The sequence below is a fragment of the Clostridium sp. MCC328 genome, assembly GCF_018785465.1.
In the GTDB taxonomy this organism is placed as follows: Bacteria; Bacillota; Clostridia; order Lachnospirales; family Lachnospiraceae; genus Pilosibacter; species Pilosibacter fragilis.
In genome coordinates, this window is the sequence record NZ_WQPW01000040.1 from 1 (window position 1) to 85489 (window position 85489).

Sequence of the window (85489 nt, forward strand, 5' to 3'; positions counted from 1 at the left end):
TTGAGAGTTCCTCCTTATTCTCTTTTATTATACATGAATTCCTTGAGAATAAGGTGTCAACTTTATTTATACAACATCATATATAGTGCTACTCTTGCGCCATCAGCCAAAAACCGGCAGCCATGGAAATTTATCGTATATCAGGGAGAAGAGAAAGATAAACTGGTTGAGGTTATGCGCCATGGTATAAATTCAGAAAAAATCACACATGAACTTATGCCGGAATGGGCATTTGCAATCCCCGATGCTGAAAATACAGTCAGAATCATGCAGGAGGCGCCGTGCCTTATAGCAGTGCTTAATACAAATCAATATACACCATTTGCAAGCATCGAGAGAGAAAAACGGATCGTAGAAATTTGCGATTCGCTGTCGATCGGTGCGGCTGTTGAGAATATGATATTGACAGCGACCGGATATGGATTAGGTACATTATGGATTGCCAATACCTGCTTTGCCTATAATGAGCTGATAGAATTTATCGGAACAGACAACCAGCTGACAGGAATTGTTGCTGTTGGAGCTGCAAATGAAGCTCCGCCGAAAAGGCCACGAAAAGCATTAAGAGATGTTGTCGAGTATAGATAAAGAAATCTTAGAGAGATTTTAAACTGCCAAACAACGAAGAGATAAAATTCATATTGGAGATGATCAGCTTTGAAGAAAGCATATGAGCAGGAAATAGAAATGTGAACCCGGGTTTTTGAGGAATGTATACCGGTGGATCTGAGAAATCTGGATTTAAAGGTGGAACCCATGTCGTTTGATGGAGTGATCCTGTCCAATGTTCTGGATGTAGTGCCGAAGGACATATCAACAACCGTGATCGATGATCTGGAACGGGTGCTGAAGCCCGGCGGATATTGGTTTATTAAGATGAATCCGTACTATTCAAAAGAAGAGCTTGAAAGCTTTGAATATAAAAATGCGGGTAATAATATTTATGAAAAAGATCATATTATGAGATTAAGACAGGCAACTACAAACTATTGGAAAGAAAAATTTGCACGTTTTGGGAAAGAGATCATATATTTGGAATTCGAATACCCGTGGCAGGAGGGAATGAACCGTCTGTTTGTTTACCAGAGCTAAAGGTGCCAGAAGATTCGCAGCAAGAAGCCGGATACTGAAAGAGATTGTCCGGCTTCTTTTACGAGGTGCGCCAGACGGCGCATTTTGCAGATAGATATAAGCTTCTGGGAGAACGTTTTATTTCTCATGGCAATATTCCCGGATCATTTCCAGAAAATCCCTCGCATGCTGCGGCAGATACCGGTTTTTCCGATAGGCGGCGATGGTAGTTGTGAGGGCCGGTTTATGGCCGACGGAAAAGCAGAGGGCGCGGTTTCCGGTGTACTGGTTTTCATGGTGGAAATAGCTCTCCGGGGCGAAGGCAGCGCCGACGCCGTCCATAGCCAGATGGATCGACATGGAGGAGTTTCTCGTGTGGAGAGAGACCGGTGGATTGATGTTGTACTCTTTAAAGAGATCCAGAGCGATGCCGCCGGTGTTCTGGTCCGGGTAGAGGAGAATGAAGTTTTCCTCTTTTAATAGGGAAAGATCCAGCCACGGGTAGCGGAAGCCGGGGCGGGTAATGGCTTTTGCGGCGAGAGGATGGTTTTCATGCAGGACCAGAACGATCTCCTCAGAGCGCAGGATCTGGTAGTCCATGGTCTCGGGAAATTCATGGATATTGTAAAGGGTCAGGTCGATGGAGGAGGTCTCCAGACTGTTCTCTGCAATGAAATTTACTGCTTCCATGATATTTAAGGTCACATAGGGGTATCGTTTATGAAACGGTGCCAACATTGGCTCGATCAGCGTGCTGCCCATCATGATCGGCACGGCGATGTTTAAGCGGCCGCGCTGGCGGTGAGCGATATCGTCGTATTCCTGCATCCACTCATCGCCGCAGGCAACGATCTGTTCGGCGTAGTGGAGGTAGCGTTCACCCATGTAAGTCGGGTAGTAGCGGTTTTCGTGGCGGCTGAACAGCGGAGCGCCGAGACGTTCTTCCAGGTTCTTTAAGTACTTGCTCAGGGACGGCTGGGAGATATAAAGGGATTCGGCGGCCTTGCCGATGCTCTGGTGGCGGGCGATCGCCAGGATATAGCGGGCTTCTTTTAATTCCATACAGGGCCTCCTCATAGCTTTACTGCATAAAAATTATAGATAATATGTATTTGACGTATAGTATATCACTTTTTATAATGAATGTAAAATATAAGTGTAATTGATGAAAAAACAAATATTTATAAGAAACACTAATTAAAATTTATTACGCACAGTTAAGAAAGGGGCAAACCAATGAAAAAGAGCAGTGCATGGTGCATGCTGGTTCCGGGACTGGTGATCTTATTTCTGTTCCTGATGATCCCGCTGCTTCGCGTTCTGGTTCCAAGCGTGTTTACGGGAGATTACCCGTTCAGCGCATATGTGGACTTTTTTAAGGACGAGTATTACAGAAAGATCTTTTTGAGAACCGTGAAGATCGCGGTCATCACCACCTTTGTCTGTATGGTGGGCGGTATCCCGACGGCGTATTTCATCAGCCGCTGTGATAAGAAGTGGAGAGGACTTCTCCTCTCTGCGTCGATCTTCCCGATGATGACGAACTCCGTTATCCGAAGCTTTGCATGGATCAATATTCTCGGCAGCAACGGGATCATCAACAAGGCAATGATCGCTATGGGACTGATCGAGAAGCCGATGAAGCTTTTATACACCGACTTTTCTATCATCATTGGTTCTGTCTACCTGTTTCTTCCGTTAATGATCGTGACAGTTGCCGGTGTTATGGAAAATATCGATGATGACATGATGGAGGCGGCACAGAGCCTCGGAGCTTCAAGAAGCGAAGCATTCATGAAGGTCATCTTCCCGATGAGTCTTCCGGGAATCATCGTCGGCGGTATTCTGGTATTTACCGGAACCCTGACAGCTTACACGACGCCGCAGTTATTAGGCGGCAACTCCAACATGGTCATGGCGACCCTGATCTACCAGAGAGCGATGTCCGTCAGTGACTGGACCGGCGCGTCCGTGATCGCCCTCATCATGATCGTTGTAACCCTGGTTGTGATCAAAGGATTTAACGCTCTGGCCGCACGGCTGGACCGCAGAGGTGAAGATTATGCGTAAAAATAAAGTGCTGACCATATGGGCAGCGATCGTATTTGCATTTTTGATGATCCCGTTACTGATCATCACCGTAACAGCATTCGGCGGCGGAAGCGCCATCACATTCCCGATCGAGTCCTTCTCGACGAAATGGTTCGCGAACGTGTTCGCGCTAAAGTCTTTCCGCAGATCATTCCTGACCAGCCTTGAGGTCGCGCTCCTCGCGACATGCATCTCTCTTCTGGTCGGAATCCCAGCGGCTTATGCGCTGGCGAGATCCGGTTTAAAAGGAAAGCAGTTATTAAAGTCCATCTTCCTTTCCCCGACCATCGTTCCGGGAATTGTAATCGGCTTTATTATGTACCAGTGCCTGATCCTGACACTCAGGATCCCGGTGTTCGCGGGACTTCTCGCAGGACACTTTATGGTGACACTTCCGTATGTGATCCGCGTAGTCGGTTCTTCGATGGAGCAGTTCGACTTTTCCATCGAGGAGGCGGCGTGGAGCCTCGGATGCCCGAAGGGAGCGGCGTTCTTCAAGGTCGTTCTTCCAAATGTGACCTCCGGAATTTCCTCAGCATTCATGCTGGCGTTCATCAATTCCTTCAACAACATTCCGGTGTCCATGTTCTTATCCGGACCGGGTGTTTCCACATTCCCGTCAACACTGATGAACTATATTGAATACAACTATGATCCGACCGTATCGGCGGTTTCCGTACTTTTAATGGCAGCTACCGTAGTCATCATGGTGATCGTAGACCGCACACTGGGTATCGCAGCCCTGGCGAAATAAGGAGAATATGACCATGGCTTTTATGAGTTTAAATGGAATCGACGTAAGTTACGATAAAAAGAAACAGATCTTAAAGGGGCTGAATCTGGAAGTCGAGGAGGGCGAGCTCGTATCCCTCTTAGGACCCAGCGGATGCGGTAAGTCCACGACACTCCGCGTCGTTGCAGGCTTTATCGACCCGCAGGGCGGAACCTTCACATTAGATGGTGAGGACATGACAAAGGTCCCGGTCCACAAGCGTCAGTTCGGTCTGGTATTCCAGAGCTACGCCCTGTTCCCGCACTTAAGCGTTTATGACAATGTAGCGTTCGGACTCAGGACAAGAAAGATGGACAAGGATGTGATCGACAGGAAGGTCAGGGAGATCCTTGAGGTCTGCGGTCTGACAGAGCTTGCCGACCGTTTCCCGAAGCAGATGTCCGGCGGACAGCGCCAGAGAGTTGCCCTCGCGAGAGCACTTGTCATCGAGCCAAAGTTACTGCTCTTGGATGAACCGTTATCCAACCTTGATGCGAAATTACGACTTTCCATGCGTGTTGAGATCAAACGTCTTCAGAAGCGCCTTGGAATCACCACATTATTTGTCACCCATGACCAGGAGGAATGTTTCTCCATCTCCGATAAAGTTGCCGTTATGAACGGCGGCGTGATCGAGCAGTTCGACACACCGGAGAACATCTACAAGAGACCGGCGACAGAGTTCGTCGCAAGATTCATCGGTTTCGAGAACTTCCTGGAGCTTGCGAAAAAACAGGACGGCGTCTACACAGCACCGGATGGAAGCGAGTTCTTAACTTCCATGGATCTCGATTGCGAGAAATTTGCGGGAACGATCCGCCCGGACGATATCTGTCTGGCAGATGATGTTCAGACAGAGAATGTCTTAAGCGGTAAGATCGGTGTCCGCACATTCCTCGGGAAGAGCTACCAGTACGAGGTTGAGACTTCCGCCGGTGTCCTGAAGGTAAATATGGGAACTGACCATGTTTATAAAGAGGGCGAGGAGATCCGGCTGTATCTGCCGAAGGATAAACTGATCCTGGTGAGAAGATAAAAATTAACTTAGTGATCCATCGCGGGGGCAGAGATTCTGTCAACGCGAAGAAATATTATCTCAAAAGAGAGAAAGAGGAGAAAAACCATGAAAAAAACAGCAGCAGTTGTACTTTGCACAGCAATGATGCTTACCGCTTGCGGCGGCGCATCCACAACAGAGACCACAGCAGCAGGAAGCCAGGCAGCAAGTTCTGAGGCAGCTTCTTCCGCAGAAGAGACAAAGGCAGCTTCCGGAGACGCACAGAAGCTCGTATTATCCACATACGGCCTCAGCGAAGATATCTCCGAAGAAGAGGTTTACACACCGTTTGAGAACGAGTTCAGCTGTGAGATCGTTACTGAGACAGGCGGCACAAACGACCGTTATACAAAGTTAGCGGCAGACCCGAACTCCACCATCGACGTGATCGAGCTCTCCCAGGCTATGACAGCGAAGGGCACTGACGAGGGACTTTTCGATACGATCGACTTAAGCAAGATCCCGAATGCTGAGAAGCTGATCCCGGCTGCAAAGGAGATTGCAGAGGCAGGACAGGGTGTTCCGTACACTATCAACAGCATCGGTATCATCTACAACCCGGAGCTTACAGGATTTGAGCTCACAAGCTTTGATGACCTTTGGGACGAGCGCCTTGCAGGCATGGTTTCCATCCCGGAGATCACAACAACATTCGGACCGGCTATGGTTTACGTTGCAAGCGACCACGCAGGCGTTGACGTAACAACAGACAACGGCGAGGCTGCTTTCAAGGCACTTGCTGACTTAAAGCCGAACCTTGTTAAGACTTACACAAAGTCTTCCGACCTGATCAACATGTTCACATCCGGTGAAGTTGCAGCAGCAGTTGTCGGTGACTTCGGCGTTCCGACGATCGTAGCCGCTAACCCGACACTTGTTTACGTTACACCGGACGGAGCTTACGCTAACTTCAACACCATCAACGTAACAAAGAACTGTGCGAACAAGGAGCTTGCTTACGAGTACATCAACTACCGTATCAGCGAGGAGCTTCAGACAAAGACTGGTAAGGCATTAAACGAGGCACCGACAAACAAGGACGTTACATTCACTGAGGAAGAGTCCAAGGATATGACCTACGGCGACAAGGCTGCAAAAGTTAAGGTTGTTGACTATGCTTTTGTAAACCCGATCTTAAATAACTGGATCGACCAGTGGAACAGAACGATCAACAACTAATAACGAGGAATTTTATATGAGACCCGATTTCATTCTGAAAAATGTCATGGTCTATCAGACCTTCAGACAGTGTTTTGAAAAGCGGGATGTGGCAGTTGCAGGGGAAAAGTTTTATTGCGTTTCCCCTGCAATTTCATATCCGGGAGTGCGGGAGATCGACGGAAAAGGCAGATACATGCTGCCTGGTCTCGTGGATATCCATATGCACATCGAGAGCTCGATGACATATCCGGGCGAGTTTTCAAGGATCACGCTTCCATATGGAGTGACAACGGTGGTTGCCGATGCCCACGAGATGGCGAACGTGTTCGGCATGGACGGCATCCGGGCTTTTATGGCCCAGAAGACGAAGCAGGATATCTTCTGGGCGATCCCGTCAAGTGTTCCGGCGACAAATGAGAAGTTAGAGACAGCCGGGGCATCACTTGGTGCAAAGGAAATTTCTGAGATGGCATCCTTAGATGGAGTTCTCTGCCTTGGGGAGATCATGAACTATAAGGATCTCTCAGCAGAAGGCGAGAGCCGGACGAGGGACCTCATCAATGTGTGCCGGAACGCTGGAAAGAATCTCCGAATCGAAGGGCACTGCCCGGGACTTACGGGGGCGGATCTTAACCGCTTTATCTATGAAGGTGTTGACGCGGATCACACCCAGCAGACACCACAGTCAGTGATGGAGAAGACGGAGCTTGGGATGTTTCTGGAGCTGCAGTTCAAATCCCTGACACCGGAGGTCGTGAAGACTGTCTGCGACCATGAACTCTATGAGAATGTGGCGCTGGTGACGGATGACACGATGGCAGATAAACTTCTGACCGGACATCTCAATAAGATCATCGAGACGGCTGTGAAGGCGGGGATGCCGATGGAGAAGGCGATCTACTGCGCGACCTGGACACCGTCGCGGCGGATGCATCTGGATGACAGAGGGATGATCGCGCCGGGAAAGATCGCAGACTTTATGCTGCTTGACAGTCTGGACGGGATCGAGCCGGTGGTGGTTTATAAGAAGGGCGAGTGTGTGTACTGCAAGGACGAGGAGGCTTACGGTGCGGCAGAAGCTGCGGCGTGCAGTTTCCCGGTTTCTTTCTACCACACGATCAACTGCCGTCCGGCGGAGATCTCCGACTTTGTGTTAAAGGCGGAAGATCCGGACGCGAAATGGGCGGAAGTCAATGTCATGAAGATCGGTACCTTCGGAACGGCGACCACGCCGGTGAAGCGCAGAGTCGAGGTGAAGGACGGTGTGCTTGACTGGAAGTCGGCGGGACTTTCCCTTGCAGTCGTTTTCGAGCGGTACGGCAAGAATGGAAATGTCGGATATGGATTTGTGGAGGGCGCGCTGACGAAACCGGGCGCTGTGGCCACCACGTGGTCCCACGACAGCCATAACCTGTTTGTCCTGGGAACAGATGAGAACGATATGAAACTGGCCCAGAGGCGCGTCCTGGAGCTCCAGGGGGCGTATGTGGTATTCGCCGGAGGAAAGTCCCTGGCGGAGGCGAGACTTACAATCGGCGGCATCGTTTCGGATCAGCCGATCGAGGTCCTCGGACAGGAACTGAAAGAAGTCCGGGCGGCGATGGAAGGTCTTGGATATGTGAACAACAACGTGATCATGTCCATGTCCACGCTTTGTCTGCCGGTTTCACCGAAGTTAAAGCTCACGGATCACGGGCTTTTGACGGTGCCGGGGCAGGAACATGTGCCGTTGGTTGAGAAGTACGGGAAGTAGTTTTACGGCCCGCCGCCGGTTTTTCTCCCCGGATAGTGGAAGAGCCGGATCAGATCGAAATTATGAAGGATGAAATTAGAACGATGAAGAAGATTATCAAAAACGGCATTGTTGTGACGATGAACGCGGCAGGTGATGTCTGGGATCATGGTTATGTAATGTTTGAGGATACGAAGATCCTGGCAGCAGGACCGGAAGATGAGCTTGAGAAAACGCTTCAGGAGCTTACTGCGCAGGGGATCTTAAAAGCTGGCGAGACCTTCGAGGAGATCGATGCGAAGCGCGCCATCGTGATTCCGGGTCTTGTGAACACCCACTGCCACCTCGGCATGATCCCGTTCCGCGGTCTCGGGGACGACTGCAAGGACCGCCTGCGGGTGTTCCTGCTCCCGATGGAGAACCAGGCTATGGACGCGGAGATGGCAAAGCTTTCCACGAGATACGCCATCGGCGAGCTGCTGCTTTCCGGCGTGACGACAGTGCTTGACATGTACTATTTCGAGGAAGTCGTGGCGAAGGTCATGGACGAGATGGGGATCCGCGGAATCGCCGGTGAGACGGTGATGGAAAAGGATTCCTGCGACAGTAAGAACGCGGATGAGGCCATCGAGCGGGGAATTGCGCTCATCGAAGCGTACAAAGATCACCCGCGTGTTTCCGGAGCGATCACGCCCCACGGAACGACGACCTGCAGCCCGGAGACCTTAAAGAGGGCCTATGAGGAGGATGTAAAGGCGGGAACCGTATTTACGCTCCATGTGGCGGAGATGGACTACGAGATGACCCAGTTAAGGGAACAGTATAACATGACGCCCATCGAGTTTATGGAGCATATCGGAGTCCTCGGATCGAATACGCTGGCGGCCCACAGCATCCGCACGACGGAACATGATGTGGAGATCCTCGCGAAGCATGGCGCGTCCGTGGCCCACTGCATCGCCTCCAACACGAAGGCCGCAAAGGGCGTAGCCCCGGTGTCACTGATGCATAAGCACGGCATGTCCGTCGGCTTCGGCACCGACGGTCCGGCGAGCGGAAATACGTTAGACCTGTTCATCCAGATGCGGATGTGTGAGAACTTCCACAAAAATGAGCTCCGTGACCGCAGCGCGTTCCCGGCAAAGGAGGTGGTCTCCATGGCGACCATCGAGGGAGCAAGAGCGTTAGGACTCGGTGACATCACCGGTTCCATCGAGCCCGGAAAACAGGCGGATCTCGTCCTCGTAGAGACCGACTCCCCGAATATGTTCCCGGTATACGATCCGTATTCGGCGCTTGTGTACAGCGCGATTGCATCGAATGTGAGAGATGTTTATGTTGCGGGTGAGTGCCTTGTAAAGGAAAAGAAGCTTGTCCGTGAGGACTTCGCGAAGATCAGGAATGACCTTCGGGAGAAGATGGAGCGGACAGCGTTTAAGGATATGAAGAATCTGGTGTAGAAGGCAAATATCTTGACGGAAACTGTAAAAGTACATATAATTCTGAATATAGGACAAGGGGATAGCTTGAGGAAGAGTTATCTCCTTTTTTTAAAATTTAGAGAGAAAAATACACAGACAGAGGTGCCTGTCAGGCAGCTGGGAGAAAAATAATGAGGATGTTCAGGATAAAAATGACGGCGGCGAGGACAAACCCGCAGCAGATCCGCGAGGTGCGGATCGATTCGGAAAAAACGGTGGGAGAACTTCTGGAACTTGTCCGTATTGTATATGAATATGGGGATGTAAGAGGAAGTCTGTTAAATGAGGCGGGAGCCAGCCAGTCCCCGGAGACAAAGCTTAAGGACCGGATCCACGTCAGAGATCTCCTGACCGTAAATTATACGGACAAATCGATCACACCGATTTATCTGGAAGTCCTTGAGGAGTTTGATGGATCCGGGGAGACAGCCCCGATTCTCGAAAGATACAGGACAATTCCAAGGCGGACAAGAAAGACGGCATTTGGTTATCCTGCGTTTGCGCCTGAAGAGGCGGAGCGCTTTCAAAAATATCTGAATAAGGAGATCAGTAAGGTATTCGCCCCGGAACTTGTGGTGCCGGACTTTGCCTGGGAAATTGCGACACCATGGCAATCATTGCTGGATTCCGGCACGGCTGCGGATCTGAAAATATTAATAAAAGAAAACAAGCTTCCCGTCAATGTCTATCTGAGAAAAGCGGAGCTGGAAAAGGGGATCATAAAAGAAGCAGGAAAATCAGATTTCTGGGAAAATATCATGCAGACAATGGGAATCACTGAGTATTTTCAGGTCAAAGAGCTCTGCATTCAGGGCAGTAAATTTGTAAATGGAGACGCGGTGGATACAACATTCCCGGTTTTAAGCAGGAACCGGCTTGTTGATGAGAATTACTGGTACCGCACGATACTGGCAAAAGAATTCATGGAATTTTTTGAAAACTGGCTGGGGAGCGGAAAAGAAAGAGAATACATAAAGGACCATGCGGAGCAGACCTGTTTTCTGGCAGCATGCAGGCTTTACGGCTTTGCGGACCGGGAGCTGGTGACTGAATTTTATAAGATCTTGTGTCCGGAGCAAAATGCGGCAGAGCGGGTAGGAAACTTCTGGAAACAGGCGATGCAGTGTGCACTCCAGTATAATATCAAAAAGATAGTGGGGATGGAAGTCTACTATGATTCGCAGAGTGTTTCCTCCAATTCTGTAAAGCTGTTATATCGGTCATTTCTTACGTCAGACCGGTTCCATTATGTTCCGACAAAGGCGGAGATCGAGGATATCGCAATTTCCGGTATCGGCTTTTCGGAAAAAGACAGGGAAGCGCTGATAGACATGATGGAGAGAAAATACCGCTGTGAGAGAACGAACGGAAGATTTATTGTTGGGGAACTAGAAAAAGCGATACATACAGGAATTCCGGCGGGAGAGCTTACCGGGTATCTTCAGAAGGCATTATTATCGGGCAGAAGATCCTCATACCTTGGCGATATCATGGAGATTCTTGAACGTGCGCAGCGGACGGTGAGGAAAATACCACTGGGAGGATATACGGAGACGGAGATCAACCGTGCGGTGACAAAGAAAAAAGTAGTACGGGTCGAAAAGAAGATATATCCGAATGACCCGTGTCCGTGCGGTTCCGGAAAGAAATACAAGAATTGCTGTGGAAGAAGGTGAGAGGCGTGGGGACAAAGAATGAGATAGTTTACGATCTCAGACATTTTGAGAGAGATTTCAATGGGACAGAGCAGGTCAATGGTCTGGAGCTGGCTCTGGTGGAGCCTAAAAAAGATATCAGGATTAAGATGCTGGCAAACGAGCAGAGGGAGGCTGGGATTCCTTATGTGTCAGGGGATAAGATCTTTTCACTGAGGGCAGTCTGGAAGAATGATTCCAATACGCAGAGCGCGTTATGCAACGTGTACGTGGACGAAACACACGGGGAATGGATCTCGGCAAACTGCAGCTGCTCAGAATTTAATAGGAACAGATATTGCTGCCATCATGTCACCGCGCTTCTCTCCCAATATCTGATGGATCATTGGGGAACGGAAATTTTCCGGGGAACAAAAATCGAAAAGAAGCTGGCGGAGCAGGCCGGAGTACCGGATCCATTTGTTCCGGGAGTTCTGAGAAAAACGGATCAGGATCTTCTTGAAATGTTGAACATGCCCCAGGTCGGGAATATGGATCCGCTGGCGGAATTTGCGACAAACACGGAGCTTCATATGGAATGCCATCTGGCGAAAGAAAAGGGTGGTGTCTCCCTGGAGCTGAAGATCGGAAGTAAGAGAAGGTATGTGGTAAAAAGCATGCTGGAATTATTTAGATCCTGCGATGAGGGAAGAGTGTACCAGATCGGAAAGACAGACTGTCTTTCATCGCTTGACCAGTTTGACATGGATGGGCGGAGAGCGATGGAGCTTCTGCTGGGACAGTACCGTCATAAAAAGAGCACACCATATTTCTCAACTATGTTTCTGCGCACGAGTGGCAGTTACAATGAGAGATATGTTTATCTGGAAGGACGCGATCTTGACGCATGGATGGAAAATGTGGGAGAGATTCCATGCTATGTCGGAGATGATCAGGTAAGAATCAGACTTGATGGTGCGGGACCGGAGATTTCCATGGAGAGGCAGCCATATGGAATGCTTTTAAAGACGGAAAGCTTTTTTATCCTTGCTAAGACGGAAGACTGGATCTATTTTCAGACAGGAGACAGGGTCAGCCGTACCAGGAATCAGCAGGGTGGACGTTTGGGAGAAATTTTGGAGCTATTGTCTGGAAAGTCGGAATTTTATATCAGAAATAAAGAACTTCCCCTGTTTTTTGGGCAGATGCTTCCAGCAATTGAGGATCAGACAGAGATCCAGACAACGGGATTTGCGCTGGATGAGTATCGTCCGGAGATCCCGAAAGTATCGATCTATCTTGATATTTCCCAGGATGAGATCATCTCCTGCCAGGTAAAATGCAGGTATGACAGAAGCGGGAAAGAATATCTTCTTTATGATGAGGCAGACCGTTCCGTGAGAAACAACGGATTTGAGGAAGAGCTGCGGAGAGTGACTGGAAAATATTTCAATGCTTATGATGAGACCAACAAGTCAATGTGTCTTTCCGGCGGTCCGGAGGAGCTGTATCATTTCCTGACGGAGAGTGTGACCGAGTTAGGAAAATCCGGGGAAGTATTTATTTCGGACGCGCTTCAGAAACTGAAGGTGCGGAAGCTGCCATCGGTGGATATCGGAATCCGCATGGATACAGGTCTTCTTTATATGTCGATTCAGGCGCCGGATATGACAAAGGATGAGCTTGCGGAGATCCTGTCGTTATATTCAAATAAAAAGAAATTTTTCCGCCTGAAAAATGGCAGCTTTATGACAACAGATCCGGAAAAACAGAAGGAGTGGGCGGTTCTTGCTGAGACCTTTTTACAGTATGGAAAGAAAGATCCGGCGAGTATGGAGATTCCGGCGTTCCGGGCACTTTATCTGGACGAGATGCTGAAGAACCGGGATGGGATTAGCCTTGAGGAGAATCGGAAGTACAAAGAGCTGCTCTTTAATATGGATACAGCAAAAGAGGCAAATGATGAGGTCCCGGAATCCTTGAGGGGAATCCTGCGCCCGTATCAGGCGGATGGATTCCGGTGGATGAAGACGTTAAAACGATGCGGCTTCTGCGGAATCCTTGCGGATGACATGGGACTTGGAAAGACTCTTCAGATGCTGACGTTCCTGCTATCTGAGAAAGAGGAAGGAAAGACAGGAGATGAACTGCGGACGTTGATCGTTACTCCGGCTTCTCTTGTATACAACTGGAAAAAAGAGATCGGCCAGTTTGTGCCGGAGCTTTCCTGCAAGGTGATTACAGGAAATGCGGCAGAGCGGCAGGAAATGATCCAGAATGAGGAAGATAGGGACATCTGGATCACATCCTATGACCTTCTGAAACGCGATATTGCATGCTACGAGAATATCCGGTTCGCAAATCAGGTGATCGATGAAGCGCAGTACATCAAAAACCATGGTACCCAGGCGGCAAAGAGTGTGCGTCTGATCCAGAGTGGATTCCGGATGGCGCTGACGGGAACTCCGATGGAAAACCGTCTCAGTGAGCTTTGGAGTATTTTCGATTTCCTGATGCCAGGCTTCCTTTATGGATACCAAGGCTTCCGGGAGAAATTTGAAGAAGCGATCATGAATGACAGAGATGAAGAAGTGAGTGCGAGATTGCGCAGCATGGTACATCCGTTTATTCTTCGCCGACTGAAAAAGGATGTGCTCACGGAGCTTCCGGACAAGATCGAAAAGACGGTAACGATTGAGCTTGAAGGAGAGCAGAGAAAGCTGTATGACGCATACGCAAAGCGGCTGAAACTGTATCTGGAAAAGCAGAGCAAAGAGGAATTTAAACAGAGCAAGCTGGAAGTATTGAAGGAACTCACAAGACTGCGCCAGCTTTGCTGCGGTCCGGAGTTATTTCTGGAAAACTATCACGGTGAAAACGCGAAGATGGATGCCTGTGTGGAACTTGTGAGACAGGCAGTCGACGGTGGACATAAGGTGCTTCTGTTCTCCCAGTTTACGAGTGTGTTGGATGAAATTGAAAAGGCGCTTGCGAAAGAGAAAATCGAGGATCACCGAATTGATGGAAGCGTGTCGAAGGAGCAGAGGATCCGGCTTGTGGATTCCTTTGAGACGGACGATGTTCCTGTGTTCTGTATTTCCTTGAAAGCTGGTGGTACAGGACTGAACCTGACGGCGGCAGATATCGTGATCCACTACGATCCATGGTGGAATGTCGCTGCGCAGAATCAGGCAACAGACCGTGCGCACCGGATCGGTCAGAGGAACACGGTGACGGTCTATGACCTGATCGCGGAGAACACGATCGAGGAGCAGATCAAAAAGCTTCAGGAGAGCAAGAGTGCTCTTGCGGAGGAGATCTTGTCTGGAGAAGGAATCCAGAGTATTGTACTGGATCGGGATGAGATTTTGAAGATGCTGTAAAAGTGTATTGCCGCTTCAGATAAGCTGGGGTAGTGCATTCAGAAGAAGTAAAGGTCACTTGGCACCCTTTGATCGGTGGGAGTCATGTGACCTTTGTCTTATTCACGGAATTTTCTACGATAAACTTGATTGAGTAATGTGGTGAGAAAATTCCTTTTCGATATCTTTTTGGTAGACGGGATGAAGCGCGGATTCCACCAGAATAAAGTTTAAGATCTTCCCCTGTGCATTCTCAATCCTGAGCTTCGCGTGTACTGCCTGCGAGCGGGAGCGGAGACGGCTGGAGAGATGGTTGATGATTTTTCCGATATCCATGTAAGAAATCCCTTCCTGTAGATGGATTTTAGCTTTAAGATCCATTGGATCATGTAGCAGAAGCAGTTCCTCTGCGAAAAAAAGCAAATCCAAATATTACTTCGGAACCTAAATATATGGCAGAACCGGAGAAATATCAATGATAGTTCAGAAAGTGAAATAACGTGAGGATAGAAATAAAAAGATCCTGCCCCATAGTAAGACAGGATCTTCGGCGATACTCCTGCAGGAGTACAAAATTGTTTATATGATCAGTGATTGAGGGTTAATCCACCAGCTCATTCTGATGTCTCGACAAATGCTCATAGGGCAGGATCAGGCGTCCGCGGTAGAGGCCGCAGCCATCGTTTACGAGGTCATTATTGATGGCGGAGAACATGTTTACGTCGAGGTCGGCGAGGTTTAAGGTTACGAGGCGGCGGCAGCGCTCGTAGGCTTCATCAAAGTAGACGCATTCGCCCACAGGGATCTCGTCGCGGCGGGCGCGCTCGCCCTCCTGGCGCTTCTCGTAGCTTAAGTGGTTGGCGACACCGATCTCCGCAATATCGTCCATGTGCTTGGTGCGGAGCTGGACTTCCATATAGCTGCGGGAGCTGTTGTCGTAGAAGGTGATGTGGAGTGACTGGTAGTCCTCAGAAGTATTTCCACAGATATAGTCGCGATAGTAAGACTTCACATCATCGTTTAATAACGGCGAGGTGCTTTTCTTCACACCGCAGGCCGGTTCCGCGGTAAATCCCCGCTCTTCGAGAAAGCCCGGAAGTTCGTTGGCGATCTGGTAGAGGTATCGGAGGTCAGCTTCTTCCTGAGATTCATCAGGTTTCAGGTAGCATTTCGGCAGAGAAGTCACGATCCGGTATGCGATCAGATCCCGAAAACAGCTGAGGCGCTGCTTGAGTTCGGAAATCGACGGGTAGGCCTTATTTTCCATATAGTAATCATAGATATATTCGACGATGTAGCCGTTGAACTTTGCCTCCGCGCGGATCAGGGATTTGATGCGCCCTTTGAAGTTAAAGGCCAAAAGCGGATATTCCTTTGCCATATGGATATAAAATTCCCGGATCTTCTGGGACTGGGCAGTAAGGAAATCATTGTGCTCGAGCAGCTCCCGGATCTGGAGCAGAAAGTTCGCATGCATCAGGTCGATCTCATTGCCGGTGCATTTTGCCTCTTTCTTCAGGTCCTGGCTGTAGTTTTTTAAAATTTTGAACATGGTATCGCCGGAATAAAGATAATCATTTAATGTAACCATGGATGTCACTCCTCTGTCGTAGATAATTACATTTTACCAGAATTACCGTCATTGGCAAGAAAAATTGCTTGCCTTAAAAGTTAGTCTATGCTAACATATCACAGACAACTGTACGGCAGCGTATGTCAGAGAGGTCTTCCTGCGATCCTCATGGAGCGCGGAGGCGGCGGAAAATTTACGGACAGCGAAGTTCAGGCATATAAGCAGGATGTGAAGAATATTATGATCCGCATGGGACTTCTTTCCGGTGAAGAGGTTCATACAGTGCAGCAGAAAAATGTGACCAGAGCAGAGTATCTGGAGGCAGAGACAGATGGATTGTGGTATCCGGTATTTTCCGCAGGAGATACGTTCGCGGGAGGTGCGGTTCTGGGAACGGTGAGAGATATCTGGGGAAACCTTTTACGGGAGTATCGGGCAGACTATCCGGGAATCGTTCTGTACCAGACGGTGGGTCTTGGCGTGAAAGCCGGGGATCCGCTGATTGCCTATGGGGAATATGTGGATAGATAAATAACAGATGTGAAATAAAAATGTCAATAAAAAGCCATTTTATGGGAAAGTCCTGAAATTCAGGAGATATCCATAAAATGGCTTTTTATGCTGCCATGCATACGAAAGAAGCTGCCGGCGGCAGGTTTCGCAGGCACGCACTGGAGCAAACAGGATATTAAATTTTAAAGCATTTCTGCAGATCCCGATACTGTCCGAGAACCAGGATCGTATTGCCGTCTTCAAAGACGGTTTCCGGCTTGACGGAGAAATCCAGAGTGCCGTTTCGACGGACGGCGATGATGTTGATGCCGTATTTTTTCCGGATATCGATCTCACCTACGCTCATGCCAACCCATCGTTCCGGAAGATCAACCTCATAGATATCGTAGTCGCCCTCCAGATTGACAAAATCAAGAATGTGGTCGGAGCTGAAGCGGATCGCAGTCCATTTTGCAAGCTGCTGTTCCGGGTAGACGACCTGATCGGCACCGTTCCGCAGAAGAAATTTCTGGTGAACATCACTGGAAGCGCGGGAGACAACAAGCTTTGCGCCGAGCTCCTTTAAGAGTGAGGTCGTTTCAAGGGAACTCTGGAAGTTATCGCCGATCGCGACGATGCAGGCATCAAAATTGCGGATTCCCAGAGAGGAAAGGAAGGACTCGTTTGTACTGTCACCGATCTGTGCTTCTGTCACATAGGGAAGGACTGCGTTGACGCGTTCCTCCGTACTGTCAACGGCCATGACCTGATGTCCGAGGTTGTGAAGATGCATGGCAACATGTTTTCCAAAACGGCCGAGGCCGATCAAAAGAATTGATTTCATAATTTTCTCCTTAAATATATTATCCGACGGAAATTTTTTCCTGCGGGAATTTTCCGCACTGAATCTTGTACCCGGACATGGTTGCGTAGATGATCGTGAGTCCGCCAACGCGGCCGATGAACATAAATGTGATCAGGATCAGCTTCGATGGAACGGAAAGTGTCGGGGTGATCCCGAAGCTCAAGCCTACCGTAGCAAGCGCAGAAATCGCCTCAAACAGACACGGTATAAGAGGCAGGCTTTCCAGAATGCTGAGCGTCATGGCACACAGGATACCGAGGCTTGTATACATGAAAAAGATCGCGATCGCCGTGGCAACAATATCGGGGATAATACGCCGTTTAAACATTTCCGGGCTGTCCTTTCTGGCAAAGACAGCAGTCGCACAGGAGATCAGAACGGCCAGAGTGGTCGTCTTGATTCCGCCGGCGGTGGATCCCGGACTTCCGCCGACCAGCATGAGAAGGATCATAAGGAGCTGGCCGGATTCCCGCATGGAGGAAAGATCCGCTGTATTAAAACCGGCAGTTCGCGTTGTCACCGACTGGAATAAGGATACAAGGATCCGTTTTCCGGCCGGGATATCCTGAAATTCCAGAAAAAAGAAGAGGATAGCCGGGATAAAGATCAGTGCCAGCGAGTAGGAGAGGATGACCTTACTCTGCATCCGGTATCGGGAAATATGGTGCCGGTTTCTGTAAATATCATCCCAGGTCAGGAAACCGATTCCGCCGATCACGATAAGCAGGATGATCACGAGATTGATCAGCGGGTCATATGCGTAGGATGTCAGGGAGGAATATGCTCCCCGGACACCAAGCAGATCGATTCCGGCATTGCAGAATGCGGATACGGAGTGGAATAAAGACATCCAGAGTCCCCGGAAAAGACCAAAATCGCGGCAGAATACAGGTGCCATCAGGAGAGCGCCGATCAGTTCGATACCGAGAGTGACTCTTACAATAAAACCGGTCAGGCGGACAACTCCTCTGAGCTGAGGGGCAGCGACCGATTCTGCCATGATACTCCGCTGGGAAAGACCGATCTTCTTTCCGGAGAGGATCGTAAAGGAAGCGGAGATCGTCACAACGCCGAGACCGCCGGTCTGGATCAGAAGCAGAATTACGGCATGTCCAAAGGAAGACCAGTAGGTTCCGGTGTCACAGACCACAAGACCGGTCACGCAGACGGAGGTGACGGAGGTAAACAGGGCGTTTACAAATGGAGTCCAGCTTCCGTCCGCGGAGGATACCGGCAGCATCAGGATGCCGGCGCCGAGCAAGATCACGAAGGCAAAGCCTAAAACAATGATCTGAAATGAATTTAACCGTCTGAAAGCGGAAAGAATACGAAACATAATCTGAATCCTTTCATAAAGCATTTGTTCCATTATAAACGTTTATGGATGTAAAGAAAAGCGAAATTTATGGATTTTAAAGTTCTGAAAATTCCTGATTCGCACAGGAAATTATAAAGAGTGGCTGGATCCGTTCTGGTCTGCGAAAAGTGTGAGAGGTGGACGTGTAGAAATTATTTCCAGGTGGTCTGTTTAAAAATGTTGTAATTACAACATACGAAAGCTGATTTCGCGGATATAATGTGTACATGGTTCGGCGGTGCCGGACAGGGAAACATGATGACTTATCGGTTATGGCTGCCGCAGGGACGGCAGGCGTGTCAGGATAATTTGAGATCGGCAAAACTGCGAAGACAGTGTTGGCTGCTTGTATGGGCTGCCTGGAGTCACGCGGGAAGAGTCGGGGAAATATATGGAGGTATATGAAATGGATCAAAAAATGTTCTGTTATCAGTGTGAGCAGACCGCAGGCTGCGCGGGATGTACCGGGGGCACGGGTGTCTGCGGAAAGACGGCGGAGACAGCAAGGCTGCAGGACCAGCTTGTAGGTGCGATGATCGGGCTTGCGAGAGCGGCAGAAGGCGTGGAATGTCCGGGAGATCGAGTGTACCGCACGGTGATCGAGGGGCTTTTTACGACACTTACGAATGTAAGCTTTGATGATGACGCGATCCGGGCGCAGATTGAGAAGACGCACAGGGAGAAGGAGCGGCTGCTCGCAGCGCCGGTGAAGAAAAGTGCAGGACCGCGCGAAAAGGCAGCGGGAGAGTCAGGTGCGGCAGCAAGTGTGCAAGATACGGATGATTATAATCTCGGTCTGCTGTGGGACATGGACCCTGATATCCGCTCCCTGAAATCCCTGATCCTGTTCGGATTAAAGGGTATGGCGGCGTACGCGTACCATGCGCTGATGCTGGGGGCATCTGATGAGACGGTAAACCAGTTCTTCTTAACGGGGCTCCGGGAGATCGCAAAAGACGGCACCGTCGAAAGCCTGCTCCCGACGGTCCTGAAGGTCGGCGAGGTGAACCTCACCTGCATGGCGATGCTGGACGCAGCAAACACGGGAACTTACGGGACTCCGATCCCGGTCAGCGTACCGCTTGTAGTAGAAAGAGGACCGTTTATCGTTGTGACGGGACATGACCTCAAGGACCTGGAGCTTCTCTTAAAGCAGACAGAGGGAAAAGGCGTTAACATCTACACCCACGGCGAGATGTTGCCGGCCCACGCTTACCCGGAGCTCAGAAAGTATCCGCAGTTAAAGGGCAATTTCGGAACTGCATGGCAGAATCAGCAGAAGGAATTTGCGGATATCCCGGCTCCGATCCTCTTTACCACAAACTGCCTGATGCCGCCGAAGAAATCCTACGCGGACCGCGTGTTCACGACGGAGGTCGTAGCATATCCGGGAATGGTTCATATCGATGATGAGAAAGACTTTACCCCGGTGATCGAGAAGGCGCTGGAACTCGGCGGATATCAGGAAGACCGCCAGTTTACGGGAATCAACGGCGGAACTCAGGTCATGACAGGATTCGGACATGGAACGATCCTTTCCATGGCTGATCAGGTCATCGACGCGGTAAAATCCGGCGCGATCAGACATTTCTTCCTCGTTGCGGGCTGCGATGGCGCGAAGCCGGGAAGAAACTACTATACGGATTTTGTAAAGCAGACTCCGGCGGACAGCATTGTCCTGACACTGGCGTGCGGCAAGTTCCGCTTTAATGATCTGGACCTTGGAAATATCGGCGGTCTCCCGCGGATCATGGACATGGGCCAGTGCAACGATGCCTACGGTGCCATCAAGGTGGCTATGGCGCTGGCTGAGGCGTTTGGGTGCGAGGTGAACGAGCTTCCGCTGTCCTTCGTGCTCTCCTGGTATGAGCAGAAGGCAGTGTGTATTCTCCTGACACTCCTGCATCTTGGGATCAGGAATATCCGCCTCGGCCCGTCCTTACCGGCGTTCCTCTCCCCGAATATCCTGAATTTCCTTGTGGAAAATTATGGAATCGGGCCGGTGACAACGCCGGAGGAGGATTTGAAGGCGTTATTGGGATAAGATAAAAAGCCCCCGGATAGGGAATGTGCCATCGGTCAGTTGACCAGCTGCGGTAGTTCCTTATCCGGGGACTTTACTTATGTACTTAAATTACAGTGATCCGCATGATCTGCGGTCAACCGAATTTTACAGATGCTGTAAAAGCTCCAGCTGTTCTCCGTTCGGTCCGATAAAAAATGCGTTGCGGATGCCGCCGAAGATCGGGAGGTCAGCTGCCTTGTCGACACCGCCCCGGAAGTTTGTGATCCCGGCTGCCTTTAAGTCTGCGATGGCAGCGTCGATGTCATTGACTTCGATTGCGATGTGCGGGAAGAGACCGCCCTGGGCGGTCACATCAGTGCCGTCATGTGGCTCGATGATCTCGAGGTCAAAGCCCGGCATGCTGACGATCTTGATGTGGTTAGTTCCAAGCGGCTTCTGGACATCGGCCTGTCCAGTGACCTTTCCACCGAGACATTCGTAGAATTTTATGGATGTTTCAAGATCCTTTGTGAAAAGCGCGATATGCGCAAGTCCTGTGATGTGTTTCATGATAAGAATCCTTTCCGCGTTCCAGCGCAGCAAATCTCCAGATAAAAGCACCAGATCAGAAGCAGATGGTCTTACCTGAGTGATCCTACAGAGGCGGAAACGCTGTTGCTGTAGTTTTTCTATCTCAAACTATGCTTATTATAGGATTATTTGAAACAGAGTGCAAGAAAAAAGTAAGCGACTGATCCCTGCCCGTGTACAGCAACAATTTTCTCAGTGACGGGCAGAAAAAACTGTGCTATACTCTTGTATTATGAAAAATTTTATTGTATTTGATTTGGAATGGAACCAGAACCCGGGCGGTAAAGAAGCGTCTGTGGAGCGGCTTCCTTTTGAGATCTTTGAGATCGGAGCAGTAAAACTGAATGAAGAGCGTGAGAAGGTCGCAGAGTTTCACCGGATCATCCGTCCCTGCGTGTACCGCCAGATGCACCGGATCATCTCTGAGGTGACCCATGTTTCCATCGAAGAGTTAGAGCGGGATGGAGAGCCGTTTGCGGCGGTAATGGAGGATTTCCTTAAATGGTGCGGAGAGGACTGCATATTCTGCACCTGGGGAAGTATGGACCTTACGGAACTGCAGAGGAACATGGTCTATCATGGGATGACGATCCCGTTCCCGAAACCGTTCCTTTTTTATGATGTCCAGAAACTGTACAGCCTGTGTTATCAGGACGGAAAGGCGAGAATTTCGTTGGATGAGGCGGTGGAGTCCTTTGCACTTGACGTGGACGCGCCGTTTCATAGGGCGCTTGGCGACGCAGAGTATACGGGACGTGTGATGCGGGCCATGGATTTTGAGTCTGTGAAGGACTATGTGTCCGTGGACTACTATATGCCGCCGGAGAGCGAGGATGAGGAGTTCACGCTGCGTTTCCCGGAGTACACGAAGTTTGTGTCCCGGATGTTTGAGACAAAGGAAGAGGCGATGGAGGAGAAGCGGGTGACAGATGTTGTCTGCACGAAGTGCCGCCGGATGTTGAGGAAAAAGATCCGCTGGTTTTCCTCGGGGCAGCGCTATTACCTCTGCCTTGCGACATGTCCGGAACACGGCATGATGAAAGGAAAAATCCGGATGAAAAAGTCGGAGGACGGCAGAGTTTTTGCCGTAAAGACGGTAAAACCGGTGGATGAGGAAGGTGCAGAAGCTGTTTTCCTGAAAAAAGAGGAGGCCCGGATCCGCCGTGCGGAGAAAAGCAGGCAGAAGAAACTCCATGGAGTGGAATAGAGGCGGCAGCCCGGAAGATACGGCAGCAATTGAGCACTTTGCTCCTGAAAAAACGGATGTGAAAAGATAGAAAAAGAGCAGAGGTATTGCTTCAAAAAGCATACATCTGCTCTTTTAGTTTACATAAAATAAAACTTATCGTCTCCGAAAACGATCTCTGAGCCGCTCCCGGAATCCCGGCTGCTTAATCCCGGACTTGGATCTTAAGTGCTTTTCCATGATCATATCAAATTCTGTGGAAGAATATCCCCATTCCTTTAAACGTTTTTCGCGCCGCTGATGACGGAGAAAACGCTCGTTCTGGGCCTTGTTTTTCTGATAGATCATGATTCCGGAGACGGCGCCGCCGATGGCTCCGATGACAGCGGCAGCGATCAGGACTTTCTTAACAATGCCGAAAGCAGGAGAGGAGGTCCAGGATGTCTTATTGCTGCCCGTTTTTTTAGAGGAAGGTTCGGTTTCCTTGTCAGGTGCCTTAGAAGGAATGGTTTCAGCCACAGTCTCAGTCTCCGCGGTATCCGTGCTCTGATTCACTGCTCCGGGCACATATCCCTGTGTCACAGTCGCCTCCAGATAAGCCTGTCCCACAAGCTTATCCCCATAGCGGTAATCGATCCGTGCAATCGCCCCATCCGGTGCATCGTCAGTCAGGTCGTAGTCCAGTGTGGAAGTCACATCGGAGAAGCTCCCATCCGCAGGTAAAGTCACCGCGCTGTTTTTATTTACCGTGAGTCTTGTAGCACTCCCGGAAAAGATCCCGGAGATCGTCAGATCATCAGCCACCTTGCTGTAAGTGCTGTCCTGATCCGCAACCGGAACGGACTTGAAATTTTTAAATCCATAGTCAAACAGTGCTTTTGTGTCGGAATAATGGGTCTGGTGACCATTGAGAACGACAGCTATGAGCTTCATTCCATCGCGCTCCGCGCATGTCACCAATGTATTTCCCGCAAGCAAGGTGTAACCGGTCTTTCCGCCGATGGCACCGTCGTAATAAAGGGAATCATTCCGCCGCAGCATTCTGTGGTGGGCGTAGTAGCGCCAGCCATCCGGGTACTGCTTTAATTTCCCCGCAGGAACGTCATAGTACGTCGTGGAATCAACCTCTACAAATGTCGGATTATTAAACGCCGCCTTTGCGATCAGTGCCATGTCATAAGCGGACACATAGTGATTCGGATTATTCAGACCGCTCGGGTTTGCGAAATGGGAGTCCGTACATCCAAGCTCCGCCGCCTTCTCATTCATCTTCTCCGCAAAAGCATCAATACTGCCTGCGCAGTGTTCGGCCAGAGCGTTTGCAACCTCATTCGCGGACTGTAAAAGCAGGGCATAAAGACAGTCCCGGACACTTAACGTATCTCCGGCGCGGGCCCCCAGAATGGAGGAGTTCGGCTCAAGAGAGTTCACCGCTGTGTTGGAGAACGTCACGGTCTCATCAAGCCCACAGTTTTCAATCACGATCAGTGCCGTCAGGATCTTTGTGATACTTGCCGGATAATACGGTTCATGGCTGTTCTTCTCGAACAAAACCGCTCCCGAATTGATGTCCATTAGGATCCCGCCGTCCGCTGAGATCGAGATCTCCGACGGCCACTCAGCCGCCGCATATGCCGTCTGTCCCGGACAAAAACCGAGGATCAGCGTCAGACAGAGAAAAATACTTAAAATTCGTTTCATGGAACTCCTTGAAAAAATTGCCGCCATGTTTACCCGACGTGGCGGCTGTTTTGATGTCTCAAATCCCATCGGCACAGCCGATCAGGAATGGATTTTTGCCTGTAATTGTGAAGGATTGAATGATCACAGTACTCGTACTATGGATTATAGCAGTTTGAAGACAGGGCTGCAACCGATAAATGATATAAAAAGAGCCGACAGATCTATCTGCCGGCTCTTTTATATAATACCAGATTTCCAACAAAAAATACCATAACGATCCCTGCAAATACCATCGCGATCCGGGCGGCGGTATCGAAAAAGAAACCTTCCGGAACGATGTTGATGAGCATGTCGGTGCGTGGATCGAGGACCCACAGATCATTGTTGAAAAAGATTTTGTGGAAAACAATGAAATATTTTGAGAAGTCTGTGGATATAATGCCGATCAGGGCCAGTGCTACGGCAAAGACCGCGCCGGTGCCGATACAGAGGGATTTCGGGATCAGGCGCTTTAACGCCTCTGTCCGCTCCGCACTCTTACGTCCCCAGAAATAAGCCAGGGCCGCGAAGCATAGGGTGATCAGGATCCCGATCAGGCGGAGCCACAGGCCGCCGATGAAGAGTCCCTGCACGTCCTCCATGTGGGCAATCTCCCGGTCATTAAAAAATTCCCGGTATTCCCCGCCCATGGTGGTGTATACGTGAAGATCCTCGCGCTTTCCGCGAAGAAACGCCATCATCTGGTCGGTGACGTCAAGAAGATCGTCCATGGTCATTTCAGGAAGATCATTCAGAACCTGATATTTCGTGTATTCCTTCTCATAATATCCCGGCATCCAGTAGGCGACCGCCTCAACGGACGTGATAAGGAACGCGATGATCAGCCAGAACGCGGTGAAGATCCCGGCGGCGTAGGTAATGGTCTTTGCTGTTTTTGTCATTTCGTGGTACTCCGTTTGATTACTTTTAGTCTTGTGAACTCCTCGCGGTCCTTTTCCTCCAGGGCGTTGGTGATGTCCTTCACAAGTGCCTGGTATGACGGGATCGTGATGTTCTTTAGTGCATTAGCCCGCTTCTGGGTCTTCTTAATGCTCTCGGCAAGACGGTAGGCGGATGTCTCCACGGTTGCGAGGTCTGTGGTCAGTTCCTTCACGCGCTCGAAGGCGATCCGTGCCTCGTCCAGCGAATCGCTGGTGCTGTAAAACGAATAAGGCGGTTTTTCATCTTTTGACGGTGTATACTCGACAAGCGGGATCTCCGTTCCCATGATGCTGCGCGCCTTGATCCGGATATCATCCGTGACGGGAAGTGAACCTGCGATCTCCTCCACATAGTGGATTCCCATCTCGATATTGGCCTTCTGGAGTGCCTTGTAGGCGGCGGTAAAAGTGGAATCGATCTCGGACTGGATCGCTTTTGCCTGATCGATCAGGCCCATAAGCTCCCGCAGCAAGATGTTCCTCTTTTTATCCATCAGTCCGTACCCCTGAGTCGCAAGGGCGAGGGAGTTTTTCGCAAGGATCAGATTTCCCTTGGTGGGGAATGTGTTCGGATTCATGAGATCCCCTCCTTATGAAGCGTCTGAAGCGGCGTCTGCAGATTTATAATACTTGTCTAAGATCTTCGTGTCAATACGGTCGAGCTCTTCTCTCGGAAGAAGTCCTAAAAGCTCCCAGCCGATGTTTAAGGTGTCGATGATGGTACGATTGTCATGGATATCCTGTCCGATGAACCGTTTTTCAAATTCCCGGCCGAATTCCAGATATTTTTTATCGATCGGGGAGAGCTCATCTTCACCGATAACAGATGCGAGGGCTCTCGCGTCGCCCACCTTTGCGTAGCAGGAAAACAGCTGGTTTGCCACATCCTGATGATCTTCACGGGTAAATCCCTCACCGATGCCGTCCTTCATAAGACGGGACAGGGACGGAAGCACGCTGATCGGCGGGTAGATGGACTGACCGTTTAAGCTGCGGTCCAGAACGATCTGACCTTCTGTGATGTAACCGGTAAGGTCCGGGATCGGGTGGGTGATATCATCGTTCGGCATGGTAAGGATCGGGATCTGTGTGACAGATCCGTTGACTCCGGCGACGATTCCGGCGCGCTCATAGAGAGATGCCAGATCACTGTATAAGTATCCCGGATATCCCTTACGGGACGGGATCTCGCCCTTTGAGGAGGAGACCTCACGCAGCGCCTCAGCGTAGGAGGTCATATCCGTCAGGATGACCAGGATATGCATGCCCTTTTCAAATGCGAGGTATTCGGCAACTGTGAGGGCAACCTTCGGTGTGATCAGACGCTCGACGACCGGGTCATTTGCAAGATTGATAAACATGGCAACATGGTCCAGAACGCCGCTCTCGCGGAAGGTACGTTCAAAGTATTCGGCAACATCGTACTTGACGCCCATAGCTGCGAATACGACGGCGAATTTTTCATCGGAATTGTCTCCCAGAGAGGACTGCATGACGATCTGCGCTGCCAGCTGGTCGTGGGGAAGTCCGTTTCCGGAGAAGATCGGGAGCTTCTGTCCGCGGATCAGGGTCATCAGGCCATCGATGGCGGAGATACCGGTACGGATATAGTTTCGCGGATATTCACGGGCTACCGGGTTTAACGGCTTTCCGTTTACATCCAGTTTTTTATCAGCTAAGATCGGTCCCAGACCGTCGATGGGATTTCCCAGACCGTCAAAAGTACGGCCTAACATATCGGCGGAGACGCCGATCTCCATCGGATGTCCGGTGAGACGGGTATGAGTGTTTTTCAATGCCATGTTTCCGGTGCTCTCAAACACCTGGATCACGGCTTTATCCTCGTACGCCTCGATAATGCGTCCGAGCTTCTTTTCTTTTCCGTCGACGGTCATTTCCACGATTTCATCATAAGATGCCCCGGAAACGCCTTCGAGGACGGCAAGAGGGCCGTTTAAGGAACTAAGGCCAAGATATTCGACTGCCATTGTGATCTGCCTCCTTATGCGTTGCGCTCGATGACGGAATTGTAGAAGTCATCGATCTGCTTCTTATAGTCGTCAAACATGTCGAGACGGTCATTCGGGACGTCATATTTGATGGAAATGATCTTCTCAAAGATCTTTTCTTCTTTGAGGACGGATACCGGCATGCCCATGGCAACGAGGGCACGGGATTTTTTATAGAGATAAAGGATGATCTCCATCATCTTAAACTGCTTTTTCAGCGGAACGCAGGTATCTTCCTTATGGAAAGCGTTCTGCTGAAGGAAACCGAGACGGATAACCTTGGCGATCTCGAGAACGAGCTTCTGGTCATCAGGGAGAACATCGGATCCGATCAGTTTTACGATCTCCATCAGGCTGCTTTCCTGATTCAGGATCGTGACGAGCTGGTTACGGTAATTGACAAAGTTTTTATCCACATGCTCAGAGTACCAGGAAGAAAGATCCGTGAGGTATTCCGAGTAACTGGTCAGCCACTGGATCGCCGGGAAGTGTCTCGCGTAGGCGAGGTTCTTATCAAGTCCCCAGAAGCAGCGGACGAAACGCTTGGTGTTCTGTGTGACCGGCTCGGAGAAATCGCCGCCCTGAGGGGATACGGCTCCGATGATGGATACGGAACCTTCCGTTCCGTTTAAGTTCTGGACCATTCCGGCACGCTCATAGAACTGGGACAGCCGGGATGCCAGATAAGCCGGGAAACCTTCCTCGGCCGGCATTTCCTCCAGACGGCCGGAGAGCTCGCGGAGCGCCTCAGCCCAACGGGAGGTGGAGTCTGCCATGATCGCTACGTTGTATCCCATGTCGCGGTAGTATTCTGCAAGTGTCAGGCCGGAGTAAAGACTCGCCTCACGGGCGGCAACCGGCATGTTGGAGGTATTGGCGATCAACGTAGTCCGCTCCATCAGTGGATTTCCGCTCTTCGGGTCGATCAGCTCGCTGAATTCCTCCAGAACCTGTGTCATTTCATTTCCACGCTCGCCGCAGCCGATGTAGATGATGATATCGGCATCGGACCACTTGGCGATCTGGTGCTGGGTCATGGTCTTTCCGGTACCGAATCCGCCCGGGATCGCCGCCGTGCCGCCCTTTGCGAGCGGGAACAGGGTGTCAAGGATACGCTGTCCTGTGATCAGCGGTTTGGATGCCGGATAGCGCTTTACGGTCGGACGCGGGATGCGGATCGGCCATTTCTGTGTCATAGTGATCGCTTTTTCCGTTCCGTCCTTTGTCATGATCGTGAGCAGTGTATCATTGATCGTATATTCACCGTCGGAGACAACGGAGAGGACATCGCCCTCCAGATCCGGCGGGATCATGACTTTATGGGTAATGGCTCTCGTCTCCGGGACCTCCGCGATGATGGTGCCGCCGTAGACATGATCACCGCGCTTTACGGTCATGTGGGTCTGCCATTTCTTTTCTGTATCAAGGGATGTTACATGAACACCGCGTTCAATATAATAGCCGCTGGATTTTTTGATAGCGGCTAACGGACGTTCGATTCCATCAAAAATATTTGTGATAATGCCGGGGGCAAGTGTGACGGAGACAGGAGCTCCTGTTCCTGTGACCGGCTCTCCGGGCTTCAGACCTGTGGTCTCCTCATAGACCTCGATCGTTGTGCGTTCGGAGGTCAGTCCGATGACCTCGCCGACGAGGTTTGCCTCTCCGACGTAGACCATCTCATTCATCTGAAAACCGGAATCACCGGCAATATAGACGATCGGGCCGTTGATCCCGTAAATTGTGCCTTTTGCAGCCATGTTGATTTCCTCCAAAAATGTTATAAAAAGTAACTGGCCGGCAGGTCTGCGCGTGTACCGCGCTGCCCGCGGAAACGTATCGCACAGTTACAGTGAGAACTGGAAGTCCTGTTCAGCTTCTTTGAGCTTCGTCTCAAAGGAGTTATCGATCAGGATATTTTTCGAGGCGATGACGGCCCGCGTGCCGCCGAGAAACGGGTACTGGCTGACGCGGATGTCGCAGTCGGTCCTTAAGGATAAAAGATTCTGCTTTTCCTTGTCGGACGGGTCGATATAGATGTGGATCTCACTGGATCCTGCAAATGCTTTTTCTTTTTTGATCTGCGCCTCTAAGAGTGCGTCATATTTCGGGGTCTCCATGAACCGCGCCAGTTTGTCGCGAAGCTCGGAGAAGACTTTTCCGCGGAGTTCCTCATCTTTTCTGCTGTAGGAACGGCGGATCTCGATCTGGCCTAAGGACAGGTTTTTGTTGGTCTCCCGTGCGATCCTCTCTTTTTCGGCAGCGATCTGCAATGCTGCCTGCTTTCTGGCGTTTTCTTTATGCTCATTCAGGATCTTTTCCTCATAAGCGGTATAATCAGAGACTGCCTGCTCGTATTTCTTTAATGCGTCGCCTGTGCAGATGTCTTCAAAATGCTGTAATTTTTCTTCGGTTGTCAAAGCAGCCACCTCCTTGATTCCAATATCGATCTGCAGCGGTTCCGGATCGCTGTCGCCTGCGGACGGAACCGCTGTGTGCATACTATAACTTTAGTCCGATCGCGTCATTTACATATGCCGTGATGAAATCGGGCCGCCGTCCTGTTCCGTGGCGGTCCGGGATTTCGATGAGAAGCGGCTTTTTATGTTCTGTGCGTACCGTCTTAACCAGCTCCGGATACTTCTTTCCGAGAGCTTCGGTGAGCAGGATGATCCCGATATTTTTGTCTTTTAACACTTCGTTCAACGCCTTTTCCAGCGTTCCTTTTTCATTTGCGATCACACCGTCCACGCCCGCCAGCCGCATGCCGGTCAGCGTGTCGGTATTATCGCTGATCAAATACATTCTCATAGCCGGTCTCCATTCCTGGTAATAGTTCAGCCATGTTGTCAGGCATTAAAGTTTACCGATGATCATGAAGGAGATGATAAGTCCGTACAGGCAGACACCTTCGGCAAGACCTACGAAGATAAGAGATTTACCAAGAATGGAGGAATCCTCACTGATAGCGCCAAGTGCTGCGGATGCTGCCGCGGAAACGGCAACGCCGCCGCCGATACAGGAAAGTCCGGTGGAAAGAGCAGCTGCGATGTAGCCCATACCGGTGGAGATGCCGCCGGCTGCAGCTGTGGACTCGGCTGCGAATGCAGTGCCGCCAAAGAGTACGCAGACGGCGAAGAGCATGGTTCCGAAGAACATTACGGTGTTGGCTGCGAGGGCTGTTTTATAGCGTCCTTTTGTCTTTTCACCTGCGGCGAAAGCTCCGAAGGGGACAGCAATGCTGAAAATAAGTGCAACGGTTAAAAGAAGTTTTACTGCGATTGTCATGACGATGACCTCCTAAAATCTGTATTTTACCATTTATTGTAACGATTCAGTGCCTTCATAGTTACACGCAAAAATCCATTCCGGATCAGCTTCGCTGATGGGATTTTTGCCTTCCAGCCTATGTTTTATTACGGTCAGCGCAGCAAGTGCGCAGACCTACTGAACAGTTACCATTTATTCTTATTTCTCGTAGAACGGTTTAAATTCCCGGCCGCTTCCTTTATAGAACCGGCTGAACAGCTCGTAGTACTCGAGACGGAGTACCTGGATCCCGACGATCAGGCCCTCCATGCCGCACACGAACAGGTTTCCGAGAACAATGACCGGTATGGACGGTGCTCCGGTTTCTGCGCCTGCGAGCATTAAAACAACCTGCATCATGGCTGCATGGCTGACGGCGAATGCACCCACACGGACGAAGGAAAGCGTGTTGGAGAAGTAGCTTAAGAGTACTTCAAACAGCTCGAAAAATCCCTGTGTGATGAACATTCCCACGCCACCGGAGATCTTCTCAGATTTCTTTTCCAGAACTGCTGTGAGCGGTTCCTTAAAGAACATCACGAGAAGCGGCAGGACGAACATGATGATCAGGACCGCTGCCGCCGGGAGTGTATGTCCGCTCATGAACATCACGATGGTGGCTGCAAGACTGAAATAAAAGACAAAGCCTGCGAGACCGTTTGTATCGAACCAGGTCTTTTCGGTGTCATGGTTCTTAAAGCTCGTAATCATGTTTAAGATCATCGTAAAGAGGATGACTCCCATGCCGAGAGCAATGGCAACGACGAACACGGTGTTCAGACGACCCACAAACGGAAGATCCGTCATGGCTTCGGTCGGCTTTAACCACAGCGCCGGGATCACATCTTCAAATCCGAAGACACTTCCGAAGAGACATCCGAAGATCGTTGAGAAGAATCCGCAGCAGGAGACGATGGCTGCCAGATCGATTTTTTTGAACTTATAGAGCAGGAAACCTCCGATCAGAAGGACAAGTCCCTGTCCGGCATCTCCGAACATGAAGCCGAAGAAGATGGAGTAGGTGATGGCGATCAGAAGCGTCGGATCAAACTCGCCGTAGGACGGAAGTCCGTACATCTTTACGAACATCTCAAACGGCCGCAGCAGCGGAATGTTTTTTAACTTGGTGGGCGGAATGCTAGTCACGTGCTCTTTGCTGTCCTCTAAGACGAAGAATGTGTCCGCGTCCTTTGCGAGGTCCCTGTGGAGAGCTTCCGCGTCCTCTTTTGTCATCCAGCCGCAGAGAATGTAGAACGGATGATCCTTATCATGGGTGCATGCCGCATACTTTCTCACATTGAAGTTTGCTTCATAGGATTTCAGCACCTGGCTGGCATCCCGGAGACCGGTCTGTCTCGTCAGCAGGTACCCGGAATCTTTTGCGTCCAGGGCCTGTTCCTTTGCTTTCAGATTTGCAAGCTCGTTTTCCAGACGTTCGACCTCGGTCTTCGGGGTTCCGGCGTACTCATCCGGGAGATAGATCCTCTCGAACTGCAGGGACGAGAAGACGGTGTCGATCCGGTCGGAGGTGATATCCGGTGTGAAGTAGAGCAAAGAAATATAGTGGTCTGATTCGTGGCATTTGAACAGGATCGTCTCATCCGAGCGGTCGGCGAATGCCTGAAGCTGTGGGAAACTTTCCTTTCTGATACGTCCGAACCGGTATTTGATGTGCTTCAGCTTCAGAATTGCCGGAATATCGAAGTCCAGTTCCACATACAGGCGTACCTGATCCAACAGGGAAGAGACTTCTTTTTCTTTTGCCTTTAAGGACTCCCGCTCCTCATCGGAGGCGGCGAGCTCCGTATCCATGTCATTTACAAGTGTGATGGCGTTCTCCACAGGCATTGTTCCGGTGGAAATCTCCTGCTGTTTTGCGCCGGGACAGGAAGCGAGAAGTTTCTGCGCTTTCTGAAGCGGTTCCCGGTATGGATTGGTTCCGGGATATGGTTCTAATTTTGATGCGGATCTTAATTCGGTCAGCGCGTTTTCCAGCTGGATCTCATAGTGGGAGAGATACTGGTTGACCATTCGGTCCAGATCGTTCTTTGGCCCGGAGATGCTGACGAATTTCATTTTTTCGATCACAAAGCATACCCCCTTTTCTAACTTTCTGCCAGGCAGGTGAGAATTTCTGAACTGCCAAGGCTGTAACGGATCCCCTCAACGGTGGTGATGATTTTTCTAATCTCCTCTTCCTTAAAATAGAAGTAGCTGTTTAACGCAGCCGCGGAATACGGATCATTCCGTCCGGATTTGCTGTACACAGCATCCAGAAGCGCCCGGAACAGGGAATGCAGTTCCGGATTCTCCTGCTGTTCGCCGGATGCCCGAAAGATCCGGTTTCCGTAGCGGGTCCCCTTTAGGATCCGGTCGAATTCCTCTATAGACGGCGCTTCGGCAAGCTCTCTTGCCTGAGACTTTTTTAAACGGTGCCATACGGGGATCAGAAGCTCCATAATGGCATCGGCAGATAATTTGTAGTGGCGTTTCGCTCTTGCGAGCCATTCAATATTTAAAAGATCGATCTTTTCACCGGCACAGTCGGCGATGGCCTCCCGGTCGTCTTTTGAAAGTTGGTCTTTTAAACTTTTCCAGAAACGGATGAAGTACAGGATGTCCAGAGCAGATTCGAACTCAGACAGGGAAGTGATGCCCTGATCCCTTAAGTCCTTTAACGGACCATAATAAGGGGTGTTCTGAATGCTGTCCAGATATTCGTCCAGATCTTTTGAATCAGTCAGGGCGGTGAAATCCAGGTGGGAGTGCTTTCGGAAGAAGGGCTCAAAGCTCTTAAAGTTCAGATCTGAGCGTTTTCCGGAAACCGCGTCCCTCAGACACCGTTTCATGACATCGATCTCGAAATGGAGAAAGTAGAGATCCAGAAATTTTCTCTGGGTTCCGTTTGCGAATCGGAACAGCCTTGAGAAATCACCGTAGAGGGAGTGCCACAAAAGCTCTTCGATCTTACTTCTGTGGAGTTCCTCATTTTCAACACCGGAAAAAACATCCCTGTAGGCGGGAGAACTTTTCAGGTATTCGACGGCAGCCGGTACATTCTCCATTCCCGCGAGGACCGAGAACTCATCATCCGTGAGGAAATGCCCGCGCATCGCGGCAAGCTTGGCAGCGATCGCACTGTAAGTGATGAGACTTCCCATAGATCACACCTCGGTCATAGAACGGAAGAGGGAGTCCACATACCAGGAATGCTTTTCTTCGTAATGCTGTTCCAGGCGGGCGATCTGGTCACCGGCGGCGGTTTTCTGCCTGTCAAGCTCCGCGGCGGCTTCTGCCTCCATTTTCTGGCGCATGGACTGGATCTCCAGTTCGGTTTCATGATTCAGCTCCTCGTCAAACTGTTTCGTCTTTGCCTCATATTCTGCTGCAAGAGTTTTTTTCTTGTCAGCAGCGCCGTCTAAGATCGCGACAGTCTTTTCTTCAATCTGGGAGAGCTGATTGATGATATTGTTCATTGATTTGTCTCCTTTCTGAGAAGGATTTTCCCTCATCCGGGGGGATGGGGCCAGAAACCTCGGAGTTTTATGCGGTAAAATTCAAGTCAGGTTTTCCTGGGTGTCTGACCCCGGTAACATTATAATATAGCTTGAAAATCAGGAATTTCAAATATATAATAATTATGCTGTTATAACATGAATGTTATAATAATCGGAAAATGCTATAAATGAACAAAAAATTAGCACAAAATTAACATGATCGTTAAGGCGCGAAAGAAAAAGGGGGAATGATATGGAAATCCAGCAGTTTCGGTATTTTTTGGCGGCAGCGCGGTATGAAAATCTGACAAAAGCGGCAGAAGATCTGCATATCGCCCAGCCGGCATTGTCCCAGTCCATCAAGCGTCTGGAGACGGAGCTCGGCGTAAGTCTTTTTGACCGGAAAAATCACCGGATCGAGCTCAACGAACAGGGGAAACTCCTGAAAAAACGCCTGATCCCGATTCTGGAATCCATCGATAATCTAAAGGATGAGCTCTGGGAGTCGGTTTATTCATCGGAGCGCACGATCTATTTAAATTTCCTGTCCGCGTCGAACCTCATTACGAACAGTATTATTTCCTATCGGGCCCTGAAACCGGATGTCCAGTTTCAGGTATCCCAGCTTGAGATGACGGAGAGCTGTGATATCCATATCGAATCAAGGATCGCTATATCTGTGACGCCTCCGCATCCGCAGGAACTTCCGGATGGCGTGGTAAGACGGGAATATCTGAGGGAGGAGATTTTTCTGGCAGTACCGCCGGATTCAAAGTTTGCGAAACATAAGACCGTCGATCTGCGGGAAGTGAAGGAAGAAAATTTCATCCGTCTCGGAAACGGCTGGCAGCTCCGCGGGATCTGCGATGATTTCTGCCGGAGAGCGGGGATCCGCCCTCAGGCGGTGTTTGAGAGCAACAGTCCGGAGTCGGTGCGCAACCTGATCGCGGCAGGGCTTGGAATCGGCTTCTGGCCGGAAAAAGCCTGGGGTGGAAAGCCGGGGCACGGTGTTGTCCTGATCCCGATCCGTTACCCGAACTGCAGGAGAGACCTGGTGGTCACGGTGTTTGAGGAGGCAGGAAATAAGCCGGTGGTGGATGAGTTTGTGAATTATTTCTGTAAGTATTTTGAGAAAGACCCGTCGGGGATGGGAGATGTGACGGTGTAAGAATGTAGTATAAATGAAAAAAGAACTCTGAAGCCAGCAATAGGGCGGGATCTATCGGAATCCCGCCCTAAATATTGGCTTTAGAGTTTTTTTGAATTTGATATTCCAATAAGTTATTACTCCGCTGTTAGAAATTCCTTCGCGACATAGGCTTCCTGTCCGTTGTACTTGATGACGGCCCAGGTATCGTCGTGGTCGCGGAGATATTCAACGGATGCGCCCGGGTCCAGTTTTCCGATGCGGTCCGCGTCGGTGGACGGTTCTTTGCGGACGTTCAAGGTCGTTGTTGTCTTGTAGGAGGAGCCGGAAGCTGTGCTCTCCGGTTCAGTCTCCGGGGCTGTGGTCTCTGCTGTTTCCGTTGTGATCACTGGTGCGGAGGTCTCCTCTGTAGCCGGTTTCTTCGGCGTGAGGACACGGATCAGGACGATCAGGATGATCACGAGGACGATCGGAACCACAAATTTTAAAAGATCAGCCGGCTGCATGCCGCTTCCGGACTGCCGGGAACCGGCGCTGCGGTTTCTGGACTGCTGGGGACGGCTACCGGCCGGGCGTCTTCCGCGGGGGGCTTTCCCGTTGTCTGCAAAGGAGTAGATCTCCTGGGACAGCACGTGGTAGGCCTGGTTTGCATTGTAGGCACCGTTATCGCCGTTTTTTGCGGCTTTTGTGCCGATGTCGTAGATCTGTAAGTAGTGCTCGGCGGTGGATTTTGAGATCCAGCCGTTGTTGTAGAGCTCGTGGATCATAGAGTCCATGGAGCCTTCCATGATCCCCGCCTGTTCACATTGGAGCTTAACCATGTATTCCACGGTCTGTTTTGCTTTGATCATGGACTGGTTGTATTGCTTTTGTCCCATGAGACGCTCGGTCTCCTGAACATTCTGACGGATCTTATCCCATCCGTTAGGAATGTCGTTTCTTGCCATATAAATCCCTCCGTTTTATGTATTTTAACGGCGCGTGAAGGTGAAAATCCGGTGCCGGTGAAGGTGCCGGATACTCACAGATGCCGTTTTCTTCTATGTAATGCTGTGCGCCTGATGAAACGATCGCAGACACGAAAAGAGCGATTTTGTCAGCCATTATCTTTATTATACTGGAACAGTGGGAAAATTGCACGAAAAATTTTTGGACAATTTAAGAATTTTCTGTTTCCAAAAGATATATTGAAAGAAAAATTCTGCGCGTCACTGTTACCTTGCAAAATAAGGCTTTCAATGATAAAATGAGACACAAGCAATATCAGGAGGAAATACATTATGAGATTACGCCATATCAAAGGCGCGGAAGAAGAGATTGCTGAGAGCCCATATGTGGTCCAGGATCCGCAGTCACTGAAGGGAAGGTGGCATGAATTTTTTGGAAACGATAATCCGATCCGCATTGAGGTCGGAATGGGAAAAGGAAAATTCATCATGGAGCTTGCCCAGATGAACCCAGATATCAATTACGTGGGAATCGAGCGTTACTCCAGCGTTCTGCTTCGCGGACTTCAGAAGCGCGCGGAGCTGGAGCTTTCTAATATTTATTTTATGAGGATCGATGCCTTAGAGCTTACGGAGGTGTTCGCGGAGAATGAGGTGGAGCGGATCTACCTAAACTTCTCGGATCCGTGGCCGAAGGACCGCCACGCGAAGCGCCGTCTGACATCGGACCGTTTCCTTGCCGTGTATGATAAGATTTTACAGCCGGACGGAATCATCGAGTTTAAGACTGATAATCAGGACCTGTTCCGCTATTCATTAGAATCCATTCCGGAGGCAGGCTGGCAGGTGACATCCCATACATTTGATCTTCACCACAGTGATATGGCCGAGGGAAATGTTATGACAGAGTATGAGACAAAGTTCTCTGCGGAAGGGAAGCCGATCTGTAAGCTGACCGCCCGCCGTGATAAGTCATAAATATCTGCATATAATAGACATGAAATGACGGAAAGGCCGTGTGCCGGATGAGTATGTGGGCATGTGTAAAGCGGTGGCTCTCACAGGCAACCTGCGACAAGATGGAACTGAATCGGAAAATTATCCGGATCAGGAAATGTTTTGACGAGGCAAATGATGTTGTCTGCGGCAGAAAGAAAAAATAAGCGCGGCAGAGAGGTTTTCTGTGACCGCCGGAGCGGTAAGCGAATGCGGTGGAAAAGCTTTGAATGCAGCAGGATATTAATGGAAGGAGAAAATAATATGGAAACAGTATTTACAAGCGCAAATTTTGATGCTGATGTTCTGGGCTCAGAGATCCCGGTAGTTGTGGATTTCTTTGCGACATGGTGCGGCCCGTGCCGTATGATGGCTCCGGTGATCGAAGAGCTCGCTGAGGAGTACGACGGAAAAGTAAAGATCGGCAAACTCGATGTAGACGAGAACAGTGATATTGCTGCCCGCTACGGAGTTATGTCTATCCCGACGATCATCCTTTTTAAGAACGGAGAAGTTTTTTCCAAGAGCGTTGGACTTCAGGATAAAGAAGTTCTGGAAAATGCGATCAAGGAAATGTTGTAGGAAATATAATGGAAAAGCCGGCAAACCTGCATGTTTGCTGGCTTTTTTAATCGTTTCATTTGTACCTGTTTTTTGAAAAACAAAAAAATTAAAAAAATTTCAAAAAAGGTGTTGACTTTTTTCTTGGTTTATCCTATAATACAAAACGTGCCACGGATGAGGCAAACAAAACAAAGAAAAACAACAAACCAAGCACCTTTAGCTCAGCTGGTAGAGCAGTAGACTCTTAATCTATTTGTCCAGGGTTCGAATCCCTGAAGGTGCACGAAAAAAAGCACTGTTTTAGCGGATGATAAGCCGCCGGGACGGTGTTTTTTGTTACACTGATATCGAATCATTCAATAATCATATCATTCGTTCAAATATTTGTTATCCATTATATATTCCCGATTTTATGATTTTAATTTAATTTTAAAATGTGATATACTATATAAATAGAAGAAGTGTATGAAAAATTTACCAACAGGATCCTCATTCAGGGGATCCTGTTTCGGAATCACAGGTAATTAAAGGGAGATTAAAAGGATGAAAGAAATCAAGATCACAGAGATCGAAAACATCAGGATCGGCAGCGCAGAGAATAAAGAAGCGGGGACCGGGTGTACGGTTATTATCTGCGAGCGGGGCGCGGCAGCTGGGCTGGATGTCCGCGGGGGCGGTCCGGCATCCAGGGAATCAGAGCTTTTAAAGCCTATGGCGGCAGCTGACGTGATTCAGGCAGTTTTACTCAGCGGCGGAAGTGCGTTCGGCCTGGATGCGGCTGGGGGCGTTATGGAGTATCTGGAAGAACGTGGGATCGGCTTTGATGTGGGAATCACGAAGGTGCCGCTTGTATGCGAGTCCTGCCTGTTTGACCTGATGGTCGGGGATTTTAAGACGAGACCGGATAAGGCCATGGGATACGCGGCGTGTGAGGGCGCGGAGAAGAATAATTATCAGGATGGAAACTTCGGCGCTGGAACAGGCGCGTCCGTCGGAAAGCTGGGGGACAAGTCTCTCTGCATGAAGGGCGGGATCGGAAGCTATGCGGTGCAGATTGGGGATCTGAAGGTCGGCGCAATCGTTGCGGTGAATGCGAGAGGCGATATCTATGACTGGAAGGACGGAAAGAAGGTCGCCGGTCTTTTAAATGCGGACAGGAAGACATTTGCGGACACAGAAGAAGCCGTTTATAAGAGCTATGAAGTGGTCAAGAACAAGTTCACCGGCGCGACCGAGAATACGACCATCGGTGCGGTGATTACGAACGCGGCATTCCCGAAGAGCAGCCTCTGCAAGATCGCCGGGATGGCTCACGACGGCTATGCGCGGGCGATCCGCCCTGTTCATACTTCTTCCGACGGAGACAGCATCTACGCGCTGTCTGTGGGCGATGTGAAGGCAGATCAGGATATGGTCGGAACCCTCGGTGCCCAGGTTATGGCGGAGGCGATCCTGAGGGCTGTGAGGAGCGCGGAGTCGGCCTACGGACTTGTTGGAGCGAAGGATTTGTAAAAAAGAGTGAAAAAGAGCGGCTGCCCGGCAAAGCTTTGCCGATATGACAGCCGCTTTTTCTATACGGTTACATCTGTCCTGTCACGCGCAGGTACAGACCAAGCTCCATCTCAAGCGCCTCTGAAATTCCGCGCTCATCTAATTGGAAATGGCAGTTATGGTGCGGGGAAGAGGTAATCGGGCGTTCGGGATCAGCCATTCCGATCTGGAAGTAGGCACCCGGCTTCTCAAGAAGATAGTAGGCAAAATCCTCACCGCCAAGGGCATCCGGGCGCTCGTAGACGGTATATCCGAGGTCTCTTGTGACACTGCGGACCGTTTCGATCTCCTCCGGCACGTTGATGGCTGCCGGATAGCCCAGAGTCGTGGTCACATCGCAGGTGAGGCCGAATCCGGCGCAGATCCCCCTGCTGATGGAGTGGATGGAGTCAAAGACTTTGTCGATCAGGTCATTGTTTAAAGTGCGGACATTGCCGCCAAGAGTCACGGTATCCGTGATGATATTCGGATACTGGCCGCCATTTATATAGGAAACCGTAAGAACACCGCCTTCCAGCGGATTCTTTTTTTCAGCCAGGATCTGGTTTAAAGCAGATCCGACCATGCAGGCCACGGGGACCGGATTCAGGGCATTCTGCGGATAACCGCCATGACCGCCCTTTCCATGGATCTTCACTTCATAAATACCGATCGCTGCGGAATACGCCCGGGGAGTCACGGCGATGGTGCCGAGCGGAAACGCGGAAGCACAGTGGAAACCATAGATGAGATCGACATCCTTCATGGCACCTTCCTCGCAGAGCGCCTTAGCGCCTCCCGGGAGCTTTTCCTCGGCTGCCTGAAAGATCAGCTTCACAGTTCCACGGACAAGCTCCGGATGGGCTGTGAGGACCTTTGCGAAGGTTAAAAGGACTGCGGTATGGATATCGTGTCCACAGGCATGCATAACGCCGGGAACCTCGGACTTAAACGGGAGATCATTTTCTTCCTCCACCGGGAGTGCGTCGATGTCCGCGCGGAACGCGATGCATGGGCCGGTTTTTTCGCCTTTTATGACAGCGACCGTGCTGGTTCCGGAGATCCCTTCCATCAGCGGGACGCTCAGGGCATTCAGGGTGCTGCGGATGTAAGCGGCAGTGTCTGTCTCCTGAAAGGAGAGCTCCGGGTGTCGGTGCAGGTAACGGCGTGTTTCGATCAGTTCTTTTTCATAAGGGCTTGTGATGGACTTGACAAATTCTTTCATATAAAACCTCCGTTTTTCTCGTTTATACTATTTGTAGGAACAACTTATAGGAACAACAGCTTATTGGTCTGTGGCTGGATCAAACGACACATTTGCGATCACGACTTCATTGTTAGTCCCGACCCGCATCGCCGGTCCCCAGACACCGGCGCCGGAGGTGACAATAGACGTCATAGCCCCCTTTTTCAGGACTCCGCAGGCGTTTTCCCAGAGAAAATGGACCACAAGGTTTGCCGGAAACATCTGACCGTCATGGGTGTGTCCGGAGAGGTCCAGGTCGACACCGGCATCGGAGGCCTCTGACAATTCTCCCGGCTGGTGATCCATGACGATGATGGGAAGTGAGGGATCGAGAGGTTCGGTGATCTCAGAAAAGGTTTTCCGCAGGAGCTGTTCTTTTTTTGCCATATCCTTATCCCGGCGGCCGACAAGATAGAATGCATTATTGATGCAGACGGTCTCGTCCTCCAGCATCGTGATACCGGCGTGGTGCAGAAATTCCGTAAACCGCCCGTCCCGGACGATCGTTTCCTTCTGTGGAAATGTGAATCCGGCGAGGATCTTCTCGCTTACGTCATGGTTGCCCCAGCAGGCGTATGTGCCGTACCGGCTCTTGATATCGGATAGAATGTCAGCCACCTCATCCGGGTCCTTGATCGCGTTGTAATCATTGTCGAAGAGATCTCCGGCAATGCAGACGAGATCGACATTTTGGGAGTTAATGGTGTCTACGATCTTTCTTACATGGGACTTCGTGGAGTTGTATCCAAGGTGAAGATCTGCGATCAGGGCGATCTTAAGTCCCGGAAGAGAAGAACTCTTTTCGATAACGACCGGATCCTGCCGCACATAGACCCGTCTTGCATGCAGGACACCGTAAATGCTGACCATAAGGATCAGGCCAATGGCAAAGCCGCCAAAGATCACGAGATTTTTCGGCATGGTATGCAGCATGGCCGGGTACCGGTATTTCATAAAGAAGGAATGGCCGGTGACACGGCGGATCACGTCGAAGGTGATGATAAAAAGCAGGATATATTCCAGAGTGCCGAGCCAGTAGTTGCTGATCACCCGGAGAAAATGGTGAAGTGGTTCTTTTGTGATCAGAAATCCGGTCAGCGGGCTGACGGCAAAAAACAGATAGAGGACTGTGACAGGGATCCTGAAAAACAGTGAATGAAGCGCCGGGGAGCAGGAATCCGCCCAGGCGTAGAGCCATAAAAGAATGTATGTCTGAAATAACAGGTAGATCGGAGATAAAAATACAGCTAACATGAGATACTCCTGATGCTTCGTGGACAGGAATGGTGTATAATGATTCCTGTACGGTGGTTTATGGTGTAAGTATAGCGAACACTTTAGCAATTTGCAATGGAAAAGAAGAAAAGAGGTTGTTATGATCGATCTGACAGGAATGATCTCCATTCCATATTTAAAGAAGACAACATTTACCGGGAGTGAAAAGGGAACGAATTTTATGATCCGGAAGATCAGCGGAGAGGAAGGCGAGCCGGATAAGATCCAGGCGGTCATCTGGCCGGGGCCGTTTATTTTTTCTGTGACGGAAGATGAAAAAAAAACGTATCAGGAATTTGAATTCAGCGAGGACGGGATCAAAGCGGCAGTAGCCTGGCTGAATGAGGTGACATAGAGAGGAATCCTGTATACAAAAAGGCCCGGAAGTTTTCGGGGTGAAAATATTTTAAGAACGAGTATGACCGGTGAAGTTAAGCCGGTTATACTCGTTCCCTGTTTTATAGACTTTAGCCGATCTGCGTATACAGAGCATTAGATCTGATGTACAGATGTGGGAGACGTTCCCTACATCGACGGTGTTCTCGCCACAAGATCCAGTGTCACATCCGTAAATCTCTGCTTTAAGAGCGCGCAGATCTCCTTCCGCTGCTCCATAAGCTTCGGGATCATGTCCTCGGTGAGCTGGAGTTTTGCGCACCACGGCGCATCGGCCTTTGGGTCTGCGGCAGCGGGATCCGGGTACACGCGGACGCGGAAATCGCGGAATCCAAGGTCGGAGAGGGATTTTTCCGCCCATTCCACATCCTTTAACACAGAAGCTTCGATGGAAATTCCCGACGGAACTCTCGTCGCAAGACAGGCGTAGGCGGGCTTGTTCCATGTAAATAATCCGGCATTTCGGGAATATTCCCGGAGTGCCGTTTTTGTTATTCCGGAAAGGCGCAGCGGGGACAGTACCTTCATTTCTTTTAAAGCGCGCATGCCCGGGCGGTCACCGGCGTCATCGGAGGCATTCGTTCCGTCCATGATTTCGGTAAAGCCGTCCTCCTTTGCGGCTTTCAGGATTCCGCCGAATACCTGATTCTTGCAGTAGTAACAGCGGTCTTTCGGATTGCTCTTTACGACTTTATCCGTCAGCACATCAAAGGGCAGGACCGTCATGTCCGCGTGTAATGATTCAGCGAGAAGCTTCGCGTCATCTAACTCAAATTGCGGCTGGAACGGAGTGGAGACATAGTAAGCATGTACATTTGCTCCGCAGGCCTTTGCGGCATAGAGAAGATAAGAGGAATCCGTTCCGCCGGAAAAAGCAAGAGCGATGGTAGAATGCTCCGCAAAAAATTCCCGGAGTGCGGCCGGAACGCAGTCTATGGAAACGTTGATCGTGTTGTTCATAAGGAATTCTCCGTCCTTTCATATTCTCAAGTTGAACGTCCGTGAGACTTGCCGCGTGATTCTGGTCAGAGAAGCTGACATATTTCTATCAAAATTACTGCGCATCCTCGCGGAGCGTTTATCTTAGCAGCCTCGTACGGGCGGCCATATCTTCATAGTAAAATGGTAGGTTTAATTTACTCATTATAATTCGCAGAGACGCAGAAGTCAAGCTTGTAACCGGGAAGGTGTTACCGTCAGGCGGAATTCCCGATTTTTATAGATTTTCAGTATTTTCATTTCAGTATGTTTGTTATATCATAGATGAATAAAATGACAAGGAGGATGCAGGCTATGGAAGACAGAGGACTAATCGTGAAGACATCCGCGTATATAGACCGTCACAGGGACGAGATGCTGTCGCTATGGGAAAAGATCGTTTCTATCGAAAGCGGAACCCCGGATAAAGAGGGCGTTGACCGGGTAGGTGCGGTCTTAAAGGATGAACTGGAAAGTGCCGGAGTGGAGACAGCTGTGATCCCGATGGAACGTTTCGGAAACCTCCTGACAGGTGTATGGAATAAAGAGGCAGCAGGCCAGCCCATCGTCCTGATCGGACACATGGACACGGTATTCGCGAAAGGCACGCTGGAGAAAAATCCGTTCCGCATCGATGAGAACGGAAATGCCCACGGACCGGGAGTTCTGGATATGAAGGCGGGACTTGTGATCGCTGTCTACGTTTTAAAGGCGCTCCATGAGTACGGATATGGGAAACGCCCGATCCGCGTTGTCTTTGCGGGAGATGAGGAGAACGGACACCGTCAGACAAATGCGGAGTCAGAGATCCGGAAACTCTGCGCGGGATGCGCGGCGGCATTCAACTTTGAGACGGGATTTATCGATGACGGACTCGTTGTTGGAAGAAAAGGTTCCTGCCGTGTGACACTCACCGTTCACGGAGTCGCGGCCCACGCTGGAAATGATCCGCAGCGCGGAAGAAACGCGATTTTGGAGATGGCGCATAAGATCATCGAGATCCAGAAGCTTCATGACTTTGAACATGGACTTTTTGTGAATGTAGGTGTGATTCAGGGCGGAACGGTTGCAAACGCAGTGGCTGCGTCCTGTGAGGTTGGAATCGACATCCGCTACGACAGCTTTGAACGCCTTGAGGAAACACTTCAGGCGATCAAAAAGATTGCGGAGACGAGAACTGTCCCGGATACGACGGCAGATGTGACCTGGACGAAGCCGAGCACGGTAATGCCGGTATCGGAGAAAAATCTGGAACTTTTCCGCCATGTCCAGAAGACGGCAGACATGATCGGTTACGGAAAGCTGCAGACAAAGAAAGTTGGCGGCTGGTCCGATTCCTGCCTGGCTGCGGCGGAAGGCGTTCCGGTAGTTTGCGCCATGGGCGTCAAGGGCGCGAACAATCATTCAATGGAGGAGTATGCGGTAGCTGAGACACTGTTTTCCAGAGCGAAACTGGCGTTGGCTTCCATCATTACGTTTTGACAGACATGAAAGAGACAAGAAAAAAATATGACATGCTGACGGACAATCCGGGAAAATCCCTGCTTTTCTTCGTGCTTCCGATGATACTCGGAAATCTATTTCAGCAGTTTTACAACATCACGGACTCAGTAGTGGTAGGAAAATTCGTTGGGGAACAGGCGTTAGCGGCGGTTGGCGCATCCTATGCGATCACGAACGTCTTTATTGCCATCGCCATCGGCGGCGGAATCGGAAGCTCCGTGGTGATCTCCCAGTTTCTGGGAGCGGGAAAACTCGCGAAGATGAAGACGGCAGTCTACACAACGATGTTCAATTTCCTTGGGATTGCGGCGTTTCTGGCAGCAGTGGGGCTCCTGTTCAACAATCGGATCCTGAATCTCGTCAACGTACCGGAGGATATTTTCTCAGATGCGGCGCTGTATCTGGCGATCTACTTTCTCGGACTGCCGTTTCTGTTCATGTATAACGTTCAGGCATCGATCTTCAACGCACTGGGAGATTCAAAGAAGCCGCTGTACCTTTTGATCTTCTCTTCCCTGTTAAACATCGTGCTGGACATGATCCTCGTGATCATTTTCAAGCAGGGCGTCCGGGGCGTTGCGTTGGCGACATTGATCGCACAGGGAATCTCGGCGGTGATCTCCTTCCTGCTTCTGATGCGGAAGCTAAAGGGGTATCCTGCCGAGGAACCGGTGCGTCTCTACAGCGGAGAGATGGCGGTCTCCATGGTGAAGATTGCCGTTCCGTCCACACTGCAGCAGTCCATCGTCCATATCGGAATCCTGCTGGTCCAGTCTGTGATCAACAGCTTCGGCTCCACGGCGATCGCCGGATACTCCGCGGGCATGCGGATCGAGTCCTTAAGCATCGTGCCAATGCTCGCCATGGGAAATGCCATGTCAACCTTCACAGCCCAGAATATGGGGGCCGGAAAGATCGACCGGGTGAAGGAAGGTTACCGGATGTGCTATGTGATCGTCCTGACGGCGGGTGCGGTGCTCTGCATAATGTACCAGCTGGCAGGAGGCGCATTCGTGTCCCTGTTCCTTGACAGCGGCAGCAGTGAGGCGTATTCGGTGGGACTCAGTTATGTGAAGTTCTTATCGTTTTTCTACTCATTTATCGGCCTCAAGGCGTCCACGGACGGTCTGCTGCGCGGCGCAGGTGATGTGACGGCATTTACGGTGGCAAACCTCGTGAATCTCGCGATCCGTGTCAGCGTGACGAACCTGTTTGCACCGATTTATGGAATCCAGGTAGCATGGATGGCGGTTCCCCTTGGCTGGGCTGCGAATTATGTGATCTCGTTTGGATGGTATCTGACAGGAAAATGGAAGAAGGTCCGCGTGATAAAGAAGTAAGATATAGATAGGTATACAGTATCAATTACAGAAGAAAGGACAGAAATCATGGAACAGAAAATACTTGCTTACTTAAAAGAACATGAGACGGAGATCTTTGAGGACTTAAAATCTCTGGTCCTGACAGAGGCCAGCACTTCAGATATTGAGGCTCTGGCAAAGGTGCGGGAAAAGCTGGTCATGCTGATCAAGGAGCGCACAGGAGAGGACTGCTTTGTCTACGAGGCGGAGAATGGACACTGTCCGGTGCGGTTCCAGTATGGAAAGGGTACGGAGAAGATCCTGTTTATCGGTCATTATGACACCGTACATCTCATCGGTGCGCTGAAGTATTATACAGAAGGAAATGAGCTCCACGGGCCGGGTGTTTATGACATGAAAGGCGGACTTATTTCCGCGATCTGGACTGTAAAGGCATATAAGGATCTTGGGATCGATCCGGGAAAGAGGCTGGAATTCATCTTTAATGGTGACGAGGAGACCGGAAGCGCTGAGTCTACCGATATCATTTGTGAGCTTGCGAAGGACGCGAAGGCGGCGCTTGTCTGCGAGCCGTGTACAGCGAACGGAGATTTAAAGACAGGAAGAAAAGGCCTTGTCCGTTTTACCGTAAGGATTCATGGAAAGGCATCCCATGCAGGAAATGCCCATAAAGAGGGGATCAACGCCATCGAGGAACTGGCACATGAGATCCTCGCGATCCAGAAACTGACAGATTACGAGGCTGGAACTACCGTCAATGTGGGCGTTTGCAGCGGCGGTACAAAACCGAACGTTGTCCCGGCAGAGGCAGAGATCGAGATCGACTGCCGCGTAAAGACAGCCGCCGAGGGCGACAGGATCCGCAAGGCGATCAACGAGATCAGGACGACGGTTCCGGGAACCACAAGGGAAGTCATCGAACGGGACAGCAAGATGCCGATGGAGGAGACGGAGGCGAACATGGCGCTCTTTGAGAAGGCGAAGATCTGCGGCGAGAAGGTCGGGCTTAAGTTTTCCCATCAGTTTGTGGGCGGCGGCAGCGATGGAAACGAGGTGTCCGCTCTGGGTATCCCGGCCCTTGACGGTCTCGGCGCAGCTGGTGACGGGGCCCACTCCGCAAACGAGTACATCCTGATCGACCAGTATATTCCGAGGATCGCGATGCTGGCTTCGTTTGTGCTGATGATCTGAGAGATTTCAATACATAAGATATAAACAGAGAGCGTATTGCCTAAAAAAGGTGGTACGCTCTCTGTTTATAAGAAGCTATTTAGTTTTTGATCGGAAACGTGATCTGCGCCTTAAACAGGTCGCCATCGATGATCAGCTCGAACTTTCCGCCCTGAAGGGTTGTCAGGTCTTTCGCGATGGAAAGTCCAAGTCCGCTTCCCTCCGTGGTTCGGGAAACGTCACCACGGACGAATCGCTCGGTGAGCTCATCCGGGCTGATGTTTAACGGGTTTGCGGACACATTCTTGATCGTGAACACAACGTCGGCGCCATGGTCCTCGATTGTAACATAGACGCGGGTTCCTTCTAACGCGTACTTGAATGCGTTATTATAGAGGTTTTCAAGGACACGCCATAGCCTTCGTCCGTCTGCCTCGATCATGATGACCTCGTTCGGAAGTGTGTTGACGATCTCCAGATGGCGGATCGCGTATTTTTCCTCAAATTCTCCGGTCGTCTGCTGGACAAGTTCCACGAAATCGATATTTGTGATCTCCAGCTTGATATTTCCGGAGCTTGCGCGGGAAGCTTCCACAAGGTCCTCGGTCAGTGTCTTTAACCGCTGGGATTTCTGATCCAGAACCTCCAGATATTTCTGAACCGTCGGGTCTTCAATGTGCTGGCGCTTGATGAGGTCCACATAGTTGATGATGGAGGTCAACGGTGTCTTGATATCGTGGGACACGTTCGTGATCAGGTCGGCCTTCAGGCGTTCACTCTTTACCTGTTCGGCAAGAGCTGTCTCCAGACCGTCACTGATACGGTTCAGTCCTTCGGCGAGTTCCGCCTCCAGACTCGAGAAATCATTGACATCCACCTTGTAGCTCGTCTCCCCGGAGGCGAGTTTTTCGATGGCGGCATGGATCTTGTCCGTCTGGTCCGCATTCCGGTAGATAAAGTAGAATACCAGAAGGTTTCCGGCGATCCAGGCAATCATCACGAAGATGAACGGCATGAACTGGAAAACGGAATTTTCATGATGGAAGATCATGAATGCCCCCACGGTGATCATGAATACGTTGTATGCAAGATACAGCACAAAGCCTATTGTGATCCGGTAGCGGAATGTGCTCTCGGAGAGTGTTTCTGTGAGGTCGTGCAGGAAGCTGTTTTTCCAGAGGGTTTCCGCTTTGTATCGGCGAAGCAGGCTGAAAAATGTCAGAATGCTGCAGAAATACAGGTATCCAAAGGCCACTAAAAGGTTTGCGCGGTCCCAGTAATCTGATACCACTACCAGATGCAGGAGCTTTGATGTCACCGGCGCCATGATGTGGATGCAGAGGTAGGACACGAATGCCATCAGGAGCAGCATGAAATCCGTTTTTGTCCGGTCAAATGGGTAAAGCGTGATGGTCCGGTCAGAGATCGACGCATGTCCGGACAGAAACAGCAGGAATGCGAAGGTCACGAGGGAACCGGCAAGTCCCGCGATCGTAATATAAAGTCCGTTGGAGAAATTCACGCGGGACTTATTATAGGCGGTATATGCCTGGGCATAGTCATCGTTCGCCTTGTAGGATGTGTCGAGACCGATGACCACATAGTAGCTGTTGCCGTTGTACGGGTTATTTTTCGACATCAGCGCCGGGATACTCGGAAAGTTGGATTCGAAGTTCGTCCGGACCGCAAGGTCGTTGGAGTCTCCGGAATAGTAGATATATCTTCCCATGGCCATGATGTCATCATTGGACATCTCCGGCGCGTTGGTATGGATCTCATAGATCGCATTATTTTTTGAGTAGTACGCCACGCGGAAATAGAGATTCGTAAAGTCGCTCATGAGTCTCGAGTAGATCGAGTAGTAGGAAGAGAAACGCCTTAAGATCTCATACGTCAGGTCCGGCATCGTCGAGAAAGACTGATCCGGGCTCGTTAAGTCTTCCTCAGACTGGTAGCAGCGGTAGCGGACATAGACCTGTTCCTGGTCTTCCTCGGACAGAGTCTCCGGACCACCCTTTAACGCGTAGTTGTCGGACTCGTCCATGTAGTAGCCCAGGGATTTTCCGTACTGGATAATATCGTCCAGAGTGTAGGATTTCTCACCGCCAGGTCCCGTGGTGACTTCCAGGACGACCTGGGAGTAGTCGACCTCACCGTTTACCTCGAAAATATCCTGATACTGGACATAATCGAAGATATTTGTGATATCTGCCTGGACTTTTTTGCTGAAATCCGGGGACTGTTCAAAGGTCTCCGTCTTGATCCAGTCGAGACCCCGGCCGTAGTTGCTGTTTAAATACATGAACCCGATTCCGACGAGTGTCACGCAGGCAAAGAGAAAGTGAAGGAAGCCGACGAGACGCTTGAAAAATGAGTTTGTCTTTTTTTCTGCCATCTGGACTCTCCTTACTGTTTCTCAATCTTATAGCCGACGCCCCAGACTACCTTTAAGTAGCGGGGTTCTTTCGGGTTGATCTCGATTTTCTCGCGGATATGGCGGATGTGGACGGCAACAGTGTTATCTGCACCAATTGCGTCTTCATTCCAGATTTTTTCGTAAATTTGGTCAATAGAGAAAACCTTCCCCGCGTTCTTCACGAGAAGAAGCAGGATGTTGTATTCGATCGGTGTCAGCTTGATCGGTTCGCCGTCAACGGTGACTTCCTTGTTCTCATCATTGATCATCAGGCCGCCGCACTTGTAGACCTGTGAGCTGCCCTGCTGGTTTAAATTTCCGAGCTGGGTGTAGCGGCGGAGCTGGGATTTTACGCGGGCTACCAGCTCTAACGGATTAAACGGCTTTGTGATATAGTCGTCGGCGCCGATATTTAAGCCTAAGATCTTATCGGTATCCTCGGATTTCGCGGAGAGGATGATGATCGGGATACTGCTGGTCTCGCGGACCTTAAGTGTGGTGCGGATCCCGTCGAGACCCGGCATCATGACATCCACGATCATTAAGTTTACTTCATTCTTCTCCAGAAGCTCCAGCGCTTCGTAGCCGTCGTAGGCCTTAATTACATTGAAACCTTCGCCGGTCAGATAAATATTGATCGCTTCTACGATCTGTTTGTCGTCATCGCAGACGAGAATGGTTGGCATAATCGATTCCTCCTCATATCAGACATAATAAAAGATGAAAAATCGTAACTGACCATGTTTCCAGTTACGAAAAAATCAAATCAAAGAAAAAATATATCATAATTCAGTATAGCATAAAAATGATGCAAAAACATAAGGAACGTTCTTAAATTTTTATGTAGAGATGTAAAGGGTGTTACAGTACACGGGTACTCTATGCCCGCGCACTGTAACAGGATTTTGCCGATGCTTCGCATTCCGAATCGGCAAAATCCGCGGCCATAACGGTATCATACGGAATTTTCAGTTCAGAAAAGCTTTTGATACAACGCGGCGATTTGATGCAGTGACATAGGTAAAAAAATACGAACGTAAAAATTTGTGTATAATGTTGTGAAATAGAAGAATAAATAATTGCGCAAGAGGTTAAAACAATAAAAAAATATAGAAAACTTTGTGAGAATTGTACAAAATATATATTTTAATGTGAAATGGTTGATAATAATTGTGCAATGTGCTATGATTGAATTAACTTAAAAAAGAAGCCGTGATAGGAGAGCAAAATGTAATCAGCTAACGATTAGCTGTTGCTTGGTGCGCTCCTTTTCTTTTTGAGAAATGGAGAAAAGTTTAGTGAAACATTATTTTTATCAGGCACTGGAAGAAAACCCGATCATCGCAGCGATCAAAAACATGGATGATCTGGAGCTTTGCTGTTCGCTGGAAGAGATCCGCGTGGTATTTGTCCTGTTCGGCGATATCTGTACGATCCGGACGATCGTAAAACGTTTAAAGGACGCCGGGAAGATCGTGATCGTGCATGTAGACCTGATCGTGGGTTTAAGCAGCAAGGAGATCGTGGTGGACTTCATTAAAATGTCGACAGAGGCAGATGGGATCATTAGTACAAAGGTCCCACTGATCAGAAGGGGAAATGAACTGAATTTCATAACGGTCCAGAGGTGCTTTTTACTGGATTCCATGGCGTATGAAAATTTAAGACAGCAGCAGCATCAGGTGAAGCCGGATTATATCGAGGTTCTTCCGGGAATCATGCCGCAGGTCATCTCAAAGATGTGTAAGGTGTCGAAAGCGCCGATCATCGCGGGTGGACTGATCTCCGAGAAAGAATCCGTTATGAGCGCCCTCTCAGCGGGAGCGATGGCAGTTTCATCTACGAATCATGAAGTCTGGAAGCTGTGAATAGACTGATAACACAAGCAGTTTCAACGCCGGGAAAAGGGCAGTTGAGATAAAGCATGGGAAAAACTATATTGAAGGAGGAATTGGTATGGCAAAGTATGTAATGGCACTCGACGCGGGGACAACCAGCAACAGGTGTATCCTGTTCAACGAAAAAGGTGAGATGTGCAGTGTAGCGCAGAGAGAGTTTACCCAGTACTTCCCGAAGCCGGGCTGGGTAGAGCACGATGCAGACGAGATCTGGGCAAGTATGCTGGGTGTTGCCGTAGAGGCGATGAACATGATCGGTGCCACCGCAGAGGACATCGCGGCGATCGGTATCACAAACCAGCGTGAGACAACGATCGTCTGGGATAAGAATACCGGAGAGCCGATCCATCACGCGATCGTCTGGCAGTGCCGCAGAACATCGGAATACTGCGACACCTTAAAAGAAAAAGGCCTGACCGACAAGTTCAGAGAGAAAACAGGCCTCGTGATCGATGCATACTTCTCAGGCACAAAGGTAAAATGGCTGCTTGACAATGTACCGGGCGCGAGAGAAAGAGCGGAGAAGGGCGAGTTGTTATTCGGTACGGTTGAGACATGGCTGATCTGGAAACTTACAAAGGGTGCGGTTCATGTCACAGACTATTCCAACGCATCCCGTACAATGCTCTTCAATATCAATACTTTGCAGTGGGATGATGAGATCTTAGCGGAACTCGATATCCCGAAGTGTATTCTTCCGGAGCCGAAGCCGTCAAGCTGCATTTACGGAGAGACAGATCCGTCTTACCTCGGCGGACCGATCCCGATCGGAGGAGCTGCTGGTGACCAGCAGTCCGCACTGTTCGGACAGACCTGCTTCAATCCTGGCGAGGCAAAGAATACATACGGAACCGGCTGCTTCATGTTGATGAACACCGGTGAGAAGCCGATTTTCTCAAAGAATGGTCTTGTTACAACAATTGCATGGGGCTTAGACGGAAAAGTCAACTACGCTCTTGAGGGCTCTATCTTCGTTGCAGGCGCTGCGATCCAGTGGCTCCGCGATGAGTTAAGAATTATCGATTCCGCACCGGATTCCGAGTACATGGCAAAGAAAGTAAAGGATACGAACGGCTGCTATGTTGTACCGGCATTCACAGGTCTCGGAGCTCCGCACTGGGATCAATACGCGCGCGGAACGATCGTAGGAATCACCCGTGGTGTCAATAAGTACCACATTATCCGCGCGACTCTGGAATCCCTCGCATATCAGGTAAACGATGTTCTGGAAGCGATGAAGGCAGATTCCGGTATCGAGCTTGCGGCTCTTAAGGTTGACGGCGGCGCAAGTGCCAACGACTTCTTAATGCAGACACAGGCCGATATCATCAACGCGCCGGTGAACCGTCCACAGTGCGTAGAGACGACAGCTATGGGTGCTGCTTATCTTGCAGGTCTCGCAGTTGGTTACTGGAGCAGCAAGGAAGACGTCATCAAGAACTGGGCAATCGATAAGACCTTCGAGCCGAAGATCGAAGCCGCTGAGAGAGAAAAACGGATCAAAGGCTGGAATAAGGCTGTGAAATACGCTTACGGATGGGCGAAGGAAGACTAAACGAGATATAAAATGAGGAAAAGGTTTCGGGTAAGAATTACAGCTTGCGGAGAACGGACTTGAATGGAATGATTACTCGAAGTTGTGGGAACAAAACAGAAAGTTTTGAAAAAACAGAAAACTGTCTCCGGCTTTTGAGGGGAACGAAAGCCGGAGATGACTAAAACAACAAAAAGGGGGATTTTTTATGCTGCCTTATATTGCAGAGTTTCTTGGAACCATGATGCTTATCATCCTCGGTGATGGTGTTGTTGCAAACGTAAACCTCAACAAGTCCGGAATGAAAGGTGCAGGAGCTGTCCAGATCACACTGGCATGGGGCCTTGCGGTTCTGGTGCCGGCATTTATCTTCGGAGAAGCTTCCGGCGCATCCTTTAACCCGGCACTCACGATCGCTCTTGCGGTTGACGGAAGTTTCGCATGGTCTATGGTGCCCGGATATGTGATCGCACAGCTGGCAGGTGCATTTGTCGGCGCATCGATCGTTTACCTGCTCTTCAAGGGACAGTTTGACGCTACAGAAGATCCGGGAACAAAGCTTGGCGTATTCTGTACAGGTCCGTCGATCCCGAACACTGGATTAAACATTTTAAGCGAAGCAGTCGGTACATTTATCCTCGTTTTCGCGATCAAAGGTATTGGCAATGTAACAGGACTTTCCACAGGTGTTGATAAACTCTTCGTATTCGGAATCATCGTTTCCGTAGGCATGTCCCTCGGCGGACTTACCGGTTACGCGATCAACCCGGCAAGAGACTTAGGACCTCGTCTTGCACATGCAGTCCTTCCGATCAAGGGCAAAGGCGATTCCAACTTCTCTTACGGTCTTGTAGTTCCGATCGTTGGACCGATCATCGGTGCAATCGTGGCGGTTCTCCTTTATGGAGCAATCCCGTGGTAGGATAAAAACAGAGGGCTGTGCCCGGTGCAGTACAGCTTAACAATCAGATAATTATGGCATGAGATGAGAGAGCCTGACAGGATAACCGCATAAGGGTATGCGTTTACTTGGCGGGCTCTTTTCTCTCAAGGACGGACGCTGCCGGATTCCCAAGGTTGTGGGATATGGCGGAAAACTTCTAAAAGAGACAGGATGTAAAGGAGTGAACGGTAAATGTATGATGTGATCATAATCGGAGCAGGAGTAGCCGGGGCAGCATCTGCGAGAGAATTGTCGCGCTATCAGGCAAAAATCTGCGTGCTGGAGAAAGAGGAGGATGTCTGCTGCGGTACTTCCAAGGCAAACAGCGCCATTGTCCACGCGGGCTATGACGCGGCAGAAGGCTCCCTGATGGCAAAACTCAATGTACGCGGAAATGAAATGATGGAACAACTGTCGAAGGACCTGGATTTTCCGTTTAAGAGAAATGGTTCACTGGTAGTCTGCCTGCATGAAGACGAGATGCCGGGGCTTGAAGCTCTTTATAAACGAGGAATCACAAACGGAGTTCCGGGCTTAAGGATCTTAAACCGGGAAGAACTTCGGGCAATGGAGCCGAATATTTCCGATGAGGCATGTGCAGCTCTTTATGCGCCCACGGGAGGAATCGTATGTCCGTTTAACTTAAATATCGCGATGGCGGAAAATGCCAACGCGAATGGAGTAGAATTCCATTTTGATACGGAGGTCACCGACTTAAGACCGGTGGAAGACGGCTGGGAGATCCGGACAAGCAAGGGCACGTATAAGACGCGGTATGTCGTGAACGCGGCGGGTGTCTACGCGGATAAATTCCACAACATGGTAAGCAACAAGAAGATCCATATCACCCCAAGACGTGGAGATTACTGTCTGCTCGATAAAACTGCCGGAAATCATGTGAGCCATACGGTGTTTGCTCTTCCCGGAAAATACGGAAAAGGCGTTCTCGTGACACCGACGGTCCACGGAAATCTGTTGGTGGGACCGACAGCGATCGATATCGAGAATAAAGAGGGAACGAACACGACGAGAGAGGGCTTAAATGAGGTTATCACAAAGGCAGAGATGAATGTGAAGAACATTCCGATGCGTCAGGTGATCACTTCCTTCGCAGGACTCCGTGCCCATGAGGATGGACATGAATTCCTGATCGGTGAGCTGGAGGACGCGAAAGGCTTTATCGACTGTGCGGGAATCGAGTCTCCGGGTCTGACAAGCTCCCCGGCGATCGGTGAGATGGTGGCGGATATCCTGAAAGAGAAGATGGATCTCAGGGAAAAAGAGAACTTTATCGCGACGAGAAAAGGCGTTCTGAACCCGAATACTTTAAGCAAGGAAGAACGGCTCCGGTTAATTAAGGAAAAACCGGAGTACGGAAATATTATCTGCCGATGCGAGATGATCACGGAAGGTGAGATCATTGATGCGATCCGAAGACCTTTAGGTGCAAAATCCTTAGACGGAGTAAAACGCAGAACGAGAGCCGGAATGGGGCGCTGCCAGGCAGGCTTCTGTTCCCCGAGAACTATGGAGATCCTTGCAAGAGAATGCCATAAGAGCATGTTTGAGATCACAAAATCCGGCGGAAACTCGCAGATCGTCAAGGGAATCAATAAGGATTCGTTATAAAAGGGAGGTGTCAGAGCATGAAATCGTATGATATTGTGATCATCGGAGGCGGGCCGGCGGGTCTTGCCGCTGCAGTTTCCGCGAAGAAAAACAGAATCGGGAGTATTCTGATTCTGGAACGTGACAGGGAGTTAGGCGGAATCTTAAACCAGTGCATTCATAACGGCTTTGGACTCCACACCTTCAAGGAAGAACTCACGGGTCCGGAGTACGCGGGACGGTTTATTAAACAGGCAGAAGAATTAAATATCGAGTATAAACTGAATACCATGGTCATGGATATCAGTGAGCAGAAGATCGTGACGGCCATGAACCGGGAGGAAGGTCTCTTTGAGATCCGGGCGAAGGCAGTGATCCTCGCAATGGGATGCAGAGAGCGGTCGAGAGGCGCTTTAAATATTCCCGGATATCGACCGGCGGGAATCTTCTCTGCAGGTACGGCTCAGAGGCTTGTAAACATTGAGGGATATATGCCGGGACGCGAAGTTGTGATCTTAGGTTCCGGAGATATCGGACTCATCATGGCGAGACGAATGACGCTTGAGGGTGCGAAGGTTAAAGTCGTTGCGGAGCTGATGCCGTATTCCGGCGGATTAAAGAGAAATATCGTCCAGTGTCTCGATGATTATGGAATTCCGCTAAAGTTGAGCCATACGGTGGTGGACATCAAGGGAAAAGAGAGGTTGGAAGGAATTACACTGGCCCAGGTAGACGGAAAAGGAAAGCCGATTCCCGGAACGGAAGAGGAATACAGCTGTGATACGCTGCTTCTCTCCGTCGGACTGATCCCGGAGAATGAGATATCCAGGGGAATGGGCGTGGACATGAACCCGGTGACATCCGGACCGAAGGTCAATGAAAGTCTTGAGACGAATATTGAGGGTGTTTTCGCCTGCGGAAATGTGCTTCATGTCCATGATCTCGTGGATTTTGTATCTGAGGAGGCGGCGATTGCCGGAAAGAATGCGGCGGCCTATGTGAAACAGGGCGAGAACCGTCCGTCCGGCGGACATGAGATCGTCTTAAATCCGACTGAAGGTGTGCGCTACACAGTTCCGGGAACCATCGATCCGGCGAGAATGGACGAGGAGCTGACCGTTCGTTTCCGCGTGGGTGGTGTTTATAAGAACTGCTATGTGAGTGCGTATTTCGGTGACGAGCGTGTGATCCACAGAAAACGTCCGGTCGTGGCACCGGGGGAGATGGAGGAACTGAAATTCAAAAAGGCAGATCTTTTGAAATATCCGGATCTTGAGACGATCACGGTCAAAATCGAGGAGGCATAGACGATGGAGGAAAGAAGATTAACATGTATCGGCTGTCCGATGGGCTGTCCTCTTGTCGTAACGATGGACGGCGGTGAGGTTGTAAGCGTGACGGGAAATACCTGTAAGCGCGGCGAGATCTATGGACGGAAAGAAGTGACAAACCCGACGAGGATCGTGACTTCCACAGTCCGGGTATCCGGCGGAAGTATCGACATGGTGTCGGTGAAGACGAAAGAAGATATCCCGAAGGGAAAGATCTTTGACTGTGTGAAAGCGTTAAAGACAGTCGAGGTTGCTGCTCCGGTGCATATCGGGGATGTGATCATGAAGGACGTTGCCGGAACGGGAGTTGATGTTGTGGCGACGAAGAACGTGGAGTAAGAGTAAGTAAGGTCAATAAATGCAAGAAATATAGGTGATGATTGAGGTGCTGTCCGCTTACCGTTTTCTGAGGAGAATGGAAGTCGGGCAGTTCCTTTTTATGTGGGAAATTGCAACAAAGCTGCATGTGTCAGAATTTCCTGAAAATATGTATCTGGGTGTGCTGTTTGTGAAAATCAGAACATCCGTCCTGAACCTGTTTTTAGTGGATTCAGGACGGATGTGTTACTTGCAAAATATATATTTTTAGTTGAACTTAAAGATTGCAGTCCCGTACGCCGGCAGCGGATACGCAAAGGAGTATGGCTGGCCATCGCACTCGCTCTTCTTGGAGCGGGCGGAGAATGCATGCTCGCCGCGCTTGTAGAGCCCATGCTCGGAATCCAGGATCAGGGAGTAGGTTCCGGACTTCGGAACGCCTACCCGGTAATCGTCGCGTGCAACCGGTGTAAAGTTAATGACGAATAAGAGATTCTTCTTGCCCGTCTCATCACGGCGGATAAAACTGAAGATGCTGCGGTCACCATCGTTGGCGTTGATCCACTGGAAACCGTTCCAGTCGGAATCCATCTGCCACAGTGCCGGATATTTCTGGTATACATGCAGCAGGTCGCTGTAATATTTCTGCAGGTCTTTGTGAAGCGGCTCGTCGGCGAGATACCAGTCGAGGGAAACCTTCTCATCCCACTCATGATACTGACCGAAATCCTGGCCCATAAACAGGAGCTTCTTTCCCGGATGCCCCATCATGAAGGTGTATCCTGCTTTCAGATTCGCAAATTTGTCACCATTTAAGCCCGGCATCTTGTTGATCATGGAACACTTCAGGTGAACGACCTCGTCGTGGGACAGCGTCAGGATATAATTCTCACTGGTGGCGTAGGTGATGCCGAATGTCATCTTATTGTGGTTGAATTTTCTGAAATATGGATCCAGTTTCATGTACTCCAGGAAATCATGCATCCAGCCCATGTTCCACTTGAAGGTGAAGCCGAGACCTCCCTCTTCCGGCGGTTTTGTGACACCCGGCCATGCGGTGGACTCCTCAGCGATCATCATGGCACCGGTGAGATGTCCGGTGAGGACACTGTTCAAATGGCGGAAGAACTCGATGGCTTCGAGGTTCTTGTTCTCGCCGTACTTATTCGGAACCCAGTTTCCATCGCTGCGGCCGTAATCCAGGTACAGCATGGACGCGACGGCATCTACGCGGAGACCGTCAACATGGAAGTTCTCTACCCAGTAGAGGGCGTTAGCGATCAAGAAGTTTTTGACCTCATTTTTGCTGTAATCGAAGACCTTTGTGCCCCAGTCCGGGTGCTCGCCCTTTCGCGGATCTGCGTATTCATAGAGCGGCTGACCGTCGAAGTCGGCAAGTCCGTGGGCATCCTTCGGGAAGTGGGCCGGAACCCAGTCAAGGATGATACCGATCCCTTTTTTGTGGAGGTAGTTCACAAAGTACATGAACTCTTTTGGAGTGCCGTAACGGGAAGTCGGCGCGTAGTAGCCGGTAACCTGATAGCCCCAGGAACCGTCGTATGGATGTTCCGCAATTCCCATGAGTTCTACGTGGGTGTAGCCCATCTTCTTTACATAATCAGCCAGCTCGTGGGCAGCTTCCATATATGTATAGTAACCTTCCTTCTGTGGACGGTCTTTCTTGCGCCAGGAACCGAGATGGACCTCGTAGATTGCCATCGGGGATTTCACAGGATCAGCTTTTTTTCTTGTCTCCATCCAGGCTGCGTCATCCCATTTGAAGCCGTTAATGTCTTCTGTGATAGAAGCGGTTCCCGGACGGAATTCCGCATGGACCGCATACGGGTCAGCCTTGAACAGGATCATTCCCTCCTGTGTGGTGATCGCGAATTTATAGAGTTCTCCGAGACCGACGCCGGGAATAAACGCCTCGTAGATTCCGGAGTCAGCTAACGGGGACATCGGTGCGGCGTCCGGATCCCAGCCGTTGAAATCGCCCACAACACCGACGGCCTTTGCGTGGGGAGCCCAGACGGCAAAATACATTCCGGCTTTCCCCTTATAAGTCTTTGGATGTGCACCAAGTTTTTCGAAGATTTTATAATGGGTCCCCTGTCCGAAGAGATACCGGTCCAGTTCGGTGATGAAACCGAGACCGATCTCCTTTGTTTTGGCAGGAGCTGTGGTTTTCTTTGTTCTTGTCATCACTTAAACCTCCTGAAGTTTAAAGATCGCGCCGCCGTTTGCCGGGAGCGTGACGGAAAGTCTGCCGTTTTCGAGGGAGAATGGGATCTCTCCGGGCAGCAGGGATACAACATCTGAGGCTGCGCATGGCAGCGGGATCGAGATGGATGCCGGCTGTTCATCATTATTGACAGCGGAGATCACGGTTCCATGTTCCCCGGACCGGCTGAAAGCATACTGGCGGTTCGTGAGGAGAAGTTCCTTGTAGGAGCCGTTGTGGAACGCGTCATTTTCTGTGTGGATTTTTCCGAGTGCCGCGATGTGGGACGCGAGCTCCGGAGCTTTTCCAAGCATGTCAGACAGGTTGAGTGCCGGGCGAAGGACCTCATCGGATGTTCTGGAACGCTTTCCTTCAATTCCCCACTCACTTCCATAATAGACAGAAGGAATTCCGGGGAGAGTGAAGAGAAGCTGGTACACCGGAAACAGGTTTGCCAGGTTGTTTAATTTACTTGCGATCCGGTCCTCGTCGTGGTTGTCCACAAAGGTGTAAAGCGATCTTCCCACCGCCTCCAGACGTCGCACATTGTGGGCAATCTCAAAGTAGTTGTGGTCATTGTGACCGGAGTAGAGCGCCTTGTGAAGCTCATAGTTTGTCACGGAATGCAGCATTTCCGGGTTCACCCAGCGGTTATATTCGCCGTGGATCACCTCGCCCATGAGCCAGAAATCAGGTTTCATGGCGGAGGTCTTTTCCCGGAGCTCTTTCATGAACCCGAAATCCAGGACGTTCGCGCAGTCCAGGCGGATCCCGTCGATATTGAAGTTGTCGACCCAGAACCGGATCGAGTCGAACAGATACTGGCGGATCTCCGGGTTCCAGAGATTTAAGCAGGGGAGCTCGAAATGTCCCTGCCAGGCCTCGTAGCCGAATGGGTCACCCAAAGGGCTTCCCCAGCCGAAGTTTACGCCGCGGTACCAGTCCTTATACGGGGAAGCTTCCCGCTTTTCGCGGATATCCTGGAAAGCGAAAAACTCACGTCCGGTATGGTTGAAGACGCCGTCCACCACAACGCGGATTCCGTTTTCATGGCAGAGGCGCACAAAACGGGCAAAATCTTCGTTGGAACCAAGTCTGCGGTCCACGAGACGGAAATCTTTTGTATCGTAGCCGTGGGTGCAGGACTCAAAGAGCGGTCCGATGTAGATCGCGGAGCCATTTAAGTCGCTGATATGCGGGATCCAGGACTCAAGCTCCGTGAGCCGGTGGGCGGTCTCTGTGAGCGTGTTTGTTTTTTCTGCCCCCAAAAGTCCAAGGGGATAAATATGGTAAAAGACAGCCTGTTCGTACCAGGTATGCATGGTTATCAGACCTCCTGAAGCTCCCGTTTTTTCAGGCGGCGGAGAAGAAACTGATACCGGAGCTGCGCGGCGTTCAGCTCATAGATATAGCAGTCGACTAAGGTCGGGTCAACGACCTGTTCGAACTGGTTCTGGGCGGATAAGATCGCCGTTTTGCTGAGCTCGATCTGGCGCTTCAGTTCATTTGTTTCCCGGCGGTAAGCCTGTTTGGAAGCATTTTTTTTCGAAAAAAACATAAATATCATACCCCAATTCCTTTACGGATAGTGCCAACAGCAGTCTGTTTCAGGCGGCCGAAGGCTGTTTTGCCGAATTTTGTTCACAGATAGGCTTTGCCGGATCGCGGCGCGTCTGTCTGTGGAGAAAACCAGAAGTTTCTGTAATTGGTAGTATGAGGATCATTCACCCGGAATATTCAGGATTCCGGATATTTTTCAAGCTCTTCTTTCAGACGACCGAGCTTGTCGATGGCGCTTTTGTTTGTGAGATAATAATAATTACACACGCCTTTTCTTAAAACATTGATCAGGCCGGTATCTTTTAAGATCTTTAAATGGTGAGAGACAGCAGGGCGGGAGAGACTTGTCCGGTCCGTGATCTCGTTGACATTTAAGCCGGGGATCCGTCCTTCACCAGTGGTCTGCGTCTCAAAGAGACACTGCAGGATCGTCAGTCTTGTTCGGTCACCGAGCGCAATAAATAAAGGAATGCACTCTTCAAAGATATCGCCCAGAAGATTTTCTGCGATCATGAATTCTCTCCTTTCCGGAATGTTTTGGTTTAAAAATTTAAACTTAATTGCATTTTACCATTTTTCCTGAATTGCGTCAATGAATTGTTCAACATTTCTGGAAAATGATGGGCGACATAATATTTTTTGGTAAAATTTGACGAAAAATGGCACCTTGATTTTACGAAACTGAAATTGACTTTCGGCCAAAATTCAGAGATAATAGGGGCACATTCAGAAATGAGTTCTTCATTTCTAGATAGCAGATGTATGACCGGCAGCTTCGCCGGATGCCCGGATTCAGGGCATGAAATCCGTGTAACGTATTGATTTTTGAATTGCAGTAACTGGGAAAAGGCTCTTTTTTGATCCTTTCGGGAGAATTCTGTTCTCCGGGGGAAGGTGATTGGAAAAGATGGCTGTGCGGGAGGTGATCTTATCGTGGTATTGTTTGCAGTTTTGCTGTCTGCAGCGGTGACAGACTGAAAGAAAGGAAAGATCTTTCACATTCAGATCATAGCAGGGATCGCGGCTGGAATAGTCCTTGCTTTTGTAGAAAGCAACAAGTCGTCGGGGGCGCAGCCTTTGGTGACTCTGGCGTTTATCGAGGTTGGATCATTTATCCTGCGGTTTGTGGGGACATGCGCGGTCTTTTACCCGTTTTTCCTGTGCCGGACCATCGGCGCGGGGGATATCAAGCTTATGGGAGTAGTCACTGGATTTCTGGGAGTCTGGGATGGCATGCTTGTAATTGGTCTTGGAATGGTCTTTGCTGCCGCAGCGGCGTCTTACCGGATGATCAAGCAGGGAACTGTCTGGTTCCGCCTGGAGCGGGCCGCCAGATTTGCGGTGGAGACGGGAATGAAAGGGCGGCTTACGGAATATCCGGGGTATTTTGAAAAAGAAAGTCTTTTACGGCTGGGGCCGTATCTGTTTGCGGGGTACTGTCTGTTTTTACTGATCCAGTAAAGAGACGGGAACGCATATCTTACAGGACTGCTTAGCGGTCTGATTGAACGTATGCCGGAGTCTGATTCCGGCGGGGGAAAGGAAATGAGAAGACATGAAAAAGCTGATAGCGGTTTATGACGCGGATACCAGGTATGCGGAACGGTTGTCTGATTATGTAAACCGAAAGGAAAAGGGAGTTTTTACCGCCCAGGCCTTTACTTCAAAGGAAAAGCTGGCGGAGTACGCGAAAAAGCATGAGATCGACGTTCTGCTCTCGGGGGAACGGACGGATTCCGGGGATATTTCCGGAATCCCGTCGGCCCAGAAGATCTATATGTCTGAGGAGACAGAGAAGCAGATGGATTCTGGAAAGGAGATCTATAAGTTCCAATCCGGGGACGATATTATCCGGGAGGTGATGGCTGCCTACAGTGAGATTCCGGGGATCAGGCCCAATACTGCCGGAGCTATGGGGCAGTCCAGGCGGATCATCGGAGTCTACTCGCCCATCGGAAGATGCGGGAAGACATGCCTGGCGTTAGCAATCGGACAGATCCTTGCTAAGGAGGAGAAGGTCCTGTTTGTGACACTGGATACCTTTACGGGGTTTACAGGACTCTTAAATGAGCGGTGGAAACGTGATCTTTCTGACCTCATCTACTACTATAAACAGGATCGTTTTCATGTGATCCGGCTGAATTCTATCGTCTATTATCTGGGGGACATGGCGTGGATCCCGCCGATCCGCATTCCACAGGACTATACGCAGCTGTCGGTGCAGGAGATGGCGGATCTTTTGGAACGGATCCTGCAGGAAGGAAATTATACGACGCTGGTTCTCGATGTGGGGGATTACGGGCGGGATGCGCTGCCGTTACTGGAAAAATGCCAGGTGATCTACACGCCGATCCGGGAGGACCCGTTTTCTGCAGAGAAAATGCGGGAGTTTGAGGAATACCTGGAGGCAGTGGGAAACGGCGCGGTCATGGAAAAGATCCAGAAGATCCATGTGCCGATGGTGACCGGCGGGAGAAGAATGGAGCATTTTCCCCAGGAACTTCTGTGGGGGGATATGGGTGATTTTGTGAGGAGCCTGCTGAAAGGACAGAGGAACTTATGGGACAGCTGAAACAGATGCTGCGGGAGCAGATCCTGGCAGAGATGACATATGACCGGCAGATGTCGGACGAGGAGATCGCGGAGCTTATCGATCGGAGGATGGATGCCTGTATGGAGGAACAGCCGGAGGAATTCCCGCAGACACTTGGGGAGCGTCTGAAGCTTCACCGGGAACTCTTTGATTCGTTCAGACGTCTGGATATCCTGCAGGAGCTGGTGGACGATCCGAGGGTGACGGAGATCATGGTGAACGGGCCGGACCAGGTATTCGTAGAGACAGGGGGAAAGATCGGGCGGTGGGAAAAGTCTTTCGAATCCAGGGAGCAGTTGGAAGATCTGATCCAGCAGATCGTCAGCAGTGTGAACCGTATCGTCAACACGTCGATGCCGCTGGCGGACGCCAGGCTTTCAGACGGATCCCGAGTTCATGTGGTGTTGGAGCCGATAGCGTTAAACGGTCCGATTTTGACGATCCGGAAATTCCCGGAGCCAATGACGATGGAGCGCCTTTTGGATTATGGAAGTATTTCCCCGGAAGCCGCGGACCTCTTAAAAACACTTGTAGCTGCGCGGTACAACATTTTCGTCAGCGGCGGAACCGGAGCGGGAAAAACGACCTTTTTGAATGCACTCTCAGAGTTTATCCCGCCCGGTGAGCGCGTGATCACGATCGAGGACGCAGCGGAGCTGCAGTTAAACCACATCGAAAACCTGGTGCGGATGGAGACGAGGGAAGCCAATGCGGAAGGTGCCGGGGCTATTGGGATCGGGGAGCTGATCCGGGCGGCCCTTCGTATGCGGCCGGACAGGTTGATTATCGGTGAAGTGCGTGGAAAAGAGGCGCTGGACCTTTTACAGAGCCTCAACACAGGACATGACGGCGGCTTTTCCAGCGGACATGCCAACAGTGTGAAGGATATGCTGTCCAGGCTTGAGACTATGGTGCTGATGGCAGCTGATCTGCCGCTGGCGGCGATCCGGAGCCAGATCGCGTCGGCGGTGGACATTATGGTCCATGTGTCAAGAATGCGGGACAAGACGAGAAAAGTAACGGCGATCGAGGAGGTGGACAGATTTGAAAACGGCGAGATCATCCTCAATCCCCTGTTTACCTTCCGTGAAGCGGAAAAAGCAGGAGACGGTTTCGGAAATACAGGGAAAGTGGAAGGAAGTCTTGAGCAGATCGGAACGCTTAAGCACCGGGAAAAACTCAGACTTGCAGGGTATCGAGTATGAGACGTATACGCTGAGCCGAAGGGAGTGGGTGCTTTACGGGGCCGAAGGAATTCTTTTGGCAGCGGTGCTGGATTATGTGTTTTACCGGAGTTTTCTTTTGATTTTGCTTATTTTTCCGGCGGGGATCCTGTTTCCGCTGGCCTTAAAGAAAAAGCTGAAGCAGAGGCGGATGGAAAAACTGCGGGGAGAGTTTAAGGACGCGATCCTCGCAGTGGCATCAGGGCTGAATGCGGGGTATTCGGTGGAGAATGCGTTTGCGGTGAGCTTAAAGGAGATGGAGGAGATCCACGGGAGCGATTCCATGATCGCGAAGGAGATCCGGCTGATCCTGCGAAAGGTCCGGATGAATCTGACATTTGAGGATGCTTTGGGGGACTTTGCGGCGAGAAGCGGCCTGGACGATGTGAAAAATTTTGCGGACGTGTTTCTTGCGGCGAGAAAAAGCGGCGGAGAACTGATGCGGATCATCACCAGGACCGCAGAGATCATCGGGGAAAAGATCCGGATCCAGGAGGAGATCCTGACGGCAACGGCATCAAAACGCATGGAGCAAAGGATCATGAGTGGGATTCCCGTCTTGATCGTAATCTACATTGAGCTGACGTCACCGGGGTTCTTTGGGATTCTGTATACAACGCTGATCGGACGGATGCTGATGACGGTCTGCCTTGCAGTCTATCTTGCTTCATGCTGGCTGGCTGATTATTTCCTGGAGATCGAAATATGAGAGAAAAAACGCGAAGAGGCAGGTTGAACGAGTACGGAAACGAGTATGGAAAGTATGCGGCATGTGTGCTCTCTGGTTTTGTGCTTTACGGGTTATCGGAGGCGGTAGGAGAAATAGGGGATCCTGTCCGTGACGGGGTTCTCGCCCGAAATGAGTATGGCGGCGGGGACCGGCAGTATGAGCTTCTGGTGGAAGGCCTGGAAAACGGGGAGGAACAGGTGAAAGTCACGGTTCCTGAGAGGAAAATGTCAGACGCGGAGGTTCAGAGAGAACTTCCAGGGATCATGGAGTACCTGAAGGGGGAGATATTAGGGGGAAATTCGTCTCTTTCGAAGGTACAGAGTGACCTGAACCTTACCAGGACCCTCGTAAAGTATGGACTTTCTGTTGAATGGGAGTCCGGGGACCCCGAGACCGTGAGCGATATGGGACTGATCGGATCTGAGATGCCTGAGAGCGGGAAAACGGTGACTCTGCGGGCAGGACTTATGAACGGATCTTCGGTTACCTGGGTGGAGATTCCTGTGACGGTGTTTCCAGAGACCGAGACGTTGGGAGAAACATTTTCCGCGTTTTTGGGGAAGCTTGCGGAGAAAGATCTGGAGACAGGACAGGTGGTGCTTCCAGAAACTTTTGACGGGAGAACTCTCCATTATCGGTCGGCAGATGGATGCGGAAACGGCGGACTGATCTTTCTGGGGATCGCTGCGGCGCTATGTCTGTTCCTGAAGGAAAAGAGTGACGCAAAGGAAGCGAAAAAGCAGTGGGAAGACCGGATGATCCTGGACTATCCGGAGCTGCTGTCGGACTTTGTGGTTCTGACCGGGGCCGGTTATCCGGTCCGCCAGGCATGGAAAAAGCAGGTCGTGGATGCAGAGAGCAAAAATACAGTGCTTCTCCATCCAGTATATCGGGAGATGAGGACTGCCTTGAACCAGATGGAGACAGGGACACCTGAGATCCGGGCATACGGGGAGTTTGGACGGCGGATCGGTCTGGGATGCTATATAAAATTTGCGTCCCTGCTCGGAAACAGTGTGAGTACGGGAGGAAAAGATCTGAGGCGGCTTCTCGAGGAGGAGATGGAGACGGCATTCCGTCAGAGAAAAGAACTTGCGCTCCGAAAAGGCGAGGAGGCGTCCACAAAGCTTCTGATCCCGATGTTTCTCATGCTGGGAGTTGTGATGGTCATGGTGGTGGCACCGGCATTTTTGTCACTGTAGAGACTGAAAAAAGGATCCTTTATGTTTTAGCCGCACGGCGGAAAATGCCTGCGGCAGGAATGAGAAGATCCAGAAGGGATATGGGAGGTGTATGTATGCAGTTGAAGAGATTTCTTATGGAAGAAGATGGCGTTGGAGTTATTGAGGTGGTTCTGATCCTCGTAGTGCTCATTGGACTTGTCATTGTGTTTAAGACCCAGATCAACAAGCTTTTGACGGCAATCTTTACGGAGATCAACAAACAGGCGAAAGAGGTATATTAGATGAGGTACCGGGGAGAGATTACGGTTTTTCTGAGTCTGACGCTGATATGTGTGCTGTCGCTTGTCCTAGGACTTGTGGAATCGGCGAGAACGGCGGGAGCGAGACTGTATCTTCGGATGGCATCGGATTCGGCGGTGTCATCGGTGATGAGTTACTATAACCGAAATTTATGGGATCGCTATCAGCTCCTATTTCTGGAATATGAATCGGAGGCGGCGATCAAGGAGACCTTCGGCCGCTATCTCGATTTCTATCTGGAACAGGCAAATATGTATCCGGCAAGACGGAAAAACGTAACACTCTCCGGAATGTCCCGTATGGTGGATGAGAATGGGAGATGGCTTGAGGAGGAGATCGCTGCCTATATGAAGTACCGTCTCCCGGAGCTTGCAGTGTCCGGAAGCGGGGTTTTGAAGGAAGCGGAGCAGGTAAAGAAAGCGGGAGACTTCCATACTCTGTATGATTCCTGCTGCGGATCCGGGCGTTCGGTGCGCAGGCTGGAAAAGGCGGGGCAGGCGGTTGAAAAGTCACTGAAGACGATAGAAGAAACTCGGGAAAAGCTTTGCGATGCGGCAGATGAAGAGAGAGCGGCTGCATTTAAGAGGCATGCGGCTGTTTTAAAGCGGGAACTAAAAGGATTTCCGGGTCTGGTGAAACAGTTTCAGAAGGAACTGGAGCGCCTGGAAACAGAGAACAAAAAAATGGATTCCGGACAGTTGGAAGACGAGACAGCGTCCGGGACATTGGGACAGGAAATATCAACATGTAATGAGGTGGTCAAAAGCGCAAAGGAGCGGCTTGATGGATATCTGCAGAATGAAACGCAAACCGAGCGGAACCTGGAGCTTCTGGAGGAGGCATGCGGGCTTCTCGATATGGAATCGGATGCGGAGGATGAAGAGGAGGAAGAAACAGAATGGGAGCAGATCAGTCAGTGCGTGGAGGAGATGGAGAACTTGGAGTCAGTGGATTCTGGGCCGAAGGATAAGAAGAAAGCGGCTGCATTGGACCGCCTGGAGGAGCTTTTTGACAAAGAACTGCTGGATATTCTTCTTCCTGCCGGAACGGCGATCTCGCAGAACGCTGTTTCCTTAAAAGGAATTCCGTCCGCGTCGAAATATCAGAATGATACGGAAAGCTCAGATACAGAGGGAACCGGGCTTTTGGAGGCGGCATCGAGACAGATGGCTGTAAATGCATATGTTCCGCTGTATTTCGCTTCATTCTTAAAAGAAAATGAATCAGAACCATCGGCATTGCGATATGAGATGGAATATCTTCTTGCAGGGAAAAAATCGGACCGGGAAAACTTAAAGGATGCTGTGAACCAGGTACTTACACTCAGAGGAGCAATGAACTTACTGTTTTTGCTGAATTCTCCGGATAAAAAGGCGGAGGCGGATGCCCTGGCGGCAGCAGTGTCGGTGGGAATCGTACCAGCGCAGATGGCGTTGTCTTTTTTTATCCTAACGCTGTGGGCGTTCGGGGAGGCAGTGCTGGATGTAAAAATGCTGTTGGCGGGCGGAAAGATACCGTTCTGGAAGACAGAAGGAACCTGGAAGACCTGTCTTTCCGGGCTGTTGGATCAGTCGTTTTTGAAGGAGACAGGGGAATGCTCCGGGGATGGAAGAACATATACGGAGTATTTAAGCTGCTTGATCTTTCTCATGGATCGGAAAACAAGAAATTTCCGGATGATGGATCTGATCCAGTGGAATATCCGGACGGAACAGGCGGATTTCTCAGTGGCGAACTGCGCATACCAGATTGAGATCGAGGCGGAGGTTTTGCAGAAGCATATGTTTTTTCAGAAAGAGGAATATAAGGGAACTGTGTATGTGGCGGGATCGTATTAATGCTGTGGAAACAGCCCCCATCATCTGACTGTAAGAAAACATAATCTGGAAGACAAAAATCCCATCGGCGCAGCCGATCTGGAATAGATTCCTGATTGTAACTATGAAGGTACTGAGTAGTTACATTTAATTTAGATAAAGGAGGTGTATGGCTGTGCTCTTCTTTGCCAGTTTTGATGAAATGAATAAGCAATGCCATTCTTATAGGAAAAATATGTCTCTCCAAGTACATGATCCCCTGCTGGCAAGGAGAGCGCATCCATGCACCTCCTCACTCCCGGCCTCCATGACAGTGGAAGCTGCGCTTGTCCTTCCACTCGCCCTGTTTTTCTTTCTGGCACTTCTCCAACCAGTTATCTGGCTTGACAGGCAGAGAAAGGTTCAGACTGCCATGGAGCGGATTGGCGAGGAGATCAGTCAATATGGGATTTTGGCGGAGTCGGTGGAAACCGGAGACAGTGAGTTGCCGGCATTCTGTACGGACGCTGCGGCAGCTCTTTGGATCCGGGGAAAAGTCGGGCAGTACGCGGATCATGTGACGGTGAAAAAGGCAGATGTATACGGAGAGAACGGTGAGATCGAGTTTGCGGCGGAGTATCAGGAGGAGATTCCATTTTTTGAGACAGTTCTGGGAAAACAGACGGAGACTGTGGCTGTGAAACGGAGGTCCTGGATCGGAATTCCCGGGAAATTAAAGGGAGACGGGACTTCTCAAGATGGTGATGGGGATGAGCAGACGGAGATGGTCTATGTAGGGGCCGGAATAGGGAGATATCACCTGTTCCGGGACTGCCATTATATTTCGAATGAGTACATGACTGTCACAAGATCTGAGGCAGAAAACGGCAAGGTTCCCGGAGAAAAGCGAACGCCCTGTGCCGTCTGCGGGAAAAAGGGAGATGGATCGGAGACCGTCTATATCACGACGGCAGGCGAGCACTATCACTGCAATAAAAATTGCAGGTCTATGATATCCTATGTGCGGGAAGTACCGAAGGATGAGGCGGAACATCTGGGATTGTGCTCATACTGTGTGAGGAAAAAGGGGGAGACAGAATGAATCTGTTTTTTGTTTTTTTAGGAACCGCAGCCTGGCAGGATCTCAGAACGAGAAGCATCAGCCTGGAGGTACTGGCGGGCGGAGCGGCAGTAGGGATCATAACCTGCATATGGAAGGAACGGCTTCCGGGGGAGATCGTTCTGGCGATGATTCCTGGAATTATGCTTTTGCTGATTGGAATGTTGACAAGGGGGCTCCTGGGTGAGGGCGACGGGTGGTTTTTTATTGTATCCGGATTTTTCCTTGGGTGGCAGGAGTGTGTGATGTTATTGATCTCCGGGCAGATTTTCTGCGGAATATTTGGGCTTGCGATAATGGTCGGCGCACAGATCGGAACTGGAAGGGAAAATATCCGAAAACTGCGGCTGCCGTTTTTGCCGTTTCTTTTACCTGCGTCACTGTGGATGGTGCTTATGAGGATGATATGAGAAAGACGACTTGCATAAAGAAATATTACAGCGCCAGCATAACGGTAGAGGCATCCATAATTCTTTCGGTGGTCTTACTATCCCTGGCGGCATTTATCCGATATGCCTATACGGTCCATGATACGGTGACTGGCAGTATGATCCTGGAGGAAACACTGGAGCGGGCCAGAAATAACGTCAATGAGAAAAAAACGATAGATTCTTTTGAGCAGGAGGGAAGCCAGATGGGGAACCCAAGGCTTTATCTGGGAGCATATGAGCTCCATCTGAATCTGGGAGCGCTGACGGCAGAAGGTGACGCGGCGGCGGGGGACTGGAGTCTTCATATAGAGCGGGCGGATATCCACCCGGAGACTTTTCTGCGGCAGCAGGACGCCTTGAAGAAAATAAAAGACAGGATCGATGACTGATGAAAACAGAATTTAAACGAGAAATGAACCGAAATTACATGGTACTGCACCCGGAAAAAGAGATCGGGGGATCCTATGCGCTGCGGATGCTGTCGGAAAACAGGATCAACGGACTTCTGCCGTTTCAGGAAAAAAGGATCGATGGGGAGACATTCCTGTATTTTAATATCACGTCGAGACAGTCGCTAGCCAGAATGATGGAATACCGGTCATTTAAGGCAAAGGAGATCCGGCAGATCACCAGTGATCTGGTCGTCACCATGACGGCATTGGAAAGGTTCCTGATGGACGGAGACCAGCTTTGTCTGGAACCGGATATGATCTATGTGGATCCGGATGACCTGAAAGCGAATTTCTGCCTTCTTCCAGGGAGTGGCAGTCAGTTTGAGGAGAGTTTCCGGAAACTGGCACGGTATATTCTGGACCATGTGGATCACACAGACGGAGACGCGGTAGTTCTGGCATTCGCTCTGTTTCGGGCAGGAGAAAAGGAAAATCTGGGGATCCGGGATCTGGAAAAATGTCTGCGGGCGGGAGAAAGAGACGGGAAAGAAGATATTTTCGGGGAAAACACTGGAAAGGAAAAGTTATATGAAGCAGAGAGAAAAATGGTCAGGGAATATGGGACAGGGGCAGCAGGAGAGCTGCCGCGACATCAGGGAGAAAAGCAAAATGGATCAGAAGGAAAGTACAGATATTCTGAGATCAAGAAAACGGATCTTTCAGGCGAGACAGAAGAACTGGCAGAGGAGAAAGGGCTGAAGCACGGGAAAAACTTGTTTTCAGTGCTGTTTGCGGTTTTGATGGCAGCTGTTCCGGTGGCAGTTTACTTTATCGTCGGAATCGATCGGATTCTGGAATGGAAATGGGGAATCCTTGCGGCGGAAGGTGTGCTGATGGCCGGCGTGATATTCTTTCGTGTGAAAAAAGATGAAGAAGAGACCGGGGAAACAGAAGAGGACTGGGAAGTTGAGTTCCGGGAAGAAGAGGACAGGGAGCGCGGAGGAATGCCGGACAAAATTGAATACCGGAGAGATATGGCGGAAGTGTGGGGAGATGCAGAAAATAATGAGAATGGCATTTATACTGATCCTAATGACTTAAGAACTGATGTAAGACAAAGAGAATCTGATGAAATGCAGACAGTGCTTCTTACGGGAAGACAGATATACCCGGCGACGAGACGTCTCGTCCCGGAAAATGGGGGCGAGGACGTCCTGGTCCGATATTTCCCGTTTATTATTGGAAAGAACCGGGAAATATCGGATTTCTGCCTGAATCTGCCTCAGATCAGCCGGATCCACGCGAAAATTGAAGAAGATAAGGACGGATATATGATCACGGATCTCAATTCAACGAATGGAACCAGTGTAAATGGGCGGTTCCTGGAGACAAATGAGAGTATTCATATAGAACCAGGGGAAATGCTCTCTTTTGCGGATCAGAGATACCGTTTTTTGTAGGATCTCCTGGGTAAAAGTTCCGTTAAAGAGAAAGTAAAAATACAAAACAGGGGTGGTGTTTTTCGGACATTTGGTCTATGATATATCCATCAATGATGAAAGGAGGGGTATTATGGCTTTTCAGATGCCAGAATATCATCAGCCCGATTTTTCAAAGGAACAGTTTATCAAGGCCCCTGACGCGAAATGGGAAATCGTGGAGATCGATGGGGTTGCCCCAGAATACTTTCACAGCACATCTATGTTCCCGGAATATTTTAAGATCCAGGGCAAGTGGGTGTTAGCGGAAGAGGGCCGCATGGATTCCAGCGTTGTGATCTGCCCGGATGGACATTTGGAGGTAGTCGAAAACAGGAATCTCAAAAAAGGTGACAAGGTTATTCTTGGACGGAGCGAAGCCTGCGAGGAGGGAATTTATGTCCACAGTACAGGATTCCAGACAGAAGCGGACGCGCTTGCGGATAAATTTGTGTTCCGCCAGGGACGAAGCAGGGAGACCTCCTATGCGAGAGACTATGACCGCCTGATGGACCTTCTTCGCTATGAAAAAGAACATGGGAAGATCGTCTGGGTCATGGGACCGGCGTTTTCCTTCGACTATGACGCGAGAAACGCAATGCAGTCCCTGATCGATAACGGATATGCCCACGGTCTGATGGCAGGAAACGCGCTCGCGACCCACGACCTGGAGGGCGCGCTGCTGCATACGGCACTAGGACAGGATATCTACACGCAGGTATCCCAGCCGAATGGCCATTACAACCACCTGGATGTACTAAATAAGGTCCGCAGAAGCGGTTCCATTCCGAAATTTATCGAGGATAATCACATTGACAATGGTATTATCTATGGATGCGTGAAGAATCATGTTCCGTTTGTTCTGACCGGTTCGATCCGCGATGACGGTCCAATGCCGGAAGTCATCGGAGATGCGTATAAAGGACAGAGCGCCATGCGCGATATGGTGCGGGATGCCACCTGTGTGATCTGCTTAGCTACAATGCTTCACACGATTGCCACGGGCAATATGACTCCGTCATTCCGCGTTATGAAGGACGGAACGATCCGCCCGGTATATCTCTATACTGTTGATGCGGACGAGTTTGTGGTAAACAAGCTGATGGACCGCGGAAGCCTCTCTGCAACGACTATCGTGACGAATGTCCAGGACTTTATCACGATCATCGCAAAAGGACTTGGGGTCATGAAATAACAGAGTAGAAAGGATGAGACCCATGGGAAGCCGATATGGAAAGAAGGCTTATGTAAATGGACTTCTGATTGCTCTGAATGTGCTGTTTTTCCTGTATCTGGAGATCACCGGTTCCTCGGAGGACGCGTATTTCATGTATACAAAGGGCGCGATGTTTGCACCTGCAGTCCTGGAGGACGGTGAGTATTACCGGCTTTTGACAGCGATGTTTATGCATTTTGGAATCCGGCATATTATGAACAATATGCTGGTCCTGTTTGTGATCGGGGACAACCTGGAACGGGCACTGGGACATGTGAAGTACCTGATATTTTACCTGCTCTGCGGAATTGGCTCGAACTGGGTGTCTATGATGGCGCACACAGCTGATACAATGACAGTATCAGCCGGGGCATCCGGCGCAATTTTTGGAGTGGTCGGCGGCCTGCTTTATGTGGTCACGGCCAACAGAGGGCAGTTGGAAGATCTGAATACAAGACAACTTGTGATCATGATCTTTTTCTCCCTGTATTTAGGATATACAAGCACCGGTGTGGACAATATCGCACACCTGTCTGGCCTTGTAATAGGCTTTGTGCTTGCTATAATTTTATATCATAGGCCTGCCAGAGACTGGTGGGCGGACGGAGGTATCAAAAGATGAAAGACTGTAACTGTATTTTCTGTAAGATCGCGAATGGTGAGATTCCTTCCTCAACTGTATATGAGGATGAAGATTTCCGTGTAATTCTGGACCTTGGTCCGGCTGCGAAAGGTCACGCCCTGATCCTTCCGAAAGAACACTTTAAGGACGTTACCGAGCTGGATCCGAAGATTGCTGCAAAAGTACTTCCGTTAGGAGCAAAACTCGGAACCGCAATGAAGAAATCCCTGGGCTGCGCAGGCTTCAACCTGGTACAGAATAACGGTGAAGCAGCAGGACAGACGGTATTCCATTTCCATGTACATGTGATCCCGCGCTATGAGGGCGGTCCGGTGATCGCTGGATGGGAACCGGGAAAAGAAGATCCGGAGGTTCTTGCTGAGACAGCAGAAAAGATTAAAGATGCACTGTAATCAGAGAGATTTTTAAAGGAGAATTTATGCCGCAGGACAAAGATGAACTGCTGCAAGTACTGATTACGAAATATGCTCAAATGTATATGAAGCTGGCTTATGCGATCGGAGTGCCATATGATGATGTGGAAGACATTGTCATGGAAGCATTCTGGTCGTTCTACCGGGCGGATTATGGCGGGAAGCTAGAGAGTGAAAAAGCTATAAAAGTGATGCTGGCGCGTATTGTCGAGAATAAATGTATCGACTATTTTAGAAAAGAGAAGCGAAGCATCAAGCCGAATGAGGACGAAGATGTGAGTGAACTGGAGTATGTCGCAGATCTTTCCACATACGATCCGCTGCAATCCGTAATTAGCAGAGAAAGCTGCGGTCAGATCTTCGAGGTCCTGGATGGTTTAAGGGAATCGTGGAAGGATGTCACGGTGATGTATTTCATCCAGGGATTTACGACTGAAGAAATTTGTGAGCGTCTTGAAATCACGAACGACATGTGTCGTTCGCGAATTTCAAGAGCAAGAAAATACTTAAGAGAAAACCTGAAAAGTCGTATGAACCGCGGTCATTTGTGATCAGCACAATCGTTGATCAATTTCATGATCGTATCAATTGCATTATTTAAATGGCTCTTTTCCATACTATCAATGAATGTCCGGCGGTTCTCGTAGGTATCGTGAATCGCGTCAAAAAGAGTGGCGTCAGTCACTTTCTCCTCTTCCAGAACCGTGGAATACCCCTGTTTTGCAAAAGAATTGGCATTCAGGATCTGATCTCCACGGCTGGCCGCTGCGGAGAGCGGAATCAGGACATTCGGCTTCCTGAGTGCAAGAATTTCACAGATGGAATTTGCACCTGCCCTGGAGACAATCAGATCAGCTGCCGCAAATAAGTGCTTCAGCGGACTGTCAACATATTCATACTGAACGTAACCGGGAGTTCCAATCAGGGACTCATCCAGGTTCCCTTTTCCACAGATATGGATCACCTGGAATTGTTCTAAGAGCTTTGGAAGAATACTGCGGACCGCGCCGTTTACTTTTACGGAGCCCAGACTTCCACCGATTACAAGAATAATCGGTTTTGCCGCAGAGAGGTTTGTGTACTGCAGACCGGCAAGACGGTCACCTTGAAGGAGTTCTGCACGGATCGGGGATCCTGTGAGGACTGCCTTTCCTTCCGGAAGATACTTTAAGGTCTCCGGGAAGTTGCAGCATACCCATTTTGCAGACGGAATGCAGAGTTTATTTGCCAGACCTGGAGTCATATCGGACTCGTGGATGATCGTCGGAATGTGGTAATGCTTTGCAGCGAGGACAACAGGAACCGCAACAAAGCCGCCCTTAGAGAAGAGAACATCCGGTTTGTATTTTTTCATCAACTTTAAGGCCTCTGCGTAACCTTTTAATACGCGGAACGGGTCGGTAAAGTTCTTTAAATCGAAATATCGGCGCAGTTTTCCGGAAGAGATTCCGTCGTAAGGAATACCTGCGTTTTCAATCAGTTTGCGTTCCATACCATTGTAGGAACCAATGTATCGGATATCATATCCGGCTGCCTTGAGAGACGGAATCAGGGCAAGGTTCGGAGTAACGTGACCGGCTGTACCACCGCCGGTGAGAAGAATGGTTTTCATAAAAATTGCCTCCATGGAGCAAGAATTTCACAGCTGCTGACTATTTAATAGTAACGGCTGAAAGAGAAATGTCAACCCCTAATAGATACAAAGGAAGAAGCGAGGTGCTGAATCATGGCAGACACGGAGAATCGTGAGGATCAGAAAATAAGCGAATGTCTTCGGGAAGCGTTTGGCTATTCGGATGATCAGCTGTTAAAACAGCTGGATCAGGCAAACGAGACTTTCAAAGATGTAAACTTCACTGGTGCCGAAGATCGACTCATGAAACGTTTCCTGGCACGAAAAGCCGAACTTGAAAAGGAAACCGCCTCCCAGACACCGACTCTGGTTCCACAGAACGAATCAGCCAACATTCAAATTGCAGAAGAGCTTCCAAAGAAGACGGTAACAGTAATCTCTGATGCGGAAGAGAAAAAGAAGAATGAGAAGAAAGTGATACGATTCGGAAAGAAGAAGGTCCTTGCTACTGCAGCGTTGGTGGCAGTGATTGCAGGGATGCTTGGGGGGACGGCGATTGGGAAGAAGAGTTATTTCTTTAGACAAACGGGTAAGCCTACAAAAATTTTCTTGGATAATGACAAGAATAATTTCAATGAATCGCAATTAGAAAAAGTATATGATGCGGCAAAAAAACAATTGGATATCCCTTTTTTGAAATTTGGTTATTGTCCAGAGGAAATGATGTATGATTCATTTGAAACATACAAGGATGGAATTGATATTCAGTTTTTATATCGAGATAATGTAATTTACCTTGTTCAACGAAAAAAGGAAACAAATTCATCGACGGGGGCAGGATCTGACAGGCTAGTGTCTCAAGAGGTTACAAATAAATGGATGAATAGGAAAATAGAATATTCGGTAAATAATTTAGAAAATGGGGAACAGGAATGTGAGGCGATGATTACTTTTAATAATAATTACTATTATATTCATGGCTGCATATCTGAAACTGAATTTAAAGAAATTCTAGAATATTTATATTTTTATTAAAAAGTGGTCACATTTCTCTTTAATTTACGTTTATATATATAAAACAAATAAAGGAGAGATGGATTTATGAAAGCTTTAAAAAGAACACTTTGCAGTATTTTAATTTGTATGCTTATGATGACAAATATGGCATACGCAATGCCTGCAATATCAGAAAACAGCGTAGATGATGATTTGAGAGAAAGTGTATTGTTAACGGATAACGAAAAAACGTCGAGTGATAGTACCAATAATAGTATGCGTGGCATTATGTTGTCAGCTGGTTTAATTGAAATAACTAATCAAGAAGACGGAACATTGCATATTTCAGTAGATACATATGCGCATAAAATTGTAGATAGCATATATCAGACTGTTTTTTTAGAAGTTTGGGATGAAAAAAAGGAAAATTGGGTGCAAGTTGACCACTGGGATTTTGAAAAAAGTAAAGCTGAAGATCCTGAGTTAACCTCTTATCATGTGGGATTTACAGTGACAGGGTGTGAACTTAATCGTTATTATCGTGCTCGTGCAATGCATCTTGTTGAGTGGGGAGACGAGGCGGAAGCTAAAGTTACCCAGACAAACGGTGTCCTTCTCACCGACCATGAAGTTTAACCTTTAATACTTTAGTATATTATTCCGGCCGGATAATATAGACACAAACTGATAAAGGGAGATGGTTGATGGGAAGACACCGTAGATAAAACCGGTCGAGGCCGGTGAAAATAATGATTCGACAATTTATGAACTGAATAAAAGAAATAGCCCCGCGCACAACAAACCTCTTGCGGGGCTATTTTTACGTCTGGAAATGACTCACTTTTGATGTTTAAGCCTGCTGCTCCTTATACTGCTTTAAAGCTCTTGCAAGCTGGTCTGGACATGAAGTTGGGCGGCCGTTGCAGCTTACGCCTTCGACTCTCTTGATGACATCGTCGATATCCATGCCTTCAACGAGAAGGCCGATACCTTTTAAGTTTCCATTGCAGCCGCCAACGAAGCTTACATTTTTGAGTTTGTTGTTCTCTACATCAAAATGGATTTCTCTGGAGCAGGTGCCCTGTGTCTTGTATACCATATAAAAACCTCCGTTTGTAAAAAATATGACCTTGCGGCCAGTTTGAAAGTATCCTTATTATACTCACAGCAGAGAATCATTGTCAAGAGAAGCGCGGAAAGAGCTGAGGATAGGCGATAAAGCAAGATTTCCAGACGGAAAAAATAAGTTTACAGGTTACAGACGAAGCAAATATCGGAATTATAAAAAACGGGTCAGCTTAGTTCGAGGTGAGTAGAAGAGCGAGCGAACTTAGTGACTTGGTCATTCTGGAGATCGACGGATGAGTTGAGGATTTTATCGGCGGATGAGCTAAGGATTTTATTTGACCTTCCGCTCTGTATCCCGTATAATGAGAACGATAAAGACTGTAAGAACGCGTCTAAAACTCAGACAGAATCTATGTTTAAGAGCAGCAGATGAACTGCTGCTTTCGAGATCAGACTAAAATCATATGATACAACACGGAGGAATTCAAATGCTTGGTATTATCGGAGCAATGGAAGTGGAAGTCGAGAAGCTTCGCGCGAAAATGACAGAAACAGAGATGAAGACAGTGGCAGGAATGAATTTCTGCAAGGGAAAACTGGAGGGAAAGGACGTTGTCATCGTTCGTTCCGGTATCGGTAAGGTAAACGCCGGTATCTGCAGCCAGATCCTTGTGGATCTTTATCAGGTGGATGGAATCGTAAATACAGGAATCGCAGGTTCCTTAAGAAATGAGATCAATATCGGTGACCTCGTTCTCTCTACTGTTGCAGTACAGCACGATGTGGACGCAGGCGGATTCGGATATCCGGCAGGTGAGATTCCCCAGCTTGGCGTGAAGGAATTCCCGGCGGATGAGCGACTTTTAGCTCTCGCGGAAGAGGCATGCAGAGAGGCAAACCCGGATATCAGCACTTTCAAGGGACGCGTTGCCAGCGGTGACCAGTTTATCGACAGCAAGGAGAAAAAGAACTGGATCCATGACACCTTCGACGCGTACTGCACAGAGATGGAAGGCGCAGCAGTCGCTCAGGCCGCATACTTAAACAAGGTTCCATACCTGATCGTCCGTGCAATCTCCGACAAGGCAGATGACAGCGCCCATATGGATTACGGCGAGTTTGAGGAAAAGGCTGTTGAGCATTCCGTGAACCTGATGCTTGCACTTGTAAAGAGAATCTAAAAAGAGAAGACTCAAAAAGTTTTCTGGAGCAAGAAAGCTGCGAGAACTACTTTCTACGAGAATATTTTACCTCCACTATCACCTTAAAACGCGATTCCTGTCCCCATTTGACGAACGATTCTTCCGTTCTCAACCTTCTCAAAAACATTCTAGCCCGGTATAATTAGTGGCATCATCTGGAATTGATCTGGACGAAGAAAGGGGAACTGATTATGCTGGAATTTTTACAGACAGGGAGAATGCTCTATGTCCTGGCAGCGATCTGTGCGCTCGGGACATTCAGCACACTCGTAACAGGCAGCCTCTACAAAAGATTGATCAAAGAAACCGGAAACATGGCTCTCACGAAGGATAAAAATTTAAAGGCGCTGAAACAGCGCATGGAAAATGTGTTCCTTATTAACCACGGGATCCGAAATGTGAACGCGTACATAGAAAAACAGCTCTACGGATTCCGTTTCATGCACATGAGCCTTGACGGGTGGGACAATTTGTCGGTGCAGGCGATGATCCTCTGCTTTATGGCAGGCGGAGCGGCGGCGTTCGGTGCTTACTGGTATCGGTGTGACAACTATTATATTGTGCTCTACGGGGCAGCGGGCGTTTTTGGCGGATTGTTCCTCGCATTTGTGGACAACGGGATCGGTGCCGGGACAAAACGGAAACAGCTTGCGGATCATTTAGTTGATTATGTGGAAAACTCTCCGCATTTTTATAAAAGTGTGGATAACAGCGCCTACGCCGGGCAGGAGCGGAAAAAGGCGGTGGGCTCTTCCGATATCGTAGATTTTTCAGGCACCAGCGGCATTGGATATGGAAGAAACCAGGAGAATGCGAGAAAAGAAAAGCTCAACAGCCGCTTTTCTGTCCTTGGAAAAAAGAAGGACGCACAGGCTGCTAACGGGAACGGGGAAACGGACCAGGTGGAAAAAGGGAGTCTCGCCAGGACCAGGGACACCGGGAGAACGTCACGTCTGGACGGAAAAGGACCCGCGTTCCAGGAAAATGAGGACGACCAGGCCGTAAATGGGAACAGCGCAGGCAGTTCATCAAAAAAAACGGCGGGAAAGGCCGATTATAATAGAGGCACAGTTCAAAATGTCCGGGATATTGGACAGGAAAATTCAGGAACAGGCGGAAAAGTACCGACAAGTGAGACGGAGCTTGCCCAGAGTATCAATCATCTGAGCGAGAGCCTGAAGCAGATCGCCGCGAGCAGGGAGCAACCGGAGGAGATGCTGAAAGATTCGGACAGGCTGGATCTGATACGGAATTCAATCCCGCCGGCGGAGCTGGACATGCTGAAGACGCTGTTTAATACATTGCAGAGTGGCGGGGTATAAAATCAGCAAGGTAGTCCATATTTTAACAATACAAGGCAGACGGTGAAACAGAACGGCAAACAAATCGAAAAATCAGGAGCACGGCGCAGTGCTTAAAACCTGGGGGAGGAAAGCGGATGATGAGTGAAGATGTAGTGCCGATAAAATTGCTTCCGTCCATTGTCAAGGGTTTCACGAAGTGGTATAATAACGAACGGAGATTGTGAATCTCACACAAGAAAAGGAGACAGGGTTATGGGTAAAGAAATCGTATTTGATTATTCCAAGACAGCCGGATTTATCAGCGAAGAGGAAATGAAAAACATGAAGAGCACCGTTATGGGCGCGAAAGATGTCCTGACAGCAAAATCCGGTGCAGGCAATGACTATCTTGGATGGATCGACCTCCCGGTTGATTATGATAAAGAAGAGTTTGCAAGGATCAAGAAAGCGGCAGAAAAGATTCAGGGAGATTCCGATGTGCTTCTCGTGATCGGTATCGGCGGATCTTACCTCGGAGCCCGCGCTGCGATCGAGTTTTTATCCCACAGCTTCTACAATGTGCTGCCGAAGGGAAAGAGAAAAACTCCTGAGATCTATTTCGTAGGAAACAGCATCAGCAGCAAATATATCCATGATCTTCAGGATGTACTGGAAGGAAAAGATTTCTCCATTAATATTATATCTAAGTCCGGCACAACCACAGAGCCGGCGATCGCTTTCCGCGTATTCAAGGAAATGCTGATCGGCAAGTATGGCAAGGAAGAGGCCAACAAGAGAATTTATGCGACCACAGACAAGGCAAAGGGAGCTTTAAAGAATCTGGCAAACGAAGAGGGATACGAGAGCTTCGTTGTTCCGGATGACGTTGGAGGACGTTTTTCCGTGCTCACAGCCGTAGGTCTTTTACCGATCGCAGTCAGCGGAGCAGATATCGACGCCCTGATGACAGGTGCAGCGGACGCAAGAAAGGTCGCTCTTGAGACAGAGTATGAGAAGAACCCGGCACTTTTATATGCCGCGGTCCGCAACATCCTGTTAAGAAAAGGAAAACAGGTGGAGATCGTAGCAAACTACGAGCCGAGCCTTCATTATGTATCTGAGTGGTGGAAACAGCTCTTCGGTGAGAGCGAAGGAAAAGACCAGAGAGGTATTTTCCCGGCAGCCGTTGATCTCACAACAGACCTTCACTCCATGGGGCAGTTTATCCAGGACGGCGCACGTATCATGTTCGAGACCGTTCTGAACGTGGAAGAATCTCCGGCGGAGATCGTCCTTCAGAAAGAGGATGTCGACACAGATGGTATGAACTATCTGGCAGGAAAGACGGTTGATTTTGTAAACAAGAGCGCCATGAACGGAACGATCCTCGCGCACACAGACGGCAGCGTGCCGAATCTTATGGTGAAGATCCCGGCGCAGGATGCTTACAGCCTTGGCCAGCTGTTCTACTTCTTCGAGTTTGCCTGCGGTGTCAGCGGCTACATCCTTGGTGTCAACCCGTTTAACCAGCCGGGTGTTGAGAGCTACAAGAAGAACATGTTCGCCCTGCTTGGAAAACCGGGCTATGAGGAGGCAAGAGAGGCGCTTCTCAAGAGATTATAAGTTATAAGGACGAATATTTTATGCGGCTTGTGAGGCGAAGTATGCAGATGGCAGAAAGAGAAAAAACATTCGCAAAAAGTCAGCCGTAGATAGAGATGAAAATAAAAATCAGCCCGATATCCAGGTGTTCTCCAGACAGGAAATACACGATAGGATGTTGGGCTGATTTTTATCTCAGTCGAGAAGACTCCCACCATTTCAGGTGGTGAGTCATAACAAATTAGTCTCAGTGGGAGTCCAATCTCCAACTGAGATAAACGCTCCGCGAGGATGCGCAGTGATTCTGTAAAGAATATGTCAGCTTGCGCTGACCAGAATCACGCGCCAAGTCTCACGGACGTTCGACTTGAATTTGATTGTTCTCCGTCGGCAAGACACTGCCTGCGGAGATCCATCAGGTGATTACCATATTTCCCGGAAGGTTATCCTGCTTCCGTTCCGGTTCCTGCCTGCACGGTGCATGAACCGGAGCTTACTCCTCGATCACCTGAAATTCCAGATAATCAAAATCGATCGATTCAATAAAACTGTCCTTCGTAAACCGCGTCTTATCATGCAGCTGAAAGTCGCGGATATTCGAGTCGAGCCAGATTGGCTGGCTTAAGTCAAATTCATGGCAGATCTCATCCAGTGCCTGAAATACCATGGCAGTTCTTGACATGGAATAGTCGTTATTGCAGGAAACCATATCTCGCACAAGATGGTTATCTTTCCATATTTTTCCCCAGATCCGGAACATAAAAACGTCCTCCATTCGATTGCTTTCACGATCATGATTTGAAAAACAGTATAACGGATTTTTTCCAGAAAGTAAAGGCACAACATTTTGCCCAAAATGCCTTGTATCGTCAGAAAAATTGTAGTAATCTATATCTATATGGACATTTTGATGACATACTTGAACCAGAGCCAGGAGGACAAAAGATGGGACAGCCAATTACAGATTATGCTGCTTTTTTTGCCAGCGCAGGACAGGCAGTACAGGAACTGGAAGCTCTGAATACAGAAGTAGAGCAGCTCGAAGCGGATGAGAAAAAATTAGAGAGTTCCCTTAAGGGAAAACAGCGTTCTGTTACAGAAACCATCAGTCAGACGGTGAAGCAGCGGAAAGAAGAGATCACAAAAAGCTATGACGCGGAACTCGGAAAGGCCCAGGAGCGGCTTAAAAAAGTAAAAGCGAAGCGTGAAAAAGCAAAAAACCAGGGCGTCAAGGAACGGATCGAGGAGGACACCTGGGGACTTGTGCGGGAAAATAAAGAACTGGCGGATCAGATTAAGACCTTATTTAAGGCAAACCATGTTCCGGGTTTCTGCCGGGGAAATTATTACTACGCACTCTACTTTACGAGGACATTTAAGGATTTCCTGACGCTTCTTGTGACGATCCTGATCTGTTTTCTCGCGATTCCCTGCGGCGTGTATTTTCTGATCCCGGAGAGACGGACCATGTATCTCGTTGGAATTTATGTGGCAGCGATCCTCATTTTCGGCGGAATCTATGTGACGGTGGGAAATATGACCAAGGTGCGCTACATGGACGTGTTGAAAGAGGGACTTGGCATCCGTGCGAAGATCCGTGCAAATAAAAAAGAGATGAAAGTGATCGCGAAGACGATCCGCCGGGACAAGAACGAGACGATCTACAATCTCCAGAAATTCGATGACGAGATTGCCCAGCTCGATCAGGATGTGGCTGAGATCAACCGGAAAAAGAAAGAAGCGCTGACGACCTTCGATACCGTGACGCGGACGATCATCTCCGACGAGATCACGGCAAACAATAAAGAAGAGATCGGCCGGATGGAGGATGATCTTGCTTCTTTGTCGGAAAAACTCCGCAGTACGCGTACAGCGGCGAAGGAGAAATCGCTGTTTATTACGGATAACTACGAGGTATATATAGGAAAAGGCTATATGACTTCTGAGAAGCTGCAGGCGCTGGCGGATATCGTGAGAAGCGGAGCAGCGTCCAATATAAGTGACGCGATTGCTGTTTATAAGAGCCAGGAAGAGACGGCAAAGTAAAAAACGCTCAGCAAGTCCGACGAAAATACCGATTCGTATAAAAAACGAATGGAAAAGAAAAAGATAACTGTTCAGTAGGTCTGCGCACTTGCTGTGCTGACCGCAAGAGAACATAAGCTGGAAGGCAAAAATCCCATCGGCGCAGCTGATCCGGAATGGATTTTTGCTTGTAACTATAAAGGTACTGGATAGTTGGAGAAAAAGTATATTTTAAAGTGGTGCGAAAAAGACAGGAAGAACGGCATCACAGGGGAGGAAAACAAAAGATGAGAAAGCTTGGAATGAAGATTGCGGTTGCTGCCGCGGTATTCTGCATGGCAATGCCATTTGCCTCATTTGCGGGAACATGGAAATCCGACGCGAACGGAATGTGGTACCAGTTTGATGACGGTTCCTATCCGAAGGGAAGATGGGCATGGATCGATACGGACAATGATGGAATGGCAGAGAGCTTCTATTTTGATGAAAACGGCTATGTCCTGAGAAATACGACAACACCGGACGGCTATCAGGTAAACAGGATCGGTGCCTGGGTCGTTGGCGGCGAGGTAAAGCAGAAAGCCGGTGGGGAGACGAAGAACAGCAGCTCTGGAACTTCCGGAAACAGTAGCGGTGGTTCCAACAGTAACAGCAATTCGAATAATTCCGGTTATTGGAATTATGGCTATAATTATGATCCGGACTGGTATCTGAAAGCTGATTACTTGAGCGAAATAGATAAGGCAGCTTATCACTATTCTTCAAAATATTATAATTGGGATGCTTACAATCCGGATGAAATAGCAAAAGTGAGAGAACAGGTTGACCGAATCGCGGCCAATCCGTGTGATGCGACCGCATCCGCTGAGATGGTCAGTGTGGAGATTCCGGTATGGAGACTGAGAAATGGCCAGAAGGTTGCCGGAACAGCGCATGTGCAGGTGTTAAGTTCCATCGCGAATGATGTAAAGGAGATCTTTACAGAGATCTATAATGGACCGGAGCAGTTCCCGATCGAGAGTGTCGGCGGATACAACTGGAGAAGCAACGGACTTGGAAGCAACCATAGTTCTGGAACTGCCATTGATATCAATCCTGACGCAAACCCGCAGATCGATGTAGACGGTACAACAGTTCTCGTCGGAAATAAATGGGAGCCGGGCGTGAATCCGTATTCCATTGGACGCGACAGTGATGTTGTGAAGGCATTTGGAAAACATGGATGGAACTGGGGAGCCGGATTCAGCAGAGCGGATATGATGCACTTTGATTACTAAGCAAAATAGAGATTTGATGAGAGACTGGGTATTTGAGGGTACCTGGTCTCTTTTTTATGTAACAGGAAATTCCGAGGAATTCCCTGTTACATAAAAAGGCACTAACGTGCCAAAGATGCGCACTCGCGCG

At 49.6% G+C, this 85489-nt stretch carries 80 protein-coding genes and 1 tRNA gene; 51 read left to right on the forward strand and 30 right to left on the reverse strand.

Features of this window, described 5'->3' with window-relative positions; translation table 11 throughout:
• Both GPK83_RS07530 and GPK83_RS07535 read left to right on the forward strand, forming a co-directional pair.
• On the forward strand, nucleotides 1-588 hold the full coding sequence (locus GPK83_RS07530) for a nitroreductase family protein (protein WP_252196270.1): 588 nt from the start codon (nucleotides 1-3) through the stop codon (nucleotides 586-588).
• A gap of 132 nt (nucleotides 589-720) precedes the next feature.
• Complete coding sequence (locus GPK83_RS07535; protein ID WP_215704439.1) at nucleotides 721-1092, forward strand: class I SAM-dependent methyltransferase; 372 nt, start codon at nucleotides 721-723, stop codon at nucleotides 1090-1092.
• 117 nt (nucleotides 1093-1209) lie between these two features.
• Here GPK83_RS07535 and GPK83_RS07540 read toward each other — a convergent pair whose 3' ends face one another.
• Entirely contained in the window at nucleotides 1210-2133 is a 924-nt protein-coding gene (locus tag GPK83_RS07540; protein ID WP_215704440.1) for a LysR family transcriptional regulator, read from the reverse strand.
• 174 nt (nucleotides 2134-2307) lie between these two features.
• Between GPK83_RS07540 and GPK83_RS07545 the strand changes: the two genes are divergently transcribed.
• From GPK83_RS07545 to GPK83_RS07580, 8 genes are all read left to right on the forward strand, one after another.
• The gene (locus tag GPK83_RS07545) at nucleotides 2308-3141 is read left to right on the forward strand and encodes an ABC transporter permease (protein WP_118531193.1); all 834 of its coding nucleotides are present in this window, start codon (nucleotides 2308-2310) and stop codon (nucleotides 3139-3141) included.
• Nucleotides 3134-3916, forward strand: a complete 783-nt coding sequence (locus GPK83_RS07550; protein ID WP_021904003.1) for an ABC transporter permease — start codon at nucleotides 3134-3136, stop codon at nucleotides 3914-3916. The genes GPK83_RS07545 and GPK83_RS07550 overlap by 8 nt, the downstream gene beginning before the upstream one ends.
• 13 nt (nucleotides 3917-3929) lie before the next feature.
• Nucleotides 3930-4970, forward strand: coding sequence for an ABC transporter ATP-binding protein (locus GPK83_RS07555; protein WP_215704441.1), 1041 nt, complete (start codon nucleotides 3930-3932; stop codon nucleotides 4968-4970).
• An 87-nt stretch (nucleotides 4971-5057) separates the two neighbouring features.
• Nucleotides 5058-6170, forward strand: coding sequence for an ABC transporter substrate-binding protein (locus GPK83_RS07560; RefSeq protein ID WP_215704442.1), 1113 nt, complete (start codon nucleotides 5058-5060; stop codon nucleotides 6168-6170).
• Nucleotides 6171-6186: 16 nt separating this feature from the next.
• The gene (locus GPK83_RS07565; RefSeq protein WP_215704443.1) at nucleotides 6187-7905 is read left to right on the forward strand and encodes an adenine deaminase C-terminal domain-containing protein; all 1719 of its coding nucleotides are present in this window, start codon (nucleotides 6187-6189) and stop codon (nucleotides 7903-7905) included.
• Nucleotides 7906-7967: 62 nt separating this feature from the next.
• Nucleotides 7968-9344, forward strand: coding sequence for an amidohydrolase (locus GPK83_RS07570; protein ID WP_345941787.1), 1377 nt, complete (start codon nucleotides 7968-7970; stop codon nucleotides 9342-9344).
• 158 nt (nucleotides 9345-9502) lie between these two features.
• Nucleotides 9503-11041: an SEC-C domain-containing protein gene (locus tag GPK83_RS16860; protein WP_252196271.1), complete on the forward strand. Its 1539-nt coding sequence runs from the start codon at nucleotides 9503-9505 to the stop codon at nucleotides 11039-11041.
• Nucleotides 11023-14382, forward strand: coding sequence for an SNF2-related protein (locus GPK83_RS07580; protein WP_215704444.1), 3360 nt, complete (start codon nucleotides 11023-11025; stop codon nucleotides 14380-14382). The genes GPK83_RS16860 and GPK83_RS07580 overlap by 19 nt, the downstream gene beginning before the upstream one ends.
• A 114-nt stretch (nucleotides 14383-14496) precedes the next feature.
• Here GPK83_RS07580 and GPK83_RS07585 read toward each other — a convergent pair whose 3' ends face one another.
• Complete coding sequence (locus GPK83_RS07585) at nucleotides 14497-14697, reverse strand: hypothetical protein (RefSeq protein ID WP_117483827.1); 201 nt, start codon at nucleotides 14695-14697, stop codon at nucleotides 14497-14499.
• Nucleotides 14698-14962: 265 nt separating this feature from the next.
• Nucleotides 14963-15952 carry a guanosine polyphosphate pyrophosphohydrolase gene (locus tag GPK83_RS07590; protein WP_215704445.1) on the reverse strand — a complete coding sequence of 330 codons (990 nt, stop codon included), beginning with the start codon at nucleotides 15950-15952 and terminating at the stop codon, nucleotides 14963-14965.
• Nucleotides 15953-16039: 87 nt separating this feature from the next.
• On the opposite strand from GPK83_RS07590, the gene GPK83_RS07595 reads away from it, so the two are divergent.
• On the forward strand, nucleotides 16040-16465 hold the full coding sequence (locus GPK83_RS07595) for a hypothetical protein (RefSeq protein WP_252196272.1): 426 nt from the start codon (nucleotides 16040-16042) through the stop codon (nucleotides 16463-16465).
• Between the two features lie 157 nt (nucleotides 16466-16622).
• Here the strand turns inward: GPK83_RS07595 and GPK83_RS07600 are convergent, their stop codons facing one another.
• The gene (locus tag GPK83_RS07600; protein ID WP_215704446.1) at nucleotides 16623-17270 is read right to left on the reverse strand and encodes a TrkA family potassium uptake protein; all 648 of its coding nucleotides are present in this window, start codon (nucleotides 17268-17270) and stop codon (nucleotides 16623-16625) included.
• 19 nt (nucleotides 17271-17289) lie between these two features.
• The gene (locus GPK83_RS07605; RefSeq protein WP_215704447.1) at nucleotides 17290-18627 is read right to left on the reverse strand and encodes a potassium transporter TrkG; all 1338 of its coding nucleotides are present in this window, start codon (nucleotides 18625-18627) and stop codon (nucleotides 17290-17292) included.
• A gap of 427 nt (nucleotides 18628-19054) precedes the next feature.
• Here GPK83_RS07605 and hcp point away from each other — a divergent pair, with 427 nt between their 5' ends.
• Nucleotides 19055-20692 carry a hydroxylamine reductase gene (gene hcp, locus GPK83_RS07610; protein ID WP_215704449.1) on the forward strand — a complete coding sequence of 546 codons (1638 nt, stop codon included), beginning with the start codon at nucleotides 19055-19057 and terminating at the stop codon, nucleotides 20690-20692.
• 126 nt (nucleotides 20693-20818) lie between these two features.
• On the opposite strand, the gene GPK83_RS07615 is transcribed toward hcp, so the two are convergent.
• Nucleotides 20819-21223 carry a VOC family protein gene (locus GPK83_RS07615; RefSeq protein WP_133304030.1) on the reverse strand — a complete coding sequence of 135 codons (405 nt, stop codon included), beginning with the start codon at nucleotides 21221-21223 and terminating at the stop codon, nucleotides 20819-20821.
• A 253-nt stretch (nucleotides 21224-21476) separates the two neighbouring features.
• Here GPK83_RS07615 and GPK83_RS07620 point away from each other — a divergent pair, with 253 nt between their 5' ends.
• Entirely contained in the window at nucleotides 21477-22451 is a 975-nt protein-coding gene (locus GPK83_RS07620; RefSeq protein WP_117503610.1) for a 3'-5' exonuclease, read from the forward strand.
• A 135-nt stretch (nucleotides 22452-22586) separates the two neighbouring features.
• Here GPK83_RS07620 and GPK83_RS07625 read toward each other — a convergent pair whose 3' ends face one another.
• The 11 genes from GPK83_RS07625 to GPK83_RS07675 all read right to left on the reverse strand — a co-directional run bounded on the left by GPK83_RS07625 (nucleotide 22587) and on the right by GPK83_RS07675 (nucleotide 33887).
• Entirely contained in the window at nucleotides 22587-24131 is a 1545-nt protein-coding gene (locus GPK83_RS07625; RefSeq protein WP_215704450.1) for a D-alanyl-D-alanine carboxypeptidase family protein, read from the reverse strand.
• Nucleotides 24132-24334: 203 nt separating this feature from the next.
• The gene (locus GPK83_RS07630) at nucleotides 24335-25054 is read right to left on the reverse strand and encodes a TIGR01906 family membrane protein (protein ID WP_215704451.1); all 720 of its coding nucleotides are present in this window, start codon (nucleotides 25052-25054) and stop codon (nucleotides 24335-24337) included.
• The gene (locus GPK83_RS07635; protein WP_215704452.1) at nucleotides 25051-25671 is read right to left on the reverse strand and encodes a V-type ATP synthase subunit D; all 621 of its coding nucleotides are present in this window, start codon (nucleotides 25669-25671) and stop codon (nucleotides 25051-25053) included. Before GPK83_RS07635 ends, GPK83_RS07630 begins: the two co-directional genes overlap by 4 nt.
• Nucleotides 25672-25683: 12 nt before the next feature.
• Nucleotides 25684-27081: a V-type ATP synthase subunit B gene (locus GPK83_RS07640; protein ID WP_215704453.1), complete on the reverse strand. Its 1398-nt coding sequence runs from the start codon at nucleotides 27079-27081 to the stop codon at nucleotides 25684-25686.
• 14 nt (nucleotides 27082-27095) lie between these two features.
• Nucleotides 27096-28862: a V-type ATP synthase subunit A gene (locus tag GPK83_RS07645; protein WP_215704454.1), complete on the reverse strand. Its 1767-nt coding sequence runs from the start codon at nucleotides 28860-28862 to the stop codon at nucleotides 27096-27098.
• Nucleotides 28863-28949: 87 nt separating this feature from the next.
• Nucleotides 28950-29603, reverse strand: coding sequence for a V-type ATP synthase subunit E (locus GPK83_RS07650; protein ID WP_021904020.1), 654 nt, complete (start codon nucleotides 29601-29603; stop codon nucleotides 28950-28952).
• 1 nt (nucleotide 29604) lies between these two features.
• Nucleotides 29605-29913: a V-type ATP synthase subunit F gene (locus tag GPK83_RS07655; protein ID WP_117470998.1), complete on the reverse strand. Its 309-nt coding sequence runs from the start codon at nucleotides 29911-29913 to the stop codon at nucleotides 29605-29607.
• 45 nt (nucleotides 29914-29958) lie between these two features.
• Complete coding sequence (locus GPK83_RS07660) at nucleotides 29959-30390, reverse strand: ATP synthase subunit C (protein ID WP_015552854.1); 432 nt, start codon at nucleotides 30388-30390, stop codon at nucleotides 29959-29961.
• 180 nt (nucleotides 30391-30570) lie between these two features.
• On the reverse strand, nucleotides 30571-32499 hold the full coding sequence (locus GPK83_RS07665) for a V-type ATPase 116kDa subunit family protein (protein ID WP_215704455.1): 1929 nt from the start codon (nucleotides 32497-32499) through the stop codon (nucleotides 30571-30573).
• A gap of 17 nt (nucleotides 32500-32516) precedes the next feature.
• The gene (locus GPK83_RS07670; RefSeq protein WP_117470996.1) at nucleotides 32517-33572 is read right to left on the reverse strand and encodes a V-type ATPase subunit; all 1056 of its coding nucleotides are present in this window, start codon (nucleotides 33570-33572) and stop codon (nucleotides 32517-32519) included.
• Between the two features lie 3 nt (nucleotides 33573-33575).
• Nucleotides 33576-33887: a hypothetical protein gene (locus tag GPK83_RS07675; protein WP_015552856.1), complete on the reverse strand. Its 312-nt coding sequence runs from the start codon at nucleotides 33885-33887 to the stop codon at nucleotides 33576-33578.
• A gap of 274 nt (nucleotides 33888-34161) precedes the next feature.
• Here GPK83_RS07675 and GPK83_RS07680 point away from each other — a divergent pair, with 274 nt between their 5' ends.
• Nucleotides 34162-35076 carry a LysR family transcriptional regulator gene (locus tag GPK83_RS07680; protein ID WP_215704456.1) on the forward strand — a complete coding sequence of 305 codons (915 nt, stop codon included), beginning with the start codon at nucleotides 34162-34164 and terminating at the stop codon, nucleotides 35074-35076.
• 116 nt (nucleotides 35077-35192) lie between these two features.
• Here GPK83_RS07680 and GPK83_RS07685 read toward each other — a convergent pair whose 3' ends face one another.
• Complete coding sequence (locus tag GPK83_RS07685; RefSeq protein WP_015552858.1) at nucleotides 35193-36002, reverse strand: SH3 domain-containing protein; 810 nt, start codon at nucleotides 36000-36002, stop codon at nucleotides 35193-35195.
• A gap of 333 nt (nucleotides 36003-36335) precedes the next feature.
• On the opposite strand from GPK83_RS07685, the gene trmB reads away from it, so the two are divergent.
• From trmB to GPK83_RS07710, 5 genes are all read left to right on the forward strand, one after another.
• Nucleotides 36336-36980, forward strand: coding sequence for a tRNA (guanosine(46)-N7)-methyltransferase TrmB (trmB, locus tag GPK83_RS07690; protein WP_215704457.1), 645 nt, complete (start codon nucleotides 36336-36338; stop codon nucleotides 36978-36980).
• Between the two features lie 47 nt (nucleotides 36981-37027).
• Nucleotides 37028-37165 carry a hypothetical protein gene (locus GPK83_RS07695; protein WP_165859928.1) on the forward strand — a complete coding sequence of 46 codons (138 nt, stop codon included), beginning with the start codon at nucleotides 37028-37030 and terminating at the stop codon, nucleotides 37163-37165.
• Nucleotides 37166-37262: 97 nt separating this feature from the next.
• Nucleotides 37263-37580: a thioredoxin gene (gene trxA, locus GPK83_RS07700; RefSeq protein WP_117513504.1), complete on the forward strand. Its 318-nt coding sequence runs from the start codon at nucleotides 37263-37265 to the stop codon at nucleotides 37578-37580.
• Between the two features lie 192 nt (nucleotides 37581-37772).
• Nucleotides 37773-37845: transfer RNA gene (locus GPK83_RS07705), tRNA-Lys, on the forward strand.
• Between the two features lie 260 nt (nucleotides 37846-38105).
• The gene (locus GPK83_RS07710) at nucleotides 38106-39074 is read left to right on the forward strand and encodes a P1 family peptidase (protein ID WP_015552862.1); all 969 of its coding nucleotides are present in this window, start codon (nucleotides 38106-38108) and stop codon (nucleotides 39072-39074) included.
• A 67-nt stretch (nucleotides 39075-39141) separates the two neighbouring features.
• Here the strand turns inward: GPK83_RS07710 and GPK83_RS07715 are convergent, their stop codons facing one another.
• Together GPK83_RS07715 and GPK83_RS07720 are read right to left on the reverse strand one after the other, a co-directional pair.
• Entirely contained in the window at nucleotides 39142-40317 is a 1176-nt protein-coding gene (locus GPK83_RS07715; RefSeq protein ID WP_215704458.1) for an amidohydrolase, read from the reverse strand.
• Nucleotides 40318-40377: 60 nt separating this feature from the next.
• Complete coding sequence (locus GPK83_RS07720; RefSeq protein ID WP_215704459.1) at nucleotides 40378-41592, reverse strand: metallophosphoesterase; 1215 nt, start codon at nucleotides 41590-41592, stop codon at nucleotides 40378-40380.
• A 121-nt stretch (nucleotides 41593-41713) separates the two neighbouring features.
• On the opposite strand from GPK83_RS07720, the gene GPK83_RS07725 reads away from it, so the two are divergent.
• A complete protein-coding gene (locus GPK83_RS07725) occupies nucleotides 41714-41968 on the forward strand; it encodes a hypothetical protein (protein ID WP_215704460.1) in 255 nt (84 codons plus the stop codon).
• A gap of 170 nt (nucleotides 41969-42138) precedes the next feature.
• On the opposite strand, the gene larE is transcribed toward GPK83_RS07725, so the two are convergent.
• A complete protein-coding gene (gene larE, locus GPK83_RS07730; RefSeq protein WP_215704461.1) occupies nucleotides 42139-42969 on the reverse strand; it encodes an ATP-dependent sacrificial sulfur transferase LarE in 831 nt (276 codons plus the stop codon).
• A gap of 333 nt (nucleotides 42970-43302) precedes the next feature.
• Here larE and GPK83_RS07735 point away from each other — a divergent pair, with 333 nt between their 5' ends.
• From GPK83_RS07735 to GPK83_RS07745, 3 genes are read left to right on the forward strand one after another with little or no spacing between them, the layout of a single operon-like run.
• Nucleotides 43303-44469 (forward strand): M20 family metallopeptidase, encoded by a 1167-nt coding sequence (locus tag GPK83_RS07735; RefSeq protein ID WP_215704462.1) that lies wholly within the window; start codon nucleotides 43303-43305, stop codon nucleotides 44467-44469.
• A gap of 5 nt (nucleotides 44470-44474) precedes the next feature.
• Nucleotides 44475-45830, forward strand: a complete 1356-nt coding sequence (locus GPK83_RS07740) for an MATE family efflux transporter (RefSeq protein ID WP_118597648.1) — start codon at nucleotides 44475-44477, stop codon at nucleotides 45828-45830.
• A gap of 48 nt (nucleotides 45831-45878) precedes the next feature.
• Nucleotides 45879-47003 carry a M20 family metallopeptidase gene (locus GPK83_RS07745; protein ID WP_117513465.1) on the forward strand — a complete coding sequence of 375 codons (1125 nt, stop codon included), beginning with the start codon at nucleotides 45879-45881 and terminating at the stop codon, nucleotides 47001-47003.
• A 79-nt stretch (nucleotides 47004-47082) separates the two neighbouring features.
• On the opposite strand, the gene GPK83_RS07750 is transcribed toward GPK83_RS07745, so the two are convergent.
• Entirely contained in the window at nucleotides 47083-49377 is a 2295-nt protein-coding gene (locus GPK83_RS07750) for a HAMP domain-containing sensor histidine kinase (protein ID WP_215704463.1), read from the reverse strand.
• A gap of 11 nt (nucleotides 49378-49388) precedes the next feature.
• On the reverse strand, nucleotides 49389-50084 hold the full coding sequence (locus GPK83_RS07755; protein WP_015552872.1) for a response regulator transcription factor: 696 nt from the start codon (nucleotides 50082-50084) through the stop codon (nucleotides 49389-49391).
• Between the two features lie 612 nt (nucleotides 50085-50696).
• On the opposite strand from GPK83_RS07755, the gene GPK83_RS07760 reads away from it, so the two are divergent.
• From GPK83_RS07760 to GPK83_RS07785, 6 genes are all read left to right on the forward strand, one after another.
• A complete protein-coding gene (locus GPK83_RS07760; RefSeq protein WP_117471189.1) occupies nucleotides 50697-51266 on the forward strand; it encodes a glycerol-3-phosphate responsive antiterminator in 570 nt (189 codons plus the stop codon).
• 88 nt (nucleotides 51267-51354) lie between these two features.
• Nucleotides 51355-52851: a glycerol kinase GlpK gene (gene glpK, locus GPK83_RS07765; protein ID WP_117513461.1), complete on the forward strand. Its 1497-nt coding sequence runs from the start codon at nucleotides 51355-51357 to the stop codon at nucleotides 52849-52851.
• 187 nt (nucleotides 52852-53038) lie between these two features.
• Nucleotides 53039-53752 carry an MIP/aquaporin family protein gene (locus GPK83_RS07770; RefSeq protein WP_117513458.1) on the forward strand — a complete coding sequence of 238 codons (714 nt, stop codon included), beginning with the start codon at nucleotides 53039-53041 and terminating at the stop codon, nucleotides 53750-53752.
• Between the two features lie 213 nt (nucleotides 53753-53965).
• Complete coding sequence (locus GPK83_RS07775) at nucleotides 53966-55402, forward strand: NAD(P)/FAD-dependent oxidoreductase (protein WP_215704464.1); 1437 nt, start codon at nucleotides 53966-53968, stop codon at nucleotides 55400-55402.
• Nucleotides 55403-55419: 17 nt separating this feature from the next.
• Nucleotides 55420-56688, forward strand: coding sequence for an FAD-dependent oxidoreductase (locus tag GPK83_RS07780; RefSeq protein ID WP_215704465.1), 1269 nt, complete (start codon nucleotides 55420-55422; stop codon nucleotides 56686-56688).
• 3 nt (nucleotides 56689-56691) lie between these two features.
• A complete protein-coding gene (locus GPK83_RS07785) occupies nucleotides 56692-57051 on the forward strand; it encodes a DUF1667 domain-containing protein (RefSeq protein WP_015552878.1) in 360 nt (119 codons plus the stop codon).
• A gap of 246 nt (nucleotides 57052-57297) precedes the next feature.
• Here the strand turns inward: GPK83_RS07785 and glgB are convergent, their stop codons facing one another.
• The 4 genes from glgB to GPK83_RS07805 all read right to left on the reverse strand — a co-directional run bounded on the left by glgB (nucleotide 57298) and on the right by GPK83_RS07805 (nucleotide 61327).
• Nucleotides 57298-59235 (reverse strand): 1,4-alpha-glucan branching protein GlgB, encoded by a 1938-nt coding sequence (gene glgB / locus GPK83_RS07790; RefSeq protein ID WP_215704466.1) that lies wholly within the window; start codon nucleotides 59233-59235, stop codon nucleotides 57298-57300.
• Nucleotides 59236-59238: 3 nt separating this feature from the next.
• Nucleotides 59239-60576 (reverse strand): alpha-amylase family glycosyl hydrolase, encoded by a 1338-nt coding sequence (locus tag GPK83_RS07795; RefSeq protein WP_215704467.1) that lies wholly within the window; start codon nucleotides 60574-60576, stop codon nucleotides 59239-59241.
• Between the two features lie 5 nt (nucleotides 60577-60581).
• Nucleotides 60582-60812, reverse strand: coding sequence for a YaaL family protein (locus GPK83_RS07800; protein WP_117471201.1), 231 nt, complete (start codon nucleotides 60810-60812; stop codon nucleotides 60582-60584).
• 179 nt (nucleotides 60813-60991) lie between these two features.
• A complete protein-coding gene (locus GPK83_RS07805) occupies nucleotides 60992-61327 on the reverse strand; it encodes a metalloregulator ArsR/SmtB family transcription factor (protein WP_215704468.1) in 336 nt (111 codons plus the stop codon).
• A gap of 564 nt (nucleotides 61328-61891) precedes the next feature.
• Here GPK83_RS07805 and GPK83_RS07810 point away from each other — a divergent pair.
• The 15 genes from GPK83_RS07810 to GPK83_RS07880 all read left to right on the forward strand — a co-directional run bounded on the left by GPK83_RS07810 (nucleotide 61892) and on the right by GPK83_RS07880 (nucleotide 74884).
• On the forward strand, nucleotides 61892-62275 hold the full coding sequence (locus GPK83_RS07810; RefSeq protein WP_117513450.1) for a hypothetical protein: 384 nt from the start codon (nucleotides 61892-61894) through the stop codon (nucleotides 62273-62275).
• Nucleotides 62276-62369: 94 nt separating this feature from the next.
• A complete protein-coding gene (locus tag GPK83_RS07815; RefSeq protein WP_015552884.1) occupies nucleotides 62370-63386 on the forward strand; it encodes a ParA family protein in 1017 nt (338 codons plus the stop codon).
• Nucleotides 63374-64612 (forward strand): CpaF family protein, encoded by a 1239-nt coding sequence (locus GPK83_RS07820; RefSeq protein ID WP_117513448.1) that lies wholly within the window; start codon nucleotides 63374-63376, stop codon nucleotides 64610-64612. The genes GPK83_RS07815 and GPK83_RS07820 overlap by 13 nt, the downstream gene beginning before the upstream one ends.
• Complete coding sequence (locus GPK83_RS07825; protein ID WP_252196273.1) at nucleotides 64593-65339, forward strand: type II secretion system F family protein; 747 nt, start codon at nucleotides 64593-64595, stop codon at nucleotides 65337-65339. The genes GPK83_RS07820 and GPK83_RS07825 overlap by 20 nt, the downstream gene beginning before the upstream one ends.
• Nucleotides 65336-66562 (forward strand): immunoglobulin-like domain-containing protein, encoded by a 1227-nt coding sequence (locus GPK83_RS07830; protein WP_215704469.1) that lies wholly within the window; start codon nucleotides 65336-65338, stop codon nucleotides 66560-66562. The genes GPK83_RS07825 and GPK83_RS07830 overlap by 4 nt, the downstream gene beginning before the upstream one ends.
• 95 nt (nucleotides 66563-66657) lie before the next feature.
• Nucleotides 66658-66825, forward strand: a complete 168-nt coding sequence (locus GPK83_RS07835; protein WP_015552887.1) for a Flp1 family type IVb pilin — start codon at nucleotides 66658-66660, stop codon at nucleotides 66823-66825.
• Nucleotides 66826-68682: a DUF5702 domain-containing protein gene (locus GPK83_RS07840; protein WP_215704470.1), complete on the forward strand. Its 1857-nt coding sequence runs from the start codon at nucleotides 66826-66828 to the stop codon at nucleotides 68680-68682.
• Between the two features lie 286 nt (nucleotides 68683-68968).
• Nucleotides 68969-69742 (forward strand): pilus assembly protein, encoded by a 774-nt coding sequence (locus GPK83_RS07845; protein ID WP_215704471.1) that lies wholly within the window; start codon nucleotides 68969-68971, stop codon nucleotides 69740-69742.
• The gene (locus GPK83_RS07850) at nucleotides 69739-70170 is read left to right on the forward strand and encodes an A24 family peptidase (protein ID WP_117471047.1); all 432 of its coding nucleotides are present in this window, start codon (nucleotides 69739-69741) and stop codon (nucleotides 70168-70170) included. The genes GPK83_RS07845 and GPK83_RS07850 overlap by 4 nt, the downstream gene beginning before the upstream one ends.
• Nucleotides 70167-70580 (forward strand): hypothetical protein, encoded by a 414-nt coding sequence (locus tag GPK83_RS07855; protein ID WP_178276498.1) that lies wholly within the window; start codon nucleotides 70167-70169, stop codon nucleotides 70578-70580. The genes GPK83_RS07850 and GPK83_RS07855 overlap by 4 nt, the downstream gene beginning before the upstream one ends.
• Nucleotides 70581-70603: 23 nt before the next feature.
• Nucleotides 70604-72043, forward strand: coding sequence for a DUF6382 domain-containing protein (locus tag GPK83_RS07860; protein ID WP_215704472.1), 1440 nt, complete (start codon nucleotides 70604-70606; stop codon nucleotides 72041-72043).
• A 112-nt stretch (nucleotides 72044-72155) separates the two neighbouring features.
• Nucleotides 72156-73256, forward strand: coding sequence for a hypothetical protein (locus GPK83_RS07865; protein ID WP_215704473.1), 1101 nt, complete (start codon nucleotides 72156-72158; stop codon nucleotides 73254-73256).
• Nucleotides 73257-73278: 22 nt separating this feature from the next.
• A complete protein-coding gene (locus GPK83_RS07870; RefSeq protein WP_117503589.1) occupies nucleotides 73279-73899 on the forward strand; it encodes a rhomboid family intramembrane serine protease in 621 nt (206 codons plus the stop codon).
• Entirely contained in the window at nucleotides 73896-74312 is a 417-nt protein-coding gene (locus tag GPK83_RS07875) for an HIT family protein (protein ID WP_015552896.1), read from the forward strand. Before GPK83_RS07870 ends, GPK83_RS07875 begins: the two co-directional genes overlap by 4 nt.
• Nucleotides 74313-74338: 26 nt before the next feature.
• A complete protein-coding gene (locus GPK83_RS07880; RefSeq protein WP_215704474.1) occupies nucleotides 74339-74884 on the forward strand; it encodes an RNA polymerase sigma factor in 546 nt (181 codons plus the stop codon).
• Here GPK83_RS07880 and GPK83_RS07885 read toward each other — a convergent pair.
• Nucleotides 74875-75945: an undecaprenyldiphospho-muramoylpentapeptide beta-N-acetylglucosaminyltransferase gene (locus GPK83_RS07885; protein WP_021904060.1), complete on the reverse strand. Its 1071-nt coding sequence runs from the start codon at nucleotides 75943-75945 to the stop codon at nucleotides 74875-74877. The genes GPK83_RS07880 and GPK83_RS07885 overlap by 10 nt on opposite strands.
• A 114-nt stretch (nucleotides 75946-76059) precedes the next feature.
• Here GPK83_RS07885 and GPK83_RS07890 point away from each other — a divergent pair, with 114 nt between their 5' ends.
• Nucleotides 76060-76941, forward strand: coding sequence for a hypothetical protein (locus GPK83_RS07890; RefSeq protein WP_215704475.1), 882 nt, complete (start codon nucleotides 76060-76062; stop codon nucleotides 76939-76941).
• Between the two features lie 66 nt (nucleotides 76942-77007).
• The gene (locus GPK83_RS07895; protein WP_215704476.1) at nucleotides 77008-77538 is read left to right on the forward strand and encodes a DUF6147 family protein; all 531 of its coding nucleotides are present in this window, start codon (nucleotides 77008-77010) and stop codon (nucleotides 77536-77538) included.
• A 214-nt stretch (nucleotides 77539-77752) separates the two neighbouring features.
• Here the strand turns inward: GPK83_RS07895 and GPK83_RS07900 are convergent, their stop codons facing one another.
• Nucleotides 77753-78001: a TIGR03905 family TSCPD domain-containing protein gene (locus tag GPK83_RS07900; RefSeq protein WP_015552901.1), complete on the reverse strand. Its 249-nt coding sequence runs from the start codon at nucleotides 77999-78001 to the stop codon at nucleotides 77753-77755.
• Nucleotides 78002-78458: 457 nt separating this feature from the next.
• Here GPK83_RS07900 and GPK83_RS07905 point away from each other — a divergent pair, with 457 nt between their 5' ends.
• The 3 genes from GPK83_RS07905 to GPK83_RS07915 all read left to right on the forward strand — a co-directional run bounded on the left by GPK83_RS07905 (nucleotide 78459) and on the right by GPK83_RS07915 (nucleotide 82078).
• Complete coding sequence (locus GPK83_RS07905) at nucleotides 78459-79151, forward strand: 5'-methylthioadenosine/adenosylhomocysteine nucleosidase (protein ID WP_215704477.1); 693 nt, start codon at nucleotides 78459-78461, stop codon at nucleotides 79149-79151.
• 212 nt (nucleotides 79152-79363) lie between these two features.
• Entirely contained in the window at nucleotides 79364-80494 is a 1131-nt protein-coding gene (locus tag GPK83_RS07910; RefSeq protein ID WP_215704478.1) for a hypothetical protein, read from the forward strand.
• A gap of 234 nt (nucleotides 80495-80728) precedes the next feature.
• Nucleotides 80729-82078 carry a glucose-6-phosphate isomerase gene (locus tag GPK83_RS07915; protein WP_117503583.1) on the forward strand — a complete coding sequence of 450 codons (1350 nt, stop codon included), beginning with the start codon at nucleotides 80729-80731 and terminating at the stop codon, nucleotides 82076-82078.
• A 472-nt stretch (nucleotides 82079-82550) separates the two neighbouring features.
• Here GPK83_RS07915 and GPK83_RS07920 read toward each other — a convergent pair whose 3' ends face one another.
• A complete protein-coding gene (locus GPK83_RS07920) occupies nucleotides 82551-82817 on the reverse strand; it encodes a hypothetical protein (protein WP_015552905.1) in 267 nt (88 codons plus the stop codon).
• A gap of 185 nt (nucleotides 82818-83002) precedes the next feature.
• Here GPK83_RS07920 and GPK83_RS07925 point away from each other — a divergent pair, with 185 nt between their 5' ends.
• A complete protein-coding gene (locus tag GPK83_RS07925; RefSeq protein WP_215704479.1) occupies nucleotides 83003-84103 on the forward strand; it encodes a hypothetical protein in 1101 nt (366 codons plus the stop codon).
• Nucleotides 84104-84369: 266 nt separating this feature from the next.
• The gene (locus GPK83_RS07930; protein WP_207659883.1) at nucleotides 84370-85359 is read left to right on the forward strand and encodes a M15 family metallopeptidase; all 990 of its coding nucleotides are present in this window, start codon (nucleotides 84370-84372) and stop codon (nucleotides 85357-85359) included.
• The last annotated feature ends 130 nt before the right edge of the window (nucleotides 85360-85489 follow it).

Coding starts and splice junctions, on each gene's coding strand:
- GPK83_RS07720 (WP_215704459.1), bottom strand. CDS start 41,592: ATGTTAGCTGTATTTTTATCTCCGATCTACCTGTTATTTCAGACATAC.
- GPK83_RS07695 (WP_165859928.1), top strand. CDS start 37,028: ATGAGTATGTGGGCATGTGTAAAGCGGTGGCTCTCACAGGCAACCTGC.
- GPK83_RS07650 (WP_021904020.1), bottom strand. CDS start 29,603: ATGCACACAGCGGTTCCGTCCGCAGGCGACAGCGATCCGGAACCGCTG.
- GPK83_RS07795 (WP_215704467.1), bottom strand. CDS start 60,576: ATGCATACCTGGTACGAACAGGCTGTCTTTTACCATATTTATCCCCTT.
- GPK83_RS07640 (WP_215704453.1), bottom strand. CDS start 27,081: ATGGCAGTCGAATATCTTGGCCTTAGTTCCTTAAACGGCCCTCTTGCC.
- glgB (WP_215704466.1), bottom strand. CDS start 59,235: ATGACAAGAACAAAGAAAACCACAGCTCCTGCCAAAACAAAGGAGATC.
- GPK83_RS07595 (WP_252196272.1), top strand. CDS start 16,040: ATGCTAACATATCACAGACAACTGTACGGCAGCGTATGTCAGAGAGGT.
- GPK83_RS07800 (WP_117471201.1), bottom strand. CDS start 60,812: ATGTTTTTTTCGAAAAAAAATGCTTCCAAACAGGCTTACCGCCGGGAA.
- GPK83_RS07860 (WP_215704472.1), top strand. CDS start 70,604: ATGAACCGAAATTACATGGTACTGCACCCGGAAAAAGAGATCGGGGGA.
- GPK83_RS07880 (WP_215704474.1), top strand. CDS start 74,339: ATGCCGCAGGACAAAGATGAACTGCTGCAAGTACTGATTACGAAATAT.
- GPK83_RS07685 (WP_015552858.1), bottom strand. CDS start 36,002: ATGGCAAGAAACGACATTCCTAACGGATGGGATAAGATCCGTCAGAAT.
- GPK83_RS07655 (WP_117470998.1), bottom strand. CDS start 29,913: ATGAGAATGTATTTGATCAGCGATAATACCGACACGCTGACCGGCATG.
- GPK83_RS07770 (WP_117513458.1), top strand. CDS start 53,039: ATGCTGCCTTATATTGCAGAGTTTCTTGGAACCATGATGCTTATCATC.
- GPK83_RS07910 (WP_215704478.1), top strand. CDS start 79,364: ATGCTGGAATTTTTACAGACAGGGAGAATGCTCTATGTCCTGGCAGCG.
- GPK83_RS07915 (WP_117503583.1), top strand. CDS start 80,729: ATGGGTAAAGAAATCGTATTTGATTATTCCAAGACAGCCGGATTTATC.
- trxA (WP_117513504.1), top strand. CDS start 37,263: ATGGAAACAGTATTTACAAGCGCAAATTTTGATGCTGATGTTCTGGGC.
- GPK83_RS07855 (WP_178276498.1), top strand. CDS start 70,167: ATGAGAAAGACGACTTGCATAAAGAAATATTACAGCGCCAGCATAACG.
- GPK83_RS07740 (WP_118597648.1), top strand. CDS start 44,475: ATGAAAGAGACAAGAAAAAAATATGACATGCTGACGGACAATCCGGGA.
- GPK83_RS07905 (WP_215704477.1), top strand. CDS start 78,459: ATGCTTGGTATTATCGGAGCAATGGAAGTGGAAGTCGAGAAGCTTCGC.
- GPK83_RS07555 (WP_215704441.1), top strand. CDS start 3,930: ATGGCTTTTATGAGTTTAAATGGAATCGACGTAAGTTACGATAAAAAG.
- GPK83_RS07850 (WP_117471047.1), top strand. CDS start 69,739: ATGAATCTGTTTTTTGTTTTTTTAGGAACCGCAGCCTGGCAGGATCTC.
- GPK83_RS07920 (WP_015552905.1), bottom strand. CDS start 82,817: ATGTTCCGGATCTGGGGAAAAATATGGAAAGATAACCATCTTGTGCGA.
- GPK83_RS07835 (WP_015552887.1), top strand. CDS start 66,658: ATGCAGTTGAAGAGATTTCTTATGGAAGAAGATGGCGTTGGAGTTATT.
- GPK83_RS07540 (WP_215704440.1), bottom strand. CDS start 2,133: ATGGAATTAAAAGAAGCCCGCTATATCCTGGCGATCGCCCGCCACCAG.
- glpK (WP_117513461.1), top strand. CDS start 51,355: ATGGCAAAGTATGTAATGGCACTCGACGCGGGGACAACCAGCAACAGG.
- GPK83_RS07805 (WP_215704468.1), bottom strand. CDS start 61,327: ATGATCGCAGAAAATCTTCTGGGCGATATCTTTGAAGAGTGCATTCCT.
- GPK83_RS07600 (WP_215704446.1), bottom strand. CDS start 17,270: ATGAAATCAATTCTTTTGATCGGCCTCGGCCGTTTTGGAAAACATGTT.
- larE (WP_215704461.1), bottom strand. CDS start 42,969: ATGAACAACACGATCAACGTTTCCATAGACTGCGTTCCGGCCGCACTC.
- GPK83_RS07780 (WP_215704465.1), top strand. CDS start 55,420: ATGAAATCGTATGATATTGTGATCATCGGAGGCGGGCCGGCGGGTCTT.
- GPK83_RS07830 (WP_215704469.1), top strand. CDS start 65,336: ATGAGAGAAAAAACGCGAAGAGGCAGGTTGAACGAGTACGGAAACGAG.
- GPK83_RS07710 (WP_015552862.1), top strand. CDS start 38,106: ATGAAAGAAATCAAGATCACAGAGATCGAAAACATCAGGATCGGCAGC.
- GPK83_RS07815 (WP_015552884.1), top strand. CDS start 62,370: ATGAAAAAGCTGATAGCGGTTTATGACGCGGATACCAGGTATGCGGAA.
- GPK83_RS07870 (WP_117503589.1), top strand. CDS start 73,279: ATGGGAAGCCGATATGGAAAGAAGGCTTATGTAAATGGACTTCTGATT.
- GPK83_RS07840 (WP_215704470.1), top strand. CDS start 66,826: ATGAGGTACCGGGGAGAGATTACGGTTTTTCTGAGTCTGACGCTGATA.
- GPK83_RS07890 (WP_215704475.1), top strand. CDS start 76,060: ATGGCAGACACGGAGAATCGTGAGGATCAGAAAATAAGCGAATGTCTT.
- GPK83_RS07755 (WP_015552872.1), bottom strand. CDS start 50,084: ATGCCAACCATTCTCGTCTGCGATGACGACAAACAGATCGTAGAAGCG.
- GPK83_RS07560 (WP_215704442.1), top strand. CDS start 5,058: ATGAAAAAAACAGCAGCAGTTGTACTTTGCACAGCAATGATGCTTACC.
- GPK83_RS07545 (WP_118531193.1), top strand. CDS start 2,308: ATGAAAAAGAGCAGTGCATGGTGCATGCTGGTTCCGGGACTGGTGATC.
- GPK83_RS07785 (WP_015552878.1), top strand. CDS start 56,692: ATGGAGGAAAGAAGATTAACATGTATCGGCTGTCCGATGGGCTGTCCT.
- GPK83_RS07620 (WP_117503610.1), top strand. CDS start 21,477: ATGAAAAATTTTATTGTATTTGATTTGGAATGGAACCAGAACCCGGGC.
- GPK83_RS07565 (WP_215704443.1), top strand. CDS start 6,187: ATGAGACCCGATTTCATTCTGAAAAATGTCATGGTCTATCAGACCTTC.
- GPK83_RS07660 (WP_015552854.1), bottom strand. CDS start 30,390: ATGACAATCGCAGTAAAACTTCTTTTAACCGTTGCACTTATTTTCAGC.
- hcp (WP_215704449.1), top strand. CDS start 19,055: ATGGATCAAAAAATGTTCTGTTATCAGTGTGAGCAGACCGCAGGCTGC.
- GPK83_RS07900 (WP_015552901.1), bottom strand. CDS start 78,001: ATGGTATACAAGACACAGGGCACCTGCTCCAGAGAAATCCATTTTGAT.
- GPK83_RS07735 (WP_215704462.1), top strand. CDS start 43,303: ATGGAAGACAGAGGACTAATCGTGAAGACATCCGCGTATATAGACCGT.
- GPK83_RS07630 (WP_215704451.1), bottom strand. CDS start 25,054: ATGACAAAAACAGCAAAGACCATTACCTACGCCGCCGGGATCTTCACC.
- GPK83_RS16860 (WP_252196271.1), top strand. CDS start 9,503: ATGTTCAGGATAAAAATGACGGCGGCGAGGACAAACCCGCAGCAGATC.
- GPK83_RS07590 (WP_215704445.1), bottom strand. CDS start 15,952: ATGGTTACATTAAATGATTATCTTTATTCCGGCGATACCATGTTCAAA.
- GPK83_RS07820 (WP_117513448.1), top strand. CDS start 63,374: ATGGGACAGCTGAAACAGATGCTGCGGGAGCAGATCCTGGCAGAGATG.
- GPK83_RS07670 (WP_117470996.1), bottom strand. CDS start 33,572: ATGGGAAGTCTCATCACTTACAGTGCGATCGCTGCCAAGCTTGCCGCG.
- GPK83_RS07895 (WP_215704476.1), top strand. CDS start 77,008: ATGAAAGCTTTAAAAAGAACACTTTGCAGTATTTTAATTTGTATGCTT.
- GPK83_RS07605 (WP_215704447.1), bottom strand. CDS start 18,627: ATGTTTCGTATTCTTTCCGCTTTCAGACGGTTAAATTCATTTCAGATC.
- GPK83_RS07680 (WP_215704456.1), top strand. CDS start 34,162: ATGGAAATCCAGCAGTTTCGGTATTTTTTGGCGGCAGCGCGGTATGAA.
- GPK83_RS07635 (WP_215704452.1), bottom strand. CDS start 25,671: ATGAATCCGAACACATTCCCCACCAAGGGAAATCTGATCCTTGCGAAA.
- GPK83_RS07615 (WP_133304030.1), bottom strand. CDS start 21,223: ATGAAACACATCACAGGACTTGCGCATATCGCGCTTTTCACAAAGGAT.
- GPK83_RS07845 (WP_215704471.1), top strand. CDS start 68,969: ATGACAGTGGAAGCTGCGCTTGTCCTTCCACTCGCCCTGTTTTTCTTT.
- GPK83_RS07675 (WP_015552856.1), bottom strand. CDS start 33,887: ATGAACAATATCATCAATCAGCTCTCCCAGATTGAAGAAAAGACTGTC.
- GPK83_RS07930 (WP_207659883.1), top strand. CDS start 84,370: ATGAGAAAGCTTGGAATGAAGATTGCGGTTGCTGCCGCGGTATTCTGC.
- GPK83_RS07725 (WP_215704460.1), top strand. CDS start 41,714: ATGATCGATCTGACAGGAATGATCTCCATTCCATATTTAAAGAAGACA.
- trmB (WP_215704457.1), top strand. CDS start 36,336: ATGAGATTACGCCATATCAAAGGCGCGGAAGAAGAGATTGCTGAGAGC.
- GPK83_RS07585 (WP_117483827.1), bottom strand. CDS start 14,697: ATGGATATCGGAAAAATCATCAACCATCTCTCCAGCCGTCTCCGCTCC.
- GPK83_RS07550 (WP_021904003.1), top strand. CDS start 3,134: ATGCGTAAAAATAAAGTGCTGACCATATGGGCAGCGATCGTATTTGCA.
- GPK83_RS07885 (WP_021904060.1), bottom strand. CDS start 75,945: ATGAAAACCATTCTTCTCACCGGCGGTGGTACAGCCGGTCACGTTACT.
- GPK83_RS07645 (WP_215704454.1), bottom strand. CDS start 28,862: ATGGCTGCAAAAGGCACAATTTACGGGATCAACGGCCCGATCGTCTAT.
- GPK83_RS07865 (WP_215704473.1), top strand. CDS start 72,156: ATGGCTTTTCAGATGCCAGAATATCATCAGCCCGATTTTTCAAAGGAA.
- GPK83_RS07775 (WP_215704464.1), top strand. CDS start 53,966: ATGTATGATGTGATCATAATCGGAGCAGGAGTAGCCGGGGCAGCATCT.
- GPK83_RS07625 (WP_215704450.1), bottom strand. CDS start 24,131: ATGAAACGAATTTTAAGTATTTTTCTCTGTCTGACGCTGATCCTCGGT.
- GPK83_RS07570 (WP_345941787.1), top strand. CDS start 7,968: ATGAAGGATGAAATTAGAACGATGAAGAAGATTATCAAAAACGGCATT.
- GPK83_RS07715 (WP_215704458.1), bottom strand. CDS start 40,317: ATGAAAGAATTTGTCAAGTCCATCACAAGCCCTTATGAAAAAGAACTG.
- GPK83_RS07745 (WP_117513465.1), top strand. CDS start 45,879: ATGGAACAGAAAATACTTGCTTACTTAAAAGAACATGAGACGGAGATC.
- GPK83_RS07925 (WP_215704479.1), top strand. CDS start 83,003: ATGGGACAGCCAATTACAGATTATGCTGCTTTTTTTGCCAGCGCAGGA.
- GPK83_RS07875 (WP_015552896.1), top strand. CDS start 73,896: ATGAAAGACTGTAACTGTATTTTCTGTAAGATCGCGAATGGTGAGATT.
- GPK83_RS07750 (WP_215704463.1), bottom strand. CDS start 49,377: ATGGCAGAAAAAAAGACAAACTCATTTTTCAAGCGTCTCGTCGGCTTC.